General features: G+C 60.7%; 104 protein-coding genes and 1 tRNA gene (1 of these 105 cut by a window edge). 41 read left to right on the top strand and 64 right to left on the bottom strand.

The window, feature by feature from the left end; all coding sequences use genetic code 11:
* Window positions 1-177: 177 nt before the first annotated feature.
* The 3 genes from QKW60_RS15130 to QKW60_RS15140 form a co-directional block, all read right to left on the bottom strand.
* Window positions 178-2,148 (bottom strand): ABC transporter permease, encoded by a 1,971-nt coding sequence (locus QKW60_RS15130; RefSeq protein WP_282369902.1) that lies wholly within the window; start codon window positions 2,146-2,148, stop codon window positions 178-180.
* Complete coding sequence (locus tag QKW60_RS15135) at window positions 2,148-3,173, bottom strand: quaternary amine ABC transporter ATP-binding protein (RefSeq protein WP_282369903.1); 1,026 nt, start codon at window positions 3,171-3,173, stop codon at window positions 2,148-2,150. Before QKW60_RS15135 ends, QKW60_RS15130 begins: the two co-directional genes overlap by 1 nt.
* Before the next feature lie 63 nt (window positions 3,174-3,236).
* Window positions 3,237-4,184: an ABC transporter substrate-binding protein gene (locus QKW60_RS15140; RefSeq protein WP_282369904.1), complete on the bottom strand. Its 948-nt coding sequence runs from the start codon at window positions 4,182-4,184 to the stop codon at window positions 3,237-3,239.
* 199 nt (window positions 4,185-4,383) lie between these two features.
* Here QKW60_RS15140 and QKW60_RS15145 point away from each other — a divergent pair, with 199 nt between their 5' ends.
* The 7 genes from QKW60_RS15145 to infB all read left to right on the top strand — a co-directional run bounded on the left by QKW60_RS15145 (window position 4,384) and on the right by infB (window position 12,287).
* A complete protein-coding gene (locus QKW60_RS15145; RefSeq protein ID WP_282369906.1) occupies window positions 4,384-5,355 on the top strand; it encodes a LysR substrate-binding domain-containing protein in 972 nt (323 codons plus the stop codon).
* Window positions 5,356-5,563: 208 nt separating this feature from the next.
* A complete protein-coding gene (locus QKW60_RS15150) occupies window positions 5,564-6,190 on the top strand; it encodes a LysE family translocator (protein ID WP_282369908.1) in 627 nt (208 codons plus the stop codon).
* A gap of 128 nt (window positions 6,191-6,318) precedes the next feature.
* Entirely contained in the window at window positions 6,319-6,777 is a 459-nt protein-coding gene (tspO, locus tag QKW60_RS15155; protein WP_282369910.1) for a tryptophan-rich sensory protein TspO, read from the top strand.
* 154 nt (window positions 6,778-6,931) lie between these two features.
* Window positions 6,932-7,501 carry a ribosome maturation factor RimP gene (rimP, locus tag QKW60_RS15160; RefSeq protein ID WP_282369912.1) on the top strand — a complete coding sequence of 190 codons (570 nt, stop codon included), beginning with the start codon at window positions 6,932-6,934 and terminating at the stop codon, window positions 7,499-7,501.
* The gene (gene nusA, locus QKW60_RS15165) at window positions 7,502-9,115 is read left to right on the top strand and encodes a transcription termination factor NusA (RefSeq protein ID WP_282369914.1); all 1,614 of its coding nucleotides are present in this window, start codon (window positions 7,502-7,504) and stop codon (window positions 9,113-9,115) included.
* Window positions 9,116-9,138: 23 nt separating this feature from the next.
* On the top strand, window positions 9,139-9,768 hold the full coding sequence (locus QKW60_RS15170) for an RNA-binding protein (protein ID WP_282369916.1): 630 nt from the start codon (window positions 9,139-9,141) through the stop codon (window positions 9,766-9,768).
* On the top strand, window positions 9,765-12,287 hold the full coding sequence (gene infB / locus QKW60_RS15175) for a translation initiation factor IF-2 (RefSeq protein ID WP_282369918.1): 2,523 nt from the start codon (window positions 9,765-9,767) through the stop codon (window positions 12,285-12,287). The genes QKW60_RS15170 and infB overlap by 4 nt, the downstream gene beginning before the upstream one ends.
* Window positions 12,288-12,336: 49 nt before the next feature.
* On the opposite strand, the gene QKW60_RS15180 is transcribed toward infB, so the two are convergent.
* From QKW60_RS15180 to QKW60_RS15195, 4 genes are all read right to left on the bottom strand, one after another.
* Window positions 12,337-12,474, bottom strand: a complete 138-nt coding sequence (locus QKW60_RS15180) for a hypothetical protein (RefSeq protein WP_263739690.1) — start codon at window positions 12,472-12,474, stop codon at window positions 12,337-12,339.
* A 176-nt stretch (window positions 12,475-12,650) separates the two neighbouring features.
* Window positions 12,651-13,049: an 8-oxo-dGTP diphosphatase MutT gene (mutT, locus tag QKW60_RS15185; protein WP_282369921.1), complete on the bottom strand. Its 399-nt coding sequence runs from the start codon at window positions 13,047-13,049 to the stop codon at window positions 12,651-12,653.
* Window positions 13,050-13,063: 14 nt separating this feature from the next.
* The gene (gene argJ / locus QKW60_RS15190) at window positions 13,064-14,341 is read right to left on the bottom strand and encodes a bifunctional glutamate N-acetyltransferase/amino-acid acetyltransferase ArgJ (protein ID WP_419762696.1); all 1,278 of its coding nucleotides are present in this window, start codon (window positions 14,339-14,341) and stop codon (window positions 13,064-13,066) included.
* 176 nt (window positions 14,342-14,517) lie between these two features.
* A complete protein-coding gene (locus QKW60_RS15195; RefSeq protein ID WP_282369925.1) occupies window positions 14,518-15,366 on the bottom strand; it encodes a peptidylprolyl isomerase in 849 nt (282 codons plus the stop codon).
* Window positions 15,367-15,551: 185 nt separating this feature from the next.
* On the opposite strand from QKW60_RS15195, the gene secA reads away from it, so the two are divergent.
* Window positions 15,552-18,248, top strand: a complete 2,697-nt coding sequence (gene secA, locus QKW60_RS15200) for a preprotein translocase subunit SecA (protein WP_282369927.1) — start codon at window positions 15,552-15,554, stop codon at window positions 18,246-18,248.
* Window positions 18,249-18,267: 19 nt separating this feature from the next.
* On the opposite strand, the gene pip is transcribed toward secA, so the two are convergent.
* Window positions 18,268-19,236, bottom strand: a complete 969-nt coding sequence (pip, locus tag QKW60_RS15205; RefSeq protein WP_282369929.1) for a prolyl aminopeptidase — start codon at window positions 19,234-19,236, stop codon at window positions 18,268-18,270.
* Between the two features lie 67 nt (window positions 19,237-19,303).
* Between pip and ubiG the strand changes: the two genes are divergently transcribed.
* Window positions 19,304-20,047: a bifunctional 2-polyprenyl-6-hydroxyphenol methylase/3-demethylubiquinol 3-O-methyltransferase UbiG gene (gene ubiG / locus QKW60_RS15210; protein WP_282369930.1), complete on the top strand. Its 744-nt coding sequence runs from the start codon at window positions 19,304-19,306 to the stop codon at window positions 20,045-20,047.
* A gap of 2 nt (window positions 20,048-20,049) precedes the next feature.
* Here ubiG and QKW60_RS15215 read toward each other — a convergent pair whose 3' ends face one another.
* The 4 genes from QKW60_RS15215 to QKW60_RS15230 are packed head-to-tail and all read right to left on the bottom strand — an operon-like array spanning window position 20,050 to window position 22,370.
* Window positions 20,050-20,490 (bottom strand): MarR family winged helix-turn-helix transcriptional regulator, encoded by a 441-nt coding sequence (locus tag QKW60_RS15215; RefSeq protein WP_282369931.1) that lies wholly within the window; start codon window positions 20,488-20,490, stop codon window positions 20,050-20,052.
* Between the two features lies 1 nt (window position 20,491).
* The gene (locus QKW60_RS15220; protein ID WP_282369932.1) at window positions 20,492-21,322 is read right to left on the bottom strand and encodes a carbon-nitrogen hydrolase family protein; all 831 of its coding nucleotides are present in this window, start codon (window positions 21,320-21,322) and stop codon (window positions 20,492-20,494) included.
* Between the two features lie 3 nt (window positions 21,323-21,325).
* Complete coding sequence (gene grxC, locus QKW60_RS15225; protein WP_282369933.1) at window positions 21,326-21,583, bottom strand: glutaredoxin 3; 258 nt, start codon at window positions 21,581-21,583, stop codon at window positions 21,326-21,328.
* 37 nt (window positions 21,584-21,620) lie between these two features.
* Window positions 21,621-22,370: a ComF family protein gene (locus QKW60_RS15230; RefSeq protein ID WP_282369934.1), complete on the bottom strand. Its 750-nt coding sequence runs from the start codon at window positions 22,368-22,370 to the stop codon at window positions 21,621-21,623.
* On the opposite strand from QKW60_RS15230, the gene QKW60_RS15235 reads away from it, so the two are divergent.
* Window positions 22,369-23,202: a methyltransferase domain-containing protein gene (locus QKW60_RS15235; protein WP_282369935.1), complete on the top strand. Its 834-nt coding sequence runs from the start codon at window positions 22,369-22,371 to the stop codon at window positions 23,200-23,202. The genes QKW60_RS15230 and QKW60_RS15235 overlap by 2 nt on opposite strands.
* Before the next feature lie 49 nt (window positions 23,203-23,251).
* Complete coding sequence (gene hemH / locus QKW60_RS15240; RefSeq protein WP_282369936.1) at window positions 23,252-24,319, top strand: ferrochelatase; 1,068 nt, start codon at window positions 23,252-23,254, stop codon at window positions 24,317-24,319.
* 68 nt (window positions 24,320-24,387) lie between these two features.
* Here hemH and QKW60_RS15245 read toward each other — a convergent pair whose 3' ends face one another.
* Together QKW60_RS15245 and QKW60_RS15250 are read right to left on the bottom strand one after the other, a co-directional pair.
* Window positions 24,388-24,570 (bottom strand): hypothetical protein, encoded by a 183-nt coding sequence (locus QKW60_RS15245; protein ID WP_282369937.1) that lies wholly within the window; start codon window positions 24,568-24,570, stop codon window positions 24,388-24,390.
* Between the two features lie 144 nt (window positions 24,571-24,714).
* On the bottom strand, window positions 24,715-25,317 hold the full coding sequence (locus QKW60_RS15250; protein ID WP_282369940.1) for a L,D-transpeptidase: 603 nt from the start codon (window positions 25,315-25,317) through the stop codon (window positions 24,715-24,717).
* 225 nt (window positions 25,318-25,542) lie between these two features.
* Here QKW60_RS15250 and dalA point away from each other — a divergent pair, with 225 nt between their 5' ends.
* The gene (gene dalA, locus QKW60_RS15255; RefSeq protein ID WP_282369942.1) at window positions 25,543-26,049 is read left to right on the top strand and encodes a divisome-associated lipoprotein DalA; all 507 of its coding nucleotides are present in this window, start codon (window positions 25,543-25,545) and stop codon (window positions 26,047-26,049) included.
* A 46-nt stretch (window positions 26,050-26,095) separates the two neighbouring features.
* On the opposite strand, the gene QKW60_RS15260 is transcribed toward dalA, so the two are convergent.
* From QKW60_RS15260 to hslO, 8 genes are all read right to left on the bottom strand, one after another.
* On the bottom strand, window positions 26,096-26,593 hold the full coding sequence (locus tag QKW60_RS15260) for a L,D-transpeptidase family protein (protein WP_419762697.1): 498 nt from the start codon (window positions 26,591-26,593) through the stop codon (window positions 26,096-26,098).
* 95 nt (window positions 26,594-26,688) lie between these two features.
* Window positions 26,689-27,900 carry a class I SAM-dependent RNA methyltransferase gene (locus QKW60_RS15265; RefSeq protein WP_282369944.1) on the bottom strand — a complete coding sequence of 404 codons (1,212 nt, stop codon included), beginning with the start codon at window positions 27,898-27,900 and terminating at the stop codon, window positions 26,689-26,691.
* Window positions 27,897-29,729 carry an ABC transporter ATP-binding protein gene (locus tag QKW60_RS15270; RefSeq protein ID WP_282369945.1) on the bottom strand — a complete coding sequence of 611 codons (1,833 nt, stop codon included), beginning with the start codon at window positions 29,727-29,729 and terminating at the stop codon, window positions 27,897-27,899. Before QKW60_RS15270 ends, QKW60_RS15265 begins: the two co-directional genes overlap by 4 nt.
* Window positions 29,726-31,579, bottom strand: coding sequence for an ABC transporter ATP-binding protein (locus tag QKW60_RS15275; RefSeq protein WP_282369946.1), 1,854 nt, complete (start codon window positions 31,577-31,579; stop codon window positions 29,726-29,728). Before QKW60_RS15275 ends, QKW60_RS15270 begins: the two co-directional genes overlap by 4 nt.
* Window positions 31,580-31,788: 209 nt before the next feature.
* A complete protein-coding gene (locus QKW60_RS15280; RefSeq protein WP_282369947.1) occupies window positions 31,789-32,385 on the bottom strand; it encodes a LysE family translocator in 597 nt (198 codons plus the stop codon).
* Between the two features lie 54 nt (window positions 32,386-32,439).
* Window positions 32,440-33,582 carry a CCA tRNA nucleotidyltransferase gene (locus QKW60_RS15285; protein ID WP_282369949.1) on the bottom strand — a complete coding sequence of 381 codons (1,143 nt, stop codon included), beginning with the start codon at window positions 33,580-33,582 and terminating at the stop codon, window positions 32,440-32,442.
* Complete coding sequence (locus tag QKW60_RS15290) at window positions 33,579-34,178, bottom strand: CoA pyrophosphatase (protein WP_282370195.1); 600 nt, start codon at window positions 34,176-34,178, stop codon at window positions 33,579-33,581. Before QKW60_RS15290 ends, QKW60_RS15285 begins: the two co-directional genes overlap by 4 nt.
* The gene (gene hslO, locus QKW60_RS15295; protein WP_282369951.1) at window positions 34,168-35,169 is read right to left on the bottom strand and encodes an Hsp33 family molecular chaperone HslO; all 1,002 of its coding nucleotides are present in this window, start codon (window positions 35,167-35,169) and stop codon (window positions 34,168-34,170) included. The genes QKW60_RS15290 and hslO overlap by 11 nt, the downstream gene beginning before the upstream one ends.
* A gap of 78 nt (window positions 35,170-35,247) precedes the next feature.
* On the opposite strand from hslO, the gene QKW60_RS15300 reads away from it, so the two are divergent.
* Window positions 35,248-35,691 carry an NUDIX domain-containing protein gene (locus tag QKW60_RS15300; protein WP_282369953.1) on the top strand — a complete coding sequence of 148 codons (444 nt, stop codon included), beginning with the start codon at window positions 35,248-35,250 and terminating at the stop codon, window positions 35,689-35,691.
* 2 nt (window positions 35,692-35,693) lie between these two features.
* Here QKW60_RS15300 and QKW60_RS15305 read toward each other — a convergent pair whose 3' ends face one another.
* On the bottom strand, window positions 35,694-36,914 hold the full coding sequence (locus QKW60_RS15305) for a PP2C family protein-serine/threonine phosphatase (protein WP_282369955.1): 1,221 nt from the start codon (window positions 36,912-36,914) through the stop codon (window positions 35,694-35,696).
* Window positions 36,915-37,134: 220 nt separating this feature from the next.
* On the opposite strand from QKW60_RS15305, the gene QKW60_RS15310 reads away from it, so the two are divergent.
* Entirely contained in the window at window positions 37,135-37,473 is a 339-nt protein-coding gene (locus tag QKW60_RS15310; protein ID WP_282369957.1) for an Hpt domain-containing protein, read from the top strand.
* Window positions 37,474-37,478: 5 nt separating this feature from the next.
* Here the strand turns inward: QKW60_RS15310 and ilvA are convergent, their stop codons facing one another.
* Both ilvA and QKW60_RS15320 read right to left on the bottom strand, forming a co-directional pair.
* Window positions 37,479-38,726, bottom strand: a complete 1,248-nt coding sequence (gene ilvA / locus QKW60_RS15315) for a threonine ammonia-lyase IlvA (RefSeq protein ID WP_282369958.1) — start codon at window positions 38,724-38,726, stop codon at window positions 37,479-37,481.
* A gap of 21 nt (window positions 38,727-38,747) precedes the next feature.
* On the bottom strand, window positions 38,748-39,644 hold the full coding sequence (locus QKW60_RS15320; protein ID WP_282369959.1) for a hypothetical protein: 897 nt from the start codon (window positions 39,642-39,644) through the stop codon (window positions 38,748-38,750).
* Between QKW60_RS15320 and QKW60_RS15325 the strand changes: the two genes are divergently transcribed.
* The 3 genes from QKW60_RS15325 (at window position 39,631) to msrA (ending at window position 41,932) form a co-directional block, all read left to right on the top strand.
* Window positions 39,631-40,857, top strand: coding sequence for an argininosuccinate synthase (locus QKW60_RS15325; protein ID WP_282369961.1), 1,227 nt, complete (start codon window positions 39,631-39,633; stop codon window positions 40,855-40,857). The two genes, QKW60_RS15320 and QKW60_RS15325, sit on opposite strands and share 14 nt — an antisense overlap.
* A gap of 80 nt (window positions 40,858-40,937) precedes the next feature.
* Complete coding sequence (locus tag QKW60_RS15330) at window positions 40,938-41,222, top strand: SCP2 sterol-binding domain-containing protein (protein ID WP_282369963.1); 285 nt, start codon at window positions 40,938-40,940, stop codon at window positions 41,220-41,222.
* An 89-nt stretch (window positions 41,223-41,311) separates the two neighbouring features.
* On the top strand, window positions 41,312-41,932 hold the full coding sequence (gene msrA / locus QKW60_RS15335; RefSeq protein WP_282369965.1) for a peptide-methionine (S)-S-oxide reductase MsrA: 621 nt from the start codon (window positions 41,312-41,314) through the stop codon (window positions 41,930-41,932).
* 40 nt (window positions 41,933-41,972) lie between these two features.
* On the opposite strand, the gene QKW60_RS15340 is transcribed toward msrA, so the two are convergent.
* A complete protein-coding gene (locus QKW60_RS15340; protein ID WP_282369967.1) occupies window positions 41,973-44,234 on the bottom strand; it encodes an NADP-dependent malic enzyme in 2,262 nt (753 codons plus the stop codon).
* 158 nt (window positions 44,235-44,392) lie between these two features.
* On the opposite strand from QKW60_RS15340, the gene mutS reads away from it, so the two are divergent.
* Window positions 44,393-47,008 carry a DNA mismatch repair protein MutS gene (gene mutS, locus QKW60_RS15345; protein WP_282370196.1) on the top strand — a complete coding sequence of 872 codons (2,616 nt, stop codon included), beginning with the start codon at window positions 44,393-44,395 and terminating at the stop codon, window positions 47,006-47,008.
* A 32-nt stretch (window positions 47,009-47,040) separates the two neighbouring features.
* Here mutS and QKW60_RS15350 read toward each other — a convergent pair whose 3' ends face one another.
* Together QKW60_RS15350 and hrcA are read right to left on the bottom strand one after the other, a co-directional pair.
* Window positions 47,041-47,589 (bottom strand): nucleotide exchange factor GrpE, encoded by a 549-nt coding sequence (locus tag QKW60_RS15350; RefSeq protein ID WP_282369969.1) that lies wholly within the window; start codon window positions 47,587-47,589, stop codon window positions 47,041-47,043.
* A 3-nt stretch (window positions 47,590-47,592) separates the two neighbouring features.
* Window positions 47,593-48,660 carry a heat-inducible transcriptional repressor HrcA gene (hrcA, locus tag QKW60_RS15355; protein WP_282370197.1) on the bottom strand — a complete coding sequence of 356 codons (1,068 nt, stop codon included), beginning with the start codon at window positions 48,658-48,660 and terminating at the stop codon, window positions 47,593-47,595.
* A gap of 115 nt (window positions 48,661-48,775) precedes the next feature.
* On the opposite strand from hrcA, the gene rph reads away from it, so the two are divergent.
* From rph to QKW60_RS15380, 5 genes are read left to right on the top strand one after another with little or no spacing between them, the layout of a single operon-like run.
* Entirely contained in the window at window positions 48,776-49,486 is a 711-nt protein-coding gene (gene rph, locus QKW60_RS15360; protein WP_282369971.1) for a ribonuclease PH, read from the top strand.
* Window positions 49,486-50,103, top strand: a complete 618-nt coding sequence (gene rdgB, locus QKW60_RS15365; RefSeq protein ID WP_282369973.1) for an RdgB/HAM1 family non-canonical purine NTP pyrophosphatase — start codon at window positions 49,486-49,488, stop codon at window positions 50,101-50,103. Before rph ends, rdgB begins: the two co-directional genes overlap by 1 nt.
* Complete coding sequence (locus tag QKW60_RS15370) at window positions 50,100-50,474, top strand: RidA family protein (RefSeq protein WP_282369976.1); 375 nt, start codon at window positions 50,100-50,102, stop codon at window positions 50,472-50,474. Before rdgB ends, QKW60_RS15370 begins: the two co-directional genes overlap by 4 nt.
* Window positions 50,475-50,478: 4 nt before the next feature.
* Window positions 50,479-51,633 carry a radical SAM family heme chaperone HemW gene (hemW, locus tag QKW60_RS15375; RefSeq protein ID WP_282369978.1) on the top strand — a complete coding sequence of 385 codons (1,155 nt, stop codon included), beginning with the start codon at window positions 50,479-50,481 and terminating at the stop codon, window positions 51,631-51,633.
* On the top strand, window positions 51,630-51,986 hold the full coding sequence (locus QKW60_RS15380; RefSeq protein WP_336619168.1) for a YbaN family protein: 357 nt from the start codon (window positions 51,630-51,632) through the stop codon (window positions 51,984-51,986). The genes hemW and QKW60_RS15380 overlap by 4 nt, the downstream gene beginning before the upstream one ends.
* Window positions 51,987-51,991: 5 nt before the next feature.
* On the opposite strand, the gene QKW60_RS15385 is transcribed toward QKW60_RS15380, so the two are convergent.
* The 7 genes from QKW60_RS15385 to QKW60_RS15415 form a co-directional block, all read right to left on the bottom strand.
* Entirely contained in the window at window positions 51,992-52,882 is an 891-nt protein-coding gene (locus QKW60_RS15385) for a ParB/RepB/Spo0J family partition protein (RefSeq protein ID WP_282369980.1), read from the bottom strand.
* Window positions 52,883-52,892: 10 nt separating this feature from the next.
* Window positions 52,893-53,699, bottom strand: a complete 807-nt coding sequence (locus tag QKW60_RS15390; protein WP_282369982.1) for a ParA family protein — start codon at window positions 53,697-53,699, stop codon at window positions 52,893-52,895.
* Window positions 53,692-54,315: a 16S rRNA (guanine(527)-N(7))-methyltransferase RsmG gene (gene rsmG, locus QKW60_RS15395; protein ID WP_282369984.1), complete on the bottom strand. Its 624-nt coding sequence runs from the start codon at window positions 54,313-54,315 to the stop codon at window positions 53,692-53,694. The genes QKW60_RS15390 and rsmG overlap by 8 nt, the downstream gene beginning before the upstream one ends.
* The gene (mnmG, locus tag QKW60_RS15400) at window positions 54,312-56,186 is read right to left on the bottom strand and encodes a tRNA uridine-5-carboxymethylaminomethyl(34) synthesis enzyme MnmG (protein WP_282369986.1); all 1,875 of its coding nucleotides are present in this window, start codon (window positions 56,184-56,186) and stop codon (window positions 54,312-54,314) included. The genes rsmG and mnmG overlap by 4 nt, the downstream gene beginning before the upstream one ends.
* Before the next feature lie 3 nt (window positions 56,187-56,189).
* Window positions 56,190-57,482 (bottom strand): tRNA uridine-5-carboxymethylaminomethyl(34) synthesis GTPase MnmE, encoded by a 1,293-nt coding sequence (gene mnmE / locus QKW60_RS15405; RefSeq protein ID WP_282369988.1) that lies wholly within the window; start codon window positions 57,480-57,482, stop codon window positions 56,190-56,192.
* Between the two features lie 30 nt (window positions 57,483-57,512).
* The gene (gene rho, locus QKW60_RS15410) at window positions 57,513-58,784 is read right to left on the bottom strand and encodes a transcription termination factor Rho (protein WP_282369990.1); all 1,272 of its coding nucleotides are present in this window, start codon (window positions 58,782-58,784) and stop codon (window positions 57,513-57,515) included.
* A gap of 126 nt (window positions 58,785-58,910) precedes the next feature.
* Window positions 58,911-59,360 carry a CopD family protein gene (locus QKW60_RS15415; protein ID WP_282369992.1) on the bottom strand — a complete coding sequence of 150 codons (450 nt, stop codon included), beginning with the start codon at window positions 59,358-59,360 and terminating at the stop codon, window positions 58,911-58,913.
* Window positions 59,361-59,787: 427 nt separating this feature from the next.
* On the opposite strand from QKW60_RS15415, the gene QKW60_RS15420 reads away from it, so the two are divergent.
* The 4 genes from QKW60_RS15420 to dnaQ are packed head-to-tail and all read left to right on the top strand — an operon-like array spanning window position 59,788 to window position 62,510.
* Window positions 59,788-60,399, top strand: coding sequence for a Maf family protein (locus QKW60_RS15420; protein WP_282369994.1), 612 nt, complete (start codon window positions 59,788-59,790; stop codon window positions 60,397-60,399).
* Entirely contained in the window at window positions 60,396-61,235 is an 840-nt protein-coding gene (locus QKW60_RS15425) for a shikimate dehydrogenase (protein ID WP_282369996.1), read from the top strand. The genes QKW60_RS15420 and QKW60_RS15425 overlap by 4 nt, the downstream gene beginning before the upstream one ends.
* Window positions 61,232-61,825 carry a dephospho-CoA kinase gene (coaE, locus tag QKW60_RS15430; RefSeq protein WP_282369998.1) on the top strand — a complete coding sequence of 198 codons (594 nt, stop codon included), beginning with the start codon at window positions 61,232-61,234 and terminating at the stop codon, window positions 61,823-61,825. The genes QKW60_RS15425 and coaE overlap by 4 nt, the downstream gene beginning before the upstream one ends.
* Window positions 61,818-62,510, top strand: coding sequence for a DNA polymerase III subunit epsilon (gene dnaQ, locus QKW60_RS15435; protein WP_282370000.1), 693 nt, complete (start codon window positions 61,818-61,820; stop codon window positions 62,508-62,510). The genes coaE and dnaQ overlap by 8 nt, the downstream gene beginning before the upstream one ends.
* On the opposite strand, the gene QKW60_RS15440 is transcribed toward dnaQ, so the two are convergent.
* From QKW60_RS15440 to QKW60_RS15465, 6 genes are all read right to left on the bottom strand, one after another.
* A complete protein-coding gene (locus tag QKW60_RS15440; RefSeq protein WP_282370002.1) occupies window positions 62,507-63,178 on the bottom strand; it encodes a sugar transferase in 672 nt (223 codons plus the stop codon). The two genes, dnaQ and QKW60_RS15440, sit on opposite strands and share 4 nt — an antisense overlap.
* A 191-nt stretch (window positions 63,179-63,369) precedes the next feature.
* Window positions 63,370-64,671 carry a xylose isomerase gene (gene xylA / locus QKW60_RS15445; RefSeq protein ID WP_282370004.1) on the bottom strand — a complete coding sequence of 434 codons (1,302 nt, stop codon included), beginning with the start codon at window positions 64,669-64,671 and terminating at the stop codon, window positions 63,370-63,372.
* Entirely contained in the window at window positions 64,668-66,104 is a 1,437-nt protein-coding gene (gene xylB / locus QKW60_RS15450; RefSeq protein WP_282370006.1) for a xylulokinase, read from the bottom strand. Before xylB ends, xylA begins: the two co-directional genes overlap by 4 nt.
* A complete protein-coding gene (locus tag QKW60_RS15455) occupies window positions 66,104-66,862 on the bottom strand; it encodes an ATP-binding cassette domain-containing protein (protein ID WP_282370007.1) in 759 nt (252 codons plus the stop codon). The genes xylB and QKW60_RS15455 overlap by 1 nt, the downstream gene beginning before the upstream one ends.
* Window positions 66,863-66,873: 11 nt before the next feature.
* Window positions 66,874-68,202, bottom strand: a complete 1,329-nt coding sequence (locus QKW60_RS15460) for a sugar ABC transporter permease (RefSeq protein ID WP_282370009.1) — start codon at window positions 68,200-68,202, stop codon at window positions 66,874-66,876.
* Window positions 68,203-68,346: 144 nt separating this feature from the next.
* Window positions 68,347-69,363, bottom strand: a complete 1,017-nt coding sequence (locus QKW60_RS15465) for a substrate-binding domain-containing protein (RefSeq protein WP_282370011.1) — start codon at window positions 69,361-69,363, stop codon at window positions 68,347-68,349.
* Window positions 69,364-69,571: 208 nt separating this feature from the next.
* Here QKW60_RS15465 and QKW60_RS15470 point away from each other — a divergent pair, with 208 nt between their 5' ends.
* Window positions 69,572-70,855 carry an ROK family transcriptional regulator gene (locus QKW60_RS15470; RefSeq protein ID WP_282370013.1) on the top strand — a complete coding sequence of 428 codons (1,284 nt, stop codon included), beginning with the start codon at window positions 69,572-69,574 and terminating at the stop codon, window positions 70,853-70,855.
* Entirely contained in the window at window positions 70,852-72,372 is a 1,521-nt protein-coding gene (locus QKW60_RS15475) for a CRTAC1 family protein (RefSeq protein ID WP_282370015.1), read from the top strand. The genes QKW60_RS15470 and QKW60_RS15475 overlap by 4 nt, the downstream gene beginning before the upstream one ends.
* On the opposite strand, the gene QKW60_RS15480 is transcribed toward QKW60_RS15475, so the two are convergent.
* Entirely contained in the window at window positions 72,369-73,679 is a 1,311-nt protein-coding gene (locus QKW60_RS15480) for a cytochrome-c peroxidase (protein WP_282370017.1), read from the bottom strand. The genes QKW60_RS15475 and QKW60_RS15480 overlap by 4 nt on opposite strands.
* Window positions 73,680-73,804: 125 nt before the next feature.
* On the opposite strand from QKW60_RS15480, the gene QKW60_RS15485 reads away from it, so the two are divergent.
* A complete protein-coding gene (locus QKW60_RS15485; RefSeq protein WP_282370018.1) occupies window positions 73,805-74,644 on the top strand; it encodes a YihY/virulence factor BrkB family protein in 840 nt (279 codons plus the stop codon).
* On the opposite strand, the gene QKW60_RS15490 is transcribed toward QKW60_RS15485, so the two are convergent.
* The 5 genes from QKW60_RS15490 to QKW60_RS15510 all read right to left on the bottom strand — a co-directional run bounded on the left by QKW60_RS15490 (window position 74,638) and on the right by QKW60_RS15510 (window position 83,156).
* On the bottom strand, window positions 74,638-78,177 hold the full coding sequence (locus tag QKW60_RS15490; RefSeq protein WP_282370020.1) for a translocation/assembly module TamB domain-containing protein: 3,540 nt from the start codon (window positions 78,175-78,177) through the stop codon (window positions 74,638-74,640). The two genes, QKW60_RS15485 and QKW60_RS15490, sit on opposite strands and share 7 nt — an antisense overlap.
* The gene (locus QKW60_RS15495; RefSeq protein WP_282370021.1) at window positions 78,177-80,003 is read right to left on the bottom strand and encodes an autotransporter assembly complex protein TamA; all 1,827 of its coding nucleotides are present in this window, start codon (window positions 80,001-80,003) and stop codon (window positions 78,177-78,179) included. Before QKW60_RS15495 ends, QKW60_RS15490 begins: the two co-directional genes overlap by 1 nt.
* Window positions 80,004-80,122: 119 nt before the next feature.
* Complete coding sequence (locus QKW60_RS15500; protein WP_282370023.1) at window positions 80,123-81,157, bottom strand: ABC transporter substrate-binding protein; 1,035 nt, start codon at window positions 81,155-81,157, stop codon at window positions 80,123-80,125.
* Entirely contained in the window at window positions 81,127-82,494 is a 1,368-nt protein-coding gene (locus QKW60_RS15505) for a sensor histidine kinase (protein ID WP_282370025.1), read from the bottom strand. Before QKW60_RS15505 ends, QKW60_RS15500 begins: the two co-directional genes overlap by 31 nt.
* Window positions 82,491-83,156 (bottom strand): response regulator transcription factor, encoded by a 666-nt coding sequence (locus QKW60_RS15510; RefSeq protein ID WP_282370027.1) that lies wholly within the window; start codon window positions 83,154-83,156, stop codon window positions 82,491-82,493. Before QKW60_RS15510 ends, QKW60_RS15505 begins: the two co-directional genes overlap by 4 nt.
* Before the next feature lie 119 nt (window positions 83,157-83,275).
* Here QKW60_RS15510 and QKW60_RS15515 point away from each other — a divergent pair, with 119 nt between their 5' ends.
* From QKW60_RS15515 to QKW60_RS15535, 5 genes are read left to right on the top strand one after another with little or no spacing between them, the layout of a single operon-like run.
* Window positions 83,276-84,244, top strand: coding sequence for a Bug family tripartite tricarboxylate transporter substrate binding protein (locus QKW60_RS15515; protein WP_282370029.1), 969 nt, complete (start codon window positions 83,276-83,278; stop codon window positions 84,242-84,244).
* A complete protein-coding gene (locus QKW60_RS15520; RefSeq protein WP_282370031.1) occupies window positions 84,241-84,684 on the top strand; it encodes a tripartite tricarboxylate transporter TctB family protein in 444 nt (147 codons plus the stop codon). The genes QKW60_RS15515 and QKW60_RS15520 overlap by 4 nt, the downstream gene beginning before the upstream one ends.
* Window positions 84,685-84,696: 12 nt before the next feature.
* The gene (locus tag QKW60_RS15525) at window positions 84,697-86,217 is read left to right on the top strand and encodes a tripartite tricarboxylate transporter permease (RefSeq protein ID WP_282370033.1); all 1,521 of its coding nucleotides are present in this window, start codon (window positions 84,697-84,699) and stop codon (window positions 86,215-86,217) included.
* The gene (locus QKW60_RS15530; RefSeq protein ID WP_282370034.1) at window positions 86,217-87,581 is read left to right on the top strand and encodes an acyclic terpene utilization AtuA family protein; all 1,365 of its coding nucleotides are present in this window, start codon (window positions 86,217-86,219) and stop codon (window positions 87,579-87,581) included. Before QKW60_RS15525 ends, QKW60_RS15530 begins: the two co-directional genes overlap by 1 nt.
* Window positions 87,574-87,876, top strand: a complete 303-nt coding sequence (locus tag QKW60_RS15535; protein ID WP_282370035.1) for a DUF4387 family protein — start codon at window positions 87,574-87,576, stop codon at window positions 87,874-87,876. The genes QKW60_RS15530 and QKW60_RS15535 overlap by 8 nt, the downstream gene beginning before the upstream one ends.
* 72 nt (window positions 87,877-87,948) lie before the next feature.
* On the opposite strand, the gene idi is transcribed toward QKW60_RS15535, so the two are convergent.
* From idi to QKW60_RS15550, 3 genes are read right to left on the bottom strand one after another with little or no spacing between them, the layout of a single operon-like run.
* Window positions 87,949-88,476: an isopentenyl-diphosphate Delta-isomerase gene (gene idi, locus QKW60_RS15540; protein WP_282370036.1), complete on the bottom strand. Its 528-nt coding sequence runs from the start codon at window positions 88,474-88,476 to the stop codon at window positions 87,949-87,951.
* A complete protein-coding gene (secB, locus tag QKW60_RS15545; RefSeq protein ID WP_282370038.1) occupies window positions 88,473-88,988 on the bottom strand; it encodes a protein-export chaperone SecB in 516 nt (171 codons plus the stop codon). The genes idi and secB overlap by 4 nt, the downstream gene beginning before the upstream one ends.
* A gap of 57 nt (window positions 88,989-89,045) precedes the next feature.
* Window positions 89,046-89,522, bottom strand: a complete 477-nt coding sequence (locus QKW60_RS15550) for an FxsA family protein (protein ID WP_282370039.1) — start codon at window positions 89,520-89,522, stop codon at window positions 89,046-89,048.
* Window positions 89,523-89,644: 122 nt separating this feature from the next.
* Between QKW60_RS15550 and QKW60_RS15555 the strand changes: the two genes are divergently transcribed.
* Genes QKW60_RS15555 through QKW60_RS15565 form a run of 3 tightly spaced genes read left to right on the top strand, consistent with a single transcriptional unit; the run spans window position 89,645 to window position 91,799 of the window.
* Window positions 89,645-90,301, top strand: coding sequence for a Tim44/TimA family putative adaptor protein (locus tag QKW60_RS15555; RefSeq protein WP_282370041.1), 657 nt, complete (start codon window positions 89,645-89,647; stop codon window positions 90,299-90,301).
* Complete coding sequence (gene mltA, locus QKW60_RS15560; RefSeq protein ID WP_282370043.1) at window positions 90,301-91,221, top strand: murein transglycosylase A; 921 nt, start codon at window positions 90,301-90,303, stop codon at window positions 91,219-91,221. Before QKW60_RS15555 ends, mltA begins: the two co-directional genes overlap by 1 nt.
* Window positions 91,218-91,799, top strand: a complete 582-nt coding sequence (locus QKW60_RS15565; RefSeq protein ID WP_282370045.1) for a Smr/MutS family protein — start codon at window positions 91,218-91,220, stop codon at window positions 91,797-91,799. Before mltA ends, QKW60_RS15565 begins: the two co-directional genes overlap by 4 nt.
* Here QKW60_RS15565 and QKW60_RS15570 read toward each other — a convergent pair.
* From QKW60_RS15570 to hslV, 4 genes are read right to left on the bottom strand one after another with little or no spacing between them, the layout of a single operon-like run.
* Window positions 91,796-92,917: an alpha/beta hydrolase gene (locus QKW60_RS15570; RefSeq protein WP_282370047.1), complete on the bottom strand. Its 1,122-nt coding sequence runs from the start codon at window positions 92,915-92,917 to the stop codon at window positions 91,796-91,798. The genes QKW60_RS15565 and QKW60_RS15570 overlap by 4 nt on opposite strands.
* 58 nt (window positions 92,918-92,975) lie before the next feature.
* The gene (gene hslU / locus QKW60_RS15575; protein WP_282370048.1) at window positions 92,976-94,277 is read right to left on the bottom strand and encodes an ATP-dependent protease ATPase subunit HslU; all 1,302 of its coding nucleotides are present in this window, start codon (window positions 94,275-94,277) and stop codon (window positions 92,976-92,978) included.
* The gene (locus QKW60_RS15580) at window positions 94,274-95,365 is read right to left on the bottom strand and encodes a hypothetical protein (RefSeq protein WP_282370049.1); all 1,092 of its coding nucleotides are present in this window, start codon (window positions 95,363-95,365) and stop codon (window positions 94,274-94,276) included. Before QKW60_RS15580 ends, hslU begins: the two co-directional genes overlap by 4 nt.
* Window positions 95,358-95,915: an ATP-dependent protease subunit HslV gene (hslV, locus tag QKW60_RS15585; RefSeq protein WP_282370051.1), complete on the bottom strand. Its 558-nt coding sequence runs from the start codon at window positions 95,913-95,915 to the stop codon at window positions 95,358-95,360. The genes QKW60_RS15580 and hslV overlap by 8 nt, the downstream gene beginning before the upstream one ends.
* Window positions 95,916-96,045: 130 nt before the next feature.
* On the opposite strand from hslV, the gene mtnA reads away from it, so the two are divergent.
* Entirely contained in the window at window positions 96,046-97,122 is a 1,077-nt protein-coding gene (gene mtnA / locus QKW60_RS15590; protein ID WP_282370053.1) for an S-methyl-5-thioribose-1-phosphate isomerase, read from the top strand.
* Between the two features lie 90 nt (window positions 97,123-97,212).
* On the opposite strand, the gene trxA is transcribed toward mtnA, so the two are convergent.
* From trxA to regB, 8 genes are all read right to left on the bottom strand, one after another.
* The gene (gene trxA, locus QKW60_RS15595) at window positions 97,213-97,533 is read right to left on the bottom strand and encodes a thioredoxin (protein ID WP_282370055.1); all 321 of its coding nucleotides are present in this window, start codon (window positions 97,531-97,533) and stop codon (window positions 97,213-97,215) included.
* A 58-nt stretch (window positions 97,534-97,591) separates the two neighbouring features.
* Window positions 97,592-100,969: a double-strand break repair helicase AddA gene (gene addA / locus QKW60_RS15600; RefSeq protein WP_282370057.1), complete on the bottom strand. Its 3,378-nt coding sequence runs from the start codon at window positions 100,967-100,969 to the stop codon at window positions 97,592-97,594.
* Window positions 100,966-103,911, bottom strand: a complete 2,946-nt coding sequence (gene addB, locus QKW60_RS15605) for a double-strand break repair protein AddB (protein ID WP_282370061.1) — start codon at window positions 103,909-103,911, stop codon at window positions 100,966-100,968. Before addB ends, addA begins: the two co-directional genes overlap by 4 nt.
* Entirely contained in the window at window positions 103,904-104,602 is a 699-nt protein-coding gene (locus QKW60_RS15610; protein WP_282370063.1) for a nucleotidyltransferase family protein, read from the bottom strand. The genes addB and QKW60_RS15610 overlap by 8 nt, the downstream gene beginning before the upstream one ends.
* A complete protein-coding gene (locus QKW60_RS15615; RefSeq protein WP_282370066.1) occupies window positions 104,578-105,597 on the bottom strand; it encodes an aminoglycoside phosphotransferase family protein in 1,020 nt (339 codons plus the stop codon). The genes QKW60_RS15610 and QKW60_RS15615 overlap by 25 nt, the downstream gene beginning before the upstream one ends.
* Window positions 105,594-106,109, bottom strand: a complete 516-nt coding sequence (gene tsaE, locus QKW60_RS15620) for a tRNA (adenosine(37)-N6)-threonylcarbamoyltransferase complex ATPase subunit type 1 TsaE (RefSeq protein ID WP_282370067.1) — start codon at window positions 106,107-106,109, stop codon at window positions 105,594-105,596. The genes QKW60_RS15615 and tsaE overlap by 4 nt, the downstream gene beginning before the upstream one ends.
* Before the next feature lie 48 nt (window positions 106,110-106,157).
* Complete coding sequence (locus QKW60_RS15625) at window positions 106,158-107,753, bottom strand: PAS-domain containing protein (RefSeq protein WP_282370068.1); 1,596 nt, start codon at window positions 107,751-107,753, stop codon at window positions 106,158-106,160.
* A gap of 100 nt (window positions 107,754-107,853) precedes the next feature.
* The gene (gene regB, locus QKW60_RS15630) at window positions 107,854-109,260 is read right to left on the bottom strand and encodes a sensor histidine kinase RegB (RefSeq protein ID WP_282370069.1); all 1,407 of its coding nucleotides are present in this window, start codon (window positions 109,258-109,260) and stop codon (window positions 107,854-107,856) included.
* A gap of 91 nt (window positions 109,261-109,351) precedes the next feature.
* Between regB and QKW60_RS15635 the strand changes: the two genes are divergently transcribed.
* Both QKW60_RS15635 and QKW60_RS15640 read left to right on the top strand, forming a co-directional pair.
* Window positions 109,352-109,975 (top strand): SCO family protein, encoded by a 624-nt coding sequence (locus QKW60_RS15635; RefSeq protein ID WP_282370070.1) that lies wholly within the window; start codon window positions 109,352-109,354, stop codon window positions 109,973-109,975.
* 70 nt (window positions 109,976-110,045) lie between these two features.
* Window positions 110,046-110,121 (top strand) — tRNA-Arg (locus tag QKW60_RS15640).
* 143 nt (window positions 110,122-110,264) lie between these two features.
* On the opposite strand, the gene gyrB is transcribed toward QKW60_RS15640, so the two are convergent.
* Both gyrB and QKW60_RS15650 read right to left on the bottom strand, forming a co-directional pair.
* Window positions 110,265-112,685 (bottom strand): DNA topoisomerase (ATP-hydrolyzing) subunit B, encoded by a 2,421-nt coding sequence (gene gyrB / locus QKW60_RS15645; RefSeq protein ID WP_282370071.1) that lies wholly within the window; start codon window positions 112,683-112,685, stop codon window positions 110,265-110,267.
* 208 nt (window positions 112,686-112,893) lie between these two features.
* A protein-coding gene (locus QKW60_RS15650; RefSeq protein ID WP_282370072.1) for an error-prone DNA polymerase crosses the window boundary here: on the bottom strand, window positions 112,894-113,932 show its 3' end. Its footprint extends 1,808 nt past the window's final position; only the last 1,039 of its 2,847 coding nucleotides appear in the window; its start codon lies beyond the right edge, outside the window; it ends in the stop codon at window positions 112,894-112,896.

Below are 113,932 nucleotides of genomic sequence, written 5' to 3' on the forward strand. Positions count from 1 at the left end.
ACACTGCTCGCCCCAGGCGCCATAACCATCAGGTAACTCCCCGTCCCGCTCTCCGCATCAAACGAAATGTTGTGCCACAATAGGGACCCGTCAGTCCCGCCAAACGCGGCCATTGGTACAAACTCGGACAGATCAAAACGCGAAAGGGTGCGTTGTGCTTCGGTTCGGTTCATTGCACTACCCCACGCCAAGGGCTTTGCGGCGTGCCGCCGACCAGCGCATGATGATGTGATCGAAGGCCAAAGCCATCAGCGCCACACACATGCCAAGGACGAAATTCTTGCCAAGCTCATTGCCCGCAAGCGTCTTCTGCAGTTCCTGCCCAAGGTCCTGCGTGCCGATGAAGGCGGCGATGATCACCATGAAGAAGGCAAACATGATCGCCTGATTGAACCCCACGGCCATTGTCGGCAGGGCCAGCGGGATCTGCACCTTCCACAGTTTCTGGCTGCGGGTGGCGCCGGACATGTCGGCGGCTTCGATCAATTCTTCCGGCACCGCGCGGATGCCCTCGATCGTGTAGCGCATCAGGGGCACGGTCGCGAAGATGAAGATGGCGAAGATCACAGCGACGTCGTTGACGCCGAACAGCATGATCGCCGGGATGAGGTAAATAAAGCTCGGAAAGGTTTGGGCCGTATCGCAGACCAGAAGGATCGGCTCGGACCATTTCTTGCGGCGCGCGGCGAGAATACCCAACGGCAGGCCGATCATCGTGGCAAGGATAACGGCCGAGATGACGGCATAGACCGTGATCATCGACCGGTCCCACCAACCAGTGAGCGCGATGACTGCGAAGAACGAACCCGCCAGCAGCGCCGAGCGGCGCCCGCCGACATACCAGCCCGCCGCCGCGACGGCGAGGATCACGGTCGCCGAGGGCAGCCACAGGATCGCGTTGCGGAACGGGATCAGCACCCATGTGATCAGGAACCAGCGCAGCCAGCCGGTGACGGCATTGATCGCGTCATTGGCAAGGATCGCGCGGATCACGTCGTCAATCTCGCCGCCCATCGACAGATCCTGATTGCGCTTGATGTGATCGGCGACCTGTACAAACTGGGCAAGGATGATGCATCCGACAAAGGCAGCGATGCCAATCAGCAGCAACTTGTTACGCTGCCACCAAGGCGTTCCGCGTTCAAAATGCTCCGGCTGCTTGACCACCCAGGCTTTGGAGCAACGATCAAGCGTCACCGCGATAAGCACGATGGTCACGCCGATCTCGAAGCTGCGGCCGAGCTTCAGCGAGTTCATCAGCGACAGCAGCTTCGCACCCAACCCCGGCATGCCGATGAAGGCGGTCAGAACCACCATGGCCAAGGAGAGCATGATCACCTGATTGACGCCGACAAGGATCTCGGTCCGTGCGGCGGGCACATAGACATGGCGCAGCATCTGCCAGCGGGTCGAGCCGCTCATATGCCCGGCCTCGACCACCTCGTTCGACACCTTCTTCAGCCCGAGCGAGGTCATCAGCACCATCGGCGGGATGGCATAGACGATAGTTGCGACGCAGCCAGCCGTCGGACCGACCTTGAAGAAGATCACCGCGGGCAGAAGGTAGGTGAAGAAGGGCAGGGTCTGAAAGATCGCGAGGATCGGCTTCAGTACTGCCTCGAATCGCGCGAATTTCCAGGCGAGGATGCCGAGGACCAGTCCGAGTAAAACGGCAACTGGCGCTGCGACAGTGATGACCGACATGGTTTCCATCGTCAGTTCCCACTGGCCGATCAGCGCCACCCAGACGAAGGCGCCACCCGCCAATGCCGCCATGCGCCAGCCCGACAGCCCATAACCGATCACGGCCGCGACAGCCGCGATGGCGGTCCATGGGATCGGGCCGATATAAGGCCAGCGATGTTTGCCGTAGAGCAGGTTCGCGGTGATATCCAGGAGCCATTCCAGACCTGCAGAGATGCCGCGCGTCACATGGATCAGACCGAGGTCGTCCTTGACGAAATCAAAGAACCACTGAAGCCAGTCCTGATAGGGCAGCACTGCTGCATCGGGCACCCGGATCAGAAAGCCCGGCAGCAGGGGTTTGACGACGGCCAGCAGAATCGCCACCGCAAAGAGGATCGTCGCGACCTTTGGCCGGTCCAGGGCCTGCCGCACAGGCAGGGCGGGGATGTCGGCAACCGCCATCACTCGGATCCCAGAAGAATGTCGAGCGCGTCCTGACGGCGCATTGATCCAATAATCTTTCCGGCTTTGTCGGCAACCGGAAGATCGTCGCGGCTTTCGTTCACCAACTGGCGGGCCAGTTGCAGGACGGTCGCATCGGCCGGAATGGACGGCCCTTCGACCGCATGGCCGTTCAGCGGGCGGGTCAGGCCGCGCGCGTGGACCACGCGCGACTTTTCTACATCCTCGGTGAACTTCGCCACATATTCGGTGGCAGGCGTCAGCACGATCTTGTCGGGCGTGTCGCATTGTTCGACCGCGCCGTCCTTCATGATCGCGATCCGGTCGGCGAGGCGCAAAGCCTCGTCAAAGTCATGAGTGATGAAAACGATGGTCTTGCCCAGCATGCCGCGCAGGCGCAGAAATTCGTCCTGCATCTCGCGCCGGATCAGCGGGTCAAGCGCCGAGAAAGGTTCATCGAGGAACCAGATATCCGGCTCGATGGCCAAGCTGCGGGCAATGCCCACACGTTGCTGCTGACCACCGGAGAGTTCGCGCGGGAAATACTCCTCGCGGCCCTCAAGTCCGACAAGCTTGATGACCTCTAGCGCCCGTTCACGCCGGTCGTGACGGTCCTGACCGCGCATCTCGAGCGGGAAGGCGACATTTTCCAGAACCGTGCGGTGCGGCAGCAGACCGAAGCTTTGGAACACCATGCCCATCTTGCGCCGGCGCAGTTCGATCAGCTCTTTTTCATTGAGTGACATCACGTCCTGACCGTCGACGATCACCTCGCCCCCGGTGATGTCGATCAGACGCGACATGCAACGGACCAGCGTCGATTTGCCCGATCCGGACAGACCCATGATGACCAGCATCTCGCCCCGTCCGACCTCGATCGAGACATCGCGCACGGCGGCGATATAGCCGTCCTGCCGGATCTCTTCGAAGCTTCTTGACCGGGCAGTATCCAGATAGGTCTCCGGTTTTGGCCCGAAAAGCTTCCAGACGTTCTTGCAGGAAATGACGGGGTTGGTATCAGTCATGTGCGTCCCGGTTCTCTCATAGGTCGGCTCCGGGGGTATACCCCCGGAACCCATTGATGCGGATCAGGAACCACCGGTCCAGGGCTTCCACACATCCTCATTGGCCTCAAGCCAGGCCGCGGCCGCGTCTTCCGGCTCCATCTCATCGATATCGACAAGTTTGGCCATTTCCGCGATCTGCGGATTGGTGAAGGAAATCTGGGTCAGCGTGCCATAGGCGGCCGGCCACTTTTCCTTCATCCCGTCCCATGCGGCGATCTTCAGATAGCCGTTGGCGGGATTGCCGCAATCATAGGTCGCGTCGGGGTTCGGGCCCTTGGACGGGTCTTCGTTGCAACCCTCTTCCCAGGCGGGGAATTCCACGAACTCGCCCGGCCAGACGGCTTCGGCAAAGTTCGGGGTCCAGTTGAAGACCACGACCGGCTTCTTGTCGGCCTCGGCGGCACCGATTTCGGCCCATAGGGCGGCGGCGGAACCGGCATTGACCACGACGAAATTCATACCAAGCCCGTCGACCCGTTCCTGATCGTGCTTGAGCCAGTCGACGGGCCCGCCGAGGAAGCGGCCCTTGTCGCCGGTCTCGGGTGTGGCGAAAAGCGCCGCGCATTCATTGAGCGCCTGCCAGTCGGGCAGGCCCGGGCAGCTTTCCTTGGTCCACATCGGGTACCACCAGTCCTCGCGCGTGACGGCGTTGTGGGTGCCCGCATCGTGGAGGCCACCCTTTTCCAGCGCTGAGCGGAACGAGGCGCCGAAGGCACCTTCCCAGACTTCAAGCTCAAGCGTCACATCACCGAGGCGGACGGATTCATAGACCGCCTGACTGTCGGTCGTGACGAACTCCACATTGTTGCCCATCGATTCGAAGATCTGACCGACAACGTGGCTCATCACGATCTGGCTGGACCAGTTGTGGATCGGAATGATGATTGGGTCCGAACTGTCAGCGGCGTTCGAAACCGTTGCGGATGCTGCGACTAAGGCGGCAAGCGATACCGTGGCTGCAAATCTCATGACGTCTCCCTGAATATCCCTCATTTTGGGGCCCGGCCCAGTGGACTGGGTTCCGGCGGCAATCATGCCCAACACCGACATTTTTTCTGCGAAGAATTTTATTTGCCTATGCCTCCAATAATTGATGGCAAGGTCGGAAGTCTGGCATAAGGTCTATCGCGCAGGAAATGTACGCGGCAGCAGGGGACTGTACTCCGAAATGGAACAGCGTCGGCCAAAAAAGGATAGCACGCAGAACCGCGCCAAGCCGCTGCCACCGTTGGATTACTTGCTGGCATTCGAAGCCGCCGCCGAACAGATGGGGTTCGCCGGTGCTTCGAAAGTATTGAACCTGAGTGAAACCGCAATCAGCCGCAAAGTCCGGCTTCTGGAACTGCACTTTGGCCTCAATTTTTTTGAGCGTGGACACAGATCGATCACCCTCACACAACACGGGCGCGAGTTTCTGGCACGTATCCGACCTGCACTCGATACGCTGAGGGCAGTCGCAGACGACACCCTCAAGACCGGCCAGAACCGTCCAGTTGTCCTCGCTGCCACCAATTCTGTTGCGGCCCTCTGGCTGACCCCTCGCCTGCGCAAGTTCCGCGAGGCGAACAAACATCTGAACATCATGCTGGTGGCGTCTGACGATGACGAGGAATGCCTGGCGGATACCGTCGATCTGACCATCCTTCGTGGCGATGGGAATTGGCCGGGCTATGAGGCGCAACTTGTATTCGGTGAAACGATTTTCCCGGTCTGCTCACCTGAATTTCTTGCTGCAAATCCTGAAATCAGCGATGCCGCATCCCTTCCGGACGCGCAGTTGATCGAAGTGTCGAGCAGCCACACTGAATGGATGAACTGGCGCACCTGGTTGACCCAGATCGGCGTTTCGTTCCGGCGGCTTGAGCGAACGATGCTGTTCAATACCTATCCGCTGTCGATCCACGCGGCTGTCGATGGCGTCGGCGTGGCATTGGGCTGGGGCCATCTCGTGGATCAATTGCTGGAATCGGGAAAGCTCGTTCGGCCCTTGGAAAATCGGCATGTTCGCACCGATCACGGTTACTATTTGCTCACCCCGCGCAACCGCGCTGTTTTTCCGGGCAGACAAGAAGTCGCCGAGTGGCTGATGAGCGTCAGTGCCGAGCGTAGGCGGTATGCTGAACGTACGCCGATCGGATAGAATGAGTTCGTCCGGTGGGCCGCACGGCGCTGGACATCGGCATATCCAAAGCGACGGTTTGGCCGCGCGAGACACGCTTGGCCTGGTATCCGGACTGGGTATGACATCGACAGACATGCCCGATGACAACTGCCTTAATAAAATTTCGCATGCAGATGGGGCGAATTGGACGTATTGCAGCCGAGCCGACACTGTACCAACAGAACCCATGACCATCAGTCTCGCCTCTCTTTTACTTTACGCTGGCGCCGTGGGCCTGTTGTGGCTCACTCCCGGCCCTGTTTGGGTCGCGATCACCGCCCGAGCCCTTTCAGGCGGTTTCGCAAGTGCCTGGCCGCTGGCCTTCGGCGTGACCTTGGGCGATCTGATCTGGCCATTGGTCGCGATCTTCGGGCTGGCCTGGATCGTCGACCAGTTCGACCAATTCATGGCCGTCATGCGCTACATCGCAGTGGCGGTTTTTGTGATCATGGGTTGGCTTCTGATCCGGCAGGCCGGGGCGCCGGTTTCAACCGACCGAAGTCTGACCCGACCGGGGCGATTGGCCGGGTTCATGGCCGGGGTCGCCGCGATCCTCGGCAACCCGAAGGCCGTTCTGTTCTACATGGGCGTGTTGCCGGGGTTCTTTGACCTGCGCCATGTCACCAATATTGACATCGTCGCAATCGTGATTGCCTCGATGTTGGTCCCGCTTGCGGGGAACCTGATGCTGGCGCTTCTGGTCGGCGAGGCCCGGAGTGTGCTGAAATCGCCGAAAGCCCTCTGGCGGCTGAACGTAGGGGCAGGGGTTATGCTGATCGCAGTGGGTGTCGTGATCGGGTTTCTGGATATGTGACTGGCTGCGTTAATTCGTCCTGCAATACAACAACGCAGCCAATCACTCGAATGCTGTATGATAAAGCGACGATCGAACTCGGAACCGGAAGCCTCAGGGTTCGTTTAGCCATCTGAAGTGGAGGACGAATGAACGTAGTGCTGTTCCTGATCTTTCTAGCGGCCTGCGCAGCGGCCGCAGCTACCGGCATGATCTTTCAGCCCGGAACATGGTATGACAGCCTTAAGAAACCGGACTGGACCCCGCCGCGCTGGGCATTTCCCCTGGTCTGGACTACGCTCTATGTCCTCATCGCCATCGCAGCGACACGCGTGTCTGGACTGCCAGGCGCAGAAGTCGCATTGGCGTTATGGGCGCTTCAGATCGCACTCAATACACTTTGGACGCCCGTGTTTTTCGGTGGCCACCATATCCGCTCCGGTCTGATGATCATTGGCGTTCTGTGGCTGACGGTCGCCGCAATGATACCGGCCTTCTGGCGCCTTGATTGGCTCGCGGGACTGATGCTTGTCCCTTACATCGTCTGGCTGTCGCTGGCTGTGGCTCTCAATTTCTGGATTTGGCGGAACAATTCTGCGGCGGTGTAGCATCGCGTCCCGTGCGCCGTGTATCAACGCTTGCAGACTCATCCGCCTTCCCCTATATCGCTCTCAACAGCGCGGCTGCGGGGTCCAAACTCACAGCCCACCGGGAAAGATCGACGGGCCGCTGGGCCCGTTTTTTTGTTGTCTGAAGAGCGTAATGTCCGACCTTATCGCGAAAACCGCCATTGACCGGCGCCTTGCCGAGATCGTGACCCCGACCATCGAAGGTCTGGGCTATGAGCTTGTGCGCATTCGCCTGATGGGGGGGAATACCAAGACGCTGCAGATCATGGCAGACCGTCCCGAGGGTGGGATCAACGTCGATGATTGCGGGAAGATATCGGTCGCAGTTTCGGCGGTTCTCGACGTCGAGGACCCGATCGAGGATCAGTATAACCTTGAGGTTTCGTCCCCCGGCATCGACCGGCCGCTCACCCGGCTGAAGGATTTCGAGGCCTGGAAAGGCTATGAGGCCAAGATTGAGACCGGCGAACTGATCGACGGCCGCAAGCGCTTCAAGGGCCTTATCGCCGGAACCGAGGGCGATGAAGTTCTGGTCGAAATCGAGGAAGGCACGATCGGCCTTCAGTTCGACTGGCTGGCCGACGCGAAGCTTGTCCTGACCGACGAACTGATCACTGAAATGCTGCGGCAGAAGAAGGCGACCGAGACGGTCGACGAAGCCGCGTTTGACGCAATTGAAGAAGAGACTTCCGAGGAGGAATGAATGGCGATTACCTCTGCCAACCAGCTTGAGCTGTTGCAAACCGCCGAGGCGGTCGCACGTGAAAAGATGATCGACCCCGGTCTGGTCATCGAAGCGATGGAAGAAAGCCTCGCCCGCGCGGCGAAGTCGCGCTACGGCGCCGAGATGGATATCCGCGTCGCCATCGACCGCAAAACCGGCCGCGCGACCTTCACCCGCGTCCGCACCGTGGTTGAGGATGATGCGGTCGAGAACTATCAGGCCGAACTGACCGTGGCGCAGGCCAAGCAGTATCTCGACGACCCGAAGGTCGGCGACGAGATCGTGGATGAGGTTCCGCCGGTCGATCTGGGCCGGATCGCCGCGCAGTCGGCCAAGCAGGTCATCCTGCAGAAGGTGCGCGAAGCCGAGCGCGACCGCCAGTACGAGGAATTCAAGGACCGCGCCGGAACGATCATCAACGGCATCGTCAAGCGCGAGGAATACGGCAATATCATCGTCGATATCGGCCGGGGCGAAGCCGTCCTGCGCCGGAACGAGAAGATTGGCCGCGAAAGCTATCGCCCGAACGACCGTATCCGCTGCTACATCAAGGATGTTCGCCGCGAGGCGCGGGGGCCCCAGGTCTTCCTGTCGCGGACCGACCCGCAGTTCATGGCCGAGCTTTTCAAGATGGAAGTGCCGGAAATCTATGACGGCATCATCGAAATCAAGGCCGTGGCCCGCGACCCGGGCTCGCGCGCCAAGATCGGCGTTATCTCGTATGACAACTCCATCGACCCGGTCGGCGCCTGCGTCGGTATGCGCGGCAGCCGCGTTCAGGCGGTGGTGAACGAGCTTCAGGGCGAAAAGATCGACATCATTCCGTGGAATGAAGATCAGGCGACGTTCCTTGTGAACGCGCTTCAGCCCGCCGAGGTGGCCAAGGTCGTCATCGACGAAGAGGCCGGCAAGATCGAGGTCGTCGTTCCGGATGAGCAGTTGTCGCTCGCCATCGGCCGTCGCGGTCAGAACGTGCGGCTTGCTTCGCAGCTGACCGGGCTGGATATCGACATCCTGACGGAAGAGGAAGAAAGCCAGCGTCGTCAGGCCGAGTTTGCCGAACGCACGAAGCTCTTCGTCGAGGCGCTCGATCTCGACGAATTCTTCGCCCAGCTTCTGGTCTCGGAAGGGTTCACCAGCCTCGAAGAGGTTGCCTATATCGAGCTTGACGAACTTCTGTCGATCGAGGGCGTAGACGAAGGCACCGCCGAAGAGCTTCAGGCCCGTGCCCGCGACGTGATCGAGGAACAGAACCGCAAGGCGCTGGAAAACGCCCGTGCACTGGGTGTCGAGGACAGCCTGATCAACTTCGAGGGCCTGACGCCCCAGATGATCGAAGCGCTTGCCAATGACGGCGTGAAAACGATCGAGGACTTCGCGACCTGCGCCGACTGGGAACTGGCCGGTGGCTGGACCACCGTCAACGGCGAGCGGGTCAAGGATGACGGTATCCTTGAGAAGTTCGACGTGAGCCTTGAAGAAGCGCAGACCCTCGTCATGACCGCCCGCATCCAGCTTGGCTGGGTCGACCCGGCCGAACTTGCGGCTGAAGCGGACGAGGGCGAGGAAACCGAAGAGGGGGCCGAGGCCTGATATGGGCCTCGGGAGGATCGCATATGACCCGAGGGGGACGCGACAAGGATAGGGACCTGCCCGAACGGCGCTGCATCGTGACAGGTGACGTGCAGCCCAAGGCGGGACTTGTCCGTTTTGTCGTGTCACCCGAAGGTCAGGTCTTTCCCGACCTTGGCGAAAAGTTGCCGGGCCGGGGCATGTGGGTCACAGCTGACCGCGAAATCATTGCCAAGGCGATCAAGAAGGGCCTCTTTTCCCGCGCCGCCAAGGCACAGGTTACGGCCGCCGAAAATCTGCCCGATCTGGTCGAGGCGGGCCTTGCGAGGCGCGTCGTCGACCATATTTCACTGGCCCGCAAGGCAGGGCGCGCCGTCGCCGGTTTTGAGAAGGTCAAGGGCTGGCTGGCCGATGGAAAGGCAAAGGTGCTGTTGCAGGCCTCCGACGGTTCGGAACGCGGCAAGGGCAAACTCTGGACACCCGAAGGCGGCCGCTGGTTCGGTTGCCTGACAGCGTCCGAGCTCGGTCTGGCCTTTGGCCGCGATAGTGTGATACATGGCGCGCTCGGCGCTGGCGGATTGAGTAATCGTGTTGTAGAGGAAGCGGCAAAGCTTTCTGGTCTGAGAAAGAATTACGGCGGGACGTCCGCCGGGAAGGATGCAAAGTCGGCATGAGCGAAACAGACGGTAAAAAACCCCTCGGCCTCGGGGGCGGGCGTTCCGGTCAGGTGAAGCAGAGCTTTTCCCATGGCCGCACGAAGAGCGTCGTCGTCGAGACGAAGCGCAAGCGCGTTGTCGTGCCGAAGCCGGGCGCACCTGCCTCCTCTGGTGGCAGTGCGGCAAGTGCGGGCGATCCTTCACGCCGTCCCGCCGGGATTTCCGATGCCGAGATGGAACGCCGTCTGAAGGCGCTTCAGGCCGCCAAGGCGCGTGAGGCCGAAGAGGCTGAACAGCGGGCCGCCGACGAGCGTCAGCGCGAGGAAGAGCGCGAGCGTCGACGCGCCGAGGCTGAGGCCAAGGAGCGCGAGGACCGTGAGCGCGAAGAAGCGCTGAAGGCCAAGGCCGAGGAAGAAGCCCGCAAGGTTCAGGAAGCCGAAGCGCGCGCTGCCCGCAAGGAAGAGATCAAGAAGCCTGCTGCAAAGCCGGCGCCTGTCGATCAGGCCGCAGCCGAGGCGGCAGCAGCCCGGGCAGAAACCAAGGGCGTCAGCACGTCCGGCCCGCGCAAAACCGACCGCGAACGCGATACCCGCAATGCCGATCGCGACAGCCGTGGCAAGGCCGGCCGTGACGAAGGCCGTCGCTCGGGCAAACTGACGCTCAGCGAGGCTTTGTCGGGCGAGGGCGGCCGTCAACGCTCACTCGCCGCGATGAAGCGCAAGCAGGAAAAGGCCCGCCAGAAGGCGATGGGCATGAATGTCCGTCCTGAAAAGCAGGTGCGCGATGTACAGCTGCCTGAGACGATCATCGTCTCGGAACTGGCCAACCGGATGGCTGAACGCGCCGCCGACGTGGTCAAGGCCCTGATGAAGATGGGCATGATGGTCAATATGAACCAGCCCATTGACGCCGACACCGCTGAACTGGTGATCGAGGAGTTTGGACATAACGCAGTCCGCGTATCCGACGCAGACGTCGAACAGGTCATCGACACGGTCGAGGACAAGGACGAAGACCTGCAGTCACGCCCGCCGATCATTACGATCATGGGTCATGTCGACCATGGCAAGACCTCGCTACTCGACGCGATCCGCAAGACGAATGTCGTTTCGGGCGAGGCAGGCGGCATTACCCAGCATATTGGCGCCTATCAGGTGAAGACGGAGTCCGGCGCGGTTCTGTCCTTCCTCGACACGCCGGGCCACGCGGCCTTTACATCGATGCGGGCCCGTGGTGCGCAGGTCACGGATATCGTCGTTCTGGTCGTAGCCGCCGACGATGCGGTCATGCCGCAGACGGTCGAGGCGATCAACCACGCCAAGGCCGCTAAAGTACCGATGATTGTCGCTATCAACAAATGCGACAAGCCCGCTGCCAATCCGCAGAAGGTCCGCACAGACCTCCTCCAGCACGAGGTTGTCGTCGAGGCCATGTCGGGCGATGTGCAGGATGTGGAAGTTTCGGCCACCACCGGCAAGGGTCTTGATGCGCTGCTGGAAGCCATCGCGCTGCAGGCCGAGATCCTGGAACTGAAGGCCAACCCGAACCGCGCGGCAATGGGCGCCGTTATCGAAGCCAAGTTGGATGTTGGCCGCGGTCCGGTCGCCACCGTTCTGGTGCAGAACGGCACACTCAAGCAGGGCGATATCTTTGTTGTCGGCGAGCAGTGGGGCAAGGTCCGCGCGCTTATCAACGACAAAGGCGATCGGGTGAACGAGGCCGGACCTTCGGTGCCGGTCGAAGTTCTCGGCCTGAACGGCACGCCCGAGGCCGGTGACGTCCTGAACGTCGTCGAAACCGAGGCACAGGCGCGCGAAATCGCAAGTTATCGCGAACAGGCCGCCAAGGACAAACGTGCCGCGGCAGGTGCCGCCACGACGCTTGAACAGCTCATGGCGAAGGCCAAGGAAGACAAGAACATCTCGGAACTGCCGATCGTCGTGAAAGCCGACGTGCAGGGCTCTGCCGAGGCGATTGTTCAGGCTATGGAAAAAATCGGCAACGACGAAGTCCGCGTCCGGGTGCTGCATTACGGTGTCGGTGCCATCACGGAATCGGACATCGGTCTCGCCGAAGCAAGCCAGTCTCCGGTTATCGGTTTCAACGTCCGGGCCAATGCTCCGGCACGGGCGGCGGCGAACCAAAAGGGTGTCGAGATCCGCTATTACTCTGTCATCTACGACCTTGTGGATGATGTAAAAGCGGCGGCATCAGGCCTTCTGTCGGCCGAGATTCGCGAAACCTTCATCGGCTACGCGTCGATCAAGGAGGTGTTCAAGGTTTCCGGGGTCGGCAAGGTTGCAGGGTGTCTGGTCACCGAAGGCGTCGCCCGCCGTTCGGCTGGCGTGCGCCTCTTGCGCGACGACGTGGTAATCCACGAAGGCACGCTGAAAACTCTCAAGAGATTCAAAGACGAAGTCAAAGAAGTCCAGTCCGGTCAGGAATGCGGTATGGCCTTCGAGAACTACGAGGACATCCGTCCGGGCGATGTGATCGAAATCTTCGAACGCGAAGAAGTCGAACGTAAGCTGACATAAAAATGGGGCCGCGAGGCCCCATTTTACGGTACTGAAAAGGTCGCCTGGGTCAGGCGGCCTTTTTCGTAACCGGGTATCCTTCGAAGATGAGTTGACCGACCCGGACGAGAATCTTTCCATTTTCGAGCTGGCGCTCGAAAACTCCCTGAACGGAAACGCAACTCCCAAGAGTGATGGTGCGCAGCATCGCGTAAACTCCCCAACGGCGGGCTGCTAATATCGTAGCAATCACTCGTTAACGGGGCACTAATGACTGGCCCGGATTTGTAGCGTTATTCTCCCGCATTTGGAAACGATTATTAGTCATCGCTGCCTATCGGCGGGAAATCTCCTCAACCTATAGCTGCATAAACTACAAAAATGTCAAAGCCAATCGCGCAATACGGGAATCAGGGGCAGATCGGCCGGTGGCATCGGATAGTTGCGAAGATCCTTGGCCCTTACCCAAGCCAGTTCCTGATTCTCACGTGATTGCGGCGTACCTTGCCACTTTCGGCAGGCAAAGACCGGCATCAGCAGGTGGAAATCGTCATAGGCATGACTGGCAAATGTCAGCGGCGCGAGGCAGCTTTTCCAGGTATCGATGCCCAGTTCCTCGTGCAGTTCACGAATCAACGCGGCCTCGGGCGTTTCACCCGGCTCCACCTTGCCGCCGGGAAACTCCCAAAGGCCAGCCATGGACTTCCCCTCGGGTCGCTTGGCCAGCAGCACGCGACCGTCCATGTCGATCAGGGCGACGGCAGAGACCAGTATGACCTTCACCGACGCCCCCTGCTTCACGACCGGTAATCGGCGTTGATATCGATGTAGCCGTGGGTCAGATCACAGGTCCAGACGCTCTTGGCGGCCTTACCCAAACCGAGATCGACCTGGATCAGCAGTTCCTCACCCTTCATATAAGCCGAGGTCTGTTCTTCGGAGTAATCCGGACTGCGCCAGCCATTCTCGGCGACGAGGATATCGCCGAACCGGATCGACAGCTTGTCGCGATCCGCCTTGCCGCCGGACTTGCCGACCGCCATGACGATGCGGCCCCAATTGGCGTCTTCACCCGCAATCGCGGTCTTGACCAAAGGCGAGTTGGCGATAGCAATTGCGATACGGTGGGCGTTGGCGGCATCCGATGCGCCGGTCACGCGGACCTCGACGAACTTGGTCGCGCCTTCGCCGTCCTTCACCACCTGGTGAGCAAGGTCCATCATCACGCCGCGCAGGGCTGCTTCAAAGGCCTTGGCGGCTTTAGATCGCATGTCGGTGATCTCAGCCGCTTTCGACTTGCCAGTCGCCGCGACGATAAGCGCGTCCGAGGTGGAAGTGTCGCTGTCCACGGTAATCGCATTGAAGGTCTGGTCGGTCTGTCGCGAGACCATCTTTTGCAGGTTGGCGGCCGAGATTTTCGCGTCGGTGAAGATATAGACCAACATCGTCGCCATGTCCGGCGCGATCATGCCCGAGCCTTTGGCGATGCCGGCAATGCGGATCTTGCCGCCTTCACCCTCTACCTCGGCCATCGAGCCCTTGGGGAAGGTGTCAGTCGTCATAATCGCCCGCGCGGCCAGTTCGATCGCATCGCCCGAGAGCGCAGACTTCAGATCATCGAGTTTCGCCGTAATGCGCTCATGCGGCAGCGGTTCGCCGATGACACCGGTGGACGAGGAGAGGACACGCGATACCGGAATGCCGAGCGCCTTGGCCACGCCACCTGTCACCGCATCTACCGCCTCTTGTCCCAATGCGCCGGTAAAAGCGTTGGCATTGCCCGAATTGACGATGATCGCAGCGCCGTCTTTCGGCCCCGCCGCCTTCTTCAGCTTGGCCTGACAGTCCAGAATGCAGGCCGCGCGCGTGGAGGAGCGAGTGAAAGCGCCGGCGATAGTCGTTCCGGGCGCGAGACGGGCAAGCATCACATCGGTGCGGTTTTTGTAGCGCACGTTGGCCTCAACTGCGGCGAATTCGACGCCCGCGATCCTAGGCAGGGCCGGAAACCCTTCCTTGGGTGCCAGCGGGGAGACCGGATTGGCCTTCTTCGTCTTGGCAGCAACCGCATTAGCCATGTCCGAAACAGCATCGCTGACCGCCTTGTAGGCATCTCCCGCCGCCTCTTCCAGTTGCGGGCGGACGTCCTCATTAAACTGTTTGCGCAGCTTTTTGAGTTTGCCTTTCAGCTTTTTTGCTTCGGCCTTCCAGTCATTGCCTTTCTTGGCCATCGCCAATCTCCTCGCTGGAGTGTTCAGTTATCAAGTAGTTCCGTGTTTTTCAGGATGGCCGGATCGATGCCCTCGACCATTTTCTCTACCTCGGCCGCATCGCTCACCGCCTTGACCTTTTCCTCGACCGCAGCACCCTGCAATTCGCCCGCCAGCTCATCGCGCACGTCGTCGATGGTCGGGGCGGCGGCGCTGCGGATCTCGTTCAGCTTAATTATGTGCCAGCCGAACTGAGACTCAACCGGGTCAGAGACCTGACCCGGCTCCATCGCGATAACGGCGTCTTCGAAGGGCTTGACCATCATGCCGACACCGAACCAGCCAAGATCGCCGCCGGCAGCAGCCGATCCGCGATCCGTCGACTTTTCGGTGGCCTTTGCCGCGAAGTCCGCGCCGCCGTCGATTTCGGCTTTTAGCGCCTTCGCTTCGTCCTCGGTCTCAACGAGGATATGGGCCGCACTATATTCCTTGCCCGGCTCCTGGCTGGCATAGCGCTCATCGAAGAGCGCTGCGATCTTCTCTTCCGTAACGGCGGCCTTTGCCGTCTCATCAAGCGTCACAGCCGCAAGGTAGCTACGGCGATTGTTTTCCAGCACCAGCGTATCGCGCTTGCGCAGATTGGTCTCGGCCTCGGCCGACAGGGAAACCTGCTGGATAATCTGGTCGAGAATGCCGTCAAACAGGGTCTTGTCGTCAAGCTGCAGGTATTGCGCGGGAAGATTGTCGCGCAGCGCGATCATGTGGCCAAGCGTGATTTCCGTCCCGTTTACAGTCGCCACGATAGTATCGGCCGTCGGGTCTTCGGCGCGGGCCGTGCCGGTGAGTGCCAGCGACACCGCAAAAGCGCCGAGAATGTGGACCGGTTTCAACATCGTGACGTCTCCTTCAGGGCCGCTCATGGAGGCGGCGTTGACTATCGCACGGCAGACCCTTACATCGCGATGGTCCAGTGAAGGCCTGCCGCGCCTTTGTTCGCCGTCGTTCTAGGCGTAGCGAGAGATGGCGGCAAGGCCGCGTTTCACCGGAGCGAACTCAGTCGAACCCGAGCGGAGAAAACATGCTGGGCCTCGGAACTATCGCCAAGAAGGTCTTCGGCACGCCGAACGACCGCAAGGTCAAATCGGTCCGCCCGCTGGTGGAAAAGATCAATTCCCTCGAACCGGAATACGAAAAGTTTTCGGATGAGGAGATCAAGCAGAAGACGAAAGAACTCGCGAACCGGGTAGAGCAGGGCGAAAGCCTTGACGACGTGCTTGTTGAAGCCTTCGCGAACTGTCGCGAAGGGGCCAAGCGGGCGCTGGGTCTCAGGGCATTCGATGTGCAGCTCATGGGCGGCATCTTCCTGCATCAGGGCAATATTTCGGAAATGAAAACGGGCGAGGGCAAGACCCTCGTCGCGACCTTCCCGGCTTATCTGAACGCGCTTTCGGGCAAGGGTGTGCATATCGTCACGGTCAATGACTACCTGGCCAAACGTGACGCGGAATGGATGGGCAAGGTATATGCCCAGCTCGGTATGACCACTGGCGTCGTCTATCCCTTCCAGGAGGCCGAGGAGAAGCGCGCCGCCTACATGGCGGACGTAACCTATGCCACGAACAACGAACTTGGCTTCGACTACCTACGCGACAACATGCGCGGCAGCGTCGAAGAGATGATGCAGCGCGGGCATAACTTCGCCATCGTCGACGAGGTGGACAGTATTCTCATCGACGAAGCGAGGACGCCTCTGATCATTTCCGGCCCAAGCCAGGACCGGTCGGAGCTTTACATAACGCTCGACAAGTTCATCCCGGAACTGACCGAAGAGCACTACAAGCTCGACGAAAAACAGCGCAACGCGACTTTCTCGGAAGCAGGCAACGATTTTCTTGAGCAGCGGCTGTCTGCTGCGGGCCTGCTGCCTGAAGGCCAGACTCTTTACGATCCGGAATCGACAACAATCGTTCACCATGTGAACCAGGCGCTTCGTGCCCATAAGATGTTCAAAAAGGACCAGCACTATATCGTCCGCAATGGCGAGGTCGTGCTGATCGACGAGTTTACCGGCCGGATGATGCCGGGACGTCGGCTATCGGATGGGCTGCATCAGGCGATCGAAGCCAAGGAAGGCGTGTCAATCCAGCCAGAGAACGTGACGCTCGCCTCCGTTACATTCCAGAACTACTTCCGTTTGTACAACAAGCTCGCCGGTATGACCGGCACGGCCGCAACCGAGGCCGAGGAATTCGCGGATATCTACGGGCTGGGCGTGGTCGAAGTACCCACAAACAAGCCCATCGCCCGCAAGGACGACCACGATCAGGTCTATCGCACCCAACGGGAGAAATACGAGGCGATCATCAAGCGCATCCGCAAGGCCAACGAAAAAGGCCAGCCGGTTCTCGTCGGCACGACCTCAATCGAGAAATCCGAACTCCTGAGCGAGATGCTGACGAAGGAAGGCATCAAGCACAACGTCCTCAACGCCCGCCAGCATGAGCAGGAGGCGATGATCGTCGCGGAGGCCGGCAAGCTTGGTGCCGTGACCATCGCCACGAACATGGCCGGGCGCGGCACCGACATCAAGCTTGGCGGAAATGTCGAATTCAAGGTGATGGAGGCCATCGCCGCTGACCCCGAAGCCCATCCCGACGAAGTGCGTGCGCGGATCGAGGAGGCGCACAAGGCCGATGAAGATGCGGTCAAGGAAGCGGGCGGGTTGTTCGTTCTGGCCACCGAACGCCACGAAAGCCGCCGCATCGACAACCAGCTGCGCGGCCGGTCTGGCCGTCAGGGCGACCCGGGGCGGTCCTCGTTCTACCTGTCGCTGGAAGATGACCTGATGAGGATCTTCGGGTCTGAAAAGCTGGACGCGGTCCTGTCAAAGCTTGGCATGGGCGAGGGCGAGGCGATCATTCACCCATGGGTGAACAAGTCACTGGAACGCGCGCAGGCCAAGGTCGAAGGCCGTAACTTTGATATGCGCAAGCAGATCCTGAAGTTCGACGACGTCATGAACGATCAGCGCAAAGTGATCTTCGGCCAGAGGCTGGAGATCATGCAGGCCGAGGATATCGAAGAAATTGCCCAGGATATGCGCCATCAGGTCATAGACGATCTGGTGGACGAATACCTGCCGCCGAAATCCTACGCCGAACAGTGGAACTCCGAAGGCCTCTACGCCACGATTATGGAGAAGCTGACGCTGGATCTGCCGGTCATTGACTGGGCCAAGGAAGACGGTGTCGATCAGGACGAGATGCGCGAACGGCTGTACAAAGCATCGGATGACCTCATGGCCGAGAAGGCCTCTGCCTTCGGGCCGGATACGATGCGCCAGATTGAAAAGCAGTTTCTGCTTCAGACCATCGACGCGAAATGGCGCGAACATCTGGTAACGCTGGAACACCTGCGCTCGGTTGTCGGATTCCGGGGCTACGCGCAGCGCGATCCGCTGAACGAATACAAGTCCGAAGCCTTCACATTGTTTGAAAACCTTCTCGACGGTTTGCGCGAGGAAGTGACGCAAAAGCTGGCCCATGTCCGGCCAATGTCTGAAGAGGAACAGCGCGCTCTGCTTGCCCAGATGGAGCAGCAACGCACCACAGGGAAAGCCCCGGAAAAAAGCGTAGAGACCGAAGCTGCGGACGCGCAACCGGCTCCGGGATTTGATGAGACCGACCCATCAACCTGGGGCAACCCGGGCCGCAATGATCTCTGCCCCTGTGGTTCGGGCAACAAGTTCAAGCATTGCCACGGAAAGCTCGCCTAAATTTGGCGCTGCGGGCCGCTCAGGCCCGCAGACCGTCCATGACCCGGATCAGTTCGGTGGATATGCCGGGTTCGGACAGGGCGTGACCAGCGGCGGGGATCATTCGCAGTTCTGACCGTTTCCAGTGCTGCGCCAACATCCATGCCGACACGGGTGGACAGATCATGTCATAGCGGCCCTGAACGATCGTTGCCGGCACGTCTTTAAGACGGTGAAGGTCACGCAGGATCTGGCCATCGGCTTCCAGAAAGCCGCGGTTTAGGAAGTAGTGGTTTTCCAGCCGTGCGAAGGCGCGGGCATAGTCGCCAGGTGCCTCGCCTGCAACGCCGTCATGATCGATGCTCGCCAACGCATTTTCCCAACCGGTCCAGGCGCGGGCAAACCGAATTTCAGTGGCCATATCCTCACAGAAAAGACGGCTGTGATAGGCGGCGATCATGTCGTCCTGTTCGGCCGCCGGGATATGGCGGACGAAATCCTGCCAGCGATCCGGGTAGAACGCCCCGGCGCCGCCGCCATAGAACCAGGCCAGTTCCCCTTCGGTCATCAGGAAAACGCCGCGCAGGACCAGATGACGGGCGCGTTCGGGATGGGTCTGTGCATAGATCAAAGCAAGCGTCGCGCCCCAGCTTCCGCCGAAGACGATCCAGTTCTCGATGCCAAGCTCAGTCCGGATACGTTCGATATCGGCCACCAGATGCCAGGTCGTGTTGGCCTCTACACTCGCATGGGGTCGCGAACGGCCGCAGCCGCGCTGGTCGAACAGAATCACCCGGTAGGTCGAGGGATCAAAATAGCGTCGCATTGCGGGGGAACAGCCACCGCCCGGCCCGCCATGCAGCACAATAACCGGCTGGCCCGAAGGATGGCCGCATTGCTCGACATAGATGCGGTGCCCGTCGCCCACGTCCAGAAACCGCTGATCGAACGGTTCGACCTGCGGATAAAGAAAGGTGCCTGTGCGCTTTTGCCCTGCGATCCGGTCCATGGATTGACTATATACCGGGAAACACCCCGCCCGCCATGGGTGGAATATGAACTGCCGGAGAGGAAAAATGGCGCGCCAAACCAGCACGGTCGATCCCGCCGAGGTCGCGAAATTCGAAGCGATGGCGGCGGAATGGTGGGACCCGCATGGCAAGTTCAAACCACTGCATATGATGAATCCGGTGCGGCTCGACTACATCACCCGCCAGATCGCCGCCGAGTTCGGCCGCGACCTGACCGGGCCAAAACCTTTCGCGGGTCTGCGACTGCTCGATATCGGCTGCGGCGGCGGGCTTCTGTCGGAACCAATGGCGCGGCTTGGCGCCGAGGTCGTCGGTGCTGACGCCGCAGCGCGCAACATCCCGGTGGCGCAGATCCATGCCGAAGAGCAGGGGTTGGCCATCGACTACCGCCACACCACCGCCGAGGCGCTGGTTGCGGGTGGCGAGCTCTTTGACGTGGTGCTTGCCATGGAGATCGTTGAGCATGTGGCCAATCCGGCGAGTTTTGTCGCAACGTGCCGCGACCTTCTAAAGCCCGGCGGTTTGATGATTGCCTCGACCATCAACCGAAACGCCAAAAGCTTCATGGCCGCTATCGTCGGCGCCGAATGGGTAATGCGCTGGCTGCCAAAGGGCACACATGACTGGGCCAAGTTCATTACGCCGGACGAGTTGTACGGCCACCTGGAAGGCGCAGGTCTGACGCCGGTCGACAAGAAGGGCTTTGTCTTCAACCCGGTCAGCTGGCAATGGTCGATATCGGATCGCGATCTTTCGGTGAACTACGTGACCGCTGGCGTTCGCCGCTGATTCTATTCGGAGCCAAGCCGAAGGCGCAGCTCTCTGAGGATCGGCAATACTGCCCGCACCTTGTCGGCTCCGATAGACCGTACCACCTCGCCCACGATGGGCGTGATCGCGGCCAACGCGGCATCGCATGCAGCACGCCCTGCCGGACTGATCGAAACGAACTTGCGCCGGGCATCGTCCCAGTCGGGGCGGATATGGACGTGACCGGCCCATTCCAGCTTGCTGAGTGTATTGGTCATCGCCCCCCGCGTAACGTGAAACGCATCGGCAAGCTGCGCCGGTGAACGTTCGTCGTTGATATGGGCCAGGTGATTCAGAACCGAAAAATGGCTGATCTCCATCCCCTTCGGCAGCGCCCGGCTGATCCGGTTGCGGGCGAGCTGGTCAGCCATAAAGACCTCGGAAAAGAGGGCGACGGCCAGCGGATCATGTTCAGCGGCCATATCAGGGCCCTTCGAAGTCGCGGTCATGGAAGAGCGAGGGAACCCGGCTCCGCGCCTTGTCTACGGCGTCAAGGTCCAGATCGACAAGCAATAATCCCGGTTCGCTGCCACCATCGGCCAGAACCTCGCCCCAAGGCGACACGACCAACGAATGCCCGTAGGTTCGTCGCGGTCGACCTGCATGGGCTGCATGGGCGCCCGTCTGAGCAGGCGCCAGTACAAATGCGCCGCATTCGATTGCCCGCGCGCGCAAGAGCGGTTCCCAGTGCGCTTTACCCGTGGTGTCGTTAAAAGCGGCGGGTACGGTCAGGAACTGTGCCCCAGCTTTGGCCAGGCGTCGATAGAGTTGTGGAAAGCGAAGGTCATAACAGACCGTCAGCCCAATCTTCCCGAACGGTGTATCGGTTAGTACAGCCCGGCTTCCCGGCCTGTAACCCGCCGATTCGCGATATTGCTCGGTCTCGGACACGTTCACGTCGAACATGTGGATCTTGTCATATCGCGCGGCGATCCCGCCATCGGGACGGATCAGGAAAGAGCGGTTGGCAAAGCGTCCGTCCGAGTCATGCGTCAAGAGTGCCAGAGAGCCGATCAGCAGCCAGATTCCAAGCCGCTCGGCCTCTTCCCTGAGGGCCGTCAGGGTAGGATCATCCTGCTCATGTCGCAGCACGTTATTCTGATGTGACCGGTCAGAGGAAAGGCAGTTCGTTACTTCGGGTGTCAGCGCAAAATTCGCACCCTTCGCCGCCGCCTCCCGCACCAGCGACAGAGTCACCGGCAGGTTCACCTGCGGATCGTCCGTTACTGAAAGCTGGAGGAGAGCGGCCCGCATGTGTCAGGCCGCAAGCATCGGGTCGAGCTTACCCGCGCAATCGAGCGCGTGCAGATCATCGCAGCCGCCAACATGCGCGCCATCGATGAAAATCTGCGGCACGGTGTACCGGCCATTTGCGCGCTGCATCATTTCCTGCCGTAGCTGCGCGTTACCCGAAACGTCGGTATCCACATAGGCCACGCCCTTGCGGTCCAGAAGCCGCTTGGCGGCAATACAGAATGGGCACCACGGGGTGCTGTAGATCTCGATACGCGGCATTGATACCTGTTCCTCAAGTCGTGGCGACTATAGGGATTTAGGCATCCTTCGCAACGCGCGCCAGCACCAGTGTCGAAACCGTGTTCGCACCACCTGCCAGACAGGCATCGGCAGCAGTTGCAAGTGTCGCGCCCGAGGTCATCACATCGTCGATCAGAAGCACGTCACGCCCCATGACCCGACCTGCACGGCTCCGGTGCATATGCATCGCGCCAGAAACATTGGCAAACCTTTCGTCGCGGTTGCGGCCATCCTGCGATGCTGTTTTCCGGCGGCGGATGAGGAGGTCGGGACAATGATCTAACCCCGCGGCCTTTGCGACCGCGCGCGACAAAAGGGCCGATTGGTTGTAACGGCGGCGGAAAAGACGAGTCCAATGAAGCGGTACCGGCACGACCAGCATATCCGGCTTCAGGATCGGTCCCGCCGCCCGCATCAGCCAGACCGTTGCGGGGCGGACAAGGTCCTGCCGGTCGCCATGTTTCAACGCCAGCACCAGTTTGCGGCCGTTGTCCTTATAAAGGAGCGCCGCCCGACCCCTGTCCCAAGGCCGCGCCAATGTCAGGCAATCGTCGCAATACTCCTGCCTGCCCTCATCCTCACCCGGTAGTGGCGTGCCGCAACGGTCGCAGACGAGACCACCGATAAAAGGTGTTTCGCGCCAGCAGGGTCCGCAGAGGCCGAAATCTTCGGTGGCGGGTTCACCGCAATTAATGCATTGGGCTGGAAAAAGCGTGCTGAGCACGCTTTGCATTCCCGCCTTAAGCAGCCTAGCTTCGCCGACCATGACACATCCGCCCAAACTCACCGACCGCGCGGCCCTGACCCGCAACCGTGCCCGTGCAACAAGGCAGGGGTTGGAGCTGTTCTTGCATGAAGAATGCGCAACCGAGGTTGAGGAGAGACTGAGCGAGGTTAACAAACGGTTTACGGCGCCCGCCGTCGTCACTGGGTTTCCCGGACCATGGACGAAAATTCTGCCCACCGCGCGGGTCATCGAAGATGCCGATACTCTCGCTCTGGAGCCGGGCGCATATGACCTGATCGTCCACGGGCTGGCACTGCACTGGGCGAATGACCCCGTGGGGCAGCTTGTGCAATGCCGCCGCGCGCTAAAACCCGACGGGCTGTTCCTCTGTGCGATGTTCGGCGGACAAACCCTTGCCGAACTGCGCGCATGCCTTGCCGAGGCCGAAAGCCGCCTGACTGGCGGCCTCTCGCCGCGGGTCCTGCCGATGGGAGAGATTCGTGACCTTGGGGGACTCCTCCAGCGCGCGGGCTTTGCCCTTCCGGTGGCGGATGCCGCGAAAAAGACCGTGACGTATGCGACCGCCTTTCACCTGATCGCCGACCTGAGGGCGATGGGGGAGGCCAATGCACTTCATTCTCGCTCGCGCCGCGCCACACCGCGCGCCCTGTTCCCGGAGGCCGCCCGGATTTATGCGGAAAGCTATCCCGCACCAGACGGCCGCGTGGCCGCGACGTTCGAGCTGATCTTCCTGACCGGCTGGGCACCGGACGAACACCAGCAGAAACCGCTGCGTCCCGGATCAGCCGCGCAACGGCTGGCCGACGCATTAGGTGCGACCGAAACGCCGCTTGACCCCAGGAAAGATTGACGCGCGCCGATTTCTGTCTATCTCGGACCTTGGACAGGAAGGGGATCCCATGAACGACCAGCTAGACCGCCCAGGCGACGGCCGCCTTACTCATGCCCCCGCAGACCATCCCCCGGTCGCGCGGCCCCGCATCGGCGTGCTGATTGCCAATCTCGGCACGCCGGACGATTACAGCTATTGGCCGATGCGGCGCTATCTGAGCGAATTTTTGTCAGACAAACGCGTCATCGACTATCCGTCGTGGAAATGGCAGCCGCTGTTGCAGCTGATCATCCTGTCGAAACGACCTTTCAGTTCCGGCGCGAATTACAAGTCGATCTGGAACCATGACAAAGGCGAAAGCCCGTTGATGACGATCACAAAGGCGCAGGTCGAAAAGCTGCGCGTGGCGGTCGGGAAACGCTACGGCCCCGATGTGATGGTTGAATTCTGTATGCGCTACGGCAATCCATCGACGGATTCGGTCGTGCGGCGAATGGTCGAGGCCGGGTGCGAAAAGATCGTTTTTCTGCCGCTTTACCCGCAATATGCCGGGGCCACATCGGCCACCGCCAACGATCAGTTCTTCCGTGCGCTTATGAAGGAAAAGCGCCAGCCTGCCGCGCGGATCGTACCCGAATATTTCGACCACCCGCTTTATATCGAAGCTTTGGCTCAATCGGTTGCACGGGTTTATGCGACACTCGACCAGAAGCCGGACGTTCTTGTGGCGTCTTATCACGGCATGCCGAAACGCTATCTTATGGAGGGTGATCCCTATCACTGCCAGTGCCAGAAGACTTCGCGCCTTCTGCGCGAGCGATTGGGCTGGGCGGTGGATGCGATCGACACCACGTTTCAGTCGGTGTTTGGCCCCGAGGAATGGCTGCGACCCTATACGGTCGAACACGTTGCTGAATTGGCCAAAGCGGGAAAAAAACGTATCGCCGTTGTCTCACCAGCCTTTTCGGCCGATTGCATCGAGACGCTTGAGGAAATTCAGGGCGAAATTCGTGAAGCCTTCGAACATGCCGGGGGTGAAAGCTTTACCTACATCCCCTGCCTAAATGATGACGATGCCCATATCGCGGCGCTCATGGCGGTACTGGGAGACAATCTGGCAGGCTGGGCCGACTGAAAACCGGGTAGCAAATGAAAAAGGCGGTGGAGAACCACCGCCTTTTTGCATGTCGGCTGTGCGACGGATCAGTTGCTGGCAGCAGCAGCGATCAGAAGCAGCGCGAGAACCGCGACAACAACGCCAGCGGAGGACGAGGACGACGCCTCTTCAACAACCGGCTCCGGCTCCATGACCGGCTCAGCCATGCCGCCAGCGAAGGCGGTGGTGGCGGAAATCGAAAGAACAGCAGCAAGCGCGAGCTTTTTCATGTACATTCTCCATTTTTGCCGCAGCGAATTATTCGTGAGGTCCGCCGCAGCATACAGTGATCACCTCGTATCATCCACTAACTCACCAGGTTCGGAATTTGCAACCTGAGACCTGCTGAAGGGATCAAGCTTTCCGCTATTTCGTCAAATAAGCAACACTTGCGTGCCAACTTGCGCGAACGAAAACAATTCTGAGATGTGCTCATTATACAATCCGACGCAACCGTTCGACGAGCGGCGGCCGATCTTCCGCGTGTCGTGGGTTCCGTGAATCCGGTAATATTGCCACGACAGGTAAAGGGCGTGGGTTCCAAGCGGATTGTCGGGTCCCGGACCGACATAGTCGGGCCATTCCGGATTGCGCAGTTTCATGGCCGGTGTCGGACGCCATTCCGGACCGACAACCTTGCGTACGACCTCTGTGCGGCCACGCCGGGTCAGATCCTCGGTCAGTGGCACGCTGGTCGGGTAAAGCTTGTAGATGCTTTCGTCCTCAGACCAGTAGTGAAGCGCGCGTGAGGTGGTGTCGACCAAGATCGCACCATTTCTCAGCGAGCTGAAATACGGCTGCCACTGCAGCGAGCGGAAGCTGGAGATATTGCGCCGGATATTGTTGCCAAGATCAGCTTCAAGTTCGATGGTATTGGCGCCGGTCTGTGCTACTGCGGGCATCGCCATGCTGGCGCCGAGCGCAGCAGCGGCGCCAAGTATCGAGCGGCGGGAGAATTGGTTGGAGTCAGAGCTCATCCTCGGGTCACCTTTTGTTATGTCTGATCGGCACGCCCCGTACCGAAGCATTCCGGAATCGATCCGACAATATGCCTCTTTCGCAGCATTCTCAATTCACGCTGACGTATGGCCGGATGCCGGTGTGAGCCATCTGTAACATCCCGCCTATTCTTCAAGATCACGTTTGAACAGCCGTACAGGACCCTGTAAAGGACGTGACCGGACAAACGGGGATAACCTGCCATGATACGTCTTTTCAGCCTTCTTCTTGTTGCCGTGGTGCTTGCCGGATGCACCGGTGCACCGGTGCGCCTCGGGCCGGACGGAAAGCCTCTGCCGCAAGCCTACATGATCCGGAAAAACGATGAAGGCCGCGTCACCTACGCGATGGTCGACGGGATTAACGCCCTGCGGTCGGCCGCAGGGGCGCCGCCGGTAACGCTGAACGCACAACTTACCGCCGCCGCCGCGACCCATTCGCGCGACATGGCCATACAGAACCGGCCGTGGCACTTTGGTTCTGACGGATCCTCGCCGCTGCTTCGTGTTCAGCGGACCGGTTACGCGGGCCGCATGCTGGGTGAGAACATTTCCGAGACCTACGAGACCGAGGTCGAGACACTCTCAGCATGGATGGAAATGCCTGACACGCGGGCCGTAGTTCTCGACCCCGCAGCACGGGATGTGGGATTCTCATGGTATCAGGAGCCGGGTGGAAAGATCTGGTGGACGTTGGTCACCGGTGGCTAATCTACTGATTCGAAAAGAATAACGGGCGGCCAGCGGTCGCCCTTTTTCATGGGTAGATGTAGATCGGCGTCCCGACGCGGACCATCGAATAGATCTCTTCCATCTCGCCGTCTTTCACGGCGATGCATCCTGCGGTCCAATCCTTGCCGCGGCCTTTGTTCTTTCGGGCCCGGCCATGGATAAAAATGTCGCCCCCGGGTTTCTTGCCCTGCGATTCTGCAAATTCCACATCACGCTGATTGGGATACGAGATGCCGATGGACAGGTGATAGTTGCTGTTGGGATTCTGGCGGTCGATCAGGTAGGCGCCCTCGGGCGTTTTCTGATCGCCCTCGAACTGCTTCGGGCCAACCGGGTTCCCGCCGAGCCCTACCTTATAGGACTTAAGCGCTTTGGTCCCATTCACAAGGTGCAGCTTGCGTTCGGATTTGAGTAACACGAGCCGGGTGACTTCAGGGCCGTTATAGGTCCGGAATTTCGATCCGCCGCACCCTACGAGTCCTGCCAGGGCTGTCAGTGCCATGAAGGTTCTGCGATTGAACATGCCTGCCGTCCCTGCCCGTTTCGCCGGTTTTCTTTGTTCTACACCGAAGCGAGGCTTGCCGGAAGTAGGCAGATTTCCGCTCACAGCAAGGTGAGTCAGAGTGCGAACCGAGCCACAAGCTCGACATGCGGCGACCAGCGGAACTGGTCGACAACCTGAATCCAGTCGAGTCCATATCCGGCTTCGGTCAGGATACGGGCATCGCGGGCGAATGTGATCGGATTGCAGGACACCGCTGCGATGACCGGCACGTTTGCAGCGGCCAGTTCCCGCGTCTGCGCCACTCCGCCCGCACGCGGCGGGTCGATAACGGCCGCTTCGAACCGTTTCAACTCATCCGGCATCAACGGGCGGCGAAATAGATCGCGCGCCTCGGTCGTGACCTTGTGCAAGCCCTGCGCCTGTCGCCATCCGGCATCGAGGGCTTTCAGCATCGCCGCCTCGCCTTCAACCGCGTGAACCTCCGCCCGTTCGGCGAGCGGCAGGGCGAAGGTACCCGAGCCTGCAAACAGGTCAGCGATCAGACTTGCGGTACCCACGGCCTCGCGTACAGCAGTCACGAGCGCTGCCTCTCCATCCGCAGTTGCCTGAAGGAACGCACCGGCAGGGGGCACGACCACAACCTGCCCGAACCTTTGCGCAGCGGGATGGTGGTTGGCGATTATTTCCCCGTTCCATGTCAGACGGGCGAGATTGGTGCGTTCGGCGAGCTGTGCGAGATCGGAGAACAGGCTCTGTTCCAGGAGTTTTCCGCCGAAAACCGCCAGATCGACGCCGCCTTCCGTCCGCGTCACCGTCAGCGCCAGTTCGCCCTTGCGCGAGGCGCCGAGCATTGTGACGTCGGCCAGATGTGGCAGGGTTTCCATAAGATCGGGATGCAGAAGCCGACAGCCCGGTATGCCGACAATCGCGCCCGAGGCGCGGCCGTGGAATCCTACAAGCGCGCCCTTCTTCGTCCGCCGCCCAGCCAAAGTGGCGCGGCGGCGCGATTGCGAGGCCGAGGTGATTACGGGTCGAAACGATGCCTCAAGTCCCTGCGCCGCCAGAGCGGTGCGAACGACCTCGACCTTCCAGTCGGCCACGAACCCGTCGGCAGCATGCATCAGCGCGCAACCGCCGCAGGTGCGGTAGTGCAGGCAGGCGGGTTTTACTCGGTCGGGCGAAGTCTCGATGATCTTCGGGGCGGCCATGCGACCGTCGGCGACCTCCCCCTCCACCACCTCACCGGGCAGGGCCATCGGCACGAAGACCGGGCCCGGCGCAATACCGTCGCCAAGATGGCCGAGCCGTTCGATGGTCAGCTTCACTCGGCTGCCTCTTCGACGCAGATGAAGCCACCCGACTGCCGTTCCCAGTAACGGGCATAGAGCCCGCGCTTGGCCAAAAGCTCGGTATGGCTGCCTTCCTCGACGATGCGGCCCTGATCCAGAACCACGATCCGGTCCATCTCGGCGATGGTCGACAGGCGGTGGGCGATGGCCAGCACGGTCTTGCCCTCCATCACCCGGTGAAGTGCGCCCTGCACCTGCGCCTCAACCTCGCTGTCGAGGGCCGATGTCGCCTCATCCAGCACCAGGATCGGCGCGTCCTTGAGGAATGCCCGGGCAAGCGCGATGCGCTGGCGCTGGCCGCCAGAGAGCTTCACGCCGCGTTCGCCGAGATAGGCGTCGTAGCCCTTGCGACCCTTGTGATCCTGAAGCCCATGAATAAACTCATCTGCCTCGGCGGCTTTGGCAGCAGCGACAACATCGTCCTCGGTTGCATCGGGGCGACCGTAAAGGATGTTGTCCCGCGCCGTGCGGTTAAACATTGCCGTTTCCTGGGTAACCATTGCAATTTGTCGACGCAGGCTTTCCTGGGTCACATCGCGCACGTCCTGCCCATCGACAAGAACCCGACCTTTCTCGGAGTCGTAAAGCCGCAAGAGCAGGGCAACCAGAGTAGATTTCCCTGCGCCCGATGCCCCGACGATGCCGATCTTTTCGCCCGGATGGACCGTCAGATTCACGCCGTCCAGCCCACCCTTCTTGCGGCCATAGGCAAAGCTGACATTGTCGAAACGCACCTCTCCTGCGATCCGCGTCAAACTGCGGGCATCGGGCGCATCGGTCAACGTATGCGGCGGGGTCAGAGTACGGATACCGTCCTCCACCTCGCCGATCGACGCATAGATCGACATCAGCGTGAAACTGACCCAGCCGGTCATCTGCGCGATGCGGATTGAGACGGAACCAGCGGCGGCAATGTCGCCTGCCGAGGCAACGCCGAGTGACCAAAGCCAGAGACTGCCGCCAATCAGCACGACCGGCAAAAGCCCGGCAATGGTCATCAGCGCAAGCCGAAACCACGCCGAAAGGACCCCGAAATCCAGTGCGGTGTCGCGGAACCCTGACATGGCCCGCAAGGCGGCTTTGTCCTCATGATCGGCATGAGCAAAAAGCTTTACGGTCTTGATGTTGGTGATCGTGTCGACGACCTGCCCTGTCACCATTGCCCGCGCCCCGGCCCGCGCTGCGGATTTTCCACGAACACGCGGCAAAAACGCACGGATCAGGGCAAGATAGAGTATAATCCATACACCCAGAGCCGCTGCGATCCGTGCATCGATTGTCAGCAGAAAGAAGACGGATCCCACCAGCGAGGCCAGGGCAAAACAGATCGTGTTGATCGTCTCGCTTGCCACATCCGTGACTGCGCGGGCCGCCTGCATCTGTTTCTGCGCGATGCGTCCTGCAAAGTCGTTGTCAAAGAAGGTGACCGCCTGACCCATCGTCCAGCGATGCAGACGCGACAGCACCAGCGGCAGCACGTTCGGCTGCACGACGATGGAGTTTGACGCGGCCGACAGGCCAAAGGCGATGGGCCGCGCCACGATCAGGAACAGCACAAACCCGGCCAGCATAGGCCAGTGATCAGAAAAGACCGTCGCGGGCGCTGCAGAGGTCGCCAGATCGACGACGGCACCCAGATACCAGGCCGTCACCACCTCCATCGTTCCCGCGATGGCTGAGATCACGCCAGCGAAGACCAACGGACCCCATGCGCCTGAGAGACACCAGAGCAGGAACCGCCCGAGCGTTCGCGGCGGTGGGCCATCGGCCGGGCGGAAGGCGTCGATCATGTCGCCCATCTTCATTCCGCCGCTTCCTTTTCATCCTCGGTGCCTATGAAGCCGCCAGATTGCCTCTCCCAGAAGCGGGCGTAAAGGCCGCCTTTCTTCAGAAGACTGGCATGGCTGCCCTCTTCAGCGATCCTGCCATCATCCAGCACCACGATCCGGTCCATCCGGGCAATGGTGGAGAGGCGATGCGCTATGGCGATCACGGTCTTGCCCTCCATCACGCCGTATAGCGTTTCCTGAATCGCAGCCTCGACCTCACTATCAAGGGCCGACGTCGCCTCATCCAGCACCAGTACCGGCGCGTCCTTCAAAATCACCCGGGCGAGCGCCACCCGCTGCCGCTGACCGCCCGACAGCTTTACACCTCGTTCGCCAACTTGCGCGTCATAGCCCTTGCGGCCCTCGGGGTCGGTAAGATCCATTATGAAGTCATGCGCCTCGGCCCGCCGCGCGGCTTCCATCATCTCTGCCTCGCTGGCATCGGGACGGCCGTAAAGGATATTGTCGCGCACCGAGCGATGCAGCAGCGACGAATCCTGTTGCACCATGCCGATCTGCTGCCGCAGGCTGTCCTGCGTGACATGGGCGATGTCCTGACCATCGATCAGGATGCGCCCGCCTTCTGCATCGTAAAACCGCAGCATAAGCTTTACGAGTGTCGTCTTGCCCGACCCGGAGCGGCCGACAAGTCCGATCTTTTCGCCAGGTTGAACTGTCAGATCGACCTTTGCCAGACCGCCCGATCCACGCCCATAATGATGGGATAGAGCCTGTATTTCGATCATTCCGGCCCGAAATTCCAGCGGCTTCGCGTCGTGGCTGTCCACCAGAGCAATCGGCTGGGCAATGGTTTCCATCCCTTCCCGAACCACGCCCAGTGCCTGCACGAGGTTCGACGTCGCCCACATGATCCAGTAGGTCATGTTGTTAAGCCGTAGTACCAAGGCTGTCGCCGCCGCAACGAGCCCGATCGTCGCCTGCCCGTGATACCAAAGCCACAGCGCGAGTCCGCTCATCGACACGATAAGACAACCGTTCAGAACAGTCAGCAGGACATCCATCTTGGTGATCAGACGCATTTCTGTCTGGAAGGTTTTCCGGGCGGTCTCGATTGCTTCCCCGGCATAGGCCAGCTCCCGGTCGTGATGGGCGAACATCTTGACCGAATGGATGTTGGTATAGCTGTCCACTACCCGACCTGTGATCGCCGAACGTGCATCCGATGCCGCGGTCGAGGCCGGGCCAACTCGCTTCACGGTCCAACGCAACAGAGCAAAGTAAAGCCCGATCCAGACCAGCATCGGCAGTGCCAGCCTCACATCGGCGGTCGACAGGATCGCGAGCGATCCGATCAGTGTGGTGACAGCAAAGGCCACCGCATCGAAAGTCTGGAACACCGCATCGCCGGCCGCCGGTGGAGTCTGCATGATCCGATTGGCGATGCGACCCGCAAAATCGTTCTCAAACCACCCCACCGGCTGACGCAGGACATGCCGGTGCGACCGCCAGCGGATCAGTGTGCCGAAATTGGGAAGAATCGTATTGTGCAGCAGCGCCACGTCGATCCCGCCCAGAACCGGTCGGATCATGACAACCGCAAGCGCCGCAAGAATGAATTCCGTCCCATGTGCGGCCCATACGTCAACAGGAGTCCCGTCGTTCAGAAGGTCAACGAGACGGCCGACATACCAGATCAACGCAATCTCGATCATCGCGACAAGTGTGGTGAAGATCGCGGTGGCTACAAACACGCGCCGGAATGGGCGGGCGTAGTCCATCAGGAAGGGCAGCAACCGCTGGGGCGGCGTGTCCTTTTCTTCATAGGCGACATAGGGGTCGACGAGGTTTTCGAAGAAACGAAACATGGGAGGGCGTCCATCAGGTGACAGTATGGGAAAGGGCGGTGCATCGCAGGACCGCCGCTACGGGGTTCGGTCTGGCTCAGGCGAGCTGTACTGAAATCCCGTCTCTCATAGTGCACCCTCCATCTGGATCGCCCTTCGGATAGCTCAAACCGCGCGGTTTGTCACGCGACGGATTGTACCGGTGGCAGGTCGCTGCTGATCGGTACAATCTAATGGCGAAGGATCTCGACCGTCGAAAGTACGATCAGCCCGGCCATGATCAGGTTGAAGATCCGCAACCGTTTCGCCGTTGTCAGCCAGCGGGCGATGGCCTGTCCCGCATAAGTCCAGGTCGCCGCCGAACCGAGGCCGAGCGTCAGGAACATCGCGGTGACGACGATGGCCGTAGTGAAGGGGGCGGAGGGTAGAATGAACTGTGAGGTCGCGGCGATGGCCATCGACCAGGCCTTTGGATTGATCCACTGAAATCCCACCGCTTCGACGAAATGCATCGGCCGCGCGTCTGCAGATTTCGACCGTATTCCACCTGAATTCGCGATTTTCCAGGCGATCCACAACAGCAGGATCGCGCCACCCCAGCGCAGGGTTTCACGCAACAGCGCACTGGTCTGGAAGAGTCCGCCCAGCACCAGCCCGACGATCAGAAGCATCAGCGGAAACCCCGCCGCCACGCCCAGAAGATGCGGGATCGTGCGGCGAAATCCGAAATTCGCGCCGGAGGCAGCCAGCATCGCGTTGTTCGGGCCGGGCGTGAATAGCGTGGCAATCGCAAGGGCTATAAGCGCCGGAAGGGTTTCCAGAGGCATTTGATGGTCCTGTTCGGATGGCGCGCCCATCCTGCCTTGCCGACAGGCGGAACTTCAAGCCAGCAATTGTTCCCGCGACAATTTGAATCCCGAGGCGATCCAGCGTGCCTCCAGCTCTTTCAGCCGCGCGCCGAGGTCCGCACCTGAAAGGCCGGGCATCAGATCGGCGGCGTGCAGCGGGAAGCTGGCCCTCGCGCCCAGAGCGATTGCATCTTCCCAGCCCTGCGGCAGAGGTGTTTCAAGGGTCGCGCCGCGCAGGAAGGTGATGTCGCGGGCAAGATCGGCGCTGTGGCGATAGGCCAGTTCAGCAGGACCAGCCGTACTGCCGATCCCTTCGCGCAAGATATCGAAGCGCCGCACCTCATCTCGTGACAGCCGCAGCGCCCCGGCATGATCCTGACCGCCCAGCGCAGCAAGGCGGCGCAGCCAGTCGGGCGCATAGGGGGACTCAAGATGGATCAGCGGGGCAAGCGCCCTGGCATCCGCTCCCGGCAGGATGCGGGACAGAACGCCCGTCGCCTGCATCGCGGCAATGGCAGGTGCGGGGTCGGGCGCGGCCAGCAACCGGCGCATCTCATGCCCGACTCTTTCGCGCGAAAGCGTGTCTATTCCAGCGGAATTCGCAGCGCAGGCGGCGATCGCATCGGCATCCATGCCCTCTTCCGCATCGCCGTACCAGGCATGGAAGCGGAAGAACCGCAGGATGCGCAGATAATCCTCGCGGATGCGGGCATCGGCATCGCCGACAAAGCGCACGCGCCGCGCCTGAAGATCGGGCAGGCCATTCAGAGGATCGACGATCCGGCCCGCCGCATCGGCATAAAGCGCATTCATTGTAAAATCGCGGCGGCCCGCATCCTCCTCGATCCCCGTCGCGAAGGCTACGGTGGCGCGGCGGCCATCGGTCGAAACATCGCGGCGGAACGTGGTGACTTCATGCGGTTCGCCATTCACCACAATAGTGACAGTGCCGTGGTCGATGCCGGTGGGCACGACTTTCAGACCGGCGGCCTTCGCCAGTTCAACAACCCGTTCGGGCAGCGCATCGGTCGCAATGTCGATATCGGCGACGGGCGCACCGATCAGGGCGTTTCTGACACAACCCCCGACCAGCAACCCCTGATGCCCGGAATCGGTCAGAAGATGCAGGACCGTCTGCACCCCCTCCCCCCAGATCCAATCATCGGCAATCTTCATTCCGCCATCCGGTCCGCCAGCGCACGCAGGATACGCGCGGTTGCGCCCCAGATGTAATAGGGGCCGTAGGGCACAACATAGTAGCGCCGCCTTACACCGCGCCAGATCCGCCCTTCGATCCGGAATCGCACCAGATCGGTGACATGAGACAGCGGCACCGAGAAGACCTCATCGACCTCGCCTGCTTCAGGTGCCGGAGAAAAACCGTCTCTGATCAAGCCAAAAGCAGGTGTTACCATGAATCCAGTCACGGTTTCATGCGCTGACCATGTGCCGAGTATATCGACGTTCTGGCGCGGCAATCCGATCTCTTCCTCGGCCTCACGTAGGGCAGCATCGACGGGTCCCGCATCGGTTTCGTCGATCTTGCCGCCGGGAAAAGCGATCTGACCCGGGTGATGCTTCAGCCGTGAGGACCGCTTGGTCAGGATCACCTGGGGCCCGTTTGGGCCGGTCGTCAAAGGCACCAGAACGGCGGCGGGTTTCAGAACCCGGCCTTCAGGCAGGACGGTATCGGGGTTCAGGTCATAGTCCGAGGTTTCGCGCCCCGGCCGCGTCAGGGCCTGACGGATCGCGGCAATCGGATCAGCCTTCATCATCCGACGCTTTCGTGGCCTCGAAACCCAACGTCGCGGGATCGAATTCGTAATGCGCGCCGCAGAACTGGCAATCGGCGGTGACGATGCCCTCATCGGTCGTCATGTGACCGATATCCTTGGCCGAATAGATCGACAGGCTGTCGCGCACCTTTTCGGGCGAACAGGAACAGCCGAACTTAACTGCCTGCGCGTCGAAGACACGCGGTGTTTCCTCATGGAACAACCGCACCAGCAGATCGGTCGGCGCTACAGAGGGGCCGATCAGCTCCATCTCTTCGACCGTCGCCAGAAGGTGATTGGCACGGGACCAGTTCTCGCCCTCTTCGCCCTCAAGAATATCCTCAGCCGCCAGAAGCCCGCCCTCGCCGCTGCCGCCTTCGGATGCGGTGGGGGTCGAGGCCTTGGGCATCGCCTGAAGCATTACGCCGCCGGCGCGCCAACGCTCGGCCTCGCCCGGCAGGGTCGAGCGTCCGAAAGACAGGGCAAAGCTGGTCGGCAGTTGCTCAGACTGGGCAAAATACGTCTCTGCACAGGCAGAAAGGGCCCCGCCTGACAGCGGCGTGATGCCCTGATAGGGCACATTCCCCGCCCCCTGATCCAACAGGATCGCGAAATAGCCCTGGCCGATCTGGGCAAAGCCCGACCCGTCATGGTCCAGCCGCTCGGCATCGTAAGACGCCCAGGCGCGGATCTGAGCGGCGGCCCCCTCTTCGGCCGGGGCGTAGTAGTCGGTCGCGATGATCCGCACCGGTCCGTCACCCCGGATTTGCAGCGACAGCTTCCAGCGCAGCTTGATCGTCTGACCGATAAGCGCGGTCAGAAGCGCCGCCTCGGCCACGAGCGCCTCAACCACCAGAGGGTAATTGTGCTGTGTCAGGATACGGTCAAGCACCCCGTCCAGCCGCGCCACCCGGCCACGGATATCGGATCGGTCAAGCTGGAACGGTAGAACCGTATCGTCCCAGGCAATCTGCGAAAGGCTGGTCATTCATCATTCCTTCAAGGCTTGCGTCCTGCCATACCGCCTGAATATGGGGACGACAACCACATGGCAAAGGGGGCAGGCATGATCCGACGATTCGGCGAACCTCTGGTGCGCAGCCAGAGATACGGCATTCGGCATGGCGTCTATGCGGTGCTTTTACGCGGACACGATGTGCTGGTTACCCATCAAGCAGAGCCTGAACCCGAGTTCCAGCTTCCGGGCGGTGGTATCGATCCGGGAGAATCGCCTTTGCGGGCGCTCTATCGCGAGGTGCGGGAAGAGACAGGCTGGACTATTACCTCTCCCCGTCGACTCGGTGCGTTCCGTCGGTTCGTTTACATGCCGGAATACGACAAATGGGCAGAAAAGCTTTGCACCATCTACCTGGCCTGGCCCGCGAGAAGTCTTGGCGCCCCGACAGAGCCGGGTCACAAGGCGGTCTGGATGCCGGGGAAAGAGGCAGTTTGGATGCTTGGCAACGACGGCGACAGGCATTTTCTGGAGCGGGCGCTGCAGGGTCTTTGACCTCACACATCCTTCGCACCATGAAATTCGAAGAAGACGCCTGAGACATCGTCGCCAAATTCATCCCCGGCGTAGTCGCTGAGGTGCCACATGAGGGATTCCATAAAGTCTGCGCCACCAAGATGGCGGCACGACGCCAACAGACGCGAAAGTCCTTCCTCGCCAAGCTGCGTTCCTTTCGCATCTTCGGCTTCGGTTATCCCGTCAGACATCAGAAACAGCCGGTCTCCGGGTTGAAGCTGCGCCTCAAATGCCTCCCACGCGGCGGGTTCAACGAGGCCAATCGGCAGTCCGCCGCTGCCAAGGTACTCAACCCTGCCATCGGCTCGCTGAATCGCCGGGTGCGGGTGGCCCGCCTGCACCATGACAACACGGCCTGAGATCAGATCGACATCGGCATAGGCCATCGTAAAGTAACTTTCGGTTTGCATCTCCTGGACAACTACACGGTTGAACTGTTCGGCCAACTCCTCGGGCGGGCGGGCGTCGTAAATGCCGATTTCGGTCAGTACCAACGCGATGTTCTGTTCCGGCGAGTTGCCGGACAGATAACCAGCAAGCCGCGCAGTCATCAGCGCAGAGGTGATTCCATGGCCCGATACATCAATGGAAAAGAGCCCGACCCGCCGCGCGTTGATCGGAAAAAACCCGACCAGATCGCCGCCGACATGGCCGGACGGGCGCAAGAGCAGGCTGACCTCAGCCTTTCCGAAATCGCGGTGTCGCTCTCTTACGAGGCTTTGCTGAAGCTTCTTGGCCTCCATCAGGTCGCGATCGACAGAATCGTATAGCGCTTGCAATTCGCTGAGTGTCGAGGACAGGAGCCTGTTCTTGTCGGTCAGTTCCCGCTCCATTCCCAGAATACGTTCGCCCGCGGCGATCCGGGCGCGCAGTTCATCTCCGTTGACCGGCTTGGTCAGAAAATCATCTGCGCCGCCGTCCAGCCCGCGGGCGATTTCGGCCGATTCCGTCTTAGACGTGAGCAGGATGAAATAGACGTAGTTTCCGGTTACCTGCGCGCGCAGCGCCTGACAGAACTCGATGCCAGACATGCCAGGCATCATCCAGTCGGAGATTACCAGATCGGGTGGATCGGTTTCGCTAAGCGAAAGCGCCTCTTCTGCGCAGCCGGCTTCCGTCACCGAATATCCGGCGCGGGCGAGTTGAGATGTCAGGATCTTCCGCTGCATCCGACTGTCATCGACGACCATGACGCGTCGCATCTTTGAGATGTCCTGCCCCGCCGTCGAGTCGTCATTAAAATTGGAAACCGCTACCTGCACCCAACTACCCTCGCCCGGTCTGGTCCGGGTTCGCGCATCAGCTAATCCAACGCGGGTTAAAATGCGCTGAACGGCGTCGGATAGCAGGTTCGAGCTTAACGTCGCCGAAATGTTTCGGGCCTAACGTCGATGGGAACAGTTGCAAGGGGCGGCGGATGCGATGATCGATTGGGGGCGCATCGATGAATTGAACCGGGAAATCGGGCCGGACGGCTTTGCCGAAGTTGTGGAGTTGTTTCTGGACGAAGTTGAAGGCGTCGTGATGCGCCTCAAGACGTCTCCGGATCCTTTGGCGCTTGAGTCAGACCTGCATTTTCTGAAGGGAGGGGCCTGGAATCTCGGCTTCAAGGAATTCGGTGGGCTTTGTCAGGATGGCGAGCGGCGGGCAGCGGCGGGCAAAGGCGCTGAGATCGATATCGGTCGCGTCATCGACAGCTACTTTGCATCAAAGCAGGCGTTCGTGGATGGTCTCGCCGATAGGTCAAATTCTGTGGTCTGACCGGATCAGATGAGAAACTCAGCCAGGGCTTCGTCTTCGGTGATGTCGCGATAGGAAAACGCGGCATCATCCAACTTCCGCGTCAGGGCTGCAAAATTCTCCGCATCCTTTGTCTCGATCCCGATCAGGACCGACCCAAAGTTGCGGGCGGACTTCTTGAGATATTCGAACCGTGCGATATCGTCGTCCGGACCGAGCATCGCCAGAAACTCCCGCAATGCGCCCGGGCGCTGTGGCATTCGCAGGATGAAATACTTCTTCAGACCCGCGTATCGCTGCGCGCGTTCCTTCACCTCGGGCAGGCGTTCAAAATCGAAATTTCCGCCTGAGGTGACGCAAACGACCGTCTTGCCGCGAATGTCCTCGGCCATTTCTGGCAGCACATCGACCGATAGCGCGCCCGCCGGTTCCAGAACGATCCCCTCGACATTCAGCATTTCGAGCATGGTAATGCAGATGCGGTCCTCTGGTGCAGCAAGAATGTGACCTTCTGTAACGGCTTTCAGCCGGGCGAAGGGTTCTGCCCCGATCCGGGCAACTGCGGCGCCATCGACAAAGCTGTTGAGCTTTTTCAGCGTTACCGGCTCACCTGCCGCAATTGCCGCAGCAAGGCTGGCCCCGCCCGCCGGCTCAACATAGCGAAATCGCGTTTCTGGCGCGGCCTCGGCTAGATACGTGGTCACACCAGAGGCAAGCCCACCGCCGCCTACGGGCAACACGACGAGATCGGGCGCACGCTCCAACTGTTCAAGGATCTCGACTCCGACACTTGCCTGCCCCTCGATCACATCGGGATCGTCGAAGGGCGACAGGAAATGCGCGCCCGCCTCGGCGCAGAAGGCCTGCGCGGCGGCCAGAGTCTGGTCGAAATAGTCGCCAGTCAGGCGTATTGCGATGTTGTCGCCGCCGAACACACGGGTCTTGTCGATCTTTTGCTGCGGCGTCGTCACTGGCATGAAGATCGTGCCGCGGACACCGAAATGACGGCAGGCATAAGCAACACCCTGCGCGTGGTTACCGGCGCTCGCGCAGACGAAATGGCCATGCGCCTTATCGGCCGTCAGAACCTTCCGCATCGCGGTAAACGCACCACGCAGCTTGTAACTGCGCACCGGGGTCAGATCCTCGCGTTTTAACCAGATTTCGGCGCCGTAACGGGCCGACAGATGATCGTTACGCTGCAAAGGCGTCGGTGGAAAAAGATCCCGCAAAGCCTGCGTGGTCTCAAGGACCTGTCTGGAGAACCTGCTCATACCCGGTCCCTTATGTTTGGTTCAGTCGATCGACCGGCCTTCGATGCAGACGCCGTATATCGTCGTCAGAATCGACAGCCCCAGCATCGTGCTGATCCACTGAGTAACCGCGTTGATTAAACCGCCAAGCACGATTGAGAAACTGAAGAACGGCAGGGCAACCTGACCCAAAAGCACACTAAAAAGCGCGAACATGAGAGCAACCGCCAGGATCGTTCCCGACAGAGGTCGCGTCGCCTCCCACGATTGCCGGAAGGTTTTTTGTTCGTTCACCGCGCTTGCAGGCAGTACCAGCGAAATCCGCTGGATGAACCATAGAAGCGTTCCGAACCACCCGAGCCAGAGCAGCGCAGCCAGAGCATGGGATTGGGTAATTGCGCTAACCGCCGAAATGACGATGCCAGCCACGACGGAAACCAGGATCGCAACAAGCATGATCAGGATCGACCAGCCAAGATAACCAAGCATACGATCGCCGTGAAAGGCGGGCATCATCGCGCCGGGATATTCTTCACGCAGACAATATCGATGCCAGGCCACGGCCACCCAAAGGGTTGCAACCAAATAGGCGAGCAGCGAGATCAAAAACGGACCGGTGACATAGTTCTGGAGCTGTTCGGCCGGTGTGCCCAGATCTGACATCTGGTGCGGTGTTACAAAGATGGCTGCAAGAATACCAACCACGATCATCGGCATGCTGATCCGCAAAGCTGCGCCGAAGTTTCCGAACACCATCCGGAACGCGTGCATAAGAATTCGGAAAGCCATGTTGTCCTCGGGTAGGTTGATTGCCCCGTCGTTATCCCAAGCGCGGGGGCCGGTCAAAGGGGATCGCCCCTCACCTTGCCCTGCGCCCGAAAACCAGCTATCGCGCGCGGGCCTATCTGACGTGAAGGAAAGCCCCATGTCCGCGCCCAAGAAAGTCGTCCTCGCCTATTCCGGCGGTCTCGATACCTCGATCATCCTGAAATGGCTGCAAACCGAATATGGTTGTGAGGTTGTGACCTTCACCGCCGATCTCGGTCAGGGCGAGGAACTGGACCCGGCGCGCAAGAAAGCGGAACTTCTGGGGATCAAGCCCGAGAACATCTATATCGAGGATGTGCGCGAGGAATTCGTGCGCGACTTCGTCTTCCCGATGTTCCGGGCCAATGCGCTTTACGAAGGGCTCTATCTGCTCGGCACCTCCATCGCTCGACCGCTGATTTCCAAGCGCCTGGTCGAAATTGCGGCCGAGACCGGGGCCGATGCCGTAGCCCATGGCGCGACCGGCAAGGGCAACGATCAGGTGCGATTCGAACTCTCGGCCTATGCCCTCAACCCTCATATCAAGGTGATCGCCCCCTGGCGGGAATGGGATCTGACCTCGCGCACGCGCCTGCTGGAATTCGCCGAACAGAACCAGATCCCAATCGCCAAGGACAAGCGCGGTGAGGCGCCGTTCTCGGTCGATGCGAACCTGCTGCACACTTCGTCCGAGGGAAAGGTTCTGGAGAACCCCGGCGATGAGGCGCCCGACTACGTCTATCAACGCACGGTCCATCCGGAGGACGCACCCGATATGCCCGAGATGGTGGAAATCACCTTTGAAAAGGGTGACGCCGTCGCGATCAATGGCGAAGCGATGAGCCCGGCAACGATCCTGACCAAATTGAACGAGCTGGGCGGCAAGCATGGCGTCGGGCGGCTGGACCTTGTCGAAAACCGCTTTGTCGGCATGAAGTCACGCGGCGTCTATGAGACGCCCGGCGGCACGATCCTGCTGGAAGCCCATCGCGGGATCGAACAGATCACGCTCGACGCTGGCGCGGGCCACCTCAAGGATTCGATCATGCCGCGCTATGCGGAACTGATCTATAACGGCTTCTGGTTCAGCCCCGAACGCGAGATGCTTCAGGCGTTGATCGACAAATCACAGGAACATGTATCGGGTACCGTCCGCGTCAAACTCTACAAAGGCTCGGTCCGCACCGTGGCCCGGTGGTCGGACCATTCGCTTTACAGCGAAGCCCATGTCACATTCGAGGAAGACGCCGGCGCCTACGATCAGAAGGACGCCGAGGGCTTCATCCGCCTGAACGCGCTTCGTCTGAAGCTGATCGCCACGCGGAATTCGCGGGTGAAGGGCTGACGTCATTCGTGACGTAACGCTCCGGTTGCCGAGCATGTGCTGACGCCCGTAAATCCTTCCGTAAACGACGGGAGGATTTCATGCCGCTAGACGCCATCGCCGCCGATATTGGCAAGACGCTTGAGACGAGAAGTTTCACCGGCTCGCTCAAGTTCGATTGCGGCGAGGCGGGTGTTATCGTTCTGGCCGATGGCACCGCCTCCACCACCAACCGCGACACGGATTGCACACTGAGGATCAGCGAAGAAAACCTCGTGAAGCTACTCACCGGAAAGCTCAACCCGATGACAGGGGTCATGATGGGCAAGCTCAAAGTCTCGGGCGATCTCAGTGTCGCCATGGGGCTTGCGAAGCTGCTTGGCTGACACATAGCCCACGATCGCGTGACCTCACGGGAAGATGAGTTGCCCCGATGGGTCATTCCCCGTTTGCTCCGCCAAAACGGAGTGAACGAATGTTGCGATTGATCCTTGCCTTCTTCCTGCTGACCGGCCCCGCAATGGCCGCGACCGAAACCGCCATCGTGGCGGGCGGTTGTTTCTGGTGCGTCGAATCCGATTTCGAAAGCGTGCCGGGGGTGAAGTCAGTTGTCTCGGGCTATACCGGCGGCACCGTTAAGAACCCGACCTACAAGCAGGTGACGAAAGGTGGCACCGGCCATTATGAGGCGGTAGAGATAAAGTTCGACCCCGCAAAAATCAGTTATGCGAAGATCATCGACCTCTTCTTCCGCTCGGTCGACCCAACCGATGCGGGCGGCCAGTTCTGCGACCGGGGTGACAGCTACCGCACCGCCATCTTCGTGAAAAACCCGGCCCAGCGCGCAGCGGCGGAAGAGGCAAAGGCGGCGGCGATGGCGGCGCTTGGCAAGAAAATCGTCACACCGATTGAGAATGCCGGCACCTTCTATAAGGCCGAGGACTATCATCAGGACTATTACAAGGGTTCCAGCCTTGTCCTGACCCGTCGGGGTCCGAAAAAGCAGTCAGAAGCCTACAAATTCTACCGCAACGCCTGCGGCCGCGACCAACGCGTAAAACAGCTTTGGGGCAATGCCGCGCCGTTCACGCATTGATCGTGAAACGAGGTCCCGGGCCTGACCCGGGACCTCGGCCTTAGTGCCCCAGCCGACAGGCGGCGATCACCGCCATGTTGAGGATGTCGTTCACGGTCGATCCCATCGAACACATCTGAATCGGCTTGTCGACGCCGGTCAGGATCGGTCCGATCACTGTGGCGCCCGCCATTTCCTGCAACAGCTTGACCGAGATCGAGGCGGAATGCCGCGCGGGCACGACCAGAACATTGGCGGGACCTGACAGACGGCAGAACGGATAGTGCGCCATCTGCTCCATATTCAGCGCAACATCGACGGTCATCTCGCCTTCGTACTCGAAGTCGACGCCCCGCGCATCCAGCACCTTCGGTGCCTGATGCATCTTGGTCGCGCGTTCGCTGACCGGATAGCCGAAGGTCGAGAACGAGAGGAACGCGACACGCGGTTCGATCCCTAGCCCGCGGGCCACAGCCGCACCGCGTTCGGCGATATCGGCAAGGTCATTCTCATCGGGCCATTCATGCACTAGCGTATCGCCAATGAAGATGATCCGGCCACGATGCAGAACGGCAGTTATGCCGACCGCCCCATCCTCGGCCCGCACGTCAAAAGCGTGGTTGATCAGGCCCAGGACATGCGCCGACTTTCTTGTCGCCCCGGTCACCAGCCCGTCGCCATGACCATGGGCCAGCATCAGCGCCGAAAAGACATGCCGATCGCGCGCGGCAAGCCGGTGTACATCGTGCCGGTCAAAACCTTTTCGCTGAAGGCGCTCGTAAAGGAAATCCCGATAGACATCGAGATGGGCGGTATTCGCGGCATTTACCACCTCCAGCTCTGACACTGCGTCAGCCAGCCCCTCGGCGGTCAGTTTTTCCTTCACGTCGGCTTCGCGCCCCACGACCAGCGCCTTGCCCAGCCCGGCGCGTTGATAGGCGACGGCGGCATGCAGGACGCGCGGGTCATCGCCTTCAGCAAAGATCATCCGCGCCTGCGCCTGACGCGCGCGGGCGTGAATGCCTTGAAGGATCGATGCGGTCGGGTCCATCCGCGTCTTCAGGTTCAGCTCATAGGCCTCCATGTCGATGATCGGCCTGCGGGCCACTCCGGTATCCATACCGGCCTTCGCCACCGCAGGCGGGATGACGTGGATCAGACGCGGATCGAACGGCGTCGGGATGATGTAGTCGCGTCCGAAGGTCAACTTGCGGCCATAGGCCATCGCCACCTCTTCAGGCACCGGCTGGCGGGCGAGGCTGGCCAACGCCTCGGCGCAGGCGATCTTCATTTCATCATTGATCGCACGGGCGTGGATATCCAAGGCACCCCGGAAGAGATAGGGAAAGCCCAGCACATTGTTGACCTGATTGGGGTAATCCGACCGGCCCGTCGCAACGATGGCATCCTCGCGCACCGCATGCGCCTCTTCCGGGGTGATCTCGGGATCGGGATTGGCCATTGCGAAGATTACCGGATTGGGTGCCATGCTTGCGACCATCTCGGGCGTCACAGCACCCTTGGCCGAGACGCCCAGAAACACATCCGCACCCCGCATCGCCTCTTCCAGCGTCCGCGCATCGGTCCGTGCGGCATGGGCCGATTTCCACTGGTTCATGCCTTCGGTCCGGCCCTGCCAGATCACGCCCTTGGTATCGCACATGATGCAATTGTCATGCTTCGCGCCCATCGCCTTGATGAGTTCCAGACAGGCGATCCCCGCCGCCCCGGCCCCGTTCAGCACGATCTTGCAATCGGCGAGACTCTTGCCCGAAATCTCCAGCGCGTTGATCAGGCCCGCAGCGCAGATCACCGCCGTTCCATGCTGGTCGTCATGGAAAACCGGGATATCCATGATTTCCTTCAGCCGGCTTTCGATGATGAAACATTCGGGCGCCTTGATGTCCTCAAGGTTGATGCCGCCGAATGTCGGGCCCATCAGCTTCACAGCCTGAATGATCTCCTCCGGGTCCTCGGTATCGAGTTCGATATCGATCGCGTTCACATCAGCGAAGCGCTTGAAGAGCACCGCCTTGCCTTCCATCACCGGTTTTGAGGCCAGTGCGCCTAGATTGCCAAGGCCGAGGATCGCCGTGCCATTCGAGACTACCGCCACCATGTTGCCCTTGACCGTATAGTCATATGCCGTGCCGGGATCGGCGGCGATGGCCTCCACGGGTACGGCGACACCGGGGGAATAGGCCAGCGACAGATCGCGCTGCGTTGCCATCGGCTTTGAGGCGTTGATTTCGTACTTCCCGGGCGTCGGGTTCAGGTGATAGGCAAGCGCCTCTTCCGGGGTGACGCGGTTCTTGGGGGCCATTAGCGACGGTTCCTTTGACGTTTCCGCCCTCATACCGTTCCCGCCCGATGGCCACAATGCAAAGGATTTGCCGCTTTTCCCCGGAGACGCGGTTTTGTAGGGTCGCGCGGAAGTACGAGGGAGGAGCCGTGAACGCTCAGGACGGCAATGTGACGCCGATGATGGCGCAGTATCTGGAGATCAAGGGGCGCTATGCCGATGCACTCCTGTTCTACCGGATGGGCGACTTTTATGAGATGTTCTTTGACGATGCCGAGGCGGCGGCGGCGGCGCTGGACATCGCGCTGACGAAACGCGGCCAGCATCTGGGCAAGGATATCCCGATGTGCGGCGTGCCGGTCCATTCCGCCGAAGGCTATCTGCTGGCGCTGATCCGCAAGGGGTTCCGCGTCGCCATTGCCGAACAGATGGAGGACCCGGCGGAAGCCAAGAAGCGCGGCTCGAAATCCGTGGTCGCCCGCGATGTGGTGCGGCTGGTGACCCCTGGCACGCTGACCGAGGAAACGCTTCTCGAAGCGCGGCGACACAACTTCCTGGCCGCCTGGGCCGAGGTTCGGGATGAGGCGGCTTTGGCCTGGGTCGATATCTCAACCGGTGAGTTCCGGGTGATCCCCTGTCCTCTGTCGCGTCTTTCCCCCGAGCTTGCCCGCCTCGCCCCGCGCGAGGTGGTCGTGAGCGAAGTGAAAGAGGCCGATCTGGCCGGAATAGTGTCTGATTCCGGGGCCGCTATGACGCCTCTGTCACGCGGGTCCTTCGACAGCACCGGCGCCGAAAAGCGACTTTGTGCGCTTTATGATGTGACGACGCTCGACGCATTCGGCACCTTCGACCGGGCCGAGGCCTCGGCCATGGGGGCCATCGTCGAATATCTCGACCTGACCCAGCGCGGCAAACTACCGCTTTTGCGCCCACCGGTGAAAGAAGCGCCCGGTGGATCGGTTCAGATTGACGCAGCAACCCGGCGGAATCTGGAGATCACGCAGGCCCTATCCGGCGGGCGCGATGGTTCGCTCATCGCCGCCATCGACCGGACCGTCACCGCTGCGGGTGCACGTCTGTTGGAGCGGCGATTGTCGGCGCCGTCGCGCGATCTTTCTGAAATCCATGCGCGGCTCGAGGCGGTGCGATTCCTTGCTGGCGAAGCGCGGCTGGCCGAAAACCTGCGCACCGACCTGCGCAAGACACCCGACATGGACCGGGCGCTGTCGCGGCTTGCACTTGACCGGGGCGGGCCGCGCGACCTGACCGCGATCCGCGCCGGACTTGCAGAGGCCGGGCGCATTGCCGGACGGTTGACGGGCGAGGTTCCCGACCGGATCGCCCGGGCAGCGGCGGACCTTCTGGGCTTTGACGACCTTGTCGCCTTTCTCGATGACGCCCTGGTGGCCGAACCGCCCTTGCTTGTGCGTGACGGTGGCTTCATCGCCCCCGGCCACAACGCCGAACTGGACGAGGCGCGCCAGCTGCGCGATCAGGGGCGTGGCGTGATTGCCAAAATGCAGGCGGACTACGCCGCGCGGACCGGCATTCAGAGCCTGAAGATCAAGCACAACAATGTGCTGGGCTATTTTATCGAGACGACCGCGACCCATGCGGAGAAAATGCTGTCGGCGCCCTTGAATGAAACCTTCATCCACCGGCAGACCACGGCCAATCAGGTGCGCTTCACCACGGTGCCGCTCTCGGAGATGGAGACGAAGATCCTCAACGCCGGAAATCTGGCGCTGGAGATCGAAAAAAGGCTCTATGACGGCCTGAAAGCGATGATTCTGGATGCCTCGGCGCTGATTTCCGCGGCCGCGCGGGCGCTGGCAGAGATCGATCTGACCGCCGCCTTCGCCGACCTGGCGAAGGGAGAGGACTGGTGCGAACCCCAGGTGGACGAAAGCCGCGCATTCGAGATCGAGGGCGGCCGCCATCCGGTCGTGGAACGGGCGCTGAAGCGCTTAGGCGAACCCTTCATCGCCAACGATTGCCTGCTGACCGATGGTAATACCCCGGCGATATGGCTGCTGACCGGTCCGAACATGGCCGGTAAATCGACCTTCCTGCGCCAGAACGCGCTGATCGCGCTTCTCGCACAGGCAGGCAGTTTCGTTCCCGCGCGGCGCGCCCATATCGGGCTGGTCAGCCAGTTGTTCAGCCGGGTCGGTGCCGCCGATGACCTTGCGCGCGGGCGGTCGACCTTCATGGTCGAGATGGTGGAAACCGCCGCCATCCTCAATCAGGCCGACGACCGCGCGCTGGTAATCCTTGACGAGATCGGGCGGGGCACGGCGACCTATGACGGGCTCTCCATCGCCTGGGCGACGCTGGAACATCTGCATGACGCGAACCGCGCCCGCGCGCTTTTCGCCACGCATTACCATGAGATGACCGCGCTTTCGCAAAAGCTCGACGGAGTGGAAAACGCCACGGTCGCCGTCAAGGAATGGGAAGGTGAGGTGATCTTCCTGCACGAGGTCCGCAAGGGTGCCGCCGACCGCAGCTATGGCGTACAGGTGGCCCGCCTTGCCGGACTGCCGACGGCGGTGGTCGAACGGGCGAAAGTCGTGCTGGACGCGCTGGAAAAGGGCGAACGCGAGGGCGGCACGCGCAAGCACACCCTCATTGACGACCTTCCACTCTTCAGCGCCGCCTCGGTCGCGCCGCCTCGGTCCGTAAAAGACCCGTCAGAACTGGAAGAGCGTCTTGCCGCACTTCATCCGGACGAGATGACCCCACTTGATGCGCTTTCGGCCTTGTACGAATTGAGGGCGTTTCTGGACAAGTAAGGTGGGTTTAAACCCACCTCACCCATTAGAAATCACGACTTCGGTGTAGAGCTCACGCCCACCTGTGCAGGACGCAAAAGCCTTTCGTGCAGCATAAAGCCTTCGGTCATCACCTGAATGATGTCGCCCGCCTTGGTTCCTGGCACAGGCGCTTCGAACATCGCCTGATGCAGTTGCGGATCGAACCGGTCGCCGATCTCAGGCACGACCGGTTCCACCCCATGCTTGCCCAGAACCGAGATCAGTTCCTTCATCGTCAGCTCGATGCCCTCAATAAGGCCCTTGGCGACTTCGCGCGTCTCATCACCGGCTGCATCCAAAGCACGCTTGAGGTTGTCGAAAACCGGCAGCAAGTCGCGGGCGAGTTTCGAACCCCCATATTGCTCCGCCTCGCGCCGGTCACGTTCGCCGCGCTTGCGGATGTTCTCGGCGTCCGCCAGCGCCCGCATGAAGCGGTCGCGCATTTCGTCGCGTTCGGCGCGCAGCGCCTCAAGCTCATCGGCAACGATATCGGCTTCAAGCCCCTCATCGCCCATCAGCGCCTGATCCTCAGCAATCTCGTCTTTCTTCATCTCACTCATGGTCTATCCCTTACGCTCGCCCGACAGAAGTCGCCCGACAAGCTGCGCCGTGTAGTCAACGATCGGTACGATGCGCCCGTAATTGAGCCGCGTCGGACCGATCACGCCCACGGCGCCGATGATCTTACGGTCAGCGTTCATATAGGGAGACACCACCAGAGAGGAACCCGAAAGTGAGAATAACTTGTTCTCTGAACCGATAAAAATGCGCACACCGTCGCCCGCTTCGGCCAGTTCGAGGAAATCGGCAATATCGCGTTTGCGCTCCAGATCGTCGAAGAGTGTCCGGATACGTTCCAGATCGGCCTCATCGGCCTGATCGATGAGATTAGCGCGGCCGCGCACGATAAGGCGTTCATGGGATTCGCCGGGATTCTCCCAGACGGCGAGCCCGCTTTCGACAAGCGCGCGGGCGGCCGCGTCGAGTTCCTGCCGACGCCGGGTGATTTCGTGGGTCATGTGTGCACGAAGTTCGGACATGGTCCGACCTTCCGCCAACGCGTTGAGGAAGTTCGCCGCTTCGCGCATGGAGGATGGGGTCTGGCCAGGTGGCGGTGCAAAAACGCGGTTTTCGACATGACCATCGGCGAAGACCAGAACCACCAGCGCCCGGTCATGGCCGAGGCTGACGAATTCGATATGGCGGATCGGCGCTTCGTGTTTCGGGGTCAGCACAAGACTTGCCCCATGGGTTATGCCCGACAAGGCCTGCCCCACCCGGTCAAGCAGCGAGGCGACACCGGGTTCATTGCCGCCGGTGGTCGCATCAATCGCCTCGCGATCCTGCAAGGAGAGCGTCGAAACCTCCATCAGCCCGTCGACGAACATGCGCAGGCCCAATTGCGTCGGGATGCGGCCCGCCGAGGTATGGGGGCTGTCGAGCAGGCCCAGGAATTCCAGATCCTGCATCACATTGCGGATCGTCGCGGCTGAGACCTTTTCGCTCATCGTGCGGGTCAGGGTGCGCGAGCCGACCGGATCGCCGCTGTCGAGATAGCCCTCAACCACCCGGCGAAACACTTCACGCGAGCGGTCGTTCATCTCGGACAGGATTTTCGCTTTGTCGTCCATGGTCACATATATAGGGCAGCCGACAGTAAATGGCTCAGCGCGGTCGCCGTCAATCGGGGTTGCATCACCGGGTCCGCCGCTAGTAACTGGCGGCAACAGCGAGAAAGGACTTTTCATGCGACCCTCCGGCCGAAAACTCGATCAAATGCGCGCCGTCTCCATCGAGACAGGGGTGACGAAACATGCCGAAGGGTCGTGTCTGATCAAATGTGGGGACACGCATGTTCTGTGCACCGCGTCGGTGGAGGACAAGGCGCCATCCTTCCTGAAGGGCACTGGCCTCGGTTGGGTTACGGCGGAATACGGGATGCTTCCGCGGGCCACCAATACCCGCAACCGGCGCGAGGCGGCGGCAGGCAAGCAGTCCGGCAGAACACAGGAAATTCAGCGGCTTATCGGGCGCGCACTGCGGGCCGGTGTGGACCGGGTGGCTTTGGGTGAACGCCAGATCGTAGTCGACTGTGATGTGATCCAGGCCGACGGCGGCACCCGCTGCGCCTCCATCACCGGGGGCTGGGTCGCGCTGCGGCTGGCCGTGAATAAGCTGATCAAGGCGGGCGCGGTCACCAGCGATCCGATCGTCGATCACGTCGCTGCCGTTTCTTGCGGCATCTATGCCGGTCAGCCGGTGCTCGACCTCGACTATGCCGAGGACAGCGAGGCCGGGACGGACGGCAATTTCATCCTGACCGGGCGGGGACGGCTGATCGAAGTGCAGATGTCGGCTGAAGGCGCGACGTTTTCCCGTGATGAGATGTCGAAGCTTCTGGATCATGCCGAGGCGGGCATTTCGCAAATGGTCGAGGCGCAAAGGGCGGCGATCTGATGCGGAAATTTTCCGGCAAGAAGCTTTTGGTGGCGACTCACAACAAGGGCAAGCTGGAGGAGATCGCGGCCCTGCTCTTGCCTTATGGTATCGTGTGCGTCAGTGCGACCGAAATGGGGCTGCCGGAGCCTGCCGAAACCGAGACGACCTTCGTTGGTAACGCCCGGATCAAGGCGCATGCGGCCGCGACGGCGACCGGCCTGCCTGCTTTGGCCGATGACAGCGGCATCGAGGTGGACGGTCTCAGCGGTGCGCCGGGTGTTTACACCGCTGATTGGGCTGAAACCCCGCAGGGCCGGGATTTCATCAAGGCCATGACGCGGACTTGGGATGAACTGGAAGCTGCGGGTGCGCCCTACCCGCGCAGCGCCCGGTTTCGTGCAACCATGGTTCTGGCCTGGCCCGATGGGCACGACGAGGTGTTCGAAGGCAAGGTTGATGGTCAGGTCGTCTGGCCGATGCGTGGTGCGCAGGGCCATGGCTATGATCCGATGTTCCAGCCGGACGGGTATGATATTACCTTTGCCGAAATGGACCCGGCAGAGAAAAACCGGATCAGCCACCGCGCGGATGCGTTCGGAAAGCTGGTCGCCTGTTTTGAAAGGATCGGCGCATGAAGCGGATATCTACGGGTTCGCCCTTTGAAAAAACAATGGGTTACAGCCGGGCAATCGTTAAGGGTGGCTGGTGCTTCGTTTCCGGCGTGACAGGCTATGACTATGCGACGATGGCCTTACCCGATGACGTCGCCGATCAGGCGCGGAACTGCTTTGCCACGATCCGTAAGGTTCTGGATGAGGCCGGCTTTACGATGGAGGACATCGTTCGGGTTCAGTACACCGTCATTGATGCCAATCTGGTGGAGGACTTGGTTCCTGCGCTTGGCGAGGCTTTCGCCGAGATCCGCCCCGCCGCAACGATGGTGATCGCAGGATTGATTAAGCCGGAGATGCTGGTCGAAATCGAAGTTACAGCCTTTAAGGGCTGAGCCCATGGAGGATTGGCGGCATGGCGGGTTCGGGCTCTATCTGCACTGGCCCTTCTGCGCCTCAAAATGCCCCTATTGCGATTTCAATTCGCACGTCGCGGCCGACATTGATCAGACCCGCTGGGCCCATGCTTATCTGGCAGAAATCGAGCGCGTCAGCGCGGAAACGTCCGGCCGAGTGTTGAACACGGTCTTCTTCGGCGGGGGTACACCGTCGCTGATGGACCCAGGGCTTGTGGCCGCGATCCTCGGCAAGGTCCGGGCAAGTTGGCCGCTGGCCAATGATATCGAGATCACGCTGGAGGCCAATCCCAGCTCGGTCGAGGCAGGAAGATTTCGGGCCTATGCCGAGGCCGGGGTCAACCGCGTTTCAATGGGCATTCAGGCACTGAACGAAGCCGATCTGAAGAGATTGGGTCGGCTACATTCTGTGGCAGAGGCCCGCGCAGCCTTTGATGTGGCGCGGGATGCCTTCGCGCGGGTCAGCTTCGATCTGATCTACGCACGGCAGGGTCAGAATCTGGCCAGTTGGCGAGAGGAATTACAAAATGCGGCTGCGATGGCAGTCGATCATATCTCGCTGTACCAGCTGACTATCGAGGACGGAACGGCTTTTGGCGCACGCCACGCAGCGGGCGGATTACGAGGGTTGCCGGATGAGGATCTGGCCGCAGATATGTATTTGGAAACACAGGATATTTTATCAGATCTTGGTATGCCCGCCTATGAGATTTCAAACCATGCGCGAGTGGGCTGCGAAAGTCGACACAACCTGATCTACTGGCGCTACGGCGACTATGCCGGGATCGGTCCCGGCGCGCATGGACGGTTGACGCTCGGCGGTCAGAGATGGGCAACGGAAACACCGCTTTCCCCGACCATGTGGCTGGAGCAAGTCGAGCGGGCCGGGCACGGCGAAACGGCAAGGCAGGTTGTTCCGCCCCCGGATCAGGCCGGCGAATACCTGATGATGTCGCTTCGATTAACCGAGGGCACTGATACCGGGCGCTTCCGTATGTTGTCCGGTCGCGAACTGGATTCCGGCGCCGTTGAGAAGCTGTCCGGACTTGGGATGGTTGAGCGGGTGGGAAACCGCATCAGGGCTACCACATCAGGGCGTGCGGTTCTGAACGCTTTGATCCGCGAGTTGCTGCCATGATCCGGTCGGTCTGGCTGGTTGCGGGCAGTCTGGCGCTGGCCTTCGGGACGGTAGGCATATTCCTTCCGCTTCTACCGACGGTGCCGTTCCTGCTGCTCGCGGCATTCTGCTTCGCCCGGGGATCAGAGCGGCTTCACAACTGGCTGTTGTCTCATCCTGTATTTGGGCCACCGATTGAAAACTGGCGCGACCGGGGGGCCATTGGGCGACGAGCGAAATGGGCTGCGACGATTTCCATCCTGACCGCCTTCCTATTGGCCGTGCTGTTTGGTGCGCCGATGAGCGCCCTTCTCGTTCAGGTGATCGTATTGGTGGGCGTCTCTGTATTCATCTGGACACGACCCGACGGTTGAACCGGCTATCGGGTCGTGCTCAGAACCTGACAGAGTTCGTCCAGCTGATCGAGCGTTTTGTAGGTGATCACAAGCTGGCCACCGTCATGCCCCTTGTGGTCGATCACAACCTTCATCTTCAGATGCGCAGAGAGATCCTGTTCCAGCACACGGGTATCGGCGTCTTTCTCTGGTCGGGCTGCGTGAATGGCGGGCTTTTTCGCGGGCGCCTTGGCCAACCGTTCGGTTTCGCGCACCGAAAGGCCCTTGGCGATAACCTGACGCGCGAGCGAGGTCGGATCTTCAGTAGTGACAAGCGCGCGGGCATGTCCTGCGGTCAGCTTGCCTTCGCGAAGCCAGGCCTGAACCTCGCCGGGCAAGGTGAGAAGGCGCAGAAGGTTTGCGATATGGCTTCTGCTTTTCGACAGGCCCTCGGCCAGCTTCTCCTGCGTGTGCCCGAACCTGTCCATGAGCTGGCGATAGGCCATCGCTTCCTCCACCGCGTTCAGATCGGCGCGCTGAATGTTCTCGATAATCGCGACTTCCAGAACCTCGGTATCGGAGAAATCGCGGATCAGGACCGGAACGTCATGAAGCTGGGCGATCTGCGCGGCACGCCAGCGGCGCTCACCTGCGACAATTTCGTAACTATCTGATTTTCTTGGATTAACTCTAACAATAAGGGGTTGGATTACCCCTTTGGTGCGGATCGAGGCGGCAAGCTCCTCCAACGCCTCGGCAGAAAAATCACGGCGGGGCTGGTCCGGATTTGGTTCCAGCTTTTCGACCGGCAGACGGGTATCGGCGCGGCGCGGCCGGTCGGGATCACGGCTCGCTGGCTCTTCAAGATTGACGTCGGCCATAAGTGCCGACAGGCCCCGCCCGAGACCGCGCCGTTCCGGTTTCTTGTCCGCCATCTCTGCCCCCTTACGTCCGGAGTTTGTGTTGGGCCAGCATTTCCTGCGCTAGCGCGCGATAGGCCATGCTGCCTTTTGACATCGTATCGTAGGTCAGAACCGGTACCGCGTAAGATGGCGCTTCGGAAAGGCGGACATTGCGGGGCACAACGGTCTTATACACAAGTTCACCCAAGTTGGCGCGGGCATCCGCCTCCACCTGAGTGGAAAGGTTGTTGCGGCCATCATACATGGTCAGAACTACGCCTTCGATGCGAAGATCGCGATTGGCCGACTGGCGCACCTGTCGGATTGTGAGCATGAGCTGCGACAGCCCCTCAAGCGCATAGAACTCTGCCTGAAGCGGCACCAGCACGGAATGCGCCGCGACCATGGCGTTGACGGTCAGCAGGCTAAGTGAGGGCGGGCAATCAATCAGGATGTAATCGAAGTCAAAGAAATCGACAGCTGGTTGCCGCAACGCGTCGTGAAGAAGAAAACTGCGCTTTTCATTGGCTACAAGCTCGATATCCGCCGAAGAAAGGTCCGTCGTGGCCGGGCAGATCCAGAGCCCCTCCACCTTTGTCGCGCGAATCACATCCATCAGTTCTGCTTCTTCAAGCAGCAAGTCGTATGTTGTGAGTTCGCGGCTGGCCGGCTCCACCCCGAGACCTGTAGACGCATTGCCCTGTGGATCGAGGTCAACAAGAAGAACATTCATGTTTTCTTCGGTCAGCGCCGCGGCGAGGTTGATCGCGGTCGTCGTCTTGCCAACCCCACCCTTTTGGTTGGCGACGGCGATGATTTTCGGCCCTGGCGGACGGGTCGGATCAGACACGCGAAATTCCTCCGATTGTCAGAACGGTAGCGGCTGGATCAGTAACGCTTACCCTGTTCTCATAGCTGAAGCGCCAGGATTCAAGGGCCTGTTGCACTTCTTCACGCCAGGCAGCACCCTTGAGGAAAAGCGCAATGCCACCGGGGGCCAAATGCCGCTCGGCATATTCGAGAAGGTGTGAAAGGGGCGCCAGAGCCCTTGCTGATAAGATATCGGCCCCGAGAGGCTCAACATCTTCAATTCTTTCGGAAATTATCGTTACATCTACGCCTGTTTCGCGCGCAACTGTGGCTAGGAACGCGGCTTTTCGCTGATCGCTTTCGACCAAAGTCACATGCTGGTGCGGTCGTTCCTCTGCCGCAAGAATTGCGGCGATCATTCCGGGAAACCCTCCACCTGATCCAAGATCAGCCCAACTCTTCGCGGATTCCGGGGCAACATCGAACACTTGAATCGAATCACGAAAGTGGCGGTCCCAGATTGAATCGACGGTAGATCGAGCAATCAAATTGATCGCCGGATTCCATTTGCGCAGCAGATCTTCATACCGCGCAAGTCGCGTCATTGTTTCACGTGAAACATCACGCCCTTCAATCAAATGACGTTCGGCCGTCATCCTGCGCTGCGAACCCGTTCAAATCTCCGCAGCATCGCTAGGATCAAAGTCAGAGCCGCCGGCGTCATTCCATCGACCCTGCCCGCTTGCGCCAGTGTTGTGGGACGGATCCGGGAAAGCTTTTCTTTGAGTTCGTTCGACAGGCCCGGGAGTGCAAAATAGTCAAAATCCTTAGGAATTTCATGGCCTTCATCGCGTCGGACTGCCGCCACATCCGCCTGCTGACGTTCAATATAGGTCGCATAGGTTGCGTCACGCTTCAGCTGTTCCTTAATGTCATCAGACAGCGCCGACAGGCCAGGATCTGCCTGCTCCAGAGCGCTGAACGATACGCCGGGGAAACTCAAGAGCGTAAAGCCTGAACGACGACGGCCGTCCTGGCCGACTTCAATTCCATATGTCGCCGCCTCGCGGGGTGTCAGCGTCAATGCCTCCAGCGATGCCCTGCCTGATGTCAACGCTTCCAACTTCCTGTCGAATTGCTCTCTGCGATCCGCGCCCACACACCCAATCTCGATTCCTAACGGGGTCAATCGCTGATCGGCATTGTCAGCCCGCAAGGACAACCGAAACTCTGCGCGTGAGGTAAACATCCTGTAGGGTTCGCTTACGCCACGCGTCACAAGGTCATCAACCATCACGCCAATATAGCTTTGCGATCGGGCAAAAGTCAGCGCTTCCGCACCTTTCGCCGCACGCGCAGCGTTCAGACCAGCAACCAATCCCTGAGCGGCAGCTTCCTCGTATCCGGTGGTTCCATTGATCTGGCCTGCAAGATATAGCCCCGGAACAGCCTTGACGGCGAGCGTCGATGTGAGCGACCGCGGGTCGACATAGTCGTATTCGATCGCGTAGCCCGGTTGAAGGATAGTTACATTCGCAAGCCCGTCGATCGAACGGACATATGCCTCCTGCACGTCCTCCGGCAATGAAGTGGAAATTCCGTTCGGATAGACGGTCGGGTCGTCCAGGCCTTCCGGCTCTAAGAAAACCTGATGCGATGTCTTGTCCGCGAAACGGACAATCTTGTCCTCGATAGACGGGCAATACCGCGGACCGACGCCCTCTATATGGCCGCCATACATAGCAGACCTGCTGAGATTCTCCCGGATAATTTCGTGCGTCCGCTCATTCGTATAGGCAATTCCGCAATCGACCTGACGGACGAACGGCTTGCGGTGCAGGAATGAAAACAGCGTTGGCTCATTGTCCCCGGGTTGACGCTCTAGCCTGTCCCACGCAATCGTGCGGCCGTCCAGCCTAGGTGGTGTGCCGGTTTTCAAGCGCCCTAGCGGCAGGCCAAGCGCCTCGATCCGTTCGGCCAGCGGCACGGAGGGGCGATCCCCCATGCGCCCACCGGGACGACTGACATTGCCAATATGGATTACGCCGCGCAGAAATGTGCCGGACGTCAGAACCACAGATTTCGCTGCGATTTCAGCGCCATCGGCAAGAACGATTCCGACAATCCTGCCGCCCTCCATCCGAAAGTCGACGACTTCACCCTCAACGATTGTTAAGTCTGACTGCGCTTCTGTGACCGACAGCATTGCCTCCCGGTACAACCGCCTGTCCGCTTGTGCCCGTGGGCCCTGAACGGCGGGCCCCTTGCGCCGGTTAAGCAGCCGGAACTGGATGCCAGCCATATCCGCCACACGGCCCATAACACCGTCCATAGCATCTATTTCGCGAACAAGGTGACCCTTACCGAGACCCCCTATTGCCGGATTGCAGGACATGACGCCAATTGTATCCCGCCGCAGCGTAACCAGCGCCGTTGCCGCGCCAAGGCGCGCGGAAGCATGCGCTGCTTCCGTTCCGGCGTGCCCTCCGCCAACAACCACGACGTCAAAATGTTTCACGTGAAACACTCCCTATTTGCCGATGCAAAAGCTGGCAAAGATCTCATCAAGCAGATGCTCCACATCGACCCGGCCGACAAGAGAATCGAGCGCCCGTATCGCCTGCCGCAGATTCTCAGCCGCGAGCTCGATCCGTTCGGGCCCCTGCACTATCTCATTTCGCGCCGATTCCATAGCCCTGATCGCATTCTGAATCGCAACCTTGTGGCGGTCCCGCGTAATAACGCCAGCACCGGCCGCACAGTCACCAAGACGTTCCGCAATCAGCGAGATCAGTTCGCCCAGCCCTAGTCCTGTTTTACCGGATACGGCCAATCCATTCTGCGATCTGTCCGACATGAGATCAGCCTTGGCAATCACGACGATATCTTCTGGCAAGGGGTCGAGCAGGCTCATGGAATCGCCATCCGTCAGAAACACCCGCAGGTCCGCCTGACGCGCGCGCTGCAAGGCCCGCTCAACGCCGATCCCCTCCACCACATCCGTGGTATCCCGCAATCCGGCCGTGTCCAGCAACGTCACCGAAAGACCGGCGATGTCCATCCGAACCTCGATCACATCGCGCGTGGTTCCCGCTACCTCCGACGTGATCGCAGCGTCCCGACCGGCCAGTGCGTTTAACAACGTGGACTTGCCTGCATTGGGCCGTCCGACAATTGCTACTTCAAACCCGTCACGAATGCGCTCCGATGCACCAAATCCGGCAAGTTCCTTCACCAGATATTGTGCAACCTTATCGACCAACCCCAATACCTCGGGCGTTACATCAACAGGTACGTCCTCATCAGCAAAATCAATTGTTGCTTCGATCAATGCTGCGGCCCGGATCAGATCCCGCCGCCAGATTTCTGCCCGGTCCCCAACCGCACCCGACAGAACCCGCAAAGCCTGTTTCCGCTGGGCCTCGGTTTCCGCTTCGATAAGGTCCGCAAGGCCTTCGACCTGGGCGAGGTCCAATCGGCCGTTCTCAAGCGCCCGGCGCGTAAACTCTCCCGCCTCTGCCATCCGCAGCCCCGGTAGCTGACCAAGAGCCGCCAGAACTGCCGCTACGGTCGCAGTCGCACCATGAAGCTGCAGCTCTGCCGACTGTTCACCGGTAAAGCTCGCACCTTCCGCGAATGTCAGTACAAGCGCCTCGTCCAGTACATCGCCATCAACCGCCAACCGGCGCAACCCCGCCTGTCGTGGCTCCGGCAAGCTGCCTGCGAGAGCCTCAACAGCTGACCAAGCCGAAGGGCCGGAAATCCGGATTACGGCAACGCCGGCCTTACCCCGAGCCGATGCCAAGGCATAGATCGTGTCCATAACATTAACCTATTGTTTTATAACAACAAGTCAGGCGTTCATCGAATCGAAGAACTCGGAGTTCGTCTTCGTCTGCTTGAGCTTTGAGATCAGGAATTCGATCGCATCCGTCGTGCCCATCGGGTTCAGAATGCGGCGTAGGACATAGGTCTTCTGCAGATCGTTCTTGTCGACCAGCAGGTCCTCTTTCCGGGTACCGGACTTGAGGATATCCATTGCCGGATAAACCCGCTTATCCGCGACCTTGCGGTCGAGCACGATTTCCGAGTTACCCGTGCCCTTGAATTCCTCAAAGATCACCTCGTCCATCCGGCTGCCGGTATCGATCAGGGCCGTCGCAATGATCGTCAGAGATCCGCCTTCTTCGATATTCCGCGCAGCACCGAAGAACCGCTTCGGCCGCTGGAGTGCATTCGCATCCACACCGCCGGTCAGAACCTTCCCGGATGAGGGGACGACCGTGTTAAACGCCCGACCCAGGCGAGTAATGGAATCGAGCAGGATCACCACATCCCGCTTGTGCTCCACCAACCGCTTGGCCTTCTCGATCACCATATCGCTGACCGCCACGTGACGCGTCGCCGGTTCGTCGAAGGTGGAGGAGATAACCTCACCCTTCACGCTGCGCTGCATGTCCGTAACTTCTTCCGGCCGCTCGTCGATCAGCAGTACAATCAGATAGCATTCCGGGTGGTTCTTCTCGATCGAGTGGGCAATATTCTGCAACAGCACCGTCTTACCGGTTCGCGGCGGCGCCACGATCAGGCCCCGCTGCCCTTTCCCGATCGGCGCGACAAGATCGATGATCCGGGCCGAGCGGTCCTTGATCGTCGGGTCCTCGATCTCCATCTTCAGCCGCTCGTCCGGATAAAGCGGGGTCAGGTTGTCGAACGCCACCTTGTGACGTGCTTTCTCCGGATCTTCGAAATTGATCTCTCGCACCTTTGTCAGTGCGAAGTATCGCTCGCTTTCACCGGGCGCACGGATCACGCCTTCGATTGTATCGCCGGTGCGCAGTGAATACTGCCGGATCATATCCGGGCTAACATATATATCGTCCGGACCCGGCAGATAGTTCGCTTCCGGCGAGCGCAGAAATCCGAACCCGTCCTGCAGCACTTCCAGCACCCCGTCGCCGCCGACCTCCCAGCCTTCCTCGGCATATTCCTTCAGGATCGAGAACATCATCTCGCCCTTGCGCATGGTCGAGGCGTTCTCGATCTCCAGCTCTTCCGCCATCGACAGCAGGTCGGCGGGGCTTTTTGCCTTCAGGTCGGCAAGGTTCAGGCGTTCAAGAGTCATGGGGAAAACCGATCAGTATGGCGCGGCCCGTCAGGCGGCGCGATGGATCATCAAGGGAAAGTCCCCAGTCCGGACGGCGGGGTTCAAAAGCACATAACCTTGCGATCCGTGTGAGTCAATGTTCGCTCAGAACTTCAGAATGACCGAGAAGACGATGACCACCATCAGAACCGTCGGCACTTCATTCATCAGCCGATAAGTACGGCCGGTCCGTATATTCGTTCCTGCCAGAAAATCTTTGCGCCGGTATCCAAGCCAGTGGTGAAACCATGTCATTCCCAGAATCGCCACTGCCTTCGTCCAGGGCCAGACCTCACTCCAGACCACAATCCCCGGCGTAAAGACAAGTGCGAGACCAAAGACCCACACCCCGATCATCGCCGGGTTCATGATCACCCGGAGCAGTTTTCGCTCCATCTCCTGAAACAGGCGATCAGTTTCACTGCCCTTCTCAACTTTCTCGACATGATAGACGAAAAGACGAGGCAAGTAGAAAATGCCTGCCATCCAGGCAATCACAGAAATGATGTGCAGTGCCTTGGTCCAAGGATAGATGGTTGCCAGTAAGTCCGTCATCGTTCCTCGCCTGTTTTCAACCCGTCTTCGCTGCCCTTCCTAAATAAAGTAAAGATAAAGAAAAGAGATGTGGTTGATGTAAGCCCTGTGGATGATGGGGATTACAACAGATCCGGGCAACTTTCCCACAACGGGACAGTTCTGTGCAAAACTCCGTATAAAGCTTAAAGATCTAACAATCCCAAAAAATTAGCATTTATAATCAAACATATAGATAAAGACACTTTAGATGGTGTGTGGATGAATCAATCCCCGGCCAGGCCTTTGATCGAGACGTCCACATGATGTTGCCTCATACATGCACAATGGGAGAAATCGACCCGCACCTTGACAGAAACCCCGATTTTCCCCCAGCACCATCGTGATCCGTGTTTTCAACACAATCAGCCACAACTTTGCACCTGCTCTTGTCCACAGACCCGTCCCCATGACTCTCCCAACACCCCGCCGACTTATCCTCGCATCCGGTTCCGAAGTCCGTGCACAGCTATTGCTCAATGCGGGCCTTGGGGTCGAGGTCATACCGGCAAGGATCGATGAAGAAGCGATACGCGCGGCCCTCGTCGCCGAAGATGCCAGCCCCCGCGATCTTGCCGACACTCTGGCCGAGATGAAAGCCCGCAAGATCTCCGACAAGCAACCCGACGCACTGGTGCTCGGCTGCGATCAGATCCTGGAATGCCGGCGCGAGGTTTTTGCCAAACCCGCTCATCCCGATGACGCCCATGACCAGCTTCGTCGCCTGCGCGGTCAGACCCACCGCCTTCTTTCAGCGGCGGTCATCGTTGAGGGAGGCAAACCGATTTGGCGCCATATTGGCGAAGTTCGCCTGACGATGCACAATATCTCGGATGCCTATCTCGACGATTATGTCACACACAACTGGGACAGCATTCGCGAAACCGTCGGCTGCTACAAGCTGGAGGAGGAAGGGGTGCGGCTTTTTTCCCGCATTGAAGGTGATTACTTCAATGTTCTCGGTCTGCCTTTGATCGAGCTCTTGACCTGGCTCGGCATTCGGGGCGACATCGCCACATGATCGACCACCCACGCATTCCATTGGCCGGTGTCATCGGCTCTCCCGTGGCACACTCCAAGTCGCCACGGTTGCACACCCATTGGCTGAAGACCTACGGCATTCGCGGACACTATATACCAATGGATGTCGCGCAATCCGATCTGAAAGAGGTAATCACCACCCTGCCAAAAGCAGGTTTTGTGGGTGTTAATGTGACGATACCCCATAAGGAGACCGTGCTGGCTTTGGCAGATGTGGTGACTGACCGCGCAGCATTGATCGGGGCCGCAAATACATTGATCTTCCGCAAGGATGGCCGGATTCACGCTGACAATACAGATGGTTACGGCTTCATTGCCAATCTGAAGCAAAACGCGCCCGGCTGGACTGCATCTGCCGGACCCGCCGCAGTGATCGGCGCGGGCGGCGGTGCGCGGGCTGTGATCGCCTCGCTGATCGAGGTCGGCGTGCCGGAAATCCGCCTTGCCAACCGTACCCGCAACCGGGCCGAGGCTCTGCGTTCGGAATTTGGCGCCAAGGTCATCGTGCATGACTGGGTACAGGCCGGAAACATGATGGAAGACGCGACCACGGTGGTGAATACCTCCTCCCTCGGGATGGAGGGAAAGCCGGAATTTCGCATTCCGCTTGACGCTCTATCACCAAAGGCAGTCGTTACCGATCTCGTCTACACCCCTCTCCGCACAACTCTTCTCGAACAGGCGGCGGCAATAGGGTGTGTCACCGTCGATGGGCTCGGCATGTTGCTGCATCAGGCAGCTCCCGCCTTTGAACGCTGGTTCGGAACCCGACCCGAGGTCGATCAGGCCACGAGGGACGTGGTCCTCGGCGCATGAACAGGGCCTTTCTGCTTGGCCTGACGGGCTCCATTGGCATGGGTAAATCGACGACTGCCGCGATGTTTGCGGACGAAGGTGTGCCTGTATGGGATGCAGATGCCGCCGTGCACCGGCTTTATGCCAAGGGCGGTGCGGCCGTTTCAGAAATCGCGGCGCTCTGCCCGGAGGCGGTTGTCGGCGATGCGGTGGACCGGACCCGTCTTAAAGACTGGATCGCCCGCGACCCCGGCGCTATGACCCGCATCGAAGCAGTCGTTCATCCGCTTGTCGCCTCTGACCGCGCAGCTTTCATTGCAGACAGCAATGCACCCCTTATTGTGCTTGATATACCGCTGCTCTTTGAAACTGGGGCCGACACCATGATGGACGCGACCCTTGTCGTCACCGCCCCGGCTGATATCCAGCGCTCCCGCGTCCTCGCCCGTCCCGGCATGACCGACGCCCAGTTTAAAAGCATCCTTTCGCGGCAGATGCCGGATGCGGAAAAGCGCGCCCGTGCGACCTATGTCATCGAAACGCTCACCCTTGATGAGACCCGCGCTGCCGTGCGAAACCTGATCGCAAGGATCGGAGCAGAGCATGCGTGAAATCGTCCTCGATACGGAAACCACCGGGTTTGAGCCGGCCGAGGGACACCGCATTGTTGAAATCGGCGCGATTGAACTGCTGAACCATATGCCCACGGGGCGGACCTACCACCAATACATCAACCCAGAACGTGCCATGCCGAAAGAGGCGTTCGAGGTGCATGGGCTTGGCGACGATTTTTTGCGCGACAAACCGCTCTTCGCGCAAGTGGGTCAGGCGTTCCTGGATTTCATCGGTGAGGACTCCCGGTTGGTGATCCACAATGCCAGCTTCGATATGAAATTCCTGAACGCGGAGCTTGGCTGGGCCAACCTGCAGGTCCTGTCCATGGACCGCGCGCTTGATACTGTCGCTGTGGCCCGCCGCAAGTTTCCCGGTTCACCCGCATCGCTCGACGCACTTTGCCGCCGCTTCGGGATCGACAACTCCGCGCGGGAAAAACACGGCGCTCTCCTCGACAGTGAGCTTCTGGCCGAGGTCTATCTGGAGCTGATCGGCGGGCGGCAACCGGATTTTGGTCTCGCGTCTGCTGAATCGACGCAAGAAACCACGCAGGCGACAGCCTGGCGCCCCGCGCCCCGTCCATCCTCACTGCCTCCTCGGATCACCGAGGCCGAACGGGCCGCTCACGCGACGTTTGTTGACGGCCTCGGTGACGGGGCAATCTGGAAGCGGTTCGGCTAGACGCCCGTCGCCCGCAGGACGACGCCCACCGTTCGAAACAGGATAGACAGGTCGGTCAGCAGACTGATTTGTTCTGAATAATCGTCGTCAAACAGCGCGCGCTCACCAAAAGAGCTCCGGTTGCGGCGACCCACTTGCCATGACCCGGTAATGCCGGGGCGCATTGCATAGTAACTCGCCCTACATGGTCGGCAGTCATAGAGCGCTTGTTGTTCCGGCAGAAACGGCCTTGGGCCGACCAAGCTCATCTCCCCCGCCAGAACGTTCCAAAGCTGCGGTAATTCATCGAGACTGGTCTTTCGCAGGATCGCGCCCACCCTTGTGACACGGGGGTCGTGGGCCAGCTTCTGGTTTTGCCGCCATTCCTGTTCCAACACAGGATCATCACGAAGAATGGCAGCAAGCGCCCGGTCCGCATTCGGAACCATCGTGCGAACCTTCCAGCAGCGAAAAGCGGCTCCATTCCTACCAATGCGATACTGCGAATAAAGCGGCTGACCGCCGAAAAGCGCCGTAATCCCCAGAATGATACCCAGAACAGGCAATATGACGGGGAGCGCGAGAAAAACCAGACCTATGTCCAGAACACGCTTTCCATGAGTGACATAGACGCTCGGCTGAGTGTTCAGGACGGCGTCGTCGCGAAATTCAAACAGTGGGGCGGCCATCAGGCAAACTCCCTTCCCAGGTTGCGCCGGGCCACCCCAAGCCCGATCTTGCCGCCAAGGTAGAGAGTGAATGGTTACGGATCTGTTAAGCTTAATTTTGACGTCCGCGAACGCGAACGCTCGCGGACTATTCACGCAATATCAATAGCTTGTTAAAGCGGAAAAGTTAATGCGACACGACGCGCCCGGTGTCACACAAACTGGTTCCAGAGGTTTTCCAACCTTTCCTGACGTCCCGACCGGGGCTGCGGATTGATTCCTTTCGACAGGACCTGTCCGGCAATTTCAGCCAATCCGCTGCCCAGCATCGCCTTGCTGTCAGTCGTGTCCCAACCTGCATAACGTGCCTCGCGGGCGCGTTCGAGCGCACCGTCTTCCAGAAGCGCAACAGCTGCTTTCAATGCCCGCGCGCAGACATCCATTGCGCCGACATGTGCAAGGATCAGGTCGTCGGGGTCGAGGCTCTGGCGCCTGAGTTTGGCGTCGAAGTTCGTGCCGCCAGTGGTGAAACCGCCCGCCCGCAGAATCTCATAATAGGCCCGCGCCATTTCGGGGACATTGTCGGGGAACTGATCGGTGTCCCAGCCTGACTGGTAATCGTTCCGGTTCATGTCGATCGACCCGAAGAGATCGAGCGACGCGGCCAGCGCGATCTCATGTTCGAACGAATGCCCCGCAAGGATCGCATGGCCTTGTTCGATGTTGACCTTCACCTCACCTTCCAGCCCAAACCGTTTGAGGAACCCATAGACCGTCGCGACGTCGTAGTCGTATTGATGCTTTGACGGTTCCTGAGGTTTCGGTTCGATCAGGATCGCACCCTTGAAGCCGATCTTATGCTTGTACTCAACGACCATCTCCAGGAACCGGCCGGCCTGCTCGGCCTCACGCTTCAAATCAGTGTTCAGAAGTGTCTCATAACCTTCACGTCCACCCCAAAGCACATAGTTCTGACCGCCCAGCTTATGGGTCGCATCCATACAACTTTTCACCGTCGCCGCGGCATAGGCAAAAACCTCCGGATCGGGATTGGTCGCGGCCCCCGACATGAAGCGGCGGTGGGAAAAGAGGTTCGCGGTACCCCAGAGCAGACGGGTGCTATGGGTTTCCATCTTCGCGGCGAAATAATCGACGATCTCTTCCAGATTGCGCAGACTTTCGGCGAAAGTCGCACCTTCTGGACGGACGTCCGCGTCATGGAAGCAGAAGAAGGGCGCGCCGAGGATATCGAACATCTCGAAAGCAACATCGGCCTTCATCTTTGCCAGATCCATCGTATCGCCGAACCAGGGCCGTTCGAAAGTCTGTCCACCAAACGGATCGCCGCCGGGCCAGGCGAAGCTGTGCCAGTAGGCCACAGCAAAGCGCAGATGGTCCTCCATCCGTTTGCCCATGACCATCTCGTCCGGGTTGTAGTGGCGGAAGGCGAATTCGTTGCCGCTGTCGGGGCCTTCGTAGCGGATTTCGGGAATACCCTTGAAAAAATCAGTCATGTCAGCCCCTTGATGGCAGTTGCGGCGGCGCGGTAGCGTGCATGGCCTTCATCGAAAGCCTCTGTCAGCGCGGCTACCGGGTCGATGGTTTTGGCAATGGTCGGCAGCGCGGTGATTTCAGCGCCAGTTCCCGTGGTTGCCATGATCGCGAGGCGGGCCGCGCCGAATGCCCCGCCATAGTCACCGGCAACAGGAACTGCGACTGGCGTGCCGAGCGCGGTAGCGATAGCCGACAGCCAGTAGTCGGACCTCGACCCTCCGCCGACGGCCAGCAGGCGCTCAATCTTCGTGCCGGTCGCGGCCAGCGCATCACGGCAATCGCGGATCGCGAAGGTCACACCCTCCAGTACAGCCCGGGTTGCAGCATTCCGGTCAGTATCATGTTCCAAGCCAATGAATGCGCCACGAATCGAAGCATCGTTTAGCGGCGTCCGTTCACCACCAAGATAGGGCAGGAACCGGGCCTTTCCCGGTGGCTTAAGGCCCCCCAAGCCTTCAGTTAAGTCTGCGGAAGCCGACCCCGCGATCCGGGCAAACCAATTCAGTGCATCTGTCGCGGCAAGTATCACGCCCATCTGATGCCACTTGCCCGGCAGGGCGTGGCAAAAGGTGTGTACTACCGTCGCCGGGGCGGGCCGATAGCCTTCATTTGCGGCAAACAACACGCCGGACGTCCCGAGCGAGACGAAGGCCTGTCCGGCTTTTACAACGCCAACTCCAATACCCGCAGCGGCGTTGTCGCCTGCCCCGCCAGCGACTACGACACCTTTCGGTAGACCGAAACGATCCGCGAGTTCGGGGCGTAATATTCCGGATCGATCAGAGCCTTCGACCAGCCGGGGCATAGCACCACGGTCCAGCCCGGTCGCAGCAAGCAGTTCGTCTGACCAGTCACGCTTGCTGGTATCGAGCCAGCTTGTGCCAGCCGCATCCGACATCTCCGCCACATGTTCTCCGGTCAGCCAAAGACGCAGATAGTCCTTCGGCAAAAGCACCCGCGCCACCCTGTTGAACTGTGCGGGCTCATGGCTTTTCACCCATAGAAGCTTCGGCGCGGTGAAGCCGGGAAACACGATATTGCCGGTAAGCCGCCTGAAAACCGGGTTCGCATCCAGCGCTGCCGCCTCTTCATGCGCGCGGGTGTCGTTCCACAGGATACAGGGACGCAGCACATCATCGGCACGGTCCAACAACACCGCGCCATGCATCTGGCCGGAGAGCCCGATGCCCCTGATCGCAGCTCGGATCCTCGCGGGAATTGCGTTCAATACCGTTTCTGCTGCGACGATCCAGTCGGCGGGCGACTGTTCCGACCAACCCTCATGCGGCCGCGAGACTGTCAGCGGCGCGGTTGCCTCGGCCACGATCTTCTGGGCGTCGTCGATGACGACGCCCTTCAAACCCGATGTGCCGAGGTCAAGGCCGAGATACATCAGGCGGTCTTTTCCGGCTGTTTGCCGAGGATGATCATCCCGAGAATATCCTCATCCGTGACCTCGTTTACGTTCACCGTTCCCACGAGCTGACCGTTTTTCATGACACTCGCGCGGTCGCAGAGCTTCATGACGTTGTGGATGTCATGTTCGATCAGGAAGATACCCAAACCCTGCGCCTTCAGTTCCTCGATCAGCTCCGCCACCATTTGCGTTTCATGAGGACCAAGGGCGGCGGTCGGCTCGTCCATGATCAGGATGCGGGCGTTGAAATAGACCGCACGGGCAATGGCGACCGACTGGCGCTGACCGCCGGAAAGCGCCGAGACCGGCACGTTGAACTTTCGGAAGTTCGGATTGAGCCGCGCCATGATCTTGCGCGTTTCGGCTTCCATCCGCACGTCGTCCACCAGCCCCCGGGGCGACACAAGCTCGCGCCCGAGGAAAAGGTTCGATGCCGCATCGAGATTGTCGGCCAAGGCCAGCGTCTGGTAGATCGTCTCGATGTTGTACCGCCGCGCATCGCGGGGATTTTCGATCACCGCCCTTTCGCCGTTGATGTACACCTCGCCGCTATCGGCCTGATAGGCGCCCGACAGGCATTTGATCAGCGTCGACTTACCGGCGCCATTGTGGCCGAGAAGGCCGACAACCTCACCCGGGTAAAGATCGACGGTGACGTGATCGACAGCCTTGATGCCGCCAAAAGCGATGGAGATGTCGCGAAGCTCGACAAGGGGTGTTCCACGATCGGTCATGTCTGTTCCCCTCACTTCGATTTGCTGCGGTAAAGTTTGTCGAGATAGACGGCGAAGACGAGGACCGAGCCGACGACAACCTGCTGGATCGCCGCATCGAACCCGATCAACACCATGCCGGTCTGAAGGCTCTGCATCACCAGTGCGCCGATGATCGCGCCATAGATCGTGCCGATCCCGCCGCCGAGAGATGTACCGCCGATAACCGCCGAGGCGATGACATAAAGTTCGTCCAGGGTACCCAGCGCGTTGGTCGCCGAATTGAGCCGCGCCGAGGCGACGACCGAGGAAAGCCCGGCGAGAAAGCCCATCAGGGCGAAGATCTTCACCGTCATCCAGCGGGTGTTGATGCCGGCAAGTTCTGCCGCCTCCGGGTTGCCGCCGATGGCAAAGACATAGCGGCCGAACCGGGTGCGGGTCATCAGGAAGGTCATCACGATGCCGACCGCGATCAAGATCAGGACCGGAATGGCGAATCCGTGGCTGATGAAAAGACCGCCCTCCGGCACTTCGATGGCATTGCGCTCGGCATATTGCTTCACGATGCCCTTGGGCCAGGGATAGGCGTTGACCAGCAGGACCGCGCCCAGAACGATGCCACAACCGATAACGCCAAGGAAGGTTTCCGCCCAGACCGGGCGCAAGGGAAATTCAAACTTTCGCCGCTGCGAACGGCCATGCAGGATCAGGTAGATGATCCCGGCACAGGCCAGCAGACCGACAATCCAGCTGCCCATCGCGCCGACCGCGCCGTAGGGCCCGCCACCAAGCAGCGCAAAGGTGGAATCGACCGGCGAAATCGTCTCGCCCCGCGCGACAAGGAAGGCCGCGCCGCGCCAGACCAGAAGTCCGCCAAGCGTGACAATAAAGGCCGGGATACCGCGATAGGCAATCAGCCAGCCGTGGAACGCCCCGATGGCTGAGCCCAGCGCCAACCCGCACAGGATCGCGATGATCCAGATCAGCGGATGGCCGAGGCCAAGAAATTGCGGCAGGACCTGCACCTGCATCACACCCATGACGATGGCGCAGAAACCAAGGACCGAGCCGACCGACAGGTCGATATGCCGGGTCACGATCACCAGAACCATCCCCGTGGCCATGATCCCGATGGAGGCCGTCTGAACCGACAGGTTCCACAGGTTTCTTGGCGTCAGGAACGAACCGAAGCCGTTTTTCAGATATCCATAGAAGTGAAAGCCGATCCAGATCAGCAGCAATGCGCCGACCATGCCAAGAAGGCGGGTATCGAGCTCGGTCGCGCGCAGGAAACGGGAAACGGGTCCTTCCTGAGCGGCCTGGGCTCCGGTGTTCGGGGTGGTGGAAGTTGTCTGGGTCATGTCCTCATCCGACTATGCGAAAGGATGCGGGAAAACACCCGCCATGAAACTGGCGTTCATACTCTGGCGGAATGTACGAAAGTGGCGCGGCATTTGACGCGCAGGTGAAACCCGGCGCATAAGCGCCGGGCTTCGGTCTCAGGATCAGCAGCCTGCGACGCCGTCCATCGCGCCTTCGCAGGCCTGCTCTTTCGAGATATGGCCCGCATCGATAGCAACGTTCAGGTTGTCCTTCGTGACCGGCGTCGGGGCGAGGAAGATCGCGTTCATTTCCACGCCCTTCTCGCCGCCGGACCACTTCACAGCGCCGTCGATGGCGTCCATCGCGGTCCCGCCCGCCAGGGCCACGGCGATATCGGCGGCCGCTTTGCCCAGCTGGCGCGAGTCTTTCCAGACCGACACGGTCTGGGTGCCGCGCGCCACGCGGTTCAACGCGGCAAGGTCACCGTCCTGCCCGCCGACCGGAATGTTCAGGCCCTGCGCCGAAAGCGCGGCAATCACGCCACCGGCCATGCCGTCGTTTTCGGACAGAACCGCATCGACCTCGTTATTGGCCGCGGTCAGGATTTGCTCCATGTTCTTCTGGGCATTGTCCGGCTTCCAGCCATCCGTGAAGCTTTCGCCGACGATCTTGATCGTCCCGGCCTCAACATCGGCGCCGATCACTTCCATCATGCCTTCCAGCAGGAAGAGCGCATTCGGGTCACCCTTGTCACCCTTGATAATGGCGTAGTTGCCTTCGGGCTGCGCGGCCTTGACGGTTTCGGCGATGATGCGGCCAACGCCCTTGTTGTCGAAGGTCAGATAAAAGGCGCGGTCATCCTCGATCAGACGGTCATAGCCGACAACCGGGATGCCTTCGGCCGCGGCCTTGTCGATGGCGGGGCCGATGGCGTCCTTGTCGACCGACAGGATCACCAGCGCTTCGGCACCCTGCGCGATCAGCGCTTCGATATCGGTCAGCTGCTTGGCGGCCGAGTTTTGCGCGTCGGATGAGATATAGGTGGCGCCTGCCGCTTCCAGCGCGGCCTTCATCGCGGCTTCATCGGTCTTCCAGCGCTCTTCCTGAAAGTTCGACCAGCTTACGCCCACGGTTTGGGCAAGCGCGGATGTGGCGAAACCGGCCGTCAGGGCGACGGCCGCGAGAATGGCTTTATGCATATGTTCCTCCCGTTGACGGGCCAAGACGCCCGGATCGGCGGATTCGCCGAACTTTCCCTAGGCTGCCGATAATAAATTCGCTTGTCAAATTAAAAACGCTGATCCAAACTGCGATATGGAAGGAAATCTACGATATTTATGCCGCGAGAGCCCATATGTGGAGATCTCACGGGCGGAATCGTGGATTTTTTGTTTGGCGGATTAACAAATGCCTGAGCAAGACACGCGAAATGATCAACGTATGGGTCCGGACACACATGGGTGCGGTCCATTGATCCCAGCATTGTCGGAAACGGCGCGTCCACTCCGTCAACAGATCTTTGAACGAGTCCGTGCCGCAGGCTTTATTCCGCGTGTTCAGGTCGCCAAAGAGCTCGCTATCAGTCCCGCAACCGTCACAACGCTTACTTCTGAGCTGATCGAAATGGGATTGGTTGAGGAAATTGCCACCCCGCGCGACGTAGAAAGCGGACGAGGTCGCCCCGCCGTGGCGCTGGGTGTAAGGCCGGGCGCGCATATGGTTGCCGGGATCAAGCTGTCGGATCGGGAAAACACGGCCGTCATTGTCGACTTTGCAGGGAATCTCATAGCTGACCTTGCCATGCCGCATCAGCCGGGCGCGATGGAGCTTGCCGACCTGCTGAACCTAACCGCCGAACTCGTTGACCGGGTTTGCCAGAAGGCTGGTATCGAAAGGTCAAACCTTAGCGCAATAGGACTTGGCGTACCGGGTTTTGTTGATGCGGCGGCTGGCATCGCGCATTGGTCACCGATCCTTGCCGGTCGACATATCCCGCTCGCACAGGCTCTTTCCGCCCGGATCTGCCTGCCAGTCCATATCGATAACGACGCCAATCTCGTGACTCTGGCGGAACTTTGGTTTGGCGCAGGTCGGCGCCTTTCCGATTTTGCTGTCGTCACGATCGAACACGGCGTTGGCATGGGATTTGTCCTGAATCACAGGATATACCGCGGGGCCCAAGGCTTGGGGATGGAACTGGGACATACCAAGGTTCAGCTTGATGGCGCGCTCTGCCGCTGTGGCCAGCGCGGTTGCCTTGAGGCTTATGTCGCCGATTATGCATTGGCGCGGGAGGCGACGACTGCTCTCAACTGGACCAACCGCGAAAACCGTTCGCTGAACATTCTTCTCGAAAGCCTTTACGACCACGCGAAGGCAGGAAATCAGGCAGCGCGGTCGATCTTCCACCGGGCCGGTCGCTTCCTGGCCCTTGGTCTTGCCAATGTCGTAAATCTCTTCGACCCGGAATTGATAATCCTGTCCGGTGAACGGATGCGGTACGACTACCTCTATGCCAATGAGACGCTCGCCGAAATCAAGGCACTGGCCCTGAATACCGGCCGTCCAGCACCGAAGATCGAGATTCACGCCTGGGGTGATCTGCTCTGGGCACACGGGGCGGCGGCACTTGCCTTGTCCGCTGTGACCGAAGGGCTGCTCGCCCCTGCGCGTGAGATTGCCGCACAATGAGAATACTCATTCCCGCACTGGTCTTTGCCATTCCGGCATGTGCAGAGCCTGTTTTTGTTGATCGCGCAGCAGGGTTGCCCGTGCCGCACGTTTATGACGGGGGGTGGGAACACTTCGTCGGCGGGGGTGTGGCTGTTCTGGATTGCAATCGCGATACGCGACCCGATCTCTTTGCTGCGGGTGGCGAAAACCCGGCCCGCCTATTCATCAACACTACCGCCAAGCCGGGCGAGGCGATCACGTTCGCCGAAGGAAAAGTGCTGAATATCCCAGGCACGACAGGCGCCTATCCACTAGATATCGACGGCGACGGCATCCTCGACCTAGCGGTGCTAAGGGTCGGCCCCGATATGTTGCTACGCGGCGGCGGCGACTGCACGTTCACGGATGCTTCCGCTGATTGGGGTTTTCGTCCGCGCGACGCCTGGACAACAGCCTTTTCTGCGGCGTGGGAGAACGGGCAGAACCTGCCAACGCTTGCTTTCGGCCACTATGTTGACCGCTCCAATCCAGATGGTCCTTTCGAGGCCTGCGATACATCCGACCTGTATCGCCCAGATGGCCGTGGTTACAGTGCGCCCGAAGTGATCGAGCCCGGCTATTGCGCACTTTCGATGCTGATTTCCGATTGGCAACGCAATGGCGAGCCCGAATTGCGAATCTCTAACGACCGCCACTACTACGTGCGCGGTGGCTATGAACAGATGTTCCGCCTGAACCCCCTGTTGGAACGCACAGAGGATTGGCCACATATCTCGCTCTGGGGCATGGGCATCGCCAGTCAGGACATCACCGGTGACGGGCTGCCGGAGGTGATGATGACCTCGATGGGCGATCAGCTTCTGCAGATCAACACGGGCACAGGCTTTGTCAACGCACCCTATGAGATTGGAACCTACGCCCATGTACCCTTCGTCGGCGACGATGGCCGCCCATCGACCGGCTGGCACGCGGAGTTCGGTGATATCGACAATGACGGCAGGCCGGACCTGTTCATCGCCAAGGGCAATGTCGACCAGATGCCATCGAACGCCATCCATGATCCTAACAACCTGCTCATGCAGGGACCGGACGGAAAATTCGTCGAGAAGGCAGACATTGCCGGCATCGCCACGACCGACCGATCGCGCGGCGCGGCGCTTTCCGATCTCGATGGTGACGGGCGGCTCGATATCGTCGTGGTCAACCGCCGGGCACCGATGGAAATTTGGCAGAATGAAACGCCCGATACGGGCCATTGGGCTGGCATAGAGCCTGTACTTGCAGGAAACACGCAGGCTATCGGCGCTTGGGTGGAGCTGCGTTCCGGCGGCAGGACATACACGCATGAAATCACTGTCGGTGGCGGACATGCAGGTGGGCAGGCGGGTCCAGTTCATTTCGGATTGGGGACCGAAACGAAGGCCGAAACGCGCGTAATCTGGCCCGACGGAATCGTGTCGGATTGGGTGCCTGTGCAGATCGACCGGGTGACACGCGTGTCACCGGCCGGACCCACATTGAAGCTGGATCTCTAGCGATCGACCGGCAAACCACTCGGCACAGTTTCCGGCACACCAAGCCGCCCTGTGATAGCACCCTCGTCGGTGAGTGCGTGAAGGAAGGCGACAAGGGCGTCGATATCCGCGTTCGATAGCCCTTGGCCCTTCTGGGCAACAGCCACTATTGCCGCAGCCTCCTCGGCGGTATCGAGGATCACCCAGTCCGGCTTTGTTCCGTTGAGCACCGGCAAGACGGCCTGATCACGGGAGTATCCACCCAACCCGGCAGCCGGATTAGAGTGGTGGGCAAGAAACGCGCGGATATCGGACCAGGCTCCGGCATGACCCCATGGCCCGGTGCGCATCACATTTCTCAGCGACGGGGTGCGGAAGGCATAGGCATCCTCACTGCGGTTCGTCACCCGCATACGGCCAATATCCCTTGAATGACTTTCAAACCGCTCGGCCTTGCCGGGCCCCATCTGCGGCTCTCCCATCGCATGGAATCCCTGATCCGTCTGGAACGGGCCAGAATGGCAGCTTGCACAACCGGCATCGCCATAAAAAAGCGCCATGCCCTTATCCGCCTCAGGCGAAAGCGTTTCAACGCCACGAAGCAACCCGTCGAAAGCCGAATTGTCCGCCCGCCATTCAAATTCAATAAAGGCCGCGATCGCGTTGGAGATATCCGTGAAGGCGATGCTTCGTCCGGCTGCGATTTCCGGGTAGGAACTGTTGAACATTTCCCGATAAGCCGGGATCGCGCCGACCCTTTGCGAAATGATGTCCCAGGCCCCACCCGATCCCGTGATGCGACCGCTGCGCACCGCCTTGGCGACGTCGTTCTCCTGATAGTGCCCGGCCATTTCATCCGGGGACAGAACAGGAAACATCGTTTGCGCCGAAAGGACGGAGGCAAAGCCCATCACCATCTCATCTTCCAGCGGTGTCCTGAGACCTGACGGGCGCGTCGGGTCGGTCTCTATGCGACCGTCATGGAACATTACGGTAAACTCGCGCGCACCCAGATTGAACAAGGCGGGCGCATTCCGGGGAATACGCTGTTCAGGCAGGTTCGCCGGATCTGCTCGCCGATCGGGACCAAGCCCAATCCCGCCTTCACCGAGGCCCAGCGATAGCCCGTCAGAGGTGGCAAAGCGGGGATGATGACATGTCGCACAAGAAATATTGCGGTTTCCCGATAGGATAGGATCGTAAAACAGAAGTTGACCGAGCCCGGCCTCGGCTTCGTTCACGGGCAGATAATCCGAATCCGAAACTGGCTCGGGCACGTCTGCCAGGACGGGGCTGACGACAATGGCGAGGACAAAGGACAGGCGCATTTCTATTCTCCGATTGAGCAACCTCTATCGTGAGAAATGCTCGCTGCCCAGCCAGTCGCGAAGGGATCGGCCATTGCAGGCAACCCGGCAACGCGCGAACATGGGATTGATGAAGTGGAGATTGAATGCGGCGGATGTTGGAGCCGAAATTTCTGGCCAGCCTCGCACGATCCGTCTGGCATGCCTCTGACGACCGGCATCTGGGGTTGATCGCGGCGGGGGTTGCGTTTTACACGATGCTCGCAATCTTTCCGGGCATGGCCGCGACGATTGCGATCTGGGGTTTTTTTGCCGACCCCGTGGTGATGCGCGACTACCTTTCGCAGATCCATGACGTGATACCGGATGCAGCTTACGGTGTCATTGAAGCCCAGTTGAATGCTCTTTTGGCCGCAAACTCCTCTACGCTTGGGTGGACGACCGCTGTTTCACTTTCGGTAGCCCTGTATTCCGTACACTCTGGCGTATCTGCGCTGATTTCTGGGCTGAACGCGATCCACGCCAGCCGAAGTCGCAGCGGAATCATGCGACTTGTCGGTTCAGTCCTACTGACGGTGGCGTTGATGGGTCTTTTCCTGACAGCTTTGGCAACGGTTGTGATCCTGCCCATTGCTCTGAACTTGCTGCCACTCGGTCCACTCGCCGGTTACATCCTTGCGATTTTTCCATGGGCGGTGATGTTCGTCGTGGTTCTGGTTGTGCTCGGCCTTTTCTACCGCTGGGGCCCGAACATGGATTCGCGTCATCCCTGGATCACGACCGGAGCCGTGCTTGCCGCCCTTCTCTGGGCTGCGGCGTCGATGGCATTTTCGGTCTATCTTGCAAACTTCGGTGCCTATAATCGCGTCTACGGCTCTATCGGTGCGGTGATTGCACTTCTGATGTGGCTCTATATCTCGGCATACATTGTGCTGCTTGGGGCGGCGATTAATGCAGAACGCGCCCGTCTGATCCGCGATCAGTAGTCTTTTTCATAGAACAGCCCGACCCCGGTGCCCCCATCGGATTCAAGCGTACCGCGAAGGGTCACGCCCGGACGTACATCGAGGTTGAGATTCAGTTCGGTCTTGCCTTCGCCGCCAATGGTGACATCGGTATAGACCTTCTCCGAGATATATTTGCCTGCCCGCAAAGCCGCCGTTCCATCGGCATCCGTCGTCACATCCAGATCGTCGAGACCAACCGAGTTTCTCAGTTTTGACACGACGCCCTCGCCACCCTTGCCGGCAAGGGTCGCTATAGCCGAGGCAAGCTGGGCAGCCTGAAAGGGCGACAGGTTGGTTAGGCTGCGACCGAAGAGAAGATGCGCGACGACTTCTTCTTCGGGCAGTTCCGGCGCCGAGAGGAAACGGATTTCCGGTTCCGATGCCTCGCCCTCGATCACGATTGTCGCGGTGATGCCATCGCTCTTGGATGAGGCGGCGAAGCGTATATAGGGCGTAAGCTCACCCTGAAGCTGAACAAGGCCCTCATCTATGGTGAACCGCTTGCCGAGAATATCGAGCCGCCCGCGCACGAGGTTGAACTGACCCGCCGGAATGATGTTCGCGGTGGTCCCGCCAAGGCTGAGATCGCCGTCCATCTCGGCATCGAGCCCTCGACCTCGCACGAATATTCGGCCCGGGGCCGAGATTGTCAGATCAATACCGTAAACCGGCCCACGGTCGCGCTTCGTTGCGCCTTCTCCGTCAATCCCGGCGCGCTGGCGCGTCACCCGGACGGCAGAGGGTTCGTTGACATGGGTGATGCCGCTGATTGCTGTGGCCGTGCCGAGACCGGTTGAGGGTACCCGGATTTCCGTTCGACCCAAGACTACCGCGCCGGCAATATCCGCGCCGCCTCTAAACGGACCGCGAATGGTGACGTTGCCGTTCACGGTTGTTTCATAGAGGTCGGGATCGCGCAGGCTGACGTCGGCAAGGCGGATCGCCAGATCGCCATCAAAGGGCGCGGTTAGTGCGACCGGCCCCGACAACTCAACCCGTCCGCCGCCACGCACTGTCGCGGCGCCGACCAGATTTGCACTCGCATTGGCGAGATCGGCACTCAGGTCGAGGTTCTCAAACTCTATCCCGAAGGTCGGCGCTACGAGGCGTCCACCGGCGATGCCCACCCGGCCGGACAGCGACGACAACCGGGGCGGACCTGCAAGGCGTAAGTCGAAAGAGATCGGGCCTGTGATATTGCGCGGTGCGAGGAAGGGGTTGAGGATCGCCGATTGCGCACCGCCGGTTATCGCCAGATCGCTGCTGGTAAAATCACCCGCTATCGCGCCGTCGATCCGGGCCGATGTCGCCCCCGGGCCGGTCGCCTCGATATCGACATCATACCCCGACGTGGTTTCAGCGATCCGACCCTCGGCCGTCAACGGACCCGGAAAGCCTGGTGCGATCAGCGCCATGTCGTTCAGCCGAGCTGCGACGTCGATCCGACGCTCCTCGTCCTCGATCAGCCCCTCGGCGTCCAGCGAAAGCTGCGGATTGGAAAGGAGGAAGCGATCAAGCCGCACCTTTCCGGTTTCTTCGTCGACGACTAGGCTCAGTTCCGATTTGCCGCGCAGCAGTTTGTCGGCCATTTCCTGCCCGATGCCCAGTTCGGCGCCGGTGCCCTCCAGCGTGATATGCCTGAGGTCGCCGGTCTGGTTCAGCGTCGCCTTCGCCGCCAGTGCTCCGCGATATTTGTCGCCAAGGACGCTCAGATCGGAGAAATCAAGCGTCGCAATCAGATCGCTGCCCCCGGTGCGGAGCCAGCCCGAGGCTTCGGCCTTAAGTGTCGCGGCCCTGATATCGAGACGCCGGATTTCGGTGCCCTCGGTATCGCGCCGGACAGAGGCTGTGACCCGCGCCAGCCCTGCCAGAAGCCGGTCGAGTTCCGCCTGTCCGGCGCTGAGATCGCGACTCTCGATATTGCTTTCGAGATCAAGCAGGCCAGAAAGTATCCCGGCAGAGCCACTGACATTCAAAGCGGCCGATCCGCCAAGCGGGCGATTGGCGAGATCGGAAAACCGCCCCATATCCTCGACATCGGCGGCGAGATCGCCGCTGACGGTCATGCCGTCATCCGGGCCGGTGACCGACAATCCGCCCCTGGCACCGTAACCATCCCCCGTGAGGTCGAGCACGGGGATACGCAGCGGCGTGCCCTTCAGCCAATGAAAGACCGCCTGGCCGGAAAGGCGGGACCCAAGCGCTTTTGCGATGGCCTGATCAGCCGGGCGGACCCCTTCCGCATCGAAACTGACCGTCCCGCCTGCGCGCGCTGCCACCACCCCGGCCTGACCACCGCGCGCGATTCGACCCGACCCGTCGAGCTTCAAGGTGTCGATTGTCAGGTCGACGCGTTTAAGCCCCGATACGACCCCGGCGAGTTTCCATCCATCGCCCCGCGCGGAGGCATAGCGGAAAGTCAGATCGGCCGTTCTGACAAGGGTCTTTTCCCCGGGCAGCGGCAACAGAACGTGCGATCCATCCGCCAGACCGATCCGGGCCGTCATCGCGACCCGGATCGGAAGATTGTCGGGCGCGAGACTTAGACTACCGGTCAGGTCGACACCACGCGAATCCAGTACCAGCCGTGTGAGGTCAAGCTGACCGGAGGGAAGCCGCTGACCCTCCGCCTCAAGCGAAATGTCGGTACCGAAGAACTCCTGATACTCCGGCAGGAAAAGCGGTGCGATGTCGCCCGAGATGTTGGCGGCAAACCGGCGCTCAATGCGATCGTTTTCGTTTTCTTCGGACAGAAAGGTAATCCGGCCATTCAGGCGTGGAGTGCCGTCAGTGGTCAGGGCGATATCGGTTCTGAAATCGTCGAGGACGCCGGATCCGTGGATCGCCAGTTCAATAGACGGCACACCGGGCAGGTTGATCAGATTTGCGGCGATCCCGTCGGCGCCCTCGGCCACCAGAAGGTCGAGCGTCGCCTTGCGCGTCGTATTGGAATAGCTGCCGGTCAGTGACACAGTGCCCCTGCGCCCGTCGATCCGCGCCACGGCCAGTTCGGCCGAACCTTCACCGCTCTCCAGCGCGGCCGTTCCGTTCAGGGAAACTTCGGCCTCCGCTCCGAAGAGCGGCTCACCCATAACCACCCGGTTCACGCGCAGCGTGCCGATTGACACCGAGACAGTCAGATCGGGCAGGCTGAAGCCCTTGGCCTCGGCCGCCGGGCCCTCGGCCACCGGGCGGCGCGGCAAGTCAATCTCTTCCGCCGTCAGTTCGGCAATCTCGATCCGGCCGCCCAGAAGCGCGCGCCGGTTCCAGCTAAGCGCACCATCGCGGATGGTCAGCCAGACGCCGTCTTTGTCGGCAATTGTCATCTCACTGAATGTGGCCCGCGACGACAGCGCCCCCGCAAAGCCCGTGATGCGCACGGACCGCCCCGCGCCGGAAAGATTGTCTTCCAATAGCCCGGTCAGGAAATCGCGATCCTCGGTGGAGGTGTCCTGAGCAACGGCAATGATTGGCATCAGGCAAAGAATTACAAGGAGGAGAAGCCGCCGCATCAGAAAGCCTGCCCGATGCCGACATAAAGCTGTACGCCATCGCCGGTATCACCGGAAACCGGCAAACCGACGTCAAAGCGAATGGGCCCGATCCCGGTATCGTAGCGCAGGCCAAGGCCCGCGCCGGAATGCCAGTTACCATTGCCACCCCAAAGGCCCTCATCGCTGACAAAACCGGCATCGTAGAAAGCCACGGCACCGATTTTTTCCGTAATGTCGGCCCGCAATTCGCCGGAAAGCCCGATGAAGCTCAGACCACCGGATTGCACTGTAACAGTGGGTGATTTCACGACCGGCACACCCAGCGACTGGTAGGGCTGACCGCGTACCGAGCCACCACCGCCCGAAAAGAACAGAAATTCCGGCGCGGTGTCGGCCAGATCGGGCCCGGCCAGGGTGCCAAGCTGAAACCGCCCGGCCAGAACGAAGCGATCCTCGGCCCCAAAGCCACGATAGGCGCGCGCGTCAGTTTTGAACTGGCCGCCCGACCCGGTTCCGTTGAACCCAAGAAACGGTGTGATGTCGGCACGGAGGTAATAGCCGTCGCGGGCATCCGTCGGGTTGTCGCGACTGTCCCATGTCAGTGCGGTCGGGAAAGCGAGGACATCGAAGTCTGTTGATCCTGCCGCATCTTTTGCCGTCGCATGGATGTATGACAGCCCGGCTTCGGCAAAGAGGCGGTCGTTAAGGTAGCGGGTCAGGCCGAAACTTAGCGAAAAGCTGTCGACGGATAGATCGACAATCTCGGTCCGCTCGGCCCGTGCCGCAACGAAGGCATCGGCGTCGGTGACCGGCGTTGCCGGGCGATCGATTCGTACGCCGAGGCTGTAGCCCAGATCGGTATCGGTTGCGCCGATCCGCTCGACCGCGCCATCGACACGCAGTCGCTCTGCCCCGCCCAGTAGGTTGCGGTGCAACCAGTACCCAGACAGGTTTATTCCGTCCGAGGTCGAGGCCTCGATCCCGAATCCAAAGCGACGCAGCGCCTCTTCGGCAAGCGACAGATCGACATCCAGTGTATCGCCGGGGCCGAGCCTTTCCGCCTCGGTCAGCGCGACTGAGCGGAAAACACCCGTTCTTCGCAACCGCTTGGCAACTGCTTCAAGCTCTTCAGGATCAAAGACCTCGCCGGTTGGGAAGCCTGCAATTTTCTCGATCCGGTCAAGCCGCATACGCTCCTGCCCGGAAACATGCATCTGCCCAAAGCGCACACGCGGACCGGGGGAGAGAAGTATCTCGGCATCAAGCGTGGCCGAGCGGTGATCGGCGACGATTTTCTGCCCCGACACCTGTGCCTTTGCGTGGCCTATATTCCGCCAGCCTTCGACGCCAGCCGTCGCCGCATCGACGATGGCTGTGGAAAAGGCGGGTTTGGTATCGCCATAGGCGGGTGGCAACTTTGTGCCCTTCGCATAGGGCTTCATCCGTGCCTTGGCGAAGGTGAAGCGAGGCCCGGGCTGAACCGTCACGCGGACCGTGTTGATCGTCCGTGGCGCGTCAAGCGGCGCGATGGTTGCTGCTTCGCGCCCGTCGATCTCGATCCGGATCACGCCGGAATAGTAGCCTTCGCCATAGAGCGCACCCAAAAGCCGACCGTAATCGGCCCGCGCGGCGGCAAAGAGTGACTGCGCGTCGGTCAGTTTTTCACGCTCGGCCTGCTTCAGCAGCGAGGCATTCTCGAGTGTGGAAGCGAGGTCCTTCGAAGCGCCTGGAACGGCGATGGTGAGGGAGTTCAGAGCAACGACAGGCATCGGCGTCCAAACAGCCGCCGCATAGCAAAGCGCCAGCCCGGCCGCCTTCGCCCATCCTGTCGGTCTACTCTTCACCCGCGCCCCCCGGCCGACCTTTCAGTTCAGCCCCATTCCTCGCAGCATTCTTCAGCGAGTTCCAGCGCCCCCGCAGGTCGTCGGGCGTGTTTTGGCGCAAGATCAGCGAAAACGTGAACTCAGTCGCGGTTCAGAGCCGAGGACCACTCCTCCAGAAACCCCCGACGCTTGATCGCGTCGAGGAAAACCAGAAGACCGGGGTCGAGCCGCATGGGCCTCAGATGCGGCCCGCTGGCAAGGGCGGCTTCGTCGATAGGCGGCAGTCCCGCTTTATCGCGAAGCAGCCCGCGACCCTCGGACCCCAGCAGAAAGTCCAGAAATGCACCGCCCAGTAATGGATTGCCTGCATTCTCCGGCACGAGCCCGGTCCTCAGCAATGTTAACGTGTGATCCTCCAGCTCAATCACCGTCGCATCCGCATCCCCGGCCAATCGTGGTCCGGCATAGGAGCCGAGCACATTGTAGGCCAGCACCAGTCGTCCCTGTTTCAAGTCGGTAATCATCTCGTTCGATGAGGTGTAAAGCCGTGGCGCCAGCCCGCCCATCACCTCCGCCAGCCGCCAGAAACTGTCCGATTGCCGGGCGTCCTGAGTTGCGAACAGATATCCAGCGCCGGAAAGCTCCGGGTCATAGGTACCGATACGTCCTTCGAACATCTCCGGATGGTCCCGCAGCATCTCGATCAAGTCGCGGCGGGTCTGAGGCAGGCTGAGGCCTTCGAGACCGCGCCGCGAGGTGATCAGCACGACGTTTTCCTGAGCAAATGCAAAAAGCCGGTCCTGCCAACGGGCCCAATCAGGCAGGGCTGCGGTCGGGCCGGACCGCCAGGCGGAGGCAAAGCCGTCATTGGCCAGTTTCATCTGCAGGTCCATCGCCGACGAGATCACCAGATCGAATTTCGCTCCTTCATCGTTGATGGCGGCAAAGACCTCTTGCGAATTGGCGACGGTGTAATGGATCGTGACATCCGGATTGCGGGATTGGAATGCCTCGATCAGAGGACGCATAACGGCAGTGTCGGTGGTCGACAGGATCGTCAGCTCCCGTGCCTCAGCACCCGTGGCGGGAAAGGTGACCTCCTCTTCCACGGTGAATCCGACAGCAACCCGTGTCAGCCCGAGGATCAGGCCGAGGGCAAGTAGAGCCGCGCGCATGTGCCGCCTCCTTCCCGTTCCGTGAGTTCGAACCGCCCGCCATGAGCGGCGGCGACCTCGGCGACGATGGTCAGGCCAAGGCCCGAGCCGATCACGTCGCCCGCATTCTCTCCCCTTGCAAACCGCTTGGTCAGGCGGGTCTGCTCCTGCCCCGACAGGCCTCGTCCCCGGTCGGCCACCTCTATCCGTGCGGAAGCGCCGTTGACCAGCGTCAGTTCAACGGTGGAGTCCGGAGGCGAATATTTGATCGCATTGTCGATGAGGTTCCGCAAAGCCGCCTCGATCAGCGCGCGGTCGCCCTGAACGGTGACGGGTTCCGTTTCCACCGCGATGGTCAGGTCCTTGAGATCGGCCGTCGGGCAAAATGCCTCGGCCTGTGCGATGACCAATTTCGAAAGGTCCACCGGCTCATCTGCGAGCCGGTCGGACCGCGCCACAACAGTCGCATGGTCCAGCAGCTGACCGGCCGAGCGGCTGCTTTCCTCAACGGCCCGGATCACTGCCCGCAGGGTTTCGCGCATCTCCTCGGATTTGCTTTGGCGCATGGCGATCTCGGCCCGCGCCCGAACTGTCGCCAAGGGCGTGCGGATATGGTGGGCGGCCTCGGCGATAAAGGTTTCGGTACGCGAAATCGCGCCACGCAACCTGGCAATAAAACCGTTCAGCGCCGTGATCAGCGGCTTCAGTTCGACCGGTGTCGGGTGATCCACCGCCCGCAAATCCTGCGGTCCGCGTCGCCCGACCGCATCGGCAAGCCGGTTGATCGGGCGGATGACGCCACCGGCGGTCAGAAGCGACAGGGCCGCGGCAAGGGCGAACGAGCCAAGACCGACCACTGCCGCGCGCTGGGCGACGCGCTGGGCGATGGCCTCCTGACCCTGCCTGGTCTGCGCGACCATCACCAGAACCGGTACAGGTTTGCGCGCCACCAACACCATGCGGGCCACGGCGGCAATGCGGACCTCGGTGTCGCGATAGGCGGAGGTGTAAAAGACCGGCGTCACGGCCGCTCCGGCCTCGGGCGGCGGGGGCAGATCGGCGTATCCGGTCAGCGTTTCCTGCCCGGCGTCGATCCGGTAAAAGACCCGGTCGGCACTGATCGAGCCGAGGATGGAAAACGCTTCATAGGGCAGATCGACGCTGACGCCCTCGTCCCCGCCCTGAAGACTTTCGGCAATGGCAAGTGTCGCCGCCCCCAATACGCCATCCTGCGTCGCCTCGGCCGCCTGATCGGCAACTGTGCGGACAGTGAAATAGAGCACGATGGCCAGAACCGCCGCGATGCCGAGAAGCATCAGCACCAGCCGAAGCCGGAGCGATATCGGCCTGCGGATCATTCCGCCGTCAACCTGTAGCCGATGCCCCGCACCGTCTCGATCTTTGCTCCGGAGCCTTCCAGCTTCTTGCGCAACCGCGCCACATAGACCTCGATTGCATTGTCGGTGACGCTTTCGGCATAGGAAAAGAGGCGGTCGCAGATTTGCGCCTTGGAAAAGATGCGTTCGGGCGCGGCGAGCAGAATCTCCAGAAGGCGCAATTCGCGATTCCGCAATTCGCGCATCTCACCCCCAATGGAAACGCTGGCGTTCAGCGGGTTGAAGGTCATGCCCGCGAAATGCTGAACCGTTTGCAGGGCGCTGCCGCGCCGCCGCAATACGGCACGGCAACGCGCCTCCAGCTCGGCAAAGTCAAAAGGCTTCGTGACATAATCGTCTGCGCCAAGGTCCAGCACATCAACGCGGTCCGACACCTCAGCCCGCGCGGTCATAACAATGATCGGCGTATCGCGGCCGCTTCGGCGTTCCTGCCTGAGAAAGTCGCGCCCGTCGCCATCGGGCAGCGAAATGTCCAAAAGGATCAAATCGTATTGCGCAGCCCCAAGGCAATCCTCCGCATCGGCGAGAGATCCGGCAGGATCGACGGCATGGCCATCCAGCCGCAGCCGTTCGGCCACCGATTGAGCCAGATCGGGATTGTCCTCAACCAATAGGAATCGCACACCACTTACTCCGCATGACAGGTTCCTGTCAGCTTCCCGGCGAATCGTGGGTTTTGCAAGGGGATGGGTGCAGCGGCTTTCGCACGCCTGCCCGGCAGAAAAACGTCTGGGAGGACAGAATGAAATTCACGACCTTGAAGGCGCTGGGCACCAGCGCCGCGATCAGCCTTTTGGCGGCCTCTTCGGTCTGGGCGGCGGAATGCATTGCGCCAGCCAATCCCGGCGGCGGCTGGGACTTCACCTGCCGCCAGATCGGCAAGATCCTTTACGATATCGGTCAGGTCGACGCGCCGGTCCAGGTCACCAACATGGCTGGTGCCGGGGGTGGCCTTGCCTATTCCACAGTTGTGGCTGAGCGGAACACCGACCCGGAACTGATCGTTGCAGCCTCCTCGGCCACTACGACGCGCCTCGCGCAGAAGGCCTATGGCGACGCGACCGCAGATCAAGTCCGTTTCGTCGGCGCTATCGGCGCTGATCCCGGCGTGATCGTCGTGGCTGCCGACAGCCCATTCCAGAATCTCAGCGACATGGTCGAGGCGATCAAGGCTGACCCGGCATCCGTCGCCTTCGCGGGCGGGTCTGCAGCAGGTGGTTTTGACCATATGAAGCCCCTGCAGGTCCTGAAAGCTGCAGGCTTCGACGACATCACCTCGGTCAAATATATCGGCGTCGATGGCGGTGCGGATGCGATCACCCAGACTGTGGGTGGCTTCACCCAGGCGATGACCGGCGACATGTCAGAAATCGTGGGCTTCATCAAGTCGGGCGAAGTGCGCGCGCTGGCCGTCCTGACCGAAGAGCGTGTGCCGGGCTTCGAGGATATCCCGACCGCCAAGGAACAGGGATTTGACGTTGTCGCGGTGAACTGGCGTGGCCTCTATGTGCCGGGCGGTATTTCGGACGAAGACTTCCAGAAATGGGCCGACCGTCTGCAGGCCGTGGCCGACAGTGCCGAGTGGAAGCAGGCGATGACCGATAACGGCCTTGCCCCCTTCACCAAGGTTGGCGGTGACTTCCAGTCCTGGATCGACGGCGTTGTCGCCCAGACCGAAGAACTCAGCCGCGAAATCGGTGTGATCCAGTGATCCGTACCGACCGCGTCTTCGGGCTGGTCGTGATTCTTGTGGCGCTCACGTATATCGTGAGCGCCTACAACCTGCCGCCCGGCAACCTCTTTGACAAGCTGGGGCCCAAGGCCTTTCCGACCATCATCGGCGTCGGCATGATCATCTCGGCCGCCGTCCTGGTGCTGCGCCCGGATGAAGAGCCTGAATGGCCCGCCCGTCCGACCCTGATGGCACTGGGCTTCGCGACGGTGGTGCTTGTCGCCTATGCCTATGCGCTGAAACCGATGGGCTTTCTGGTGCCTACGGCCATCGCCGCCGGGGTGCTTTCTTATCAAATCACGCCGCACCGACGAAACGCCGTTCTGGTCGGAATCGGCCTCTCGATCGGGCTTTTCGTGATCTTCAAATACGCGCTTGGCCTTTCGCTCTTCGCTTTCCCCCGGTCGCTTACGGGCTGACAGGAGCCTTTCATGGATATCTTCGCCAATCTCGCGCTCGGGTTTTCCGTCGCGCTGTCGCCCTGGACGCTGACGCTTGCCGTGATCGGCTGCTTTCTGGGCACCATCATCGGCGCGCTGCCGGGGCTCGGACCCTCGAACGGGGTCGCGATCCTCATTCCGATCACCTTTACGCTTGGGCTTGATGCCACGGCGGCGCTCGTCCTGCTGACTTCGGTCTATTACGGCGCGATGTATGGTGGGCGGATTTCCTCGATCCTTCTGAACATCCCCGGCGATGAACCGGCGATGATGACAACGCTTGACGGCTACCCGATGGCTAAACAGGGCCGCGCGGGCGAGGCGCTTGTAATCTCAGGCGTTGCTTCCTTCGTCGGCGCCCTTCTTGCCACCATCGCGCTGGCACTGGTTGCACCCTACCTTGCGCGCATCGCCTACAAGTTTGGCCCGGCCGAGTACTTCGCGCTCTATGTTCTGGCCTTCGCTACGCTCGGCGGCATGGCCTCCCGCAATCAGGCCAAAGCGGGGCTGGCCGCGCTGATCGGCCTTGCCATCGCGACCATCGGGCTCGACAATAATGCCGGTTTCGACCGCTTCACCGGTGGCAACCTGCATCTGAGCGACGGGGTCGATTTCCTTGTCGCGATTGTCGGCCTGTTCGCCGTGGCCGAAGTGTTCTTCTTTATCGAAACCCACGGCCGCGACAGCGCGGTCGGGGTGAAGCTGGAACGCGTCATCGTGCCCTGGGCCGAGATGTGGTCCACACGCTGGACCATGCTGCGCTCTTCCGCCGTGGGTTTCATCGCGGGGGTTCTGCCCGGCGCCGGTGCCTCGCTTGGCTCCTTCCTGACCTACATGATGGAAAAGGGTATCGCGGGTGAAAAGGGCGGGTTCGGAACCGGTGTCGCCAAGGGTGTTGCTGCGCCTGAGGCCGGAAACAACGCCGCGGCCGGCGGTGCGCTGGTGCCGATGCTGACGCTCGGCGTGCCGGGATCTGGCACGACGGCGGTTCTGCTTGCGGTCTTGATGACGCTCAACATCACCCCCGGTCCGACGCTTTTCGCCGACCGGCCAGAGGTGGTCTGGGGTCTGATCGCGTCGCTCCTGATCGCGAACTTTGTCCTCCTCCTGATGAACGTGCCGCTGGTCCGGGTCTTCGTGAAGGTCCTGATGGTGCCGCCCGCCGTGCTTCTGCCCGGGGTCACGATGATCTCTTTCGTCGGCATCTACTCGCTGTCGGGCAGCTATTTTGACCTCGTCTTGATGATCCTCTTCGGGGTCATGGGCTACGCTTTCCGCAAGATGGATATCCCGACCGTGCCGGTGATCCTCGGCATCCTTCTGGGCTATCAGATGGAAAACAACCTGCGCCATGCGATGACGCTGTCGGGCGGTGAATGGACCTATCTCTTCTCCTCGCCCATTGCTGTCGGCCTCTGGATCTTTGCCGCCGCAGGCTTCATCGCGCCGATCTTCCTGCGCGGTATGCTGCGGAGGCCGCAGGTGGCCGAGGCTGACAAGGTCACCGACTGATGGCCCGGACCCGCGTCCTGATCCCGACCGGGGCGCTGGGCCTTGCCTATGACCGCGACGCGCTGGCGCGCGGGGTGGCTGCCCGGCCGGATATCATCGCCGTCGATGGCGGATCGACCGACAGCGGCCCCGCCTATCTCGGGCGGGGCGTTTCCAAGTACTCGCGCGCCACGACCAAGGCCGAATGGCGCGACCTGATGCTGGCGCGGGAACAGGCAGGCGTGCCGCTGGTGATCGGCACCGCAGGCACCTGCGGAGCGGATGCGACGGTCGACTGGTTCTATGACATTACCTGCGAACTGGCGCAGGAACTGGGCCAAAAACTGACCGTAACCAGACTCTATTCCAGCCAAAATCCGCCTGAAACCGCAGAGGCGTTCACCGCAGGCCAGATCACCGCTCTGCCCGCCGCGCCAGAGATCGACGCGGACCTGATCCAATCTTGCTCCAATATCGTGGCCCTTGCCGGGGCCGAACAGATCGCCGCCGCGCTGAAGACCGGCGCCGATATCGCCATCGCGGGCCGCACCACTGACACCGCCATTATCGCCGCCCTGCCAATCCTGCGCGGCGCCAATCCGGGCGGTGCCTGGCACGGCGCCAAGATTGGCGAATGCGGCGCACTGGCGACGACGAACCCGGCCTCGGGCGTGATCCAGATCGATTTCGATGAGACGGGGTTCACGATGGAACCCCTCACCCCCTCCGCCCGTGCCACGCCCTACACCGTTTCCGCCCACATGCTCTATGAAAACACTGACCCGTTCCTGCTGCACGAACCGGGCGGGGTGCTTGATGTGGCCGCCGCCACATACACCGCGCTTGATGACCGGCGCGTCCGGGTCGAGGGCTCGGTCTGGCGGCCCGGCACCTACACGGTGAAACTCGAAGGCGCGCGCATTGCGGGTTACCAGTCGGTCAGCCTGACCCTCCTGCGTGACCGCAGTTATGTTGCCAATGCGCGCGGCTGGGTGGCAGAGGTCGCGGCGCGGGCGCGGGGTGAAGCCGCCGACCGGATGGGACTGGCCGAGGATCAGTTCGACATCGAACTGCGCCTCATCGGCCTCGATGCCACGCTTGGCCCTCTCGAAAAGTCGGGCCCTCTGCCGTCAGAGGTCGGCGTCCTCGCCATAGCCACCGCGCCGACCGAAGCGCAGGCAGCCGAGATCGGCAAGATCCTGAACCCTTACCTCCTTCACCATGCGCTAACTGAAGACGAACCGATGCCGACCTTCGCCTTCCCGTTCTCTCCCGCCGAAATGCCACGCGGTGCGCTCTACGAATTCTGCCTGCATCATGTGTTGACCCTCGACGACCCGATGTCGGCCTTCCGCCTTGTCACGAATGAGGTCGGTGATGATTGAGCTTGGCCAGATCGCGCAGAAGGTACGCTCTAAGAACGCCGGACCCTTCTGGCTGACAATCGACATTTTCTGCCGGAACAGAGTCGATTTTGAACGAATCTCCTCTGCGCTGGACACCGAAATGGTCGCGGCCCTCTTCCGCATCGATCCTGCGCAGGTCAAACGTTTCGATATCGCCGACCTTAACGTAGTAAAATTCTCGCTGCCCCGCCCGGCCATACAGGGCACGCGCTCTGACCGCGACATGCACGGCGCGGCTTGGGCTGTGCTGTTGGAGGAAATGGAGATCGCCTGATCCCACTTTCTGTCGGGAAATACTCCGCAGGGGGTCCGGGGGACGCGAAGTCCCCCGGCGTCTGCCCTGAAATCAGACGCCGAATATCCGGGCGCGATGCTCGGCCAGATAGATGCGCAGCCATGGGGTAAACCGCGCGGGCTCCGCCACAACCTCCGAAATCAGATCCGACAGCGTCACCCAGCGCACGTCCATCACCTCATCGGGGTTCGGGACAACCGATAGCCCCCCGGGTGCGTAAGCGGTGAAGATATCCACCACTTCATGCTCGATCATGCCGCCGCCTACATCAGCGCGGTATTCGACCTGATCGGCGAAGACGGGATCGACATTTGTAATGCCAAGCTCCTCGGCCAGACGCCGCCGGGCGCAATCCTCGGCCGTTTCATCCCAATGGGGGTGGGTGCAGCAAGTATTCGCCCAAAGGCCGGGTGTATGATATTTGCCCATGGCCCGGCGTTGGATCAGCACCCTGTCGCCATCCATAAGAAAGACCGACACCGCCTTGTGGCGCAGGCCCTCGAGATGCGCGCCGATCTTGTCGAAGGGCGCAAGACGCCCCTCGACCCAGGCAGGGATCAGATCGGCCGACGCTGTCACGAAACCTGTTCGGCCGGCTTCTGCTCGGCTGCCCGACGGGCAAGCTCCTGCCGGTAAAGCGCCAGGAAATCGACCGTATCGATGTTCAGCGGCGCGAAACCGCCGTCACGGGTCACATCCGAGATGATGCGCCGCACGAATGGAAACACCATGCGCGGGCATTCGATCAGCAGGAATGGATGCAGCTGTTCTTCCGGTACGCCTTCGACATGGAAGATCGCGCCATAGTCCAGCTCCAGGAGAAAGAGCGGCGACTTGTCGGCCTTGTTGGCCGAGGTCACCTTGAACTTCGAGATGACCTCGTACTGGTGCTCAACGCCACGTTTGCGGGCATCGAGGCTGACCTGAACCTGGATATCGGGCTGGATATCGGCGCTGGAGACGCCTTTCTGCGCCACGATATTCTCGAATGACATATCGCGGATGAACTGCCCCAGCACGTTCATCTTCACCTGCGGCGCCTGCGCTGCCTGCGGCTGCTCCGGTGCAGCCCCGTTGCCGTTCTCGGCCATCTGGTCTCTCCCAAGGAAATCAAGTCGGCGCGGGTGTAGCACCTTGCAGGGACAGGCTCAATGCCGGGTCCAACCCGAAGGCGGGCGCGGGTCGTTGTCGGGATCGATTTCCACGAAATCTCCGTCTATGACATCCGGTCGGTGCTGCTCCCGCCGGGGCGGCATACCACCGACGTTAAAGCGCTCGACCCTTACGCGGCTCGCGAGATAGCGCAGGACCGATGACCGAACTGCCGGAACCAGCAGCAGAAGGCCGACCGTATCGGTAAAGAACCCGGGCGTCAGCAAAAGCGCCCCGGCAAAGAGGATCAGTGCACCATGGGCGATCGGTTCGGTCGGATCCCGCAACTCCTGCAATGACCCGCGCAACTGCGCAAGCGCCAGCGCGCCCTGCATCCGGACCAGCAGACTGCCCGCTACCGCAGTGGCCAGGACGATGGCGAGCGTCCACCACAGACCGATAAAACCTCCGACCTGAATGAAGAGCGCAATTTCGATCATCGGTACCGCGATGAACGCGATCAGAAGCCACATGGCGTGTCCTTTTCCTTTTCTGGCGCAGAGTGGACTTGACCCAACCCGTGACTTACATAAGTGGAGAACAACAAAGTTACCAACCCTGCCGTGAAAGCGCCTCGGCAAGAAAGGTCCGGCCGATGAATAACAATGTGATTTCTCTCCTGGTTCTGGCCGGGATCGCGATCTTCCTCATTCTCCGGCTGAAAAGCGTTCTCGGTACGCGCGAGGGGTTTGAAAAGCCACCCCTTCCAGCACCACAAACGGCCACCCGCAAGGGCAAGTTCGAGGTGATCGAGGGTGGTGTGGACCGCGATATTGCCGACCATGTGCCGGAAGACAGCGATGCTGCACGGGCGCTTGCCGCGATGAAGCAGGCAGAACCCAGCTTTTCCGTGTCAGAATTCCTGTCCGGCGCGCGCGGCGCTTACGAGATGATCCTGATGGCCTTTGAAAAGGGCGATCTGGGTAGCGTGAAACCCTTCATGTCGTCAGATGTTTACGAGACCCTTGAAGAGGTGGTCGAAGCCCGCAACGCGCGTGGCCTGACGGTTACGGCGGAATTCATGGGCATCCGCGAAGTCAGTCTTCAGGGTGCCGAGTTTGACCGGTCCTCTACGGAGGGTGAGGTCACCGTGCGCTTTGCGAGTGAGCTGATTTCCGCCGCGCGAGATGCCGCCGGTGAGGTCGTAGAGGGTAATCCGAACGAAGTGCGTCGCCAACGTGACGTCTGGACGTTTGCCCGCAAGATGGGGTCGAACGATCCCAACTGGCAGCTTGTCGCCACCGGCGAGTAATGCCGGCGGCGCGTCTTCTTGATTTCGGCGATCTTGCCGGTTGGGCCGCGGACGATCACGTCGCGGCCCTTTCTGCATACAGGGCGACCGTCGAATTGCTTGGACCGGATTGGCCCCGCCCTGACCGGGCACAGGCACGAAGTTTCTTTGAAGAGCATTTTGTTCCAATCGAAACCGGTGCGCCACCCGGTCTGATAACTGGTTACTACGAACCTGAAGTCGAAGGCAGCGGGATACTTACGCTGGGTTATGAGCATCCACTCTATGCTCCCCCACGCGATCTGCCCGCTGATCGCCCGTGGTTCAGTCGGGCGGAAATCGAGGATGGCAACCTTTTGACGGGAAACGAGCTTGTCTGGCTTGCCGACCCGGTCGAAGCATTCTTTGCGCAGGTCCAAGGCTCGGTCCGAGTGCGATTGGACGATGGCAGCATCCGGCGATACGGATATGTCGCCAAGAACGGTCACGAATACCGCTCCATCGGCAAGGAACTGACCCGGCGGGGCGTCGGTGAACCAGCCGGGATCACCGCAGACGGAATCCGCGGCTGGTGCCGGGCCAATCCCGAGGCCGTGCCAGATCTGCTGCGTCACAATCCTTCCTTTGTCTTCTTCCGGCATCTTGACCTTGATGCTGACACCGGCCCGATCGGGACAGCTGGCTGTCCAGTCACGCCGATGCGCAGCGTTGCGGTCGATCCCGATGTGATCCCGCTTGGCGCACCTGTCTGGGTCGAGGGCGGGCCGCTTGCAACCCTGATGATCGCGCAGGATACGGGCAGCGCTATCAAGGGCGCGCAGCGAGGCGACGTCTTTTGCGGGACGGGGAAGGATGCCGGGCACCGTGCGGGCGATATGCGGATTTCAGGCAGGTTAGTGACGCTTTTTCCGCGTAGTCTTGCCGAACGGATCGCGAAATGACGCGCCGCCGCCGTCCGCTCAGCCCAGAGGAAAAGGAACTTTGGGGCCGCGTCGCCGCATCGGCGCGGCCGATGCGTTCGATCCCAGTCAAACCGACCGAGGCAGCATCCAAGGCCCCACCTAAAAAGCCGCGTCCCACTCCAGCGGACTTTGATATTGGCGAGACCGCAAGGCCGCTGACGGCGGCGCATGACCTTGTTCCCGCACTGGAGGAGCGGCTTGCCGCCCAGCCCTTGCGCATGGACAGGCGCACTCATCAGCAGATGTTGCGCGGCAAGGTAAAGCCTGAGGCGCGGATCGACCTGCACGGCATGACAGTGGCCGAGGCGCATCCTGAGCTGATCCGGTTCATCCTGAACGCTCAGGGTTCGGGTAAGCGGATGGTCTTGGTGATCACCGGCAAGGGCAAGGTAAAGGACGATCATGGGCCGATTCCGCAGCGGATGGGCGTATTGCGCCACCAATTGCCCAACTGGCTAAGCCAGCCGCCCCTTGGCGCCGTGGTCCTGCAGGTGGCACCGGCCCATCTGAAACACGGTGGCGGCGGCGCGTTCTATGTCTATCTTAGGCGCGGCTAGGGCTGTGCGCCCGAGATCGCGGTGACTGGCAGCAAGATGATCTGTGTCGCGTTTTGCACGGTCAACACCGCACCCGGCAACAGACCTGGTCGACCGGTGCGGTCGGTCGCCAATGCAGTATCGACATCGGCGATCCGGCTTAGGATTGCCAGAAGCGCCGGCGAGTTGCCGGGATTGAAGTGTCCGCCGCCTTCGGAAAACGCTGTTGTGTCCAGGAGCGTGACATCGAGGTCGGCCACTTCGCTGACATCGGTGACATTCCCCAGCCGGTCCTGCTGACCCGTCAGTCGCGCGGATAGCGCCAGCGCCCGATCCTTCTTCGAGGTGAAGATCAGGAAGGGCTGTGGCAGCCCTCCCATCCGGGTCGCCTGTGCGCGAAACACTTCGACATCTATGTCAGGTGATACAAGAACCACGCCCTCAATCCGTTTGCGGACTTTTTCATTGCCGCCGATGGCAATCTGTCGAAGCGTTTCCATCGTCAGGGCGGAGCCCATCGAATGGGCGACGATCAGTACGCGTTCCGCCCCCGCCGCCACGACCTCGTTCAGCAGATCCTCCAACCCGTCACGCGCGAATAGCGCGCTGTCGCGGTCGTAGGCATAGCCAAGCGGATGGGCGCGGGAGGGCCAGGAATAGTTGACGAGAACTCCGCCGAGATCGAGATCATGTCCAAGCTGAGCCAGCCGATATGCGCCTTCGGCAAAGGTGTTGTTGAAACCGTGCACAAAGAGCGTCACCTCACGCTCACCACGCCGCTCCTGCTTTAAAGTGCGCGCAAGATCGGTGCGGAAATCCGTATTGTCGGCGTACTTTTGAAAATTGGTCGCAAGGAAGTCTATCTTCGGGTCGGGCGCGGCCCGCTCCGGCGTCCAGTGGATCTGGCCGGCCGTCCGGTCCGGTGGTATTGCCACATCGAGCCGGACGAAGCGCGTGGTGCCGCTGCGCCCGCGGTCGAACTCCGCGCCGGTTTCTGGGTTTGGTCCCCGCGTCGTGCCGACAAAAACAGTCTCTATTTCACCGGTTTTTGCGGCATCGGGCACCAGAATGACCCGCCCACGCGTTTCGCAGGCTGCCAGCGTCAGGACGATCAGAAATCCGGTGAGTATCCGCGACATGCCAAGCCCCTGCCTCTTGCCTTCGCAATACAGCACGGGGGTCGGCCGTACCAGAGGATCAGAGGACGTACCGGCTGAGATCGGTCGAACGGGACAGATCGCCGAGGTTCTTTTCAACGAAAGCGCCATCGACGATCACGGCTTCACCCGCCCGGTCGGGCGCGGTGAAGCTAAGCTCCTCAAACACCCTCTCCATCACCGTGTACAGCCGCCGGGCCCCAATATTCTCAACGCTGCGATTGACTTCGGCGGCGATATGGGCGAGCGCGGCAATGCCGTCCTCGGTGAAGGAAACATTGACCTCTTCCGTGCCCATCAGCGCGGTGTATTGCAGCGTCAGCGCATTGTCCGTCTCGGTCAGGATGCGGACGAAATCCTCTTCGGTCAGCGCGCGCAACTCCACCCGGATCGGCAGACGGCCCTGCAATTCGGGCAAAAGGTCCGACGGTTTGGCGATGTGGAACGCGCCCGAGGCGATGAAGAGGATGTGGTCGGTCTTCACCGCCCCATATTTCGTCGAAACCGTGGTGCCCTCGATCAGCGGCAGCAGGTCGCGTTGAACGCCTTCGCGGCTGACATCGGCGCCGCGCGTCTCAGCCCGTGCGCAAACCTTGTCGATCTCATCGAGAAAGACGATGCCATTTTCCTGCACCGAATCCAGCGCCGCAGCTTTGACCGCCTCGTCATCCAGCAGCTTGTCGGCCTCTTCCGAAATCAGCGCGTCATAACTTTCGGCGACCGTCATCTTCTTGCGGACCTTGCGCCCGCCAAAGGCTTTGCCGAATATCTCGCCGAGATTCATCATCCCCATGCCCTGTTGTCCCGGCAGGTCCATCATCGGCATCTGCGGCGCGGCTTCGGCCACTTCCAGCTCGATGACCGTATTGTCGAGTTCGCCCTTCTTCAGACGGGTCCGGAACATCTCGCGGGTCTGCTCGCGGGCGTCAGTGCCGGCGATGGCCTCGATCACGCGATCCTCGGCTGCCTGATGGGCGCGCGCCTTGACCTCTTCCCGCATCCGTTCGCGGGTCTCGATCATCGCCGTGTCCATCAGGTCGCGGATGATCTGTTCGACATCGCGGCCGACATAGCCAACCTCGGTGAATTTCGTGGCCTCGACTTTCAGGAACGGCGCCTTGGCCAGCTTCGCCAGGCGCCGCGATATCTCGGTCTTGCCGACCCCCGTGGGGCCGATCATCAGGATGTTCTTTGGATAGACCTCTTCGCGCAGGTCATCCGGCAGTTGCTTCCTGCGCCAACGGTTGCGCAGGGCCACGGCGACGGCGCGCTTGGCGTCCTTCTGGCCGATGATGAACCGGTCAAGCTCGGATACGATTTCGCGGGGGGTCAGATTGGTCATTTGCTCTCCGAATAGGGCGGAAGCCGGTCCTTGCCGGGGAAGTTTGGCAAAGCGCGCATGAGGCCTGCGCGCATCTGCACCCACCAGGTGCCAAGGACGGTGAAAAACGTGCCGAGGATGATCAGGATCTTGGCCCAGTCCATCGCCCCAGCATAGCCGTCGCCGGTAACGGCCCAGTAGATCACCGCGCCGATATAGGCGATACCGGCGGTCAGCATCGACCGGCGGTCGATGATCAAAGCGATCAGGGCGAAGATCATAAGGGCCACGGTCGTCGGCAGGATCGCCGCAGAACCACCCCCGCCGTAAAGGTTGCCCGCGATGGAATTCACAAGCGCGGCCCCGGCCAGAAGGTGCAGCCAGAAGGCGGTTGCCGAATGCCGCCCGATCCGGTGCGGGTCCTGCATGTCGAACCACATCGCCCCGGCAAAGGCGCCGATGCCGAAGACGAGGGATGCCAGCGTCAGATTGGCGCGTGGCGCGAAACTGCGGGCCCAGCTGTCGATATCGTCGATTGTGCCGCCCGGATTGTAGCGGGTGAACAGCGCATAGGTCGCCAGAAGCGCGAAGATGCCGAAGACGAACATCGAAAACGGCAGCCGGAACTGTTTGAACCAGACCAGAACCGCCCCCGCCGTCAGCGCGGCTGAGAGGAAAGCGATGCCCTTCAGCCCCATATCCATCTGGCTGATTACGGTGAAGAACGAGACGTAAAGCCCAGTAGCATAGGCGCTGACCAGCACCATGGACGGCAGGTTCATCCGCCGTTTCAGCGTGAAATAGCCCGCGAGCGCCCATGCCGTGATGGCAATGATCGCGGGGATCAGGATCAGGATGAACACGCCGCCGAGAACGCCCAGAAGGATCGCGAGACCCGCCAAAAGGATCGCAAGACCGGTGGCGATGAAGATCTCGGCAAAGCCCCGGAAGAACTCAAAGGGCTCATCCTCGGCCGGAAGGGTGGCGCGTTTACCTGCCCGGCCATGCACCAGCGCGGTCAGCCCGGCCGCCTGCGCCTCGGTCACAAGACCAGCAGCGACCGCAGCGCGTAGGTCGGCCGGGCCGAAGGTCTTGGCCTCATCAACCACGGACCGTCTCCACCGTCAGGTTGCCGTTGGTGTAGACGCAGATATCGGCGGCGATGGCCATGGCCTTGCGGGCGACATCCTCGGCGGACAGATCAGTTTCCATCAGCCCCCGCGCGGCGGCGAGCGCGAAATTTCCGCCCGAACCAATGGCGGCGACGTCATGTTCGGGTTCCAGCACGTCACCCGCGCCGGTCACGACCAGCAGTGTGGTGCCATCGGTGACGATCAGCATCGCCTCCAGCTTTTGCAGGTATTTGTCGGTCCGCCAGTCCTTGGCAAGCTCCACGCAGGCGCGGGTCAGTTGGCCAGGCGCGGCTTCCAGCTTTTTCTCCAGCCGTTCCAGCAATGTAAAGGCATCCGCTGTCGATCCGGCAAAGCCGCAGACCACGTCACGCCCGCCGGGCGAAAGCCGCCGCACCTTGCGGGCAGTGCCCTTGATCACGGTTTGGCCAAGGCTGACCTGCCCGTCGCCCGCCACCACGACCTCACCGCCACGCCGCACGCCGATGATCGTCGTGCCGTGCCAGCCGGGGAAACTGTCGTCTGCCATGGAAACCTCCAACTCGTCGCGACCCGAGATATGGCGGCATTCGCTGCCGCGCAACCCAGTCCGCGTGCTTTCACTTGCAGGCCGCGCACCTGCGCCTATCCTAAGTACTGGCCGGATCAGGAGAAAGAACATGAAAGTTGACGGCAAAGCCTATCGCACGATCTGGCCCGATTCCGACGGAGAATCGGTCATCATCCTCGACCAGACGCTCTTTCCGCACCGGTTTGAGACGGCGCGGCTGACGGTGGTCGAGGATGCGGCCCGTGCGATTTCCGATATGCTCGTGCGCGGCGCGCCACTCATCGGCGCCACTGCGGCCTATGGGATGGTACTGGCGATGCGGTCCGATGCCTCCGATGCGGCGCTTCGTGCGGCCTATGAGCAACTGCACGCCACCCGCCCCACCGCGATCAACCTGCGCTGGGCGCTTGACCGTATGGAGGCGGTTTTGCGCCCGCTGCCGCATGGCGACCGCGCCGGGGCGGCGTGGGAGGAGGCCGCGCGGGTCTGCGATGAGGATGTCGGGATCAACTCGGCCATCGGTGATAACGGCCTTGCGATCATCCGCGATGTCGCCGCGAAGAAGGGTGGCTCACCGGTCAACATCCTCACCCATTGCAATGCTGGCTGGCTGGCGACCGTCGATTGGGGCACCGCCACCGCGCCGATCTACAAGGCGCATGATGCCGGTATCCCGGTCCATGTCTGGGTCGATGAAACCCGCCCCCGCAATCAGGGCGCATTTCTGACCGCCTGGGAACTGGGCCGTCACGGCGTGCCGCACACGGTTATCGTCGACAATGCGGGCGGGCATCTGATGCAGCACGGGCAGGTCGATATGGTGATCACCGGGACCGACCGGACCACCGCGCGGGGCGATGTCTGCAACAAGATCGGCACCTATCTGAAGGCTTTGGCGGCGCAGGATAACGGCGTGCCGTTCTATGTGGCGCTGCCCACACCCACCATCGACCACCGGGTGTCGGACGGCGTCGCCGAGATCCCGATCGAGGACCGTTCGGGCGATGAGGTCCGCTTCATATCGGGCCGTTCGGGGGGTGGGATCACGCAGGTCGATCTGCTGCCCCCCGCCTCTGCTGTCGCCAATCCGAGCTTCGACGTGACGCCCGCCCGGCTGGTCACGGCGCTGATCACCGAGAAAGGCGTGATCCCGGCGACGGAGGGGGCGATTGCCGGTTTGAGGTGACGGTCCTTTAAAAGTAAGGTGGGTTTAAACCCACCGTACGAAAGAAAAAGAGCGCCCGAAGGCGCCCTCTCCTACTTGCGGTTGTCCAGTTCAGATCGCCGATTCAATCCAGCTTTGCAGCGCGGCCTTGGGCGCGGCGCCGACCTTGTTCGACACGATCTGCCCGTCCTTGAACATGAACAGCGCCGGGATGCCGCGCACGCCCATCTGGGCGGGCGAATCGGGGTTTTCGTCCACGTTCACCTTCACGATCTTGACCTTGCCTTCATAGGCCTCGGACAGTTCCTCCAGAGCTGGGCCGATCTGCTTGCAGGGGCCGCACCATTCGGCCCAGAAATCTACGACGACGGGGATAGCGGACTGACGGACTTCGGTGTCAAAGGTGGCGTCGGTGACGGCGACGGTGGCCATGGTGGTTCTCCAATTCGGGAATGCGTTGGGCAGAAGGTAGGCCCGGCTATGGGGCGCGTCAAGGGATGGTGGTCCGGGCAAGGGCTCCCCTCACGATATCGGGATCGAGCGACATGAGTTGGCCCGTTCGTGTCCAAAGGATCGCGGTTTCTATCCGTCGGTCCGGATAAATCTCGGCCAGCATCGCGGCATAGGCCCCCATCTGACGCAGGATGCCTTCCGGTACATCCTGCGGACCATCCGGCACGATAGCGTTGGATTTGTAGTCAATGGCCAGCACCATGTCCGGCCTAACCATGAGACGGTCGATTGTTCCACGCAGTCTGCGCCCGCCAAGGGCCGGAACACAGGCCGTCAGCTCTGCTTCGGCAAGCGTCCCTTCGGCGAATATGCGGTCCATTTCCGGAGACGCGATGACCGATCGCGCCTCGGCAAGAATAGACTCAATTTCACCTGAAAGAGGTGTTTCGTCGCCAGAGTTAATGAGTGCATGGGCAATCGCCGACCATTCCTGCTCGGGCCAAAGCGGCAGGTGCTCCAGCAACCGATGCAGCCAGACCCCGCGTTGCTTGGCGACGTCTTCGTCCAGGCCTGCCTCGCCGGGCAGGGCCTTTGCCCCGCCAAGTCCGGAAGGCGAAAGCGTTTCGCGTGTGCCCTGAATGGCAGGTGCGCGTTCCGTCACCCAGGCTGGCAATGTTGGCAGACCGGGCCGCGACACGGTCCGGGCGGCGCTCGCCTCCGGCCAAACCCCGAAGGAATGTCGGAGCACCGATCCGGACGGCGCGTCAACACCGTCAGGTTTCACAGCCCCGGATTTCTTCATCGCATCGGCGACAAGACCATACCAACTGTCCGCGCCCTGCCCGACATCGCCTGCCGCGCAGACGATCAGCCACACTTCGGCGCGCGTCATTGCGACATAGAGAAGACGCATCCGCTCTTCCCTTTGACGCTCCAGTGCGGCGGCAATTTCGCGTGCTATCGGCGGAGGGCTTTCGTCGGTCTTTGTCCTCCAGACCGGGATGCCATCGATCTGCAGGATCTCGTCCCGGATTCTCTCGGTCGGCTTGGCGGTGTCGGGCAAGATGACGATTGGTGACTCAAGCCCCTTTGCCCCATGTACGGTCATGACCCGGATTGCTTTCGACGCGGTATCGAGCTGGCGCTTTACTTCGACGTCTTCAGTTTCCATCCAGACGAGAAATCCCGTCAGGCTGGGTACCTCGACTTGTTCGAAAGCGAGCGCCTGGGCCAAAAGCGCATCTATGCCGTCCTCGGCCTCCGGTCCCAGCCGCGCAAGCAGCTTTCGTCGTCCATCATGTCGCGTGAGCATGCGTTCGATAAGGTCGAAGGGGCGCAGAAAGTCAGCCTGATCACGCAGGTCGCTAAGAACGGCCGCAGTTTCAGGAAAGTCTCCGGCCCGCTCGCGCAGCGCCGACCATAGGTAGGCATCGCCGCGCCCGTACGCCAGATCGAATAGCTGGCTCTCACTCCACCCGAAAAGCGGCGAGCGGAGCGCGGCGGCAAGCGCCAGATCGTCTTCGGGTGTGGCCAGAAAACCAAGAAGCGCCGCAAGGTCCTTGACCGCAAGCTCCCCACCGATTTTCAGCCGATCCGCTCCGGCGATATCCAGCCCGGCCGCTTTGCAGGCACGGATGATTTCATGGAATAGCTCGGACCGCCGCTGGACCAGGATCAGGAAGTCGCCTTCATGCACCCGGCGCGGTCCGTCTTTCGTATCGATTTGCGTGCCTGTATCGATGAGCCTGCGGATTTCGCCTGCAATCTGACGGGCGAGGACAACCGTATGGTGGTCGTCCGGAAGGATGTCTGTAGGATCGAACCATTCCTTTTCATCGGGCTTGGACACGGGCGCCACCACCGGCCAGAGATCGACACGGCCGGGCAGGTCATTTTTGAAGGCGATGTGTTTGAACGCGCCGCCAAGGCCGCGATTGATGCGTTCATCAAAGGTCAGATCAACAATGTTCAGGATCGCAGTTGACGACCGGAAAGAATGCAGCAGTTCCAGTTCGTGGAACGAAATCGAAGCGGCTTTGTGTTTTTCGGTGAAGTGGCGTTTCATGTCGTCAAAGGCCGTCAGATCTGCACCCTGGAAGGAATAGATCGACTGCTTCTTGTCGCCGACGACAAAGATCGTCCTGACTGCGTCCCGCGCGCCCTCGCCTGACGTAAATTCCTCAGCCAGACGTTCGATCACCTGCCATTGGCTAGGGCTGGTGTCCTGGGCTTCATCGACAAGGATGTGGTCAATGCCGCCATCGAGTCGGAACAGCACCCAAGCCGCGACGGAACGATCTGACAGAAGCGTGGCGGCCCGCGCGATCAGGTCATCGAAGTCAAGCCAGCCACCTTGTGCCTTGCGTTGCACGTAACGCGGCAGGAAGGCAGCAGCAAAGCGGTGCAAGGCATGCGTTCTTTCGGCGGCGGCGAGAGCGATCCGTCTGTTGCGCGCCGCCTCGACCCGCAGCATCAGCGCCTCTAGCGCGGGCATGAGCGGCGCGGCCGAGCCTTCTCGCAGGCTCTTGGTCGGGAACGCGCCGGTCTTGGCGGTAAACGGTCCCGCCTTCGCGGCTCCTTTCCCGTGCAGAAGAACCCGCTCAAGCCCTTCGATCGCCGGGACATCGGGCGAATCGAGCGAAAGGGCCCGCAGCTTTTCCGCAGCCTCCGAATCCCGCGTGCCGCTGCCGAGAAGCAGCGGGATGAGGTCCGCGATAAGCTCCGCTTCGCCACCCATGAACGTGGACGCCACAAGGTCTGCGGCCTCGTATCCCTCCGCAAGGTCGAACATGGCAAGCACCGTGTTGCGATTCGGATCGCGGGGAAAATCGAGACTATTCCGGCACAAATCGCCCAAGAACCGCGACAGATCCTCGCCAGAGACGAAGCCAGCGATGGCGTCGAACGCCGCAGTATCCGTGCCCGCCGCCAATTCTTCGACGATCTCCTCTCGCATGAGCCGCGCCGCTCGGTCGTCCATTTCGCGGAAATCTGGCGAGACGCGGGCCTCCAGTGGGAAGCGGCGCAGGAGCGACGCGCAGAAGGAGTGAATGGTCTGGATCTTCAGCCCGCCGGGCGTTTCGATCGCGCGTGCGAAAAGGCGGCGCGCGCGCGCCAGGGTGGGGCGGTCTACGGTTTCCACCCCCAACTCCAGCAGAGCGTCGCGCAGACGCGCCTCGGGCAGCATCGCCCATTTGCCAAGCCGGTCAAAGAGCCGGTTCTGCATTTCGCTGGCGGCCGCCTTGGTATAGGTGAGGCAAAGTATCTTTTGTGGTTCAGTACCACCCATCAGCAGGCGCGCCACCCGATCAACGAGCACCCGGGTCTTGCCGGACCCGGCATTGGCCGAAAGCCATGTTGACTGGCTGGGATCAGCGGCGCGGACCTGCGCCTCGGTGGCATCGTTCCGCATCATCCCACATTCTCCGGGACGGGCGCATCGCTCATCTGCCATTCACCGAAACGGGCGAGATGGTCATAGTCGCCCGGGCGCCTCGATTCAAATACCGCTCGGCGGGAGATGAAACCGGTTTCGCGTTTCAGGTAAGCGGCAATGAGTTTGCCGAGGCGATCCCATTCGGCCTCCATCAATCCCTCCTCCATCAGACCGGGCCGTTCGCCGCCTTCTCCGCCGAGGTGGATATAGGTCGTACCAGCGACTTCGCGGGGCCCAAGTTCAGCAAAGCCGCCGCGCTCTGCCATTGCCGCTTCGAGGATCAACTGCTTTTCGAATGCTTTCTGTTTTTTGTCGCTTGGCGGAATCCCTGTCTTGTAGTCGTAAATATGCACGCGACCGTCGTTCAGAAGGTCGATCCTATCCGGCCGGGCCGTAACCGTGAACAAGCCGTTTTCCAGCGTAACAGACCCTGTTTTTTCGATTATAAACGGATCACCCACCGCTTGCCGGCTGTTTTCCGTCGCAACAAAGCTGTCGGCAATGCGGGTCAGTCTGGCGAGCCACAATCGCCGGGCACTTGGCCAGGCGATTTCAGCATCCAGCACCGATTCCGCCAGTTCCAGAAGTCGTTTGTGCGCGGAGTTTTCGCTTTCGCCTTGGGGTCGCGTTTTGATGAAGGTCTCGACCAGTTTGTGCAGCACCTTTCCCCGAAGTCGGGCATCCGGTGTCGGTCGCAAGGGCTCAAGCGGCCTTAAACGCAGAATGGAGCGGGCGTAGATCGCGTAGGGATCCCGGATCAAACGCTCGATGCCAGTGACCGGCAGTTCGCGCGGTCGGGCTGCAACCGGCGGTCGCGGCGCAGGACGTTGCGCGGGCGCCGTTCGGTCCACCAACTCCGCAGCCGCGGCAAGGTCCAGCCAGGATTTCCCGCGATCCCGCATCAAACGCAGAGCCGTCGGGCCCTGCTGGTCGGGCAGACCCTCCAACAAGTTCGTCAGCCGAGCAAGCCAGCGGGACGGAACGGTTTCGGCCTCGGAATCCCGGATCGCGCGGGTAAAGATGACTTCGGGGGCGGCGGCCGCTTGTTGGAAGTCATGTGCGGACAGTCCTATCTGACGTTCGGGCAGCAGCAATCCGGTCTTGAATCGCATCTGACGCGAGAGCCATGGATCAGGTGCAGGCGTGGCGGGCCAGACACCATCGTTCAGACCCGAGAGGATAACGAGGTCGGCACCCTGCACGCGCGCTTCAAGCGTACCCCAGATTGCGATCAGCGGATGGGCTGCCTCTGAACGACGGACGCTGCCATTGGCCAGAAGTGTAGACACGAGATTGGCATAGTCGACAGGACGCAGCTTACCGCCATGATCGGCCTCACGGCGAAGGTCTTCCATCGTCCGCAGACAAAGCTCGCCGGCCTCCTGACGCCACATCTCACTGTCGTTAACATCGCCACCGGGACCTGCGGCGAGCGTACAGGTTGTTGCAAGATGCATCTCCAGCAACGTCGATACGGTATCTTCCTGAACGGCCTCTACCCCGGCGATAACTGCCGCAACCCATTGGGCCCAAACAGCGCGCTCAGCATCACCACCGGTCCTTGCCCAAGCCGTCAGGTCCTCGCCGGTAGGAAAAGGGGGACCCTTGCGCCGCAGTTTCAGCTCCAGGTCGCGTGTGAAGCGCAGGTGGTTTCCGCGATCCCCGGCGCCAGTGGCCGCCAGCGGGTGTTTGAGAAGGATCAGCAGCGCCTCGGACGTCAGCTTCCGTCCAAGTAACGCAGCGGTATGCCGCAAAAGTCGCCCGGGTGCAGTCTGGACCAATGGCTGACCCGCGCTGTCGTCCGGCCGGATTCCCCATCGGTCTAGCGCCGCTGAAACACGTCTGGTCAGATTGCGATCCGGTGTGATGAGCGCTGCACGCCGCCCGTCTTCGGCCGCTTTACGCAGGCAGAGGGCGATCGCAGTGGCTTCGGCCCTTTCACTGGGCGCTTCGATAAGTGTCAGGTGATCAGTTGCCGGAGAAAGTAGTCCAAGAGTTGCCCCTTCCGTCATCCATTGGTCTGTCACCGGAGCAGGGCGCAGCGCCAGTGACAGCAGGCGATTGCGCGAGGGATCCGGTGCCTTGTTTTCCTGCCAGGCAGGAATGTCAGCGGGCTTCAGCTGCAAAGACTGCATCAGGGGCCAGAAACGATACTGAGGGTGGTCCTCTGCCGGAAATTGACCGGAACAGAGACTGTTCCAGGCAAATTCTGGCATTCCGAAATCGAAACCCGGCAGCACGACGGCCCCTTGTGGCAATCGGGCGACCGCTTGAAGAAATATCTGGGTTGCGCCACGTGAACCGGTGGAGCCCGCGACGATCACGGGGTCGGCGGGCGGCGCGTCATGCCAATGCTTGACCAAAGCCTCTATTACCTTGCGCTGGCGCGCGGACGAATCCGGAGCAGCATCCGCTTCGAAATAGCGGGCAACGATACGGATAAACGCGAGGCTGCGTTCCCAGTGTGCCGCGTGATTTTCGGCCAGATCCGAAGCCTCAAGCGCTTTTGGCGCGACGCCTTCGCTCTGCATCTCGTCCATAAGGCGGGCCAGACTGTCCGCCAGATCATAGATGGCAGTACCCGGCGCAAAGTCGCCTTGCTGGGCAACGAGACCCCCGACAAGCTGTGCAAGCTCCAGGCGTCTACGCAGTGGCGGCACTGAAGGCGGAAGGCCAGCCAACGGATCCTGCCCGAGATCGGTGATAAGCCGAAGGCGTGGCAACAGGCACGCGCCATGCGCGTCAAAAGCTTGCCGGACGGATCGCAGCATACGGGAGGTGTTGAGATATAGCGTCACCCTGGGCAAGGTCTCGGGCGGGTATCCGGCAAGGCGGTCCATCAGGCCGGACACGAGCGCACCGGGAACGTCGGCCCCGGGCGGCAGAGCAAAAACGCGCGGCTTCTGGAGTGCTTCAAACATCGGCAGCCCCGGCGATCAGCGCCTCCGCCAGCGGAATAGAGTCCGACCGTCCGACATCGCACCAGCCCCCGCTATGTACGCAACCAAAAAGCCGCCCGTCGGCAAGGATGCGATCCCAAAGGACGTTTAGAGAAAACGCACGGTCGGACACGTTCTCGATCCCTTCAGGATTGATAATCTGTGCGCCGGTATAGACATAGTCCTTACCTCTCCTGATCCGGCCGGACTGATCCAGATCGAAATCGCCGCTCCCGGAATGGCCTGTTGCGCGGGCCTTGGGAACGAGAAGCAACAGCGCACTCATGGTGTTTGGGTCCCACCGTGATCGCAACTCGGAAAGCGCGTTAGTTCCGGTCCAGACGGCGTCGGTATTGAGGGTATAAACCGGTCCCGGCCCAAGCAGGTTGAGGGCCTTTCTCAACCCTCCGCCGGTTTCAAGCAGCGCGTCCGTTTCGTCCGAGAACGAGATATTTTGCCGATCTGAAAGGTGCGATCGTATCTGTTCGGGGTAGTAGTGAAGATTTGCGGTGACATGTCTGATTCCTGCCTGGTCGGCCAGGGTCAGCGCATGGTCAATAAGGGCCTTGTCGCCGACCTCAATCAACGGTTTCGGCCTCTGGGACGTAAGTACCCCCATCCGGGTACCGAGTCCTGCGGCAAAGAGCATCAGGGCGTCGGGTACTGGCCGCATTGGTCCTTTATCCTTCTGATCCGGTCTGGTGTTGGTTCCGGCAATCCGTCCTGAACGGCCACGCGAAGGGGCTGCAGGGCGGGATGGGCGAGGTTGCGTTCCAGATAGCGCCAAACCCGGGGCAGATAGTCCAGATAGTGTGCTTTGCCGAAATGCAGGCAGAGGCGGGCAAAGATGCCGACGATGCGCAGGGCGCGTTGGGCGCCGAGAAGGGCATAGATCGGCCCGAAATCTGCTGCATCTGTTCCGGTATGGTCAAGGTAGCATTGGATTGCTTCCGCTTCGGTCGCTTCTGACACGTCGCGCCGGGCGTCTTGCAGAAGTGAGACCAGATCATAGGCCGGATGAGCTGTAACGGCGTCCTGAAAATCCAGAAGGCCGACACGTGCAGTGCCTGTCCGGGTTGGCAACCATATCAGATTCTCGGCATGAAAGTCGCGCAGGCTGGTGACCATTCGCTCGCTTGCTAAGGTGCCGTAAAGCTCCGCGATGATGTCCGGCAGCATATCTGCGCAACCGACGGATTCCATACCGATCCCGGGCAAATACCACCGCGGAGTCAGCGAGACGAGCTCGGAAAGACCGGTGGCGCCAAGCGGCGTCAGAAAGGATGGGGGAGACTGATTGTGAAGGTCGGCGAGAAAATCGACGGCTGCCCGGTAGAGCGGGATTTCCAGATCATGTGATTGCAACATGAGCCGGGCGAACAGGTCATCGCCGAGATCTTCGAGGAGTACCAGGCCAGCGGCATGGTTTTTGTCTAAGATGTCGGGTGCCGAATAACCGTTCGAGCGTAACCAGCTCGCCATACGCGTGAACCGTTGCGTGTCCTCGCCACGGTCTGGTGGCGCGTCCATAAGGACCGCGCGTTCACCATTCAGGACCAGCCGTTCATAGCGTCGTTCGGAGGCGTCCCCGGCCAGAACGGTTCTTTGTGCATCCCCCCATCCGGCGCTTTCGAGAAAGCCTTTGATCAGCTCGGATCGGTCGTTCATTCCAGATTGGCCTGAATTGTTGTGAGCAGGGCGAAAACCGGGGCCCATCGGGGGCTGGAAGCGGAAAAAGTCGCCACTCGGCTATTCTCTCCTTTGCCCGCTGCAATCTCCAGCGACAACGCGCTCCTTGGCTGCTCGGGGCCCAGTCTATCAGGCCATTCAACCAGGCAAATTGCGGTTTCGAACGCGTCACCCAATCCAAGCTCCATCACACCGTCTGGGTTCGTTACGCGATAGAGATCGGCATGCCAGATTTCGACGTTGTTCAGATCGTAAATCTGAACGAGCGTGAAGGTCGGTGAAGGGACTTCCTCCATCCTGCCTTCTGATCTCAGACGGCTTTGGATCAGAGTACGACAAAAATGCGTTTTCCCCGCACCAATCGGGCCACTGATCAATAAGGTGTCGCCGATCGTAAGCATCTCAGAGATCCGGGATGCTATGTGCGTCGTTGCCTCTTCGGTAGGCAGAGTTAGCTGGATTTTGTAGCTGTGCTGCGCGGCATGAGTCATGCAGCGACTTTTATCCTCAGGATGGCGGTTCGCAAGACTATTGCGTCATCAAGCACGAACCTGAGACTGCGACACGGAAGAACAACCATCACGCTGCGCGGCCGGGTTGCTTGCGTCCGTCAGACGCTCGAAGCCGATCAGCGTCGTACCTCCGGGCAAGGGTGCAATTCGACAACTAAGTGTCTCGCCGGTATGTAAGATTACATCACTACTCCATTCGACACGCTCGCCGAAGCTGCCAACGAAATCTCGGATATCGCCCCAAATTGGCGTTGCATTTGTTGCGGTTTGCCAGACCCGAATGGAATCCAGAATTGTAACGGTTCCAAGCGTCACACTGGGTTCCACGCCCCATAGCTGGTCATACCGGGCATTTGACAGGATCAGTTCACCTGCAGGCGAAAACACCGCGATGGCTTCGTTGAGTGTATCGACAACCGATTGCCCAAGCTCGATCTCTGAGCGGAAATGCCGGGCCAACGAGATCTCAGCGCTGATGTCCTCAAACAGAAACGCAACTGCACCGTCGGGATGTGGCCTTCCGGTGACCCGGTAGGTTTGACCAGAGGTTAGCGTCCAGGTTTCCTGATAGAGGTCTGACGCTGCGGCTTTCTCAAGCTCGGACATCGCTGCCCGCCAGGATCTGTAGTCTTTGGGTTCAGGAATGACCTGCGTCTCGCGAAGCCGGTCGAGAAACGAAAATAGCGTTGGCCGTGCCGACAAAAAGTCAGCCCCGACCGACGTCAGATCGACCAAAGCCGGATTGAAGAGTGCAAGTTGCCGCTGCCGATCGAATATCGCCAGGCCGATGGGCAGGTGCGCGAAGGTCTTGGTGAGTGTTTGGACAAAATCACGAAGCGATGTCTCCGCCTTGACCACAGCATCGGCCGGGATGGCAAAGTGCAGGCTGCCTGAACGGGCCGGAAGGCGATGACATTCATACCACCGGGCAGGACCGTTGGCGGACCTGTGCAGCACCTGCCGTCGGACATCGGCTCCGGTGCCGGCGGGTCTGCTGGGAAAGATTGCGGGGATTGGCCAGGTCAGGTCGTCCGGGTCGATATCAGTTTGGTCGGATGCGCAGTTCAGATAAGCACTGTTGGCCCAAGTGATCGTGCCCTCGTTGTCTTGCCGCCACGCGACAATTGGTGCAGCCTCGATTGTTTCGCGCAATGCCGTGATTTCTTCCTCCTGAGAACGCTGACTTAACGTGTCTATCAAGACGGCCTGGCCTTCGGCCTGAAGGTCGGTGATGGTCAAACGAACCATATCTCCGACGAGTTCCGCGTGTAGTTGAATGTCGCGACCCGCCTTTCCAGTAAGGGTGATTTCCCCTCGTTCCTGCAGGAGGGCGATTTCCGCCTCAAAACCGCTTATGCGTTCTGACAGGTAGTTGGTAATGCGGTTCCACGGTGATCCTGTGCCCGGGATCGTTTTCAAAAGCGTCTTGGCAGGACCTGTCGCGTCCAGAAGCTCACGATCGTCAAATAAAAAGATTGCTTGTTCCAGATGGCTCGGCACAAGCTGAGCCGTTCTTTTGCGCGCCGTCGATGGCGGAAATGCCGAGAGCATCAGGAGTGCCGTTACCGCCGCCACAAAGGAAGTCGCGACAATGCCCAGCGCGAGCGTGATTGGAACAAGCATATCGAACCCGTTTCCCAGAAGGAGTCTGCGCTCCCTGGCGAACAGAGTTCTTCTTCAGGATTAACAACTGGTTAATAAAACAACTTTTAGCAGAAAGCGTTCAAATTTGTATTTGCCTGTTCTCTCCAAGCTCACTTCGAGCTTGCGTTTCTATTGCGGACCTTGGCCAAACCACGTCCACAAGTGCGCCGGATCGGGCGGGGTGTTCATCTTCAGAAAGAAAAGGATCGGTACCGTTTTTGAAATCCAGCCGTGCGCCTGTACGTTCCAGAAGCGTTTTGGCGATAAACAAACCCAGTCCCATACCTTCATATCCAGGCCGTGCGCCCCCGTCGTCACGGCGACGTCGCAAGATCGGATCCCCGATGCGTCCGATCAACTGAGGGGGAAAGCCCTGTCCGTCGTCAGCGATACGAACAAACACCTCGTTGTTCGACCAGCCGGCATCGACCCAGATGTTCTCTGACGCAAAATCGACAGCATTCTGCACTAGGTTTCGCAGGCCGTGGATAATCTCCGGCCGGCGCAGTATTTCGGGCATCGTGTCTGACCCCGGTGCGTCTGACAGATCAAAACTGATCGACTTGCCGCGGTTGAGATGAGGCTCCGCCGCCTCCCGAACAACTGCCGACAACGGCGCGGAACGAAGGTGCAAATCGTCCTTACCCGCGCGCCCCATGGACCTCAGAATATCACGGCAGCGGTCAGCCTGTTGGCGGATGAGTTCGGCGTCCTCACGCAGAGATGGCCGATCAGCAAGTTCGTCTGCCAGTTCGGCACTTGCCAGTTTGATCGTAGCGAGTGGAGTTCCCAGCTCATGTGCGGCAGCAGCTACCACGCCGCCAAGATCGGTCAGTTTCTGCTCGCGGGCGAGTGCCATCTGTGTTGCAAGCAACGCATCGCCCATCGAGTGAATCTCGGAGGAAACACGCCGCGCGTACAAACCAAGAAAGACAACCCCGATCACGATCGCCAGCCAGAAACCGAACCCAAACACGTTTGGAACCACAACGGTGCTGCCGTCCTGCATCCTCAAGGGAATATGATAGAACGCCACGACTGATACCCAAGCGATGGTGACGATTCCGACAAAGGCTGTTGCGCGGGTTTGCAGTGCCGTCGCGGCAATCGTTGCGGGCGCCAGGATAAGCAACGCGAACGGGTTATTGAGGCCTCCCGTCAGATACAGCAGCAATGCAAGCTGGGTTGTATCGAATAGCAGGGTCAGCATCGCCTCGACTTCAGTCAGGCGCTTGTTCTCGGGATAAATGAAGATCGCAATCAGATTGGCTGCGACGGCAGCGCCGACAACAGCAAGGCACAGCGTCACGTTCAGATCTACGTGATAGTATTTCCACGCCACCACGATGGCGGCAGACTGACCTATCACGGCCATCCATCTGAGCAGGATCAGGGTCCGCAGCCTGACCCAGTCGCTGTGGGCGATCCGCACCGCGAAGGTATCGTCCGATCCGTGTCCTGGGTGATCTGCAGCCGGTTGGCTCATGGCGGGTCCTGTTGTCGCATCCGACGCTTGTGAATTGATAGTCGGCCCGCAATGCGCGATCAATGCCGCCGCAACCCCCCGGAGGATTCGAATGCCGGTATCGACAAGAACCTATGCTATCGCCGCCATTTCCGTAGTGGCGATCGGCCTGGTCGCCACCTATGCCGTCACGCGTAACAGCACGTCTGACCGCTACGCAGCCTGCCGGGCCAGCAATATCTCCGGGGCCGCCACGATCGGCGGGCCCTTCACGCTTGTCGACGAAGATGGGCGGACTGTCACCGACAAGGATGTTCTGTCCAAGCCCAGCCTCGTCTATTTCGGTTATACGTTCTGTCCCGATATCTGTCCTACGGACACCGCGCGCAACGCCGAGGCGGTCGATGCGCTTGAAGAGCAGGGTTATGAGGTGACGCCGGTCTTCATATCGGTTGATCCCGATCGCGACACGCCCGAAGTTCTTAAGGAATGGACCGACTACCTGCATCCCCGGATGATCGGGCTGACCGGCTCGGCCGAACAGATCGCTGCGGCTGCAAAACAGTACCGCACCTACTATAAAGTGCCCGAGGACAAGAGTGACGAATATTACCTCGTCGATCACATGACCCAGACCTACCTGATGTTGCCCGAAACGGGCTTCGTCGAATTCTTCAATCGCGAGATGACGGCCGAGGATATGGCAAACAGCGTTGCCTGCTTCCTCGGCTCCTGATGGGTCGCTGCTGGGCCCGATACTTGTCAAAGCGCCCAACCGTCTCTATCGAAAGCAGGGACGCAAGTCCGGCCCCGTAGCTCAGGGGATAGAGCGACCGCCTCCTAAGCGGTAGGTCATAGGTTCGAATCCTATCGGGGCCGCCATTGCATCACTGTGTTCGCGCCAAAAGACCGACGGCGCTTCAGCGTAGAACCTTACAACTTCGCCCAAAATCACAAGTCGTCTGTTGGCCTCATCGACTCCGGGGGTGCTCTCCGCGCAAAGCAATGCGCATCCCTAAAAGCAATCAGAAATCCAGATTCTCAACGCTCAACGCGTTCTGTTGGATGAACTCGCGGCGCGGCTCTACCACATCGCCCATCAGCTTGGTGAAGATGTCGTCGGCCTCGGCCAGATCGTCGACCTTCACTTGGTTCAGCACCCGTGCCGCAGGATCGAGTGTGGTTTCCCAAAGCTGGTCGGGATTCATTTCGCCCAATCCCTTGTAACGTTGCAGGGACAGGCCCTTCTCTCCTTCACTCAGAATCGCGGCCAGCAATTCGGTCGGACCGTGAATCAGTTGCTCGCGATCCTTGCGAACGAGCTTGGCGATGCCGCCATAGACTTCCTGCAGTGCTTGCGTATGGGTGGCAAGTCGCCGCGCCTCACCCGACCGAAGGATCTGGCCATCGAGTGTACGGACCTCTTCAACCCCCCTGAGCGAGCGTGTGAAACGCAGCCCATGGTCCTGTGTCGGACGGCCCAGCCAGCCGCGTTCGTATTCAACCGCGACCTCGTCGAGGCGGCGCGCAACCTCGTTCGCCACGCCCTGCGCGTCGGCATCGACCCGGCCAGGCACCAGTGCCCCGGCAATCGTCGCCTGTTCGAGGATATGCATGGGGTAATGCGTCGGGAATGCCATCAGGCTCTTGCGCACCACGCGAGCCTCTTCCACGACGCGGTTCAGGTCTGCGCCCACGATCTCTTCGCCAGATCCAAGACGCAGGATCGCGCCTTCGACACCCTGCTGGATCAGGTAGTCCTCGAGCGCGGCCTGATCCTTCAGGTAAACCTCTGACTTTCCGCGCGCGACTTTGTAGAGCGGCGGTTCGGCGATGAAGAGATGCCCTTGTTCGATCAGTTCCGGCATCTGGCGGAAGAAGAAGGTCAGAAGAAGTGTGCGGATATGGGCGCCGTCGACATCCGCATCCGTCATGATGATGATCTTGTGATAGCGTAGCTTGTCGAGATTAAACTCATCCCGTCCGATCCCGGTACCGAGTGCCGTGATCAGCGTGCCGATCTGATCCGAACCGAGCATGCGGTCGAAGCGTGCGCGTTCGACGTTCAGGATCTTGCCCCGCAAGGGCAGTACCGCCTGATTCTTACGCTCACGCCCTTGCTTTGCTGACCCGCCCGCGCTGTCACCCTCGACAAGGAAGAGTTCCGAAAGTGCCGGGTCCTTTTCCTGACAATCGGCCAGCTTGCCGGGAAGAGAGGCGACATCCATCGCCGTCTTGCGCCGCGTCAGTTCGCGCGCTTTGCGCGCCGCCTCCCGCGCCAGGGCTGCCTCGACGATCTTGCCGACGATCACCTTTGCCTCGTTCGGATGTTCCTCGAACCATTCGCCGAGCTTTTCGTTCACGAGGTTCTCGACTGCGGGCCGCACCTCGGAACTGACCAGCTTGTCCTTGGTCTGGGAGGAGAATTTCGGGTCCGGCACCTTGACCGACAATACACATGTCAGCCCTTCGCGTGCATCATCGCCGGTGAAATCGACCTTTTCCTTCTTCGCGATACCCGAAGTCTGGGCATAGGTATTGATCGTTCGCGTTAGCGCCCCGCGAAAGCCCGCCAAATGGGTGCCGCCATCACGCTGGGGGATGTTGTTGGTGAAGGGCAGCACCATTTCGTTGTAGCTGTCATTCCACCACATCGCGACCTCGACCCCGATGCCGCCGCGTTCGCCGGTGATGAAGATCGGCTCTTGCAGGGCCGAGGTTTTGTGCCGGTCGAGATATTTCACGAATTCCCGCACGCCGCCGTCATAGAACAACTCGGTCCGCTGCAATTCGGCGCCGCGATTGTCTTCGAGGATGATCCTGACACCGGAATTCAGGAAAGCCAGTTCGCGCAGGCGGGTCTCAAGGGTCTTGAAGACATAGTCGAGGTTGGAAAAGGTCGTGGTTGAGGCGAGAAACCGTACTTCGGTGCCCTTGTCGCCGGGTTCAGCATCGCCGACCACTCTTAGGTGTTCGACCGTCTCGCCACGTTCGAAGCGGGCGTAATGTTCCTTGCCGTTGCGCCAGACCCTGAGTTCCAGCCAGTCCGACAGCGCGTTCACGACCGAAACACCGACGCCGTGCAACCCGCCCGAAACCTTGTAGCTGTTCTGGTCGAATTTGCCCCCGGCATGAAGCTGGGTCATGATGACCTCGGCTGCCGAAACGCCTTCCTCAGCGTGAATGTCGGTCGGAATCCCGCGCCCATTGTCGCGGACTGAAACCGAATTGTCGGCATGTATGCGGACGCGGACAAAGTCGGCATGGCCCGCCAAAGCCTCGTCGATGCCGTTGTCGACAACCTCGTAGACCATGTGGTGCAGGCCCGAGCCGTCATCGGTATCGCCGATATACATGCCGGGCCGCTTGCGCACGGCCTCCAAGCCCTTGAGAACCTTGATGGAATCCGCGCCGTATTCGGCCGGTTTCTGTGCGTCTTCGGTCATGCCCGTTCGCCCCGTTTCTTGCTGTCCATCTTATAGGGGGTTCGGGCAGTCTTGTCACGCCGATGGCACAAGATTTGGTGGTTGGTGCGAAGGAACGAACGAACCGGAAATGCGGTGCGTACACTGTCCCTGAAAGCCGGGGAAATTAACCTCTTGGGATACCGCACTTCGAACAGATCCTGCTGTCGTCAGGCGGCGCAGCGCCAGATCACAGATATGCAGGGGTGGTGCCGTTCGGCGGTGTGAGTTTCGCGCGCAAAAGCGCCATAGGATGGCTCCGCAGAGTAAGGCGCATGGCGGCGTAGTCCTCGACTACATGTTCGCCCTCGCTCATCCCGGCGAAGATGACGGTCGGCTCGACGATCCCCTCTCCATCCATATCGCCAGCAAAAAGCGGCAACGGTTTTGCGGGTGACACCGCGCGGGCGGCCCAGAGCGCGTCGCGGCGGGCAAGACCGAGCGCGGCGAAGGCGTCCGCCTCGGCCAAGAGAGTCAGGATGCCGGTACTTATCCCGGCGCGGCGCCAGACATCCTCGACCGCGCGATAGCCGTTGCCGCGCGCCTGTTCGATCCATTCGCCCTCTTCTTCGGATATGCCCCGGATCTGGCGGAAACCGAGCCGGAGCGCGAGCCTGCCATCGCCCAGTTTTTCCATCCGGTTGTCCCATTCGCTGGCATTGATGCAAACCGGCAGCACGGTGACGCTGTGATCGCGGGCGTCGCGCACGATCTGGGCGGGGGCGTAGAACCCCATCGGCTGGGAATTCAGGAGCGCGCAGGCAAAGATGCCGGGATGGTGGTGTTTCAGCCAGGCCGAGGCATAAACGAGAAGCGCGAAACTCGCCGCATGGCTTTCGGGAAAGCCGTAGCTGCCGAAGCCCTCGATCTGGGAAAAGCAGCGGGCGGAGAAGTCGTCATCATAGCCGTTCGCGCGCATGCCTTGCATGAAGCGATCGTGAAACTCGCTGACATTGCCATGCTTCTTGAAAGTGGCGAGCGAGCGGCGCAGGCGGTCGGCCTCCTCTGGCGAAAAGCCCGCGCCGATGATGGCAATCTGCATCGCCTGTTCCTGAAACAAAGGCACGCCCAGCGTCTTGCCCAGAACCTCACCCAGCGCGTCCGACGGGAAAGTGACGCTTTCCTGCCCATTCCGACGCCGGATGAAGGGATGGACCATGTCGCCCTGTATAGGCCCCGGCCGGATGATCGCGACCTGAATGACGAGGTCGTAGAATTTTCTCGGCTTC

Source organism: Albidovulum aestuarii (genome assembly GCF_029961185.1).
Lineage (GTDB): Bacteria > Pseudomonadota > Alphaproteobacteria > Rhodobacterales > Rhodobacteraceae > Albidovulum > Albidovulum aestuarii.

Bases quoted from the DNA above. Each gene is read 5' to 3' on its own strand.
- hslU (WP_282370048.1), bottom strand. From the start codon at position 94,277: ATGACCAATCTGACCCCCCGCGAAATCGTATCCGAGCTTGACCGGTTC.
- rsmG (WP_282369984.1), bottom strand. From the start codon at position 54,315: ATGACGGCCGAACGTCATTTGATTGAAGGGCGTGATGTTTCACGTGAA.
- QKW60_RS15140 (WP_282369904.1), bottom strand. From the start codon at position 4,184: ATGAGATTTGCAGCCACGGTATCGCTTGCCGCCTTAGTCGCAGCATCC.
- argJ (WP_419762696.1), bottom strand. From the start codon at position 14,341: ATGGCTAATGCGGTTGCTGCCAAGACGAAGAAGGCCAATCCGGTCTCC.
- QKW60_RS15530 (WP_282370034.1), top strand. From the start codon at position 86,217: ATGGCCCGGACCCGCGTCCTGATCCCGACCGGGGCGCTGGGCCTTGCC.
- QKW60_RS15615 (WP_282370066.1), bottom strand. From the start codon at position 105,597: ATGAACGACCGATCCGAGCTGATCAAAGGCTTTCTCGAAAGCGCCGGA.
- QKW60_RS15310 (WP_282369957.1), top strand. From the start codon at position 37,135: ATGATCGATTGGGGGCGCATCGATGAATTGAACCGGGAAATCGGGCCG.
- tspO (WP_282369910.1), top strand. From the start codon at position 6,319: ATGAACGTAGTGCTGTTCCTGATCTTTCTAGCGGCCTGCGCAGCGGCC.
- QKW60_RS15370 (WP_282369976.1), top strand. From the start codon at position 50,100: ATGAAGCGGATATCTACGGGTTCGCCCTTTGAAAAAACAATGGGTTAC.
- mtnA (WP_282370053.1), top strand. From the start codon at position 96,046: ATGAAAGTTGACGGCAAAGCCTATCGCACGATCTGGCCCGATTCCGAC.
- hrcA (WP_282370197.1), bottom strand. From the start codon at position 48,660: ATGGACGACAAAGCGAAAATCCTGTCCGAGATGAACGACCGCTCGCGT.
- msrA (WP_282369965.1), top strand. From the start codon at position 41,312: ATGTTGCGATTGATCCTTGCCTTCTTCCTGCTGACCGGCCCCGCAATG.
- mnmE (WP_282369988.1), bottom strand. From the start codon at position 57,482: ATGGACACGATCTATGCCTTGGCATCGGCTCGGGGTAAGGCCGGCGTT.
- mltA (WP_282370043.1), top strand. From the start codon at position 90,301: ATGCCGGCGGCGCGTCTTCTTGATTTCGGCGATCTTGCCGGTTGGGCC.
- QKW60_RS15425 (WP_282369996.1), top strand. From the start codon at position 60,396: ATGATCGACCACCCACGCATTCCATTGGCCGGTGTCATCGGCTCTCCC.
- QKW60_RS15260 (WP_419762697.1), bottom strand. From the start codon at position 26,593: ATGTTCAATCGCAGAACCTTCATGGCACTGACAGCCCTGGCAGGACTC.
- addB (WP_282370061.1), bottom strand. From the start codon at position 103,911: ATGTTTGAAGCACTCCAGAAGCCGCGCGTTTTTGCTCTGCCGCCCGGG.
- xylA (WP_282370004.1), bottom strand. From the start codon at position 64,671: ATGACTGATTTTTTCAAGGGTATTCCCGAAATCCGCTACGAAGGCCCC.
- QKW60_RS15505 (WP_282370025.1), bottom strand. From the start codon at position 82,494: ATGATCCGCAGGCCGATATCGCTCCGGCTTCGGCTGGTGCTGATGCTT.
- QKW60_RS15330 (WP_282369963.1), top strand. From the start codon at position 40,938: ATGCCGCTAGACGCCATCGCCGCCGATATTGGCAAGACGCTTGAGACG.
- QKW60_RS15180 (WP_263739690.1), bottom strand. From the start codon at position 12,474: ATGCTGCGCACCATCACTCTTGGGAGTTGCGTTTCCGTTCAGGGAGTT.
- QKW60_RS15635 (WP_282370070.1), top strand. From the start codon at position 109,352: ATGCCGGTATCGACAAGAACCTATGCTATCGCCGCCATTTCCGTAGTG.
- QKW60_RS15250 (WP_282369940.1), bottom strand. From the start codon at position 25,317: ATGAGCTCTGACTCCAACCAATTCTCCCGCCGCTCGATACTTGGCGCC.
- grxC (WP_282369933.1), bottom strand. From the start codon at position 21,583: ATGCCGCGTATCGAGATCTACAGCACCCCGTGGTGCCCATTCTGTATT.
- rph (WP_282369971.1), top strand. From the start codon at position 48,776: ATGCGACCCTCCGGCCGAAAACTCGATCAAATGCGCGCCGTCTCCATC.
- QKW60_RS15130 (WP_282369902.1), bottom strand. From the start codon at position 2,148: ATGGCGGTTGCCGACATCCCCGCCCTGCCTGTGCGGCAGGCCCTGGAC.
- rimP (WP_282369912.1), top strand. From the start codon at position 6,932: ATGTCCGACCTTATCGCGAAAACCGCCATTGACCGGCGCCTTGCCGAG.
- QKW60_RS15475 (WP_282370015.1), top strand. From the start codon at position 70,852: ATGAGAATACTCATTCCCGCACTGGTCTTTGCCATTCCGGCATGTGCA.
- mutS (WP_282370196.1), top strand. From the start codon at position 44,393: ATGATGGCGCAGTATCTGGAGATCAAGGGGCGCTATGCCGATGCACTC.
- QKW60_RS15470 (WP_282370013.1), top strand. From the start codon at position 69,572: ATGCCTGAGCAAGACACGCGAAATGATCAACGTATGGGTCCGGACACA.
- secA (WP_282369927.1), top strand. From the start codon at position 15,552: ATGCTGGGCCTCGGAACTATCGCCAAGAAGGTCTTCGGCACGCCGAAC.
- QKW60_RS15170 (WP_282369916.1), top strand. From the start codon at position 9,139: ATGACCCGAGGGGGACGCGACAAGGATAGGGACCTGCCCGAACGGCGC.
- QKW60_RS15290 (WP_282370195.1), bottom strand. From the start codon at position 34,178: ATGAAGGCTGATCCGATTGCCGCGATCCGTCAGGCCCTGACGCGGCCG.
- tsaE (WP_282370067.1), bottom strand. From the start codon at position 106,109: ATGACTCATGCCGCGCAGCACAGCTACAAAATCCAGCTAACTCTGCCT.
- regB (WP_282370069.1), bottom strand. From the start codon at position 109,260: ATGAGCCAACCGGCTGCAGATCACCCAGGACACGGATCGGACGATACC.
- QKW60_RS15385 (WP_282369980.1), bottom strand. From the start codon at position 52,882: ATGGCGGACAAGAAACCGGAACGGCGCGGTCTCGGGCGGGGCCTGTCG.
- QKW60_RS15305 (WP_282369955.1), bottom strand. From the start codon at position 36,914: ATGCGACGCGTCATGGTCGTCGATGACAGTCGGATGCAGCGGAAGATC.
- QKW60_RS15325 (WP_282369961.1), top strand. From the start codon at position 39,631: ATGTCCGCGCCCAAGAAAGTCGTCCTCGCCTATTCCGGCGGTCTCGAT.
- QKW60_RS15300 (WP_282369953.1), top strand. From the start codon at position 35,248: ATGATCCGACGATTCGGCGAACCTCTGGTGCGCAGCCAGAGATACGGC.
- trxA (WP_282370055.1), bottom strand. From the start codon at position 97,533: ATGGCCACCGTCGCCGTCACCGACGCCACCTTTGACACCGAAGTCCGT.
- QKW60_RS15490 (WP_282370020.1), bottom strand. From the start codon at position 78,177: ATGCGGCGGCTTCTCCTCCTTGTAATTCTTTGCCTGATGCCAATCATT.
- QKW60_RS15555 (WP_282370041.1), top strand. From the start codon at position 89,645: ATGAATAACAATGTGATTTCTCTCCTGGTTCTGGCCGGGATCGCGATC.
- QKW60_RS15460 (WP_282370009.1), bottom strand. From the start codon at position 68,202: ATGACCCAGACAACTTCCACCACCCCGAACACCGGAGCCCAGGCCGCT.
- QKW60_RS15220 (WP_282369932.1), bottom strand. From the start codon at position 21,322: ATGCGGGCCGCTCTCCTCCAGCTTTCAGTAACGGACGATCCGCAGGTG.
- QKW60_RS15280 (WP_282369947.1), bottom strand. From the start codon at position 32,385: ATGCCTCTGGAAACCCTTCCGGCGCTTATAGCCCTTGCGATTGCCACG.
- QKW60_RS15465 (WP_282370011.1), bottom strand. From the start codon at position 69,363: ATGCATAAAGCCATTCTCGCGGCCGTCGCCCTGACGGCCGGTTTCGCC.
- secB (WP_282370038.1), bottom strand. From the start codon at position 88,988: ATGGCCGAGAACGGCAACGGGGCTGCACCGGAGCAGCCGCAGGCAGCG.
- QKW60_RS15245 (WP_282369937.1), bottom strand. From the start codon at position 24,570: ATGAAAAAGCTCGCGCTTGCTGCTGTTCTTTCGATTTCCGCCACCACC.
- hslO (WP_282369951.1), bottom strand. From the start codon at position 35,169: ATGACCAGCCTTTCGCAGATTGCCTGGGACGATACGGTTCTACCGTTC.
- QKW60_RS15340 (WP_282369967.1), bottom strand. From the start codon at position 44,234: ATGGCCCCCAAGAACCGCGTCACCCCGGAAGAGGCGCTTGCCTATCAC.
- dnaQ (WP_282370000.1), top strand. From the start codon at position 61,818: ATGCGTGAAATCGTCCTCGATACGGAAACCACCGGGTTTGAGCCGGCC.
- QKW60_RS15150 (WP_282369908.1), top strand. From the start codon at position 5,564: ATGACCATCAGTCTCGCCTCTCTTTTACTTTACGCTGGCGCCGTGGGC.
- QKW60_RS15420 (WP_282369994.1), top strand. From the start codon at position 59,788: ATGACTCTCCCAACACCCCGCCGACTTATCCTCGCATCCGGTTCCGAA.
- QKW60_RS15440 (WP_282370002.1), bottom strand. From the start codon at position 63,178: ATGGCCGCCCCACTGTTTGAATTTCGCGACGACGCCGTCCTGAACACT.
- QKW60_RS15350 (WP_282369969.1), bottom strand. From the start codon at position 47,589: ATGAGTGAGATGAAGAAAGACGAGATTGCTGAGGATCAGGCGCTGATG.
- QKW60_RS15415 (WP_282369992.1), bottom strand. From the start codon at position 59,360: ATGACGGACTTACTGGCAACCATCTATCCTTGGACCAAGGCACTGCAC.
- nusA (WP_282369914.1), top strand. From the start codon at position 7,502: ATGGCGATTACCTCTGCCAACCAGCTTGAGCTGTTGCAAACCGCCGAG.
- QKW60_RS15535 (WP_282370035.1), top strand. From the start codon at position 87,574: ATGATTGAGCTTGGCCAGATCGCGCAGAAGGTACGCTCTAAGAACGCC.
- hemW (WP_282369978.1), top strand. From the start codon at position 50,479: ATGGAGGATTGGCGGCATGGCGGGTTCGGGCTCTATCTGCACTGGCCC.
- QKW60_RS15515 (WP_282370029.1), top strand. From the start codon at position 83,276: ATGAAATTCACGACCTTGAAGGCGCTGGGCACCAGCGCCGCGATCAGC.
- QKW60_RS15525 (WP_282370033.1), top strand. From the start codon at position 84,697: ATGGATATCTTCGCCAATCTCGCGCTCGGGTTTTCCGTCGCGCTGTCG.
- QKW60_RS15610 (WP_282370063.1), bottom strand. From the start codon at position 104,602: ATGCGGCCAGTACCCGACGCCCTGATGCTCTTTGCCGCAGGACTCGGT.
- ubiG (WP_282369930.1), top strand. From the start codon at position 19,304: ATGGCGCGCCAAACCAGCACGGTCGATCCCGCCGAGGTCGCGAAATTC.
- rho (WP_282369990.1), bottom strand. From the start codon at position 58,784: ATGACTCTTGAACGCCTGAACCTTGCCGACCTGAAGGCAAAAAGCCCC.
- QKW60_RS15230 (WP_282369934.1), bottom strand. From the start codon at position 22,370: ATGGTCGGCGAAGCTAGGCTGCTTAAGGCGGGAATGCAAAGCGTGCTC.
- QKW60_RS15380 (WP_336619168.1), top strand. From the start codon at position 51,630: ATGATCCGGTCGGTCTGGCTGGTTGCGGGCAGTCTGGCGCTGGCCTTC.
- QKW60_RS15275 (WP_282369946.1), bottom strand. From the start codon at position 31,579: ATGTTTCGTTTCTTCGAAAACCTCGTCGACCCCTATGTCGCCTATGAA.
- QKW60_RS15570 (WP_282370047.1), bottom strand. From the start codon at position 92,917: ATGTCGCGGATACTCACCGGATTTCTGATCGTCCTGACGCTGGCAGCC.
- QKW60_RS15500 (WP_282370023.1), bottom strand. From the start codon at position 81,157: ATGCGCGCGGCTCTACTTGCCCTCGGCCTGATCCTCGGGCTGACACGG.
- QKW60_RS15485 (WP_282370018.1), top strand. From the start codon at position 73,805: ATGCGGCGGATGTTGGAGCCGAAATTTCTGGCCAGCCTCGCACGATCC.
- QKW60_RS15455 (WP_282370007.1), bottom strand. From the start codon at position 66,862: ATGACCGATCGTGGAACACCCCTTGTCGAGCTTCGCGACATCTCCATC.
- QKW60_RS15625 (WP_282370068.1), bottom strand. From the start codon at position 107,753: ATGCTTGTTCCAATCACGCTCGCGCTGGGCATTGTCGCGACTTCCTTT.
- QKW60_RS15145 (WP_282369906.1), top strand. From the start codon at position 4,384: ATGGAACAGCGTCGGCCAAAAAAGGATAGCACGCAGAACCGCGCCAAG.
- infB (WP_282369918.1), top strand. From the start codon at position 9,765: ATGAGCGAAACAGACGGTAAAAAACCCCTCGGCCTCGGGGGCGGGCGT.
- QKW60_RS15235 (WP_282369935.1), top strand. From the start codon at position 22,369: ATGACACATCCGCCCAAACTCACCGACCGCGCGGCCCTGACCCGCAAC.
- addA (WP_282370057.1), bottom strand. From the start codon at position 100,969: ATGATGCGGAACGATGCCACCGAGGCGCAGGTCCGCGCCGCTGATCCC.
- QKW60_RS15195 (WP_282369925.1), bottom strand. From the start codon at position 15,366: ATGTTGAAACCGGTCCACATTCTCGGCGCTTTTGCGGTGTCGCTGGCA.
- coaE (WP_282369998.1), top strand. From the start codon at position 61,232: ATGAACAGGGCCTTTCTGCTTGGCCTGACGGGCTCCATTGGCATGGGT.
- dalA (WP_282369942.1), top strand. From the start codon at position 25,543: ATGATACGTCTTTTCAGCCTTCTTCTTGTTGCCGTGGTGCTTGCCGGA.
- QKW60_RS15270 (WP_282369945.1), bottom strand. From the start codon at position 29,729: ATGAAGATGGGCGACATGATCGACGCCTTCCGCCCGGCCGATGGCCCA.
- QKW60_RS15550 (WP_282370039.1), bottom strand. From the start codon at position 89,522: ATGTGGCTTCTGATCGCGTTCATCGCGGTACCGATGATCGAAATTGCG.
- gyrB (WP_282370071.1), bottom strand. From the start codon at position 112,685: ATGACCGAAGACGCACAGAAACCGGCCGAATACGGCGCGGATTCCATC.
- QKW60_RS15285 (WP_282369949.1), bottom strand. From the start codon at position 33,582: ATGAAGATTGCCGATGATTGGATCTGGGGGGAGGGGGTGCAGACGGTC.
- QKW60_RS15480 (WP_282370017.1), bottom strand. From the start codon at position 73,679: ATGCGCCTGTCCTTTGTCCTCGCCATTGTCGTCAGCCCCGTCCTGGCA.
- QKW60_RS15215 (WP_282369931.1), bottom strand. From the start codon at position 20,490: ATGGCCGCTGAACATGATCCGCTGGCCGTCGCCCTCTTTTCCGAGGTC.
- ilvA (WP_282369958.1), bottom strand. From the start codon at position 38,726: ATGAGCAGGTTCTCCAGACAGGTCCTTGAGACCACGCAGGCTTTGCGG.
- hemH (WP_282369936.1), top strand. From the start codon at position 23,252: ATGAACGACCAGCTAGACCGCCCAGGCGACGGCCGCCTTACTCATGCC.
- rdgB (WP_282369973.1), top strand. From the start codon at position 49,486: ATGCGGAAATTTTCCGGCAAGAAGCTTTTGGTGGCGACTCACAACAAG.
- hslV (WP_282370051.1), bottom strand. From the start codon at position 95,915: ATGGCAGACGACAGTTTCCCCGGCTGGCACGGCACGACGATCATCGGC.
- QKW60_RS15135 (WP_282369903.1), bottom strand. From the start codon at position 3,173: ATGACTGATACCAACCCCGTCATTTCCTGCAAGAACGTCTGGAAGCTT.
- xylB (WP_282370006.1), bottom strand. From the start codon at position 66,104: ATGTATCTCGGCCTTGACCTCGGCACATCGGGTTTGAAGGGCGTCGTC.
- QKW60_RS15565 (WP_282370045.1), top strand. From the start codon at position 91,218: ATGACGCGCCGCCGCCGTCCGCTCAGCCCAGAGGAAAAGGAACTTTGG.
- pip (WP_282369929.1), bottom strand. From the start codon at position 19,236: ATGGACCGGATCGCAGGGCAAAAGCGCACAGGCACCTTTCTTTATCCG.